At 55.6% G+C, this 115343-nt stretch carries 97 protein-coding genes, 6 tRNA genes and 2 pseudogenes (1 of these 105 cut by a window edge); 74 read left to right on the plus strand and 31 right to left on the minus strand.

The window, feature by feature from the left end:
- The first annotated feature begins 199 nt into the window (after positions 1-199).
- The 9 genes from BN2684_RS07095 (at position 200) to BN2684_RS07135 (ending at position 12621) form a co-directional block, all read left to right on the plus strand.
- The gene (locus BN2684_RS07095; protein WP_058301452.1) at positions 200-1792 is read left to right on the plus strand and encodes a carboxylesterase/lipase family protein; all 1593 of its coding nucleotides are present in this window, start codon (positions 200-202) and stop codon (positions 1790-1792) included.
- A gap of 641 nt (positions 1793-2433) precedes the next feature.
- Positions 2434-3897: a circularly permuted type 2 ATP-grasp protein gene (locus BN2684_RS07100; RefSeq protein ID WP_058301453.1), complete on the plus strand. Its 1464-nt coding sequence runs from the start codon at positions 2434-2436 to the stop codon at positions 3895-3897.
- Between the two features lie 116 nt (positions 3898-4013).
- The gene (locus BN2684_RS07105) at positions 4014-4976 is read left to right on the plus strand and encodes an alpha-E domain-containing protein (protein WP_058301454.1); all 963 of its coding nucleotides are present in this window, start codon (positions 4014-4016) and stop codon (positions 4974-4976) included.
- The gene (locus tag BN2684_RS07110; protein ID WP_058301455.1) at positions 4973-5839 is read left to right on the plus strand and encodes a transglutaminase family protein; all 867 of its coding nucleotides are present in this window, start codon (positions 4973-4975) and stop codon (positions 5837-5839) included. The genes BN2684_RS07105 and BN2684_RS07110 overlap by 4 nt, the downstream gene beginning before the upstream one ends.
- Positions 5840-6317: 478 nt before the next feature.
- The gene (locus tag BN2684_RS07115) at positions 6318-7664 is read left to right on the plus strand and encodes an outer membrane lipoprotein carrier protein LolA (RefSeq protein ID WP_082651832.1); all 1347 of its coding nucleotides are present in this window, start codon (positions 6318-6320) and stop codon (positions 7662-7664) included.
- A gap of 233 nt (positions 7665-7897) precedes the next feature.
- Positions 7898-9085: an alanine racemase gene (alr, locus tag BN2684_RS07120; RefSeq protein WP_058301457.1), complete on the plus strand. Its 1188-nt coding sequence runs from the start codon at positions 7898-7900 to the stop codon at positions 9083-9085.
- 464 nt (positions 9086-9549) lie between these two features.
- Entirely contained in the window at positions 9550-9819 is a 270-nt protein-coding gene (locus BN2684_RS07125) for a CopG family ribbon-helix-helix protein (protein WP_058301608.1), read from the plus strand.
- A gap of 3 nt (positions 9820-9822) precedes the next feature.
- Positions 9823-10173 (plus strand): type II toxin-antitoxin system PemK/MazF family toxin, encoded by a 351-nt coding sequence (locus BN2684_RS07130; RefSeq protein WP_058301458.1) that lies wholly within the window; start codon positions 9823-9825, stop codon positions 10171-10173.
- Positions 10174-10362: 189 nt separating this feature from the next.
- Positions 10363-12621, plus strand: coding sequence for a Tex family protein (locus BN2684_RS07135; RefSeq protein ID WP_082651810.1), 2259 nt, complete (start codon positions 10363-10365; stop codon positions 12619-12621).
- Positions 12622-12949: 328 nt separating this feature from the next.
- Here BN2684_RS07135 and cmpA read toward each other — a convergent pair whose 3' ends face one another.
- Both cmpA and BN2684_RS07140 read right to left on the minus strand, forming a co-directional pair.
- Entirely contained in the window at positions 12950-13102 is a 153-nt protein-coding gene (cmpA, locus tag BN2684_RS24225) for a cortex morphogenetic protein CmpA (RefSeq protein WP_108722170.1), read from the minus strand.
- A 129-nt stretch (positions 13103-13231) separates the two neighbouring features.
- Entirely contained in the window at positions 13232-13585 is a 354-nt protein-coding gene (locus BN2684_RS07140) for a hypothetical protein (protein ID WP_058301610.1), read from the minus strand.
- Positions 13586-13773: 188 nt separating this feature from the next.
- On the opposite strand from BN2684_RS07140, the gene BN2684_RS07145 reads away from it, so the two are divergent.
- The 7 genes from BN2684_RS07145 (at position 13774) to BN2684_RS07175 (ending at position 15317) form a co-directional block, all read left to right on the plus strand.
- Positions 13774-14271, plus strand: a complete 498-nt coding sequence (locus BN2684_RS07145) for a SprT family protein (protein WP_058301459.1) — start codon at positions 13774-13776, stop codon at positions 14269-14271.
- A gap of 25 nt (positions 14272-14296) precedes the next feature.
- Positions 14297-14372: transfer RNA gene (locus tag BN2684_RS07150), tRNA-Asn, on the plus strand.
- A 5-nt stretch (positions 14373-14377) separates the two neighbouring features.
- Positions 14378-14466 (plus strand) — tRNA-Ser (locus BN2684_RS07155).
- A 301-nt stretch (positions 14467-14767) separates the two neighbouring features.
- A tRNA-Glu gene (locus BN2684_RS07160) sits at positions 14768-14842 on the plus strand.
- A 1-nt stretch (position 14843) separates the two neighbouring features.
- Positions 14844-14919 (plus strand) — tRNA-Lys (locus BN2684_RS07165).
- 45 nt (positions 14920-14964) lie between these two features.
- Positions 14965-15050: transfer RNA gene (locus BN2684_RS07170), tRNA-Leu, on the plus strand.
- A gap of 184 nt (positions 15051-15234) precedes the next feature.
- Positions 15235-15317, plus strand: a tRNA-Leu gene (locus BN2684_RS07175).
- Positions 15318-15579: 262 nt separating this feature from the next.
- Here the strand turns inward: BN2684_RS07175 and BN2684_RS25345 are convergent.
- A pseudogene (locus BN2684_RS25345) lies at positions 15580-15829 on the minus strand (phosphodiester glycosidase family protein); the annotation flags it as partial.
- 370 nt (positions 15830-16199) lie between these two features.
- On the opposite strand from BN2684_RS25345, the gene BN2684_RS07185 reads away from it, so the two are divergent.
- A complete protein-coding gene (locus tag BN2684_RS07185; RefSeq protein ID WP_058301461.1) occupies positions 16200-16814 on the plus strand; it encodes a TetR/AcrR family transcriptional regulator in 615 nt (204 codons plus the stop codon).
- A 36-nt stretch (positions 16815-16850) separates the two neighbouring features.
- Complete coding sequence (locus BN2684_RS07190; RefSeq protein WP_058301462.1) at positions 16851-19193, plus strand: MMPL family transporter; 2343 nt, start codon at positions 16851-16853, stop codon at positions 19191-19193.
- Here BN2684_RS07190 and BN2684_RS07195 read toward each other — a convergent pair.
- Positions 19190-20421, minus strand: a pseudogene (locus BN2684_RS07195) (chromate transporter). The gene BN2684_RS07190 and the pseudogene BN2684_RS07195 overlap by 4 nt on opposite strands.
- Positions 20422-20992: 571 nt before the next feature.
- Here BN2684_RS07195 and BN2684_RS07200 point away from each other — a divergent pair.
- Both BN2684_RS07200 and BN2684_RS07205 read left to right on the plus strand, forming a co-directional pair.
- Positions 20993-24271, plus strand: a complete 3279-nt coding sequence (locus tag BN2684_RS07200) for a DEAD/DEAH box helicase (protein ID WP_058301463.1) — start codon at positions 20993-20995, stop codon at positions 24269-24271.
- A gap of 440 nt (positions 24272-24711) precedes the next feature.
- Entirely contained in the window at positions 24712-25323 is a 612-nt protein-coding gene (locus tag BN2684_RS07205; protein ID WP_199825303.1) for a GNAT family N-acetyltransferase, read from the plus strand.
- A 651-nt stretch (positions 25324-25974) separates the two neighbouring features.
- Here the strand turns inward: BN2684_RS07205 and BN2684_RS07210 are convergent.
- Positions 25975-26646, minus strand: a complete 672-nt coding sequence (locus BN2684_RS07210; RefSeq protein WP_058301464.1) for an SOS response-associated peptidase — start codon at positions 26644-26646, stop codon at positions 25975-25977.
- A gap of 134 nt (positions 26647-26780) precedes the next feature.
- Here BN2684_RS07210 and BN2684_RS07215 point away from each other — a divergent pair, with 134 nt between their 5' ends.
- From BN2684_RS07215 to BN2684_RS07225, 3 genes are read left to right on the plus strand one after another with little or no spacing between them, the layout of a single operon-like run.
- Positions 26781-28028 (plus strand): DNA polymerase IV, encoded by a 1248-nt coding sequence (locus BN2684_RS07215; RefSeq protein ID WP_058301465.1) that lies wholly within the window; start codon positions 26781-26783, stop codon positions 28026-28028.
- The gene (locus BN2684_RS07220; protein WP_058301466.1) at positions 28025-28516 is read left to right on the plus strand and encodes a YhjD family protein; all 492 of its coding nucleotides are present in this window, start codon (positions 28025-28027) and stop codon (positions 28514-28516) included. Before BN2684_RS07215 ends, BN2684_RS07220 begins: the two co-directional genes overlap by 4 nt.
- Before the next feature lie 7 nt (positions 28517-28523).
- Positions 28524-28778: a hypothetical protein gene (locus tag BN2684_RS07225; RefSeq protein WP_058301467.1), complete on the plus strand. Its 255-nt coding sequence runs from the start codon at positions 28524-28526 to the stop codon at positions 28776-28778.
- A 239-nt stretch (positions 28779-29017) separates the two neighbouring features.
- Here BN2684_RS07225 and BN2684_RS07230 read toward each other — a convergent pair whose 3' ends face one another.
- A complete protein-coding gene (locus tag BN2684_RS07230; RefSeq protein ID WP_058301468.1) occupies positions 29018-31453 on the minus strand; it encodes a glycoside hydrolase family 99-like domain-containing protein in 2436 nt (811 codons plus the stop codon).
- 375 nt (positions 31454-31828) lie between these two features.
- On the opposite strand from BN2684_RS07230, the gene BN2684_RS07235 reads away from it, so the two are divergent.
- On the plus strand, positions 31829-33157 hold the full coding sequence (locus BN2684_RS07235; protein WP_058301469.1) for an N-acetylmuramoyl-L-alanine amidase family protein: 1329 nt from the start codon (positions 31829-31831) through the stop codon (positions 33155-33157).
- A gap of 234 nt (positions 33158-33391) precedes the next feature.
- Here the strand turns inward: BN2684_RS07235 and pdxK are convergent, their stop codons facing one another.
- From pdxK to BN2684_RS07255, 4 genes are all read right to left on the minus strand, one after another.
- A complete protein-coding gene (pdxK, locus tag BN2684_RS07240; protein WP_058301470.1) occupies positions 33392-34207 on the minus strand; it encodes a pyridoxine/pyridoxal/pyridoxamine kinase in 816 nt (271 codons plus the stop codon).
- Positions 34208-34385: 178 nt separating this feature from the next.
- Entirely contained in the window at positions 34386-34865 is a 480-nt protein-coding gene (locus BN2684_RS07245) for a GAF domain-containing protein (RefSeq protein WP_058301471.1), read from the minus strand.
- A 56-nt stretch (positions 34866-34921) separates the two neighbouring features.
- The gene (locus BN2684_RS07250) at positions 34922-35620 is read right to left on the minus strand and encodes a Crp/Fnr family transcriptional regulator (RefSeq protein ID WP_058301472.1); all 699 of its coding nucleotides are present in this window, start codon (positions 35618-35620) and stop codon (positions 34922-34924) included.
- A gap of 25 nt (positions 35621-35645) precedes the next feature.
- The gene (locus BN2684_RS07255; RefSeq protein ID WP_058301473.1) at positions 35646-36329 is read right to left on the minus strand and encodes a Crp/Fnr family transcriptional regulator; all 684 of its coding nucleotides are present in this window, start codon (positions 36327-36329) and stop codon (positions 35646-35648) included.
- Positions 36330-36450: 121 nt separating this feature from the next.
- On the opposite strand from BN2684_RS07255, the gene BN2684_RS07260 reads away from it, so the two are divergent.
- From BN2684_RS07260 to BN2684_RS24465, 5 genes are all read left to right on the plus strand, one after another.
- Positions 36451-37323 (plus strand): ATP-binding protein, encoded by an 873-nt coding sequence (locus BN2684_RS07260; protein WP_058301474.1) that lies wholly within the window; start codon positions 36451-36453, stop codon positions 37321-37323.
- 48 nt (positions 37324-37371) lie between these two features.
- The gene (gene hcp / locus BN2684_RS07265; protein WP_234340181.1) at positions 37372-39024 is read left to right on the plus strand and encodes a hydroxylamine reductase; all 1653 of its coding nucleotides are present in this window, start codon (positions 37372-37374) and stop codon (positions 39022-39024) included.
- 117 nt (positions 39025-39141) lie between these two features.
- Positions 39142-39375, plus strand: a complete 234-nt coding sequence (locus tag BN2684_RS07270) for a ferredoxin (protein ID WP_058301475.1) — start codon at positions 39142-39144, stop codon at positions 39373-39375.
- Between the two features lie 76 nt (positions 39376-39451).
- Positions 39452-40108, plus strand: a complete 657-nt coding sequence (locus BN2684_RS07275) for a 4Fe-4S double cluster binding domain-containing protein (RefSeq protein ID WP_058301476.1) — start codon at positions 39452-39454, stop codon at positions 40106-40108.
- Positions 40109-40278: 170 nt separating this feature from the next.
- Positions 40279-40449 carry a hypothetical protein gene (locus tag BN2684_RS24465; protein ID WP_159065773.1) on the plus strand — a complete coding sequence of 57 codons (171 nt, stop codon included), beginning with the start codon at positions 40279-40281 and terminating at the stop codon, positions 40447-40449.
- 345 nt (positions 40450-40794) lie between these two features.
- On the opposite strand, the gene add is transcribed toward BN2684_RS24465, so the two are convergent.
- On the minus strand, positions 40795-41856 hold the full coding sequence (gene add / locus BN2684_RS07280; RefSeq protein ID WP_058301477.1) for an adenosine deaminase: 1062 nt from the start codon (positions 41854-41856) through the stop codon (positions 40795-40797).
- Positions 41857-42044: 188 nt separating this feature from the next.
- Here add and BN2684_RS07285 point away from each other — a divergent pair, with 188 nt between their 5' ends.
- From BN2684_RS07285 to tkt, 7 genes are all read left to right on the plus strand, one after another.
- Positions 42045-42326: an alpha/beta-type small acid-soluble spore protein gene (locus tag BN2684_RS07285; RefSeq protein ID WP_058301613.1), complete on the plus strand. Its 282-nt coding sequence runs from the start codon at positions 42045-42047 to the stop codon at positions 42324-42326.
- Positions 42327-42531: 205 nt separating this feature from the next.
- On the plus strand, positions 42532-43083 hold the full coding sequence (gene lepB / locus BN2684_RS07290; RefSeq protein WP_058301478.1) for a signal peptidase I: 552 nt from the start codon (positions 42532-42534) through the stop codon (positions 43081-43083).
- A 173-nt stretch (positions 43084-43256) separates the two neighbouring features.
- Positions 43257-43724 carry a hypothetical protein gene (locus BN2684_RS07295; RefSeq protein WP_058301479.1) on the plus strand — a complete coding sequence of 156 codons (468 nt, stop codon included), beginning with the start codon at positions 43257-43259 and terminating at the stop codon, positions 43722-43724.
- Between the two features lie 211 nt (positions 43725-43935).
- Entirely contained in the window at positions 43936-44235 is a 300-nt protein-coding gene (locus tag BN2684_RS07300; RefSeq protein WP_058301480.1) for a hypothetical protein, read from the plus strand.
- A 20-nt stretch (positions 44236-44255) separates the two neighbouring features.
- Positions 44256-44711 carry a type II toxin-antitoxin system VapC family toxin gene (locus tag BN2684_RS07305; RefSeq protein WP_058301481.1) on the plus strand — a complete coding sequence of 152 codons (456 nt, stop codon included), beginning with the start codon at positions 44256-44258 and terminating at the stop codon, positions 44709-44711.
- Between the two features lie 260 nt (positions 44712-44971).
- Entirely contained in the window at positions 44972-46099 is a 1128-nt protein-coding gene (locus tag BN2684_RS07310; protein WP_058301482.1) for a deoxyribonuclease IV, read from the plus strand.
- Between the two features lie 83 nt (positions 46100-46182).
- A complete protein-coding gene (gene tkt, locus BN2684_RS07315) occupies positions 46183-48204 on the plus strand; it encodes a transketolase (protein ID WP_058301483.1) in 2022 nt (673 codons plus the stop codon).
- 298 nt (positions 48205-48502) lie between these two features.
- Here tkt and BN2684_RS07320 read toward each other — a convergent pair whose 3' ends face one another.
- Positions 48503-49831 (minus strand): NAD(P)-binding domain-containing protein, encoded by a 1329-nt coding sequence (locus tag BN2684_RS07320; protein WP_316245506.1) that lies wholly within the window; start codon positions 49829-49831, stop codon positions 48503-48505.
- 301 nt (positions 49832-50132) lie between these two features.
- Here BN2684_RS07320 and BN2684_RS07325 point away from each other — a divergent pair, with 301 nt between their 5' ends.
- The 4 genes from BN2684_RS07325 to BN2684_RS07340 all read left to right on the plus strand — a co-directional run bounded on the left by BN2684_RS07325 (position 50133) and on the right by BN2684_RS07340 (position 54700).
- Positions 50133-51488 carry a glucose-6-phosphate isomerase gene (locus tag BN2684_RS07325; protein ID WP_058301484.1) on the plus strand — a complete coding sequence of 452 codons (1356 nt, stop codon included), beginning with the start codon at positions 50133-50135 and terminating at the stop codon, positions 51486-51488.
- Positions 51489-51782: 294 nt separating this feature from the next.
- Positions 51783-52706: a helix-turn-helix transcriptional regulator gene (locus tag BN2684_RS07330; RefSeq protein WP_058301485.1), complete on the plus strand. Its 924-nt coding sequence runs from the start codon at positions 51783-51785 to the stop codon at positions 52704-52706.
- A gap of 148 nt (positions 52707-52854) precedes the next feature.
- Positions 52855-53424 carry a GNAT family N-acetyltransferase gene (locus BN2684_RS07335; RefSeq protein WP_058301486.1) on the plus strand — a complete coding sequence of 190 codons (570 nt, stop codon included), beginning with the start codon at positions 52855-52857 and terminating at the stop codon, positions 53422-53424.
- A 97-nt stretch (positions 53425-53521) separates the two neighbouring features.
- The gene (locus BN2684_RS07340; RefSeq protein ID WP_058301487.1) at positions 53522-54700 is read left to right on the plus strand and encodes a winged helix-turn-helix domain-containing protein; all 1179 of its coding nucleotides are present in this window, start codon (positions 53522-53524) and stop codon (positions 54698-54700) included.
- A gap of 88 nt (positions 54701-54788) precedes the next feature.
- On the opposite strand, the gene BN2684_RS07345 is transcribed toward BN2684_RS07340, so the two are convergent.
- The 3 genes from BN2684_RS07345 to BN2684_RS07355 form a co-directional block, all read right to left on the minus strand.
- On the minus strand, positions 54789-55109 hold the full coding sequence (locus BN2684_RS07345) for a hypothetical protein (protein ID WP_058301488.1): 321 nt from the start codon (positions 55107-55109) through the stop codon (positions 54789-54791).
- 152 nt (positions 55110-55261) lie between these two features.
- The gene (locus BN2684_RS07350; protein WP_058301489.1) at positions 55262-57031 is read right to left on the minus strand and encodes an ABC transporter ATP-binding protein; all 1770 of its coding nucleotides are present in this window, start codon (positions 57029-57031) and stop codon (positions 55262-55264) included.
- Entirely contained in the window at positions 57028-58782 is a 1755-nt protein-coding gene (locus tag BN2684_RS07355) for an ABC transporter ATP-binding protein (protein ID WP_058301490.1), read from the minus strand. The genes BN2684_RS07350 and BN2684_RS07355 overlap by 4 nt, the downstream gene beginning before the upstream one ends.
- A gap of 232 nt (positions 58783-59014) precedes the next feature.
- On the opposite strand from BN2684_RS07355, the gene BN2684_RS07360 reads away from it, so the two are divergent.
- From BN2684_RS07360 to BN2684_RS07370, 3 genes are all read left to right on the plus strand, one after another.
- Positions 59015-59647 (plus strand): YigZ family protein, encoded by a 633-nt coding sequence (locus BN2684_RS07360; RefSeq protein ID WP_058301491.1) that lies wholly within the window; start codon positions 59015-59017, stop codon positions 59645-59647.
- 217 nt (positions 59648-59864) lie between these two features.
- Positions 59865-61619: a PAS domain-containing sensor histidine kinase gene (locus BN2684_RS07365; protein WP_058301492.1), complete on the plus strand. Its 1755-nt coding sequence runs from the start codon at positions 59865-59867 to the stop codon at positions 61617-61619.
- A gap of 91 nt (positions 61620-61710) precedes the next feature.
- Positions 61711-61932 (plus strand): DUF1128 domain-containing protein, encoded by a 222-nt coding sequence (locus tag BN2684_RS07370; protein WP_058301493.1) that lies wholly within the window; start codon positions 61711-61713, stop codon positions 61930-61932.
- Here BN2684_RS07370 and BN2684_RS07375 read toward each other — a convergent pair.
- Positions 61905-62336 (minus strand): hypothetical protein, encoded by a 432-nt coding sequence (locus tag BN2684_RS07375; RefSeq protein WP_058301494.1) that lies wholly within the window; start codon positions 62334-62336, stop codon positions 61905-61907. The genes BN2684_RS07370 and BN2684_RS07375 overlap by 28 nt on opposite strands.
- Positions 62337-62548: 212 nt before the next feature.
- On the opposite strand from BN2684_RS07375, the gene BN2684_RS07380 reads away from it, so the two are divergent.
- On the plus strand, positions 62549-62902 hold the full coding sequence (locus BN2684_RS07380) for a helix-turn-helix domain-containing protein (RefSeq protein ID WP_058301495.1): 354 nt from the start codon (positions 62549-62551) through the stop codon (positions 62900-62902).
- 107 nt (positions 62903-63009) lie between these two features.
- Here BN2684_RS07380 and BN2684_RS07385 read toward each other — a convergent pair whose 3' ends face one another.
- Positions 63010-63951: a hypothetical protein gene (locus BN2684_RS07385; RefSeq protein ID WP_058301496.1), complete on the minus strand. Its 942-nt coding sequence runs from the start codon at positions 63949-63951 to the stop codon at positions 63010-63012.
- A complete protein-coding gene (locus BN2684_RS07390) occupies positions 63941-64132 on the minus strand; it encodes a hypothetical protein (protein WP_058301497.1) in 192 nt (63 codons plus the stop codon). Before BN2684_RS07390 ends, BN2684_RS07385 begins: the two co-directional genes overlap by 11 nt.
- 602 nt (positions 64133-64734) lie before the next feature.
- On the opposite strand from BN2684_RS07390, the gene BN2684_RS07395 reads away from it, so the two are divergent.
- The 7 genes from BN2684_RS07395 to BN2684_RS07425 all read left to right on the plus strand — a co-directional run bounded on the left by BN2684_RS07395 (position 64735) and on the right by BN2684_RS07425 (position 78439).
- On the plus strand, positions 64735-66531 hold the full coding sequence (locus BN2684_RS07395; RefSeq protein ID WP_058301498.1) for a vWA domain-containing protein: 1797 nt from the start codon (positions 64735-64737) through the stop codon (positions 66529-66531).
- A 45-nt stretch (positions 66532-66576) separates the two neighbouring features.
- Entirely contained in the window at positions 66577-69966 is a 3390-nt protein-coding gene (locus tag BN2684_RS07400; RefSeq protein WP_058301499.1) for a tubulin-like doman-containing protein, read from the plus strand.
- 99 nt (positions 69967-70065) lie between these two features.
- Positions 70066-72408, plus strand: a complete 2343-nt coding sequence (locus BN2684_RS07405) for a hypothetical protein (protein WP_058301500.1) — start codon at positions 70066-70068, stop codon at positions 72406-72408.
- Positions 72409-73680 carry a vWA domain-containing protein gene (locus BN2684_RS07410; RefSeq protein WP_058301501.1) on the plus strand — a complete coding sequence of 424 codons (1272 nt, stop codon included), beginning with the start codon at positions 72409-72411 and terminating at the stop codon, positions 73678-73680.
- A gap of 5 nt (positions 73681-73685) precedes the next feature.
- Positions 73686-74387 carry a hypothetical protein gene (locus tag BN2684_RS07415; protein WP_058301502.1) on the plus strand — a complete coding sequence of 234 codons (702 nt, stop codon included), beginning with the start codon at positions 73686-73688 and terminating at the stop codon, positions 74385-74387.
- A 54-nt stretch (positions 74388-74441) separates the two neighbouring features.
- Complete coding sequence (locus tag BN2684_RS07420) at positions 74442-75707, plus strand: TRAFAC clade GTPase domain-containing protein (protein WP_058301503.1); 1266 nt, start codon at positions 74442-74444, stop codon at positions 75705-75707.
- Positions 75704-78439 (plus strand): GAP1-N2 domain-containing protein, encoded by a 2736-nt coding sequence (locus tag BN2684_RS07425; protein ID WP_058301504.1) that lies wholly within the window; start codon positions 75704-75706, stop codon positions 78437-78439. Before BN2684_RS07420 ends, BN2684_RS07425 begins: the two co-directional genes overlap by 4 nt.
- A gap of 167 nt (positions 78440-78606) precedes the next feature.
- Here BN2684_RS07425 and BN2684_RS07430 read toward each other — a convergent pair whose 3' ends face one another.
- From BN2684_RS07430 to BN2684_RS07460, 7 genes are all read right to left on the minus strand, one after another.
- Positions 78607-79149 carry a GNAT family N-acetyltransferase gene (locus tag BN2684_RS07430; RefSeq protein WP_058301505.1) on the minus strand — a complete coding sequence of 181 codons (543 nt, stop codon included), beginning with the start codon at positions 79147-79149 and terminating at the stop codon, positions 78607-78609.
- 182 nt (positions 79150-79331) lie between these two features.
- Positions 79332-79613 carry a zinc ribbon domain-containing protein gene (locus BN2684_RS07435; protein WP_082651813.1) on the minus strand — a complete coding sequence of 94 codons (282 nt, stop codon included), beginning with the start codon at positions 79611-79613 and terminating at the stop codon, positions 79332-79334.
- 221 nt (positions 79614-79834) lie between these two features.
- On the minus strand, positions 79835-80764 hold the full coding sequence (locus tag BN2684_RS07440) for a helix-turn-helix transcriptional regulator (RefSeq protein WP_058301507.1): 930 nt from the start codon (positions 80762-80764) through the stop codon (positions 79835-79837).
- A 70-nt stretch (positions 80765-80834) separates the two neighbouring features.
- A complete protein-coding gene (locus BN2684_RS07445) occupies positions 80835-82010 on the minus strand; it encodes a two-component system sensor histidine kinase NtrB (RefSeq protein ID WP_058301508.1) in 1176 nt (391 codons plus the stop codon).
- A 170-nt stretch (positions 82011-82180) separates the two neighbouring features.
- Positions 82181-83194, minus strand: a complete 1014-nt coding sequence (ahbB, locus tag BN2684_RS07450) for a siroheme decarboxylase subunit beta (protein WP_058301509.1) — start codon at positions 83192-83194, stop codon at positions 82181-82183.
- Positions 83191-84261 carry a radical SAM/SPASM domain-containing protein gene (locus tag BN2684_RS07455; protein ID WP_082651816.1) on the minus strand — a complete coding sequence of 357 codons (1071 nt, stop codon included), beginning with the start codon at positions 84259-84261 and terminating at the stop codon, positions 83191-83193. The genes ahbB and BN2684_RS07455 overlap by 4 nt, the downstream gene beginning before the upstream one ends.
- Positions 84255-85460 (minus strand): radical SAM/SPASM domain-containing protein, encoded by a 1206-nt coding sequence (locus tag BN2684_RS07460; protein WP_058301510.1) that lies wholly within the window; start codon positions 85458-85460, stop codon positions 84255-84257. Before BN2684_RS07460 ends, BN2684_RS07455 begins: the two co-directional genes overlap by 7 nt.
- 407 nt (positions 85461-85867) lie before the next feature.
- Here BN2684_RS07460 and glgP point away from each other — a divergent pair, with 407 nt between their 5' ends.
- From glgP to BN2684_RS07520, 12 genes are all read left to right on the plus strand, one after another.
- Entirely contained in the window at positions 85868-87481 is a 1614-nt protein-coding gene (gene glgP / locus BN2684_RS07465) for an alpha-glucan family phosphorylase (protein ID WP_058301511.1), read from the plus strand.
- Between the two features lie 112 nt (positions 87482-87593).
- A complete protein-coding gene (locus BN2684_RS07470; RefSeq protein ID WP_058301512.1) occupies positions 87594-88550 on the plus strand; it encodes an AAA family ATPase in 957 nt (318 codons plus the stop codon).
- Between the two features lie 11 nt (positions 88551-88561).
- Complete coding sequence (locus BN2684_RS07475) at positions 88562-89677, plus strand: DUF58 domain-containing protein (RefSeq protein WP_058301513.1); 1116 nt, start codon at positions 88562-88564, stop codon at positions 89675-89677.
- Positions 89667-91076 carry a DUF4129 domain-containing protein gene (locus BN2684_RS07480; protein ID WP_058301514.1) on the plus strand — a complete coding sequence of 470 codons (1410 nt, stop codon included), beginning with the start codon at positions 89667-89669 and terminating at the stop codon, positions 91074-91076. The genes BN2684_RS07475 and BN2684_RS07480 overlap by 11 nt, the downstream gene beginning before the upstream one ends.
- Positions 91077-91417: 341 nt before the next feature.
- Complete coding sequence (locus tag BN2684_RS07485) at positions 91418-92317, plus strand: branched-chain amino acid ABC transporter permease (protein WP_058301515.1); 900 nt, start codon at positions 91418-91420, stop codon at positions 92315-92317.
- A 3-nt stretch (positions 92318-92320) separates the two neighbouring features.
- Entirely contained in the window at positions 92321-93289 is a 969-nt protein-coding gene (locus tag BN2684_RS07490; protein WP_058301516.1) for a branched-chain amino acid ABC transporter permease, read from the plus strand.
- Positions 93264-94040 (plus strand): ABC transporter ATP-binding protein, encoded by a 777-nt coding sequence (locus BN2684_RS07495; protein WP_058301517.1) that lies wholly within the window; start codon positions 93264-93266, stop codon positions 94038-94040. The genes BN2684_RS07490 and BN2684_RS07495 overlap by 26 nt, the downstream gene beginning before the upstream one ends.
- 6 nt (positions 94041-94046) lie before the next feature.
- Positions 94047-94748 carry an ABC transporter ATP-binding protein gene (locus BN2684_RS07500; protein ID WP_058301518.1) on the plus strand — a complete coding sequence of 234 codons (702 nt, stop codon included), beginning with the start codon at positions 94047-94049 and terminating at the stop codon, positions 94746-94748.
- 31 nt (positions 94749-94779) lie between these two features.
- On the plus strand, positions 94780-95949 hold the full coding sequence (locus BN2684_RS07505; RefSeq protein ID WP_058301519.1) for an ABC transporter substrate-binding protein: 1170 nt from the start codon (positions 94780-94782) through the stop codon (positions 95947-95949).
- Between the two features lie 190 nt (positions 95950-96139).
- Positions 96140-97468 (plus strand): helix-turn-helix domain-containing protein, encoded by a 1329-nt coding sequence (locus tag BN2684_RS07510; RefSeq protein WP_058301520.1) that lies wholly within the window; start codon positions 96140-96142, stop codon positions 97466-97468.
- A gap of 3 nt (positions 97469-97471) precedes the next feature.
- Positions 97472-98125 carry a hypothetical protein gene (locus BN2684_RS07515; RefSeq protein ID WP_058301521.1) on the plus strand — a complete coding sequence of 218 codons (654 nt, stop codon included), beginning with the start codon at positions 97472-97474 and terminating at the stop codon, positions 98123-98125.
- A gap of 170 nt (positions 98126-98295) precedes the next feature.
- Positions 98296-100092, plus strand: a complete 1797-nt coding sequence (locus BN2684_RS07520) for a B12-binding domain-containing radical SAM protein (protein ID WP_058301522.1) — start codon at positions 98296-98298, stop codon at positions 100090-100092.
- Positions 100093-100243: 151 nt separating this feature from the next.
- Here BN2684_RS07520 and BN2684_RS07525 read toward each other — a convergent pair whose 3' ends face one another.
- The gene (locus BN2684_RS07525; protein WP_058301523.1) at positions 100244-100870 is read right to left on the minus strand and encodes a TetR/AcrR family transcriptional regulator; all 627 of its coding nucleotides are present in this window, start codon (positions 100868-100870) and stop codon (positions 100244-100246) included.
- Between the two features lie 189 nt (positions 100871-101059).
- Here BN2684_RS07525 and BN2684_RS07530 point away from each other — a divergent pair, with 189 nt between their 5' ends.
- The 3 genes from BN2684_RS07530 to BN2684_RS07540 all read left to right on the plus strand — a co-directional run bounded on the left by BN2684_RS07530 (position 101060) and on the right by BN2684_RS07540 (position 105444).
- The gene (locus BN2684_RS07530; protein ID WP_082651818.1) at positions 101060-103366 is read left to right on the plus strand and encodes an MMPL family transporter; all 2307 of its coding nucleotides are present in this window, start codon (positions 101060-101062) and stop codon (positions 103364-103366) included.
- 382 nt (positions 103367-103748) lie between these two features.
- A complete protein-coding gene (locus BN2684_RS07535) occupies positions 103749-104249 on the plus strand; it encodes an effector binding domain-containing protein (RefSeq protein WP_058301524.1) in 501 nt (166 codons plus the stop codon).
- Between the two features lie 286 nt (positions 104250-104535).
- Entirely contained in the window at positions 104536-105444 is a 909-nt protein-coding gene (locus BN2684_RS07540; protein WP_234340183.1) for an AraC family transcriptional regulator, read from the plus strand.
- A 74-nt stretch (positions 105445-105518) separates the two neighbouring features.
- Here the strand turns inward: BN2684_RS07540 and BN2684_RS07545 are convergent, their stop codons facing one another.
- The 5 genes from BN2684_RS07545 to BN2684_RS07565 all read right to left on the minus strand — a co-directional run bounded on the left by BN2684_RS07545 (position 105519) and on the right by BN2684_RS07565 (position 109602).
- Positions 105519-106274 (minus strand): aminoglycoside adenylyltransferase domain-containing protein, encoded by a 756-nt coding sequence (locus tag BN2684_RS07545; protein ID WP_058301526.1) that lies wholly within the window; start codon positions 106272-106274, stop codon positions 105519-105521.
- A gap of 140 nt (positions 106275-106414) precedes the next feature.
- Positions 106415-106678, minus strand: a complete 264-nt coding sequence (locus BN2684_RS07550; protein ID WP_058301527.1) for a CD3324 family protein — start codon at positions 106676-106678, stop codon at positions 106415-106417.
- Positions 106679-107064: 386 nt separating this feature from the next.
- Entirely contained in the window at positions 107065-108027 is a 963-nt protein-coding gene (locus tag BN2684_RS07555; RefSeq protein ID WP_058301528.1) for a type I phosphomannose isomerase catalytic subunit, read from the minus strand.
- A 39-nt stretch (positions 108028-108066) separates the two neighbouring features.
- Positions 108067-108642: a tRNA 5-(aminomethyl)-2-thiouridylate-methyltransferase MnmM gene (locus BN2684_RS07560; RefSeq protein WP_058301529.1), complete on the minus strand. Its 576-nt coding sequence runs from the start codon at positions 108640-108642 to the stop codon at positions 108067-108069.
- 6 nt (positions 108643-108648) lie between these two features.
- Entirely contained in the window at positions 108649-109602 is a 954-nt protein-coding gene (locus BN2684_RS07565) for a tRNA modification radical SAM protein MnmL/YtqA (protein WP_058301530.1), read from the minus strand.
- 205 nt (positions 109603-109807) lie between these two features.
- On the opposite strand from BN2684_RS07565, the gene BN2684_RS07570 reads away from it, so the two are divergent.
- The 8 genes from BN2684_RS07570 to BN2684_RS07600 form a co-directional block, all read left to right on the plus strand.
- Entirely contained in the window at positions 109808-110308 is a 501-nt protein-coding gene (locus tag BN2684_RS07570; RefSeq protein WP_058301531.1) for a WGxxGxxG family protein, read from the plus strand.
- Between the two features lie 246 nt (positions 110309-110554).
- Complete coding sequence (locus tag BN2684_RS24710) at positions 110555-110728, plus strand: hypothetical protein (protein ID WP_187385756.1); 174 nt, start codon at positions 110555-110557, stop codon at positions 110726-110728.
- Positions 110729-110900: 172 nt separating this feature from the next.
- Positions 110901-111611, plus strand: a complete 711-nt coding sequence (trmB, locus tag BN2684_RS07575) for a tRNA (guanosine(46)-N7)-methyltransferase TrmB (protein ID WP_058301532.1) — start codon at positions 110901-110903, stop codon at positions 111609-111611.
- Positions 111612-112071: 460 nt separating this feature from the next.
- Entirely contained in the window at positions 112072-113304 is a 1233-nt protein-coding gene (locus tag BN2684_RS07580) for a glycosyltransferase family 2 protein (RefSeq protein ID WP_058301533.1), read from the plus strand.
- A 269-nt stretch (positions 113305-113573) separates the two neighbouring features.
- Positions 113574-114065: a translation initiation factor IF-3 gene (gene infC, locus BN2684_RS07585; RefSeq protein WP_058301534.1), complete on the plus strand. Its 492-nt coding sequence runs from the start codon at positions 113574-113576 to the stop codon at positions 114063-114065.
- Between the two features lie 47 nt (positions 114066-114112).
- Entirely contained in the window at positions 114113-114313 is a 201-nt protein-coding gene (gene rpmI, locus BN2684_RS07590) for a 50S ribosomal protein L35 (RefSeq protein ID WP_058301535.1), read from the plus strand.
- Between the two features lie 35 nt (positions 114314-114348).
- Positions 114349-114708, plus strand: a complete 360-nt coding sequence (rplT, locus tag BN2684_RS07595) for a 50S ribosomal protein L20 (RefSeq protein WP_058301536.1) — start codon at positions 114349-114351, stop codon at positions 114706-114708.
- A 152-nt stretch (positions 114709-114860) separates the two neighbouring features.
- On the plus strand, positions 114861-115343 hold the start of the coding sequence (locus BN2684_RS07600) for an NAD(P)/FAD-dependent oxidoreductase (RefSeq protein WP_058301537.1). The gene runs 552 nt beyond the window's last position; 483 of the gene's 1035 nt are visible here — the first part of the coding sequence; the start codon lies at positions 114861-114863; the stop codon falls past the right edge of the window.

Raw genomic sequence — 115343 nt, forward strand, 5'->3', positions numbered from 1 at the left:
AGCGTGACGGTGGCCAGCCACATGTTCTGAACTTGGATGGAAGCTCTTCTCCGGATACCCGAAGAAGGGCTTTTTGCTTCCCGTTGACCAGTTGTGACGCGGGCAGAGCTATTTTGATCTGGTCTGATAAGTTTGGTATCTTTGAATAAGAGAAGGATATAAGAATTTAGGGTATACATAGGGAACGGGAGGATTCAGGATGGAAAAGACCCAAGTGAAGACTCGATACGGGTATGTTCGGGGAACCGTAAAAGACGGAGTCCGCGTCTGGCGGGGGATTCCGTTCGCAGAGCCGCCGGTAGGCGACTTGCGGTTTCGTGCTCCGCAGGAGCCGAAGAGCTGGGAAGGCGTGAAGGAAGCGGTGGACGCGGGCCCGATCGCGATGCAGCCGGTCGTGAAGGATACGAGCCGCATGAGCTCGCAGGCGAGTGGGGATGTACGCTCGGAGGATTGCCTCTATTTGAACATCTGGGCACCGGGAGAGAGGGCTGAAGCGGCTGAGGACGCTCGATCGGCTGGGAAAACGGATGATCGTGAAGAAGCCGGATGTACAAATCGAGCCGTTGATGCCGAGAAGATTTCGGGACCAGGCGAACGGAAGCCGGTGATGGTATGGTTCCATGGCGGAGCCTTCGTGTCTGGGGCGGGGAGCTTGTCCCTCTATGATGGAACTTCCTTTGTGAACGGCGGAGAAGTGGTGCTGGTTACGGTGAACTACCGACTCGGGCCGTTCGGCTTTCTTCATTTGTCTCCGTTTGGCGCAGGACTAGGCAGCAACCTCGGTCTGTTGGATCAGGTGGCGGCACTCCGCTGGGTGCGTGAGAACATCGCCGGATTTGGCGGAGACCCGGAACGGGTGACAATCTTCGGAGAATCGGCCGGGGCGATGTCGATCGCGGCTCTCCTGGCGATGCCTTCCGCTACAGGACTCTTTCGGCGGGCCATTCTGCAGAGCGGAGCCGCGCAAGTGATGCCGCCTAAGGATGCGACGAAGGTAGCGCAAGCCTTTCTGGCAGAGCTCGGTGCGGCTAGCAGTGGCATGCCCGCCCAGGGCGAGCTGGCGGCTTGGCTGGGGACGTTCACGGCGGATGAGATTTTGGACGCCGGCGAACGGTTGAAGGCAAAGTTGAATAAGGGCGGGCTCTCGCCTATGCTATTCCAGCCGGTGCTGGACGGTGATACCCTTCCGCTTGATCCAGTAGAAGCTGTCAGGCGTGGAAGTGCCGCAGGGGTGGAGCTTCTCATCGGGACGAACCGGGACGAGGGAGCGTATTTTATTCGCCAGGGAGCTCCTGTGCTGAAAAGAGAAGAGACGGTGGCCCTGCTGCAGCAGTTTGGATTCAATCGGCCGCAGGAGTTGTCTGAGGCCTATGAGGTTTCAAATGATGGACAAGCGGAGCTCGTCACAGACCTCATCTTCTGGGGCCCGGCGATCCGGCTTGCCGAAGCTCAACTGCCTCATTCGAAGGTATGGATGTACCGGTTCGACTGGTGTTTGCCGGGACACCCGCATCCGCTGATCAGCAAGTCGGTTCATGCGCTCGAGATCGCCTTTGTTTTCCGCAACCTGTTCTTCCTCGAAGCGATGGGCAGTTCGATTAATGCGGCTGTGCAGGGTCTCGCAGAGCGGATGCAGCGCGCCTGGATTCGGTTTGCCACAAGCGAATCGGAGAAGCTGGCTGACTGGGAAGCTTACGACCTAGAACAACGTGAAACGATGGTATTTAATAGCGAGGATGGGCGGCTAGCGGACCCATATGCTGAGAAACGGCTGCTGCTTGTACGCTGTTAACCTTAATCGTGTGGATACGAAGCGGCATCAATCGGTATGAGAAGTGGTGCGATAACCACGGTTTTTGAGTTGACAGCGTACTTGTATAGGCAACAGGTGAGTATGGTAACAAGCGGCGGACTGATGAATCGATGGTAATCGAGCTGGCAGAGCATCAAGCTGATGCGAGAATAGGCAGATGATCGGCTTGATAAAGCAAGCTAATAAAGACAGGTTCTAGCAAGCAGCAAGAGTATAGGATCTAGCGAGCATCTTGTGAACAGAGTACAACCATCAAGCATTCAACACTAAGTCGAAGCGAAAAGATCGTACATCAAGCGAAACGCAAAATGAAGGCAAGTCTTAAAATGCACAGACGGCACCGATACCCGGAGGGGGAAGGCGCCGTCTTTTCTTTGTATGGGTTCTTTTGCTGTCCAATGAGACTCTTTTCCGTAAATGAAAGTTACAATACGTTGCTTATTTGTCATCTATATTTACACATGAGGTTAGTTTGAGTATGATGATGATAATAATCCTGAAGTTCATTCCTAACACTGGTGATGATTACGGGAAAATAGCAGGGTTTTATCTTGACTTATCGACATTCATGTCAGATAAAGTGATAAAACTTGACAATGATCACGAGAGGGGCGTCGCATATGTCGGAAGTGAAGCCGGACCAGGTCCGGACGGTTTATCCGTGTAAGGGCGATTATGACGAGATGTATGCGGAAGAAGCGACCCCACGGGCCCACTACGAGCAGGTACACCGGCTGTTCAGCCGGTTTCAACCGGAGGATCTGCGGGCCAGGCAAAAGCTTGTGGAAAGGCGCATGGTAGAAGAAGGCATCACCTTCACGCTCAATACGCCAGATGCGGGGCGCGAGCGGGAACGGACGATTCCATTCGATGTGATCCCGCGCATTATTCCTGGCGAGGAATGGAACGTGCTTGAAGCGGGCCTCGGCCAGCGTGTCCGAGCGCTGAACCGATTCGTCCACGATCTTTACCACGAACAGAACATTGTCAAAGACGGCATCATTCCGCGGCGGATGATCATGGCGAACCGCTATTTTCGCCCGGAGATGGCCAATCTTCAGGTGCCCGGACAGACGTATATCTCGGTAGCCGGGATTGACCTCATCCGGCACAAGGATGGTCACTATTATGTATTGGAGGATAATCTGCGCTGTCCCTCCGGCTTCTCGTACCTGTTCAAGAGCCGTTCCTTGATGAATCAACTGTTTCCCGAGCTCGCTTTCTCAAGCCGCATTCGGGACATTGAGCACAGCTTGAACTCTTTTCTCTCCACTCTCCGCAGTCTTAGCCCGTCTCGGGCTTCCGAACCGGTTGTTGCCCTGCTTACTCCGGGAGTGCACAATTCGGCGTATTACGAGCATGTTTTTCTGGCCCAGCAGATGGGGCTGCACCTCGTAGAGGGGCAGGATCTCGTCGCTCGGGGTCATCGTATCTACATTCGGCAGATGAAAGGCTATCAGCAGGTGGATGTGCTGTACCGACGAATCGACGACGATTTTCTTGATCCGCTTTCGTTCCGCCCTGATTCCATTCTGGGGGTGGCCGGCATTATGAATGCTTACCGGGCAGGCAATATCGCGCTTGCGAACGCCCCCGGCACTGGGGTTGCCGACGACAAGGCGATGTATATATTTGTCCCACAGATGATCCGCTATTACCTGAATGAGGAACCGATCCTCCACAACGTCAACACGTACCTGCTGTCCCGGCCGGAGGAGCGCGATTATGTGCTCGATCACCTTCATGAGATGGTCGTGAAAGAAACATCACTGTCCGGGGGCTATGGGATGTTGATCGGTCCAGAGGCGACGGAGGAGGAGATCGAGGCGTTCCGGGTGAAGCTTCTGTGCCGCCCAGACGATTATATCGCTCAGCCCGTCATGCGGCTCTCCCGAAGTCCCGTGCTGGTGGACGGACAGATGTCGCCGCGGCATATCGACCTACGGGCGTTTGTTTTGACAGGAGCCGACGGCAAGCCGCAGGTCATTCCGGGAGGGTTGACCCGTGTCGCGATGAAGGAAGGAACGCTCGTGGTGAATTCTTCCCAGGGCGGCGGAGTTAAGGATACTTGGGTGCTCGGGTAATAATGCCACAATCTATTCCATCCATGCATGCATGAAATCGGGATCTACGGAATAAAGAACAAAAGCCGGGTACGGCATGTGCCGTGTCCTATCCTGAAAGAGAGGAGTGGCGGATTATGATGAGTCGAAATGCGGAAGCTTTGTTCTGGATCGGCCGTTACGTGGAAAGGGCGGAAAACCATGCGCGGTTGATTGATGTCCATTATCATATCCAAACCGAAGGCGAATTTCAGGAGGAAGGACGCAAGTGGGTCAGGCTGCTGTCCTCTCTCGGCGTGCAGGACGCATATGCCGCACGTTATGAGAGTTTGACGGAAGCGGGAGTGCTCGAATTCATCACCCTTGACCGCGATCATGCCCATTCCATATCCTCCTGCGTCCATCAGGCCCGGGGGAACCTGCGGCAGCTCAGGCAGAAGCTTCCGAGCGAGCTATGGGATGCTCTTAACGGGTTCGACCTTTGGCTCGGCGAACAGACGATCGCCGATATCATGGCGGGTCCTCATCAATTTTTTCGGCAAGTGAAGGATTGGTCGGCGATCTTCCTTGGAACGGAGGAATCCGTTATGCTCCGGGAAGAAGAGTGGCGGCTTATCAAATGCGGACGCTTCCTGGAACGGGCGGAAAATACGGTGCGGATTTTGCGGTCATTGGATGGCGTTCTGGAGGGAATTCGTGAGGAGGACAGCCGCTCCGCTTATCCCGTGCTTCAGGGCATTTTAAAATCGGTCAGCGGCTATCAGGCTTTCCGCCGCTATTATGCGGACGAAATGAGGGTGCCGGCGATCTTTGCTTTTCTGATGACCCAAAACGCCTTCCCGCGCTCCGTCCGCTATTCGTTTCACCGCTTGGAGGACCATCTGACCCGACTCGTGCAGGAGGCGCCGATTAAAGGCTGCGGTCAGGAAAAAGCGATCCGTTACGCGGGCAAAATCCGAGCAGAGCTGGACTTTCTTGAAGAGGAGCCCTTGGAGAATGGGCGGTACGGAGAGCTGTTGGATTTTCTCGGGAATGCTTGCTTGAGGCTTGGTAAAATGATGGAGGAAGGCTTTTTTGGAGTAGAGGGGGCGGTTGGATGAAGATTGAGATCAGCCATACGACCCGCTATACCTATCCGGAAGCGGTGACGGACAGCGTCAACGAAATCCGTCTGACTCCGCGCACCAACTATCGGCAGTCCTGTTTCCACCATGAAGTGAAGGTGACGCCCGCCGCCGACTTGATGACCTACGAGGATTATTTCGGCAATCGGGTTCATGCTTTTACCGTCAACCGTCCGCATAAGGAGATGGTCATCCAGACCCGGGCGACCGTCGTCACCGTGGATAAGCCGCAGGGGGTGGGCCTGCCGTCTGTGCCTCATGCGGAGCAGCTTCAGCTTTTGCAGAATGAGGCTTTCCGCGATCGGTATTGCGAGTATCTCCTGCCGACCCGATATACCGAGATTACCGAAGAGCTGTATGCCTTCGCTGCCCAGCATCCGCTGGAGGAAGCGAGCGATCTGCACAGTTGGGCGAATCGTCTGTCTTCCACTATCTACGAGGAATTTACCTATGATCCGGAAGCGACGAGCGTCCACACGACCGTTCGCCGCACCCTTCGGCTGAAGCGCGGGGTGTGTCAGGATTATGCCCATCTGATGATCGCCGTCTGTCGTTCTCTCGGCGTTCCGACGCGGTATGTGAGCGGGTATCATTTTGTAGGAGATCTACAGGGGGGCAATGCGGACTTCGAGCAGGCTTCGCATGCGTGGGTCGAAGTTCACATCCCTGGTACGGGATGGCTTGGCTTCGATCCGACCAACAACACGGAAGTGAACTGGCGGTACGTGAAGCTGGGACACGGGCGAGACTATCAGGATATCGTGCCGGTAAAAGGCGTCTACTGCGGGGTGAAGGGAGAGCTCGACGTAGCGGTGGATGTGCGTCGGATGGAGCAATAGGATGAAAGAAAGCAGTTTGCGGGAATGATTGGATAGCAAAAAAACTGCCTTACACTAGCTGAAGCGGCTTTGTCCGGGGTCATGATACAAGTGCCCGGCTAAAGCCGTTTTTTGCTGTCTTTGAGCGATTCCGGGATCACGGCTAAATGCCCTGGCATAATGCTGTTTTTAGATGTCATATGCTGTTCCGGGATCACGGCTTAATGCTAAGCGTAAGGCTGTTTTTTGCTAGTATGGAACGGTTCCAGGATCGTAGCCCATTGCTCGACACACGGCTGATTTTTTGCTGCAGCGGTATGAGTTCCCCAAATTCCTCTGGTTAGTTGGTCCGAGGGCAGCTACGTCTCAGCTGAATGACCGTTATCCTCCCTAGATAAGGAATATCGTCCAAGCCGCAGCCCGTCTGCATAATGGGTCAAGTTCTCTCATAGACATGGTATCAGTTGATTAAGCCTATGCGAAGAGAGGATGGATGGGAATGCGGCGGATAAGGTGGATGACGGCGCTCGTCGTCTTGTGCCTGGCAGTTGCGCTTGGCGGTTGCGGCGGGAAAAAGGATGCGGGGTCGGTCGTGAACGATCTGAAGCAGAAGCTGGGCAAGCTGGACAGCTACAAGACGAGCGGTCGGATGGTGCTGCAAAACGGGCAGCAGCCGCAGGAGTATCAGTTGGATGTATGGTTTCAAAACCCGCATTTTTACCGGATCGCGCTGACCAATCAGAAGCAGGACATCACCCAGATCGTGCTGCGGAATGATGACGGTGTCTTCGTTCTGACGCCGCATCTGAACAAGAGCTTCCGCTTCCAGAGCGATTGGCCGGACAATCAAGGGCAGTATTACCTCTATCAATCTCTCGTGAGCAGCATCGTGACGGACAAGGACCGCAAGTTCACCACGGAAGGGGATAACCTGATCTTCGACGTTGCCGCCAATTATGCAAATACGACGCTCACGCGGCAGAAGATCTGGTTGAGCAAAAAGGATTACAGTCCGAAACGCGTAGAGGTTCGGGATACGAATGATACGACGCTGGTGACCGTCGACTTCACGGCCTTCTCCTTCGGAGAGAAATTCACCAATAACTCCTTCGACACGACCCTCAACCTGAAGAACGGCGCGGAGAAAGCAGACCCTTCTCAGACGCAGCTCGATGATCCGGCCGCGCTGTTGGATAGCTTGAAGCAGCAGCCGGACACCGTCGAGCAAGCGGCCAACGCTAACGCAGTGAAAAATGGCAAGACGGATGAAGCCAAGAACGGTAAGCAGGCGGAAGGTGCCGATGGAAGCCAAGCTGTGAGCGGCCAGCCGGTATCCGACGGCTCAGATGCCGCAGATGCGAATAAAGCCGGCGATAAGTCGGCGACGGCGGATAAGGATGCGAGCAAAGCCGGCGACAAGTCGGCGACGGCAGACAAGGCTACGGACAAAGCTGCAGACAAGACGGCGGGGACAAATACGGATGGAGCCGGAAACCTTGTCGTCGGTGAGACGGGGATCGAGGTCTACCAGCCACTGCTGCCGGAGGGTGTGGCGTTCGCTGGTGCGGACGATCTGAAGCTGGGCGAGGATCAGGCGGTTCTGCTCCGCTATACCGGGACCTACAACTTTACTCTGCTTGAATCGGAGCCGAAGGCGCAGGAGGTCATGCTGCTGCCTGGAACGAGTATCGATCTTGGCTTTACGATCGGGACGTTTACCGGTGAAGACAAGAGAACGCTGACGTGGACCAACAATGGCCGGCTGTACCGGCTCTCGAGTGCCGATCTTCCTGTCTCGATGATGGTGACCGTGGCGCAAAGCCTGCAGGGAGAAAGCGAAAAATAAGGTTCCGGGAACAGAAGCCTACCCCGCCGAGAATTCCCTGCTTCCATGCGGTAAAACCGGATGATCCGGGGTTTGACACAGCTTCCTGATCCGTATAACATGGTAGAAGTAGCGGCCGTGAACCGGCCGCTATTTCTCCATGTACGGACGATTAGCATCGGGTATCTGTCTTTTTCCTATTCGTTCCGGCAATACCGTATGGTTTTTGCATAATTCAGAAGAAGGTGGACTTTGTGGATTCGTTTTATCGGTCGACTCGGGTTGAAATTTCCTTGGATGCACTGCGCCACAACATCGAAGCATTCCGCAGCTTCCTGCCAGAGAGAATCGAGCTCATGGCGGTGATCAAAGCGGATGCCTATGGACACGGAGCTGTGCAAGTCGCTCAGGAAGCACTGGAGCATGGCGTCAGCTATCTTGCGGTGGCTTTTCTGGATGAAGCCCTTGAACTGAGGCAAGCGGGCATTGATGCGCCGATTCTGGTGCTTGGACATACCCCGGTGAAGGGGATTGAGCTGGCGGCAAGCCAGGGCATCACGCTGACGGCATTCAGCGAGGAAGTACTGGAGGCGCTGGCTCGTCGTCCGGCTGATGCTCCGGAGCTGTCCATTCATGTAAAAATCGACACCGGCATGGGTCGCCTTGGCCTGCAGCGGACCGAAGAAGCTGTCTCCTATATTGAGCGGGCCCTAGCGCTGCCCGGAGTTCGAGTGGAGGGGCTGTTCACTCATTATGCCTGCGCGGATGAGACGGACAAAACGGTGACCCTCAGCCAATACGAACGCTTTAAGGCGGTTGTGGATGCTTTTGCGACCAAAGGCATTTCCTTCCCCTATATTCACGCCGGGAACACGGCGGCTGCCATCGATACTCCCGAGCTTACTTATAACATGGTGCGCCTGGGGATTGGCATGTACGGGTTATACCCTTCCGAGGAAGTAATCAAAGAGAATATCGAGCTTCGCCCGGTGATGAGCATTAAGGCGGAGATCGTGCATTTGAAAAAGGTGGAGGCCGGAGCGGGCATCAGCTACGGGCATCGGTATCACACCCAGAAGGACGGAGAAGTCATTGCCACCCTTCCGATCGGGTATGCCGACGGCTATTCGCGGATGCTGACCGGCAAAGCAGAAGCGCTCGTGCGAGGGACTCGTGTGCCCATCGTCGGCACGATCTGCATGGACCAGTGCATGGCCGAGGTGACCGGCGTGGACGGAGCGGAGGCGGGGGACGAGGTGGTACTGCTCGGCAGCCAAGGAGCGGAGACGCTGTCGGCGGAAGAAATTGCCGCAAAGCTCGGGACCATCAACTACGAAATCACCTGCATGATCTCCCACCGCGTTCCGCGGATCTACATCCGAAACGGCCGCGTCGTTCACATCCTCAATCATCTGCGGCACGAGCAGCACACGCAGGAATAGATGACCTTAACGTCGGCGGCAGGCAGCGAAGAATAAGAGATCGCATAGCAGAGTATGCCGAACTGACGGCGGAGAATGGGAACAGCTCGGCGTAGTGCGAGTAGCTGCAGCGACGAATCAAGTCAGGGAGCGCAGAGTATAGCAAGTCAAACGGTGAAGTATAGCAAGAAGTCGCCTCTTGGACGTCCATTTGGATTCCGGTCAACCTTTTTCGCATGATCTGCGGTGGGGTTGACCGTTATTTTTGCGAATAAATGGAAGATCGTTGGAGTATGACAAGGATATGGCAGGGAAAATGGTATGGATACTTGCACGGAGCTGCAATCCGGTATAACATACTTGATAGATGGAATGCTATCACCATCCTTGTACGGATTTGCCTTTGTATTTCGGGAAATGCTACCATGGATGGGAAGAATACGTTGGTTTGTAAAGTCTTTGGGGGTGCGAAGCCTGTGTCGAACATGACCACGAAGAGAATCATGATCAGCTTGCCCGACAATCTGCTTCAAGAGGTGGACGGAATCGTGGAGATGGAGAATTCCAACCGCAGCGAATTTATCCGTCAAGCGATGAAGCTCTATCTCCTGGAGCGGAAAAAACGGTTTTTGCGCGAATCCATGCAACGGGGCTATATGGAGATGGCCAAAATCAACCTCGGGATCGCGGCGGAGTCGTTTCAAGCCGAGGAAGCCGCAGGCAGCACTGTGGACCGTTTGGTTAGCGGGGTGTAAGCGTTGATAGTCAAACGTGGCGATGTGTTCTTTGCCGAACTGTCCCCGGTCGTCGGGTCGGAGCAAGGCGGACTGCGCCCGGTGTTGGTAATTCAGAACGACATCGGCAACCGGTTTAGCCCGACCGTCATCATCGCGGCCATCACGGCGCAGATTCAAAAGGCCAAGCTGCCTACGCATGTGGAGGTGGAAGCGGCGGCCCACGGCTTCGACCGGGATTCGGTCGTGCTGCTGGAGCAGATCCGCACCATCGACAAGCAGCGGCTGACGGATAAGATCACCCACCTGGACGATGAGATGATGAAGCGGGTGGATGATGCCTTGCAGGTGAGCCTGGGGCTCATCGATTTTTAAGCGGTTTCTGCTATGCGAATGCAGATGCAAGAAAGACGAGGGGAAGCCCTCGTTTTTGATTTCATGAGAAAGATATAGGAGCCCCGCAAAGGATCCGGCCTAGGCTTGGAGGCCGCAGCTCTGCTTTGTGGGGTTCTTTTGTCAGGGATTCATTCCCTGTCATTACATAACCGAGGTGAAACCCGAACGATGGCGGATCGATTGAAGCAGGATAAAGGGGAGCTGACGGCTCAACCGGTCGTGGGGGAAGCTGAATTCCACGCGGCCGAGGAAGACCCGAAGCTGGCGCGCGAGCGCATGCTGAAGCAGCTTGCGGCGGAGCTTGGGCTTCCGGGAACGAAGGTACGGGCGGCCGTGGATTTGCTGGACGATGGGAACACGATTCCCTTTATCGCTCGGTACCGCAAGGAAATGACCGGCGAGCTCGACGAGAACGAGCTGCGCTCCATTGAAGAGCGTCTCGGCTACCTGCGCGGCCTGCAGGAGCGCAAGCACGAGGTGCTGCGCCTCATCGGCGAGCAGGGGAAGCTAACGGAGGAATTGGCAGCTTCCATCCGGCAGGCTGCGAAGCTGCAAGAGGTGGAGGATTTGTACCGCCCTTACCGGCAAAAGCGCAAAACCCGCGCCAGCGTCGCCAAGGAACGGGGGCTCGAACCGCTGGCGGAATGGATTCTGCGCGAACCGCGCCGGGGTTCGCTCGAGGAGGAGGCGGCGAAGTACGTCACGGGAGCGGAAGGTGGCGTTCCGGCGGTGGAGGATGCCATTCAAGGAGCGCTGGATATCATCGCCGAGCAGATAGCCGACGATGCCAAGATCCGTGCCTGGGTTCGACGCTATACGCAGGATAACGGAGTGCTGGTCACTGCCGCCAAAAACAAGGATCAGGAATCGGTTTATGAGATGTACTACGCCTATAGCGAGCCGCTCAAGCGGCTTCCCCCGCACCGGACTCTTGCCATCAATCGCGGGGAGCGGGAGGACGTGCTGAAGGTCAACCTGGACGTAGCCCCGGACAAAATTCACGATTACATCGCCCGCCAGTTCATTCACGGAGAATCCGTTGTGAAAGCCGTTTTGCGATTGGCGGTGGAGGATGCCTATAAGCGTCTGATCGCTCCGGCGATTGAACGGGAGGTTCGCGGGCTTCTGACGGAGCAGGGGGAAGAGCAGGCGATCAAGATTTTCTCCGAGAACCTGCGTAATCTGCTGCTGCAGCCTCCCGTGAGGGGCAAGGTGGTGCTGGGACTGGACCCTGCGTACCGGACCGGCTGCAAGCTGGCCGTGGTGGACGAGACGGGCAAGATGCTGGTCGTAGACGTCATCTATCCCACGCCGCCTCACAATCGGATCGCGGAGGCTCGCGCCCGCATCGCGGGATTAATCCGCGAATACCGGATCGAGCTGATCGTCATCGGCAACGGGACAGCCTCCCGCGAGACGGAGCAGTTCGTCGCGGATCTGCTGAAGGAATCGGGTGCCGGTCTGCCCTATATCATCGTGAGCGAGGCGGGGGCCAGCGTCTATTCGGCCTCCAAGCTGGCGCAGGAGGAGTTTCCCGATCTCGACGTCGCGGAGCGCAGCGCGATCTCCATCGCCCGCCGCATGCAGGACCCGCTGGCCGAGCTGGTGAAGATCGACCCGAAGGCGATCGGCGTCGGCCAATATCAGCATGACGTCACGCAGAAGCGGCTGGAGGAAAGCCTTGGCGGGGTAGTCGAATCGGCGGTTAACCATGTGGGCGTCGACGTCAACACCGCCTCGCCCTCGCTTCTTGGCTACGTGGCGGGCATCAATGCGACGCTCGCGAAGAACATCGTCAAGCACCGCGAGGAAGGCGGCAAGTTCACGAGCCGCAAGCAGCTCCAGAAGGTTCCCCGCCTCGGAGCGAAGGCGTACGAGCAGTGCGCGGGCTTCCTGCGCATCGCGGGCGGCGTTGATCCGCTTGACGGGACGCCAATCCATCCCGAATCCTACCCCGTGGTCGAGCGGCTCCTCGCCGTGCTCGGGCTGGCCCGGACGGATATCGGGACCCCGCGCATGCGGGAAGCTCTCGCGGCGGTAAAGCCGGAGGAGCTGGCGCCGAAGCTTGAGGTCGGCGTGCCCACCCTGCGCGACATCGTGGAGAGCCTGCTCCGACCCGGGCGCGACCCGCGCGAGGAGCTGCCGCCGCCGATCTTCCGCACGGATGTGCTGAAGCTGACCGACCTGCGTCCCGGCATGGAGCTGACCGGAACGGTGCGCAACGTCATTGATTTCGGCGCATTTGTTGACATCGGCATCAAGAATGACGGCCTCGTCCATATTTCTCAGCTCAGCAACCGGTTCGTCAAGCATCCGATGGATGTCGTTTCGGTCGGCGATACGGTGACGGTCTGGGTGCTGTCCGTGGACGAGAAAAAGGGCCGCGTCAGCCTGACCATGCGCAAGCCTGCGGATCAGGCGGAGTGAGGGAGTCAGCTTGTAGGCCGACCGCAGATGGATGCCGCCGATAAGCTTATGGTCTAAGCTGATCTGCAGCCGCACTAGGGCGTGAGACGATGGCCTGATGGAGCCGGCTGGAACAGGTGGCAGACCGTATTCGGGCAGGTAACCCCACCGCCGGATCATAAGCAGCTGTCCGGCCTTGCGCTTCATACCCGGCGGAACACAGGAGATATAAAAAGCGGAGACCCGCCCCTTTTGGCGGTCCTCCGCTTTTTTTCAAATGCTTCTTGTTCGATTCAGCTAAAAATTATCTGTGAGCAGCGAGCCGTTCCGTGTGAAAGTCAATGTCTTTTTACCGGTTCTGGCTGGGGGTATCGGGAGACCGCTGTTCATGTCCCAATCCCTGTATGCGGTAAAAGTACCAGCAGTCGTTCAACAGCTTGATCTTTCTCACGTTCTTGGTCTGGAAAGCCCGCATCAACTGATTGCTTAACCATTGCGGCATCAAGCGTCCGCTCCCTTCCCGTGGTCGGTCTGCTCCATGATATGAAGCACCCGGGCGGATGGTGCGGGGGGGAGGTTGGCAGCAACGGGATTTTCCCGGCCATCTGTCCTCCTTGCCGAATAAGGCGGATTAGGCGCTTTCCTCTTCGTACCACTGCTCAAGCTGGGCCTGTAGGGCACGGATTTCCGTTAGGAGCGACACAAGCGGATAAGCGCGCTCAGGAAGAGCGGCAAATTCGCTTTCGAGCCGATTGATATAAGCGAGGCCGTTTTCCACGGGAAGAGTGCGGTCCACAAGCTCCAGGTTGTCGCATTCGGCCAATGCAAACGGCAGCACCGGCTTCGGTTCAGCGGTAAGCTTGCCGGTTTCCTTGTGCAGACGGCCGAGCAGGGCGGTCAATTGATACAGGTGGCTGGCCGGCATGGATACGAACTGCAGCTGTTCCCCGGTCCTCAGAAGTACGTAACGCAGGGCTGACGCCATGGCAATAATCCCCTCTCTATCCCGAAACGGGCTGGTTCTCTTGACAGTGTAGCGTAGGTTGCGGTAAAAATTCAAGAGAGGAAGGCCAAAGATGCCTTCCACAGGCGTGGCTCCGTTCGGCCATGAGGAATTGTCAATGGATCGGAATCATAGCGTCGGCCGATTGGCCGGGATGGGAGGGCGAAGCTGTGGGTGAAACAAACGGCACCGCCCTTACGGACGAGCTCCTTCAGCAGCGGGTGGAGGAGATTTCGCTAACATTTTTCGGGAAGCCGTTTCGGCATCGGGCAAAGTTTAACAGCCGCCTTCGCTCGACGGGAGGGCGATATTTTACGAAGAGCCACAACATTGAAATCAGCAGCCGACACGCGGAGGAATTCGGTCTGGACGAGATGGACAAGATCATCAAGCACGAGCTGTGCCACTACCATCTGCATCTGAGCAAAAGAGGCTACCAGCACCGTGACGCCGACTTTAAGGCGCTTCTCCGACAGGTGGGGGGAACCCGGTTTTGCCGTTCGCTGCCGACGGCGGGAAGAAAGGAGCCGTACCGCTATCGGCTTCGCTGCCAAGCTTGCGGGATGGAGTATCTACGGAAGCGGCGAGTCGATCCGACGCGTTACCTGTGCGGGCGATGCCGAGGAAAACTCAAGCTGGAAGCGCTTGACTTGTCTAGAATGCCGTGATAATATAGATTTTGACTTTTGATTTTCCTTGGTAGCTCAGTTGGTAGAGCACTCGACTGTTAATCGAGTTGTCACAGGTTCGAGTCCTGTCCAGGGAGCCAGTCCTGGAGAGATACCCAAGTGGCTATAAGGGGACCCTCTGCTAAGGGGTTAGACTGAGCAATCGGTGCGAGGGTTCGAATCCCTCTCTCTCCGTTCTAAGGAAACAAGCCGGGCGATGACGCCCGGCTTGTTTTGTTGGTACGCCCAGCATGGGCGTCATTTCTTGGGTTGGGATCAAGTCGTTGGTATGGCGCCATCTTCGGGGTGAGATCGGTATATCGCCAGTTGTTAACCAGAAGCTGTCAATCGGGAATGCCTTGCTTTCAGCATAAAAGGTTGGGTTTTCTGGCATGATAAAGCGGACAAAAAACTCAAAAAAAGAGCTTGCCAAATGCAGGATGAGCATTATATAATAACCCTTGTCGCTTTGAGCGGCACCTGAAAATCAGGCAGCGGCCCGTTGGTCAAGGGGTTAAGACACCTCCCTTTCACGGAGGTAACAGGGGTTCGAATCCCCTACGGGTCACCAAGAGCCATTAGCTCAGTTGGTAGAGCACCTGACTTTTAATCAGGGTGTCGTAGGTTCGAGTCCTACATGGCTCACCAGTTTTTGTCCGGATTCATTCGTGATGCTTGCAGGATTATTCATATGCGGTCGTGGCGGAATGGCAGACGCACCAGCTTGAGGGGCTGGCGGGAGCAATCTCGTGGAGGTTCGAGTCCTCTCGACCGCACCATATTGTAAACGATGAGATCCCTTGATGTGTAGGGGGTTTTTTTATTGTCTTTCTTGGTAAATAAAAATGAGCGATCCGGGGAACGAAGCTCGCATCACTTTTACGATAGACTTGACTGAGTCCATCAGGGATTAGCTAGAAACTTCTTGCGTTTTACTTGATGATGAAGTATAATCTTTTACATGCGGTCGTGGCGGAATGGCAGACGCACCAGCTTGAGGGGCTGGCGGGAGCAATCTCGTGGAGGTTCGAGTCCTCTCGACCGCACTTACAGGAAAGCCTTGCGAAGCAAGGCTTTTTTCTTTTGGATAGCAAGATGACAAGTGAATTGAGCGAATGTAAGGAAGTGCCCGCTTAAGAAGCGGGGGCCATTTGAGGGTCTTCTACTGAATGCACCGCCTTATCACGGGGGAGACGAAGCAAGGCTGCTATCTGTTCCTCGAATCGATCGAAATGTAATGAAGCAACCTTCTCCCGGCTAACCGAGAGAGGTTGCTTCTTTTTCAATATGCATTTACAGCCGGATTATAGCGGCCGCAGACTCCGGCGCTTTGTTAACGAGCAGGATTCCGTTCGCGGTCTTGCGCTCCCCTCCGTCGGAAGGCTGGTTCAAAATTATTCGCGTCGGCTTTCCGGGAACCTGGCCACGAACGTCGCGGAGCCCCCTCCATCCAGAAGGAGCGCGTCGACGACACCCATGTCTTTCAGCATGCCAGATCCTGAAAGGTTACCCCTTCGCTGAAGCCCGGAGCGCGTCCATCTACTTCGAGCATGATGACCCGAGGCATCGATCCTGATCTTTATTTCGAAGGCGATCGAGACTTCTTCATGAGCAATGGCTCGGATGAGGACGGTTGGGGCGTTATCCTTCAATGCGAGATCGACATTCAGACTGGGAAAATGCTGACGCCAAGCCGTCCGCTGTGGAGCGGGACAGTTACCTTGAAAGCCCGCACATGTATCACATCCATGGATGGTTTCATTTTGGCTTTAATCGACAATCGTTCAGTTGTGTTACAATGCTGAGCGTCGATTCACGATGCCCATTGTGCAATTATGCATAATGGGCAACATTGCACAATGGGCATCGTTGTGTTATTTTGGTATGACCGTAACGATATAAGGTTACCCGAGGAGATGCAGGAAGCGATGAACAAAGACAGCTTGCGTGATATCAAGAAGGAGGCGACCGCGCATGCCCTGGCGAGTGCAGCTTTGGAGCTTGCGCGTGAAAGGGGGATGGATGGCTTTGTCGTCGACGACGTGGTGAAGCGCGCGGGTTACTCGCGCAGAACGTTCGCGAACCATTTCTCATGCAAGGAAGAAGCGGTGGCGGTAGCGGCTGTTTCCTTCCGAGGCTTCAACGATGCGGAACACATACTCGATGATTTGCCTGCTGACGCCGTTCCGATCGACATTTTGCACCAATTGCTGCGAACGCAGTTTACAGCCGAGCTGTTCCGTAATTTACGGGAGCTTGTGCGGTTAGCCAAGCAGTATCCAACGTTAGAGCCGCATATCCTGAATGTTTTTCAAGGTCTGCAAACCGATGCGTTGAAAGTATTGGGCGATTTGTGCAAGGAACGTTACCCGGAGGGATACAGTCACTTGATTGTCGGGGCCGTCTACGGGGCGGTTCTTCCTGTGGTGGACGGGAGCATTAACGTATTGCTGCCCGGTCAAGCCGCGACGGAGTATCCGAGTTCCATTACCTTTGATCAATATATGGGTATGGTTTTCGGATATTTGAGAAACGGATTTTAGTTAAAGAGTTATACACTTGGGGAGGATCATACCGATATGTCCACACTTTTATATAAGCTAGGGAAAAAGGCTTACGATAAACCATGGTATTTTATTGCAGGCTGGATCCTGGTTCTCGGTGTTGTTATCGCGCTGCTGTTTACCAACGGAATATCCACAAGCTCTGAAACCAAGCTGGAAGGAACGGAAGCGCAAAAGGTATTGGATAAGTTAGAGCAGGTATTGCCGGAAGCTGCTGGAGGTCAAGGTAGTGTGGTCTTCACGGTACCTGAAGGGGAAAGACTCGATACTCCGGAGCGTGTAAGCGCGATAACGGAGGCGGTCAGCAAGGTATACGGCCTTGACAATGTCATTAATCCCATCGAGCTTGCCAAAGCTGCTGCCGCGAGCGGGGCAACGGCAGGGGCAGCAACCAATTCCGCTGCTCAAACCGGAGATGCAGCCGCCAGTGCCGGCGCGACCGCAACGACGCAGCTGCCCCCCTACGGTCCGCTTCTTGTAGATGGTAACCCTGTGCCTGGCGTGCTGATCGCTTCCGATGGCAATGTCGCTTTGTTTCAGTTCCAATTCACCGTACAGCAGAGCTCATTGCCTGCAAGTGTAGCCGAAGCAGTCGTGGATACGGTCTCGAAAGTAGAGAACGGCACCGGCATTACCGTACTGCCCAGTGAAAGCCTGCAGCCGGTGGAAATTCCGCTAGGGATGCATGAGGTTTACGGATTAATCATCGCGATGATCGTTTTGATCGCATCGCTCGGTTCTCTGGTAGCTGCCGGTTTGCCGATTGTGATTGCGCTCTTCGGTGTCGGGATCGGCGTCGGCAGCGCTTATGCCATATCCAGTTTTATCACGATGACTTCGTTTACGCCGGTATTGGCTCTTATGATCGGTTTGGCCGTAGGCATCGATTATGCGTTGTTTATTGTGAATCGCCAACGCCGCCTGATCCTCGACCAAGGGCTTACCGCGAGGGAAGCGGCCAGCCGGGCGGTCGGCACCGCCGGTAGCGCGGTATTCTTCGCGGGACTCACGGTCATCATCGCATTGTGCGGGCTGCTGGTAATTGGCTTGTCCTTCTTGAACATTATGGCGCTCGTAGCCTCCGCCACCGTTCTTCTCGACGTGTTGGTCGCCTTGACCCTGCTGCCGGCCCTGCTCGGACTGGTAGGCGAGCGCATCTGCTCCAACAAGCTTCGGGAGAAGAGTCGTACCAAGCCAGCAGACAAACAGCATGGAATGGCAGACCGATGGGTGAAAGGTGTCAGCCACTATCGTTGGATTGTCATTGTCGCGGTTGTCGTCATCCTCGGCGCAGCGGCGCTACCGATTGCCGATATGCAGCTGGGAATGCCTTCAGGCTCCTCCGCGAACCTCGACACATCCAAGCGGCAAAGCTATGATGCGATCTCGAAGGGCTTCGGGGAAGGGTTCAACGGGCCGCTTCTGATCGTCGCCGAACCGAAGGATCCCTCCGGGACGGTATCGCAAGAAGCCTTGTACAAACTCGTTCAGGACATCCGAAGCGTGGAGAACGTGTCGGTCGTGTCGCCTCTTGGCATGAACAAGGACGGAAATATGGCCATCCTCAATGTGATCCCGGCTACAGGTCCTACGGATGAAGCCACCCACAAGCTGGTGGAGAACCTGCGGGAGACGGATTCAGCGATTGCGCGTACCCATAATGTCAACCTTGGGGTAACAGGCTTTACCGCGATCAATATCGATATGTCGGCGAAGCTGGCAGAGGTATTCCCAATCTACATGGTTATCATAGTGATCCTATCGTTGATCATTCTGCTCCTGGTGTTCCGCTCGATCCTTGTTCCGATCAAGGCCACTATAGGCTTCCTTCTTAGTGTGCTGGCTACGTTCGGATTAACCACCGCGGTGTTCCAGTGGGAATGGTTCCATCGTCTCTTTGGTTTTGATACCGGAGGCCCGATCCTGAGCTTCCTCCCGATTATGGTCACGGGTATTCTTTATGGATTGGCAATGGATTATCAGGTGTTCATGGTATCCTCCATGCGGGAGTCCTATGTCCATGGACACCGAGGACAAGAGAGCGTGATTCACGGGTTTACCCTTGCCAGCCGGGTTGTCGTATCAGCGGCCATCATTATGGTCTCTGTGTTCGCCGGGTTTATCTTTGGCGATGATATTATGATCAAGCAAGTGGGTTTCTCCTTGGCGGTAGGGATTCTGCTGGATGCCTTCTTCGTTCGCATGACGCTTGTTCCAGCCGTGATGTCTCTGTTTGGCGATAAGGCGTGGTGGCTGCCCAGATGGCTCGATCGCATTTTGCCGAATCTGGACGTGGAAGGCGATAAGTTGATCGCCGAGCTCAAGGCTAATGAAGGAACAACGAGTCCCCGCCATTAGGGTAAGATCGAGATCAGGGTGCCGCCGACTGCGGAGAAGAGCACGATGATCCAAGGGGGAAGCTTCCACAGCATGAGCAAGCCGAACGCCGCGAGGGCAAGGCAAACGTCATAAGGCGTATGAATCGCCTTCGTCCAAACGGGATCGTATAAGGCAGCGAGCAAAATGCCAACAACGGCGGCGTTAACTCCCTTTAGGGTCGATTGAACATGGGGGCGGCGGCGAATCGTATCCCAAAACGGCAATGCGCCTAGGATCAGCAGAAAGGACGGAAGAAACATCGCGAGTAAGGCGACTCCTGCTCCGATCCATCCGTTCATGGCACGCCCAAATAGGCCGAAAAGGTGAACAAAGGTCCCGGAACGGCTTGAGCCGCGCCATAACCGGCAAGGAATTGGGCATCTGTCAGCCAGCTCGGGGCAACCACTTCGGCTTGAAGCATCGGAAGGACCACATGGCCTCCGCCAAAGACAAGGGAACCTACGCGGTAAAAGCTGTCGAACACAGCGAGCCAATGGGAAGGAAACGCCGTTCGCAGCAGAGGCAATCCGATCAGGAGTGCGAAGAACAGAACCCAGGCGACACCCGCTGCGCGGCGGCTGATCGAGAGGCCGATGGGAGGAGCGTCCGGGATTTCGGATCTTGTCAGAAAAAAACGGCCGAGAACCCCTGCAGCGGCAATGAGCACGAGTTGACCGTAAGCGGAATGCCACGATAAGGTGAGGATAGCCGTTAAGAGGGCGATCGTTCCCCGCGTACGATCCGGAGCGAGGGTGCGAGCCATCCCCCAAACCGCCTGGGCAACGACGGCAACGGCAACAATCATGAGGCCGTGAAGCCAACCGACATCGCCCAGATCGGCGTAGTTTCCCAAGGCGTAAGCGAAGAGCGTCAAGGCCAATGCGGAGGGCAGGGTAAATCCGATCCAGGAGGCGATCCCGCCGAGCAGCCCTCCGCGCATCATGCCGATCGCGATTCCGACCTGGCTGCTGGCGGGCCCCGGAAGGAACTGGCACAGGGCGACCAGATCGGCATAGCTCTTTTCATCCAGCCATTTTCTGCGCTTGACGTATTCCTCGCGAAAATAACCCAAATGAGCGATAGGCCCTCCAAATGACGTCAAACCGAGCTTTGTCGAAGCCCCGAGGATTTCCAAAATCCTGCCTCGGGGATTTTTCTTTTTTTGTGCCCTAGGATTCGTCGGTTTCGGATCGGTAGGCTGTGCCATCGTTATCAACCCCACGAAATAAAGTTTTGTCAAAACAGCCTGATGGAGAAGCCTTAGCTGACTTGTTTATTCATTATATAAAGAAACAATTATTTTAAATGAGTATTGCCGTTAAGCTATTGTAAAAAATGGCTTGGAGGTTGACTCGCATAACCAAATCCGAGGGCTGTTCAGAGACATGCAGCCTCGTGAAGAAAGGGTGATTGGAAAGAAGTCGCTTTCGGTGCGGAAATGGTTAGAAACGCCAACGTAGAGTCGTTCTCTTCTCGCATGGCTTCAATTCCCCCTGGCTAAACGAATGCTTGTTCGCCTATAATGCAAGAATGAGGTTGTGACTGAGGGAATGATTGTGAGTAAGCCGGAAGGGAACGGAGGCTAGCCCAACAGGATGACGCTAACCGCGAGTTTCGGAGACGCCTTGTTGACTTTACGGTCTTTGGGGATCAAGGTTATCACCCTTCGGCGATGCAAGAAGGCCTCGCTACTATTGCATCTGTCGACCGGAATGAATGTCTGCTGATGAATGGAACGAGTTCTATAGATAGAAGAAGTACAGGGAGGGGGGACGCCCGTGAGCTATCCCATTACCGAAAGGATCATCCGATCCTTATGCGGCCAGACGGCCTATCGAAAGGGCGAAGCCTTTCGTCGGGCGGGGAAAGTAGCCTTACTCTTACTCAAGGAAGAACCCGGGAAGTCGATTTACGAAGTGGCCGTGAAGGACAACGGCAGTTGCCGGGTCATCGTTGAAATTCATTCGGGCGGGGAGATCACGGCGGAATGCAGCTGCTCCGTTTCTTTCTCGTTTGATGCTTATTGCAAGCATGTTGCAGCCGCCTTGCATCAGATGATGACCGAACAGCGACTCGATGAGAGAGCGGATGAACCCGCGTTGGCCAAAAGATCAGATGGGAGTTCCTCTGGGAACGCGGAAGAAAAGCTGCTGGCGAGCCGAATGCTTGATTTGTTCCGGTATCAGCCGCGTTCCGTAGGCGGCGCCCGAGCCCTGTTCGAAACGCGAACGCCGCTGGAGACGGAGTTCGTCATTGCTCCTTATATGTACGGCCCCCGCAGGAATTTGCTCGGGATCGAGCTTCGAATCGGACCCGGCAAGCGGTATGTGGTAGCAGACATTCGGGATTTTCTCATCCGCTTCGAACGCGGAGAGGCGCATGACTGTTCTCGGCATTTTACCTACGACCCCGCTCTGCATTGCTTCACTACCGCCGACTATGCAATCCTCACCCGACTCATCGAGGCCCGCCGCAACGAGAAGCTGCAGCGCGAAGCGGCGGGAGCTTTCTATACAGGGGAAGTCGGCGATACCCGGACGCTGCCGATTCCCCCTTATGCCTGGGAGGCGATCGCTCCCCTGCTTGCTGAGGCGTCTCTTGTCAAGCTGCAGCTCGGCGAGCGGACTCATGACGGCTTTCATTATACAGATGAGCCGCTCCCCCTGCAGTTCGAATTCGGACAGGCCGAGGGTCCTGACATCCGTCTCGACATTCGCGGTCTACACGACATCCTCATCTTGGAAGCGTACGGGATGGCGCTATCCGAAGGCCGCTTTATCAGGCTGAAGCCGGACGAAGGCAAGCGGCTCGCCGAGCTGCAGAAGCTGATGAAGAGTGCGGGAGCGGATCAGATCCCGATTCCTCCTCAGCAGATGGGACTTTTCATGGATCGGGCTGTTCCCAGTCTGATGAAGCTGGGCGACGTGCGCATTGCGCGGGAAGTCTCGGACCGGATCACCCAAGCTCCGCTAGACGCTCGCATCTACCTGGATCTGGTCCGCGAACGGCTCCTGGTCGGATTAGAGTTCCAGTACGGCGACATCGTCATCAATCCGCTTGAAGGCGATGGCTCGCGGCGAGGGGAAAGCCGTATCCTTATGCGCGAGTGGGAACGGGAGGCGCGCATTCTGGAGCTGCTGGAGACGGCGGCCTTCGCCAAAACCGAGAGCGGCTTCTTTATGCACGACGAGGAAGGCGAGTATGAATTTCTGTACCATATCGTGCCGGAGCTGGAGCGGGTGGCGAAGATCTATGCGACGTCCGCCGTCAAAGCCAGGCTTTTGACCGACAATCCGCCGCCCCGCATCTCCGTGGATCTCCAGGAGCGCACCGATTGGCTCGAATTTCGCTTCCGGATCGACGGCATTCCCGAATCGGAGATTCGTGCCGTGATTCAGTCGCTGGTCGAGAAACGGAACTATCATCGGTTGAAGAACGGAGCGCTGCTCCCGCTCGAGACGGTAGAATTCCGCGAAATGATCCGCTTCCTGAACGAGGTCAGTCTGCCCAAGGGCGAAATCACCGACTCGCGGTTCCGTCTTCCCGTCGCACAAGGCTTGCATGTATTGGAATCCGCGAGTCGCGGCGACGGGAGCGTCGTTCGTCTAGGCAAGTCGATTCGGCGGCTCCTGGAAAATCTGCGCAATCCCGATCATCTTGATTTTCCCGTGCCCCCATCCCTCGCTGCCGTGCTGCGGGACTACCAGCAATACGGCTATCAGTGGATGAAGACGCTCGCTCATTACCGGTTCGGCGGCATTCTGGCCGACGATATGGGGCTTGGCAAGACGGTGCAGAGCATCGCCTTCCTCGTCTCCGTGCTGCCGGAGATCCGGGACCGCAAGCAGCCGGCCCTGATCGTCTCGCCCGCTTCGCTCCTCTACAACTGGCGCAACGAGCTGCGCAAATTCGCGCCCGACATCAGGGCGGTTATCGCCGACGGCACGAAAGCCGAGCGGAGCGCAATTCTGAGGGAAGTGGGGGATGCCGATGCCATCATCGTCTCTTACCCGCTTCTGCGCCGGGATATTTCGCGTTATGCCGAGCTGGCGTTTCATACGTTGATTTTAGACGAGGCGCAAGCATTCAAGAATTACAGCACCCAGACCGCGCGGGCGGTGAGGGCTCTTTCGGCGGAGTTCCGCTTCGCCTTGACCGGGACGCCGATCGAGAATTCGCTGGAAGAGCTATGGTCGATCTTCGAGGGGGTATTTCCGGGGCTGTTTCCGAATCGAAAGGCATTCGGAGAGCTGCCGCGAGAGACGATCGCCAAGCGATCCCGCCCGTTTCTGCTGCGGCGGCTGAAGAGCGACGTGCTCCAGGAGCTTCCGGAGAAAATCGAGTCGGTTCAGGTGTCGGAGCTGCTGCCGGAGCAAAAGAAGCTGTATACGGCTTATCTCGCCAAGCTCCGGCACGAAACGCTGCAGCATCTGGATCAGGACGACTTGCAAAAGAACCGGATTCGCATCCTCGCCGGTCTTACCCGGCTGCGGCAGATCTGCTGTCACCCCGCCCTGTTCATTGAGGACTATACCGGCAGCTCGGCCAAATTTGAACAGCTCTTGGACACCATCGAGGATGCCCGCAGCGCAGGCAGGCGATTGCTTGTGTTCTCGCAGTTCACGGAGATGCTTGGGCTGATCGGCCGGGAGATGGGCTACCGGGGGGTGCCGTTCTTTTACTTGGACGGCGGCACGCCCGCTTCCGAGCGAGTCGAGCTGTGCACGCGCTTCAATGAGGGAGAGCGGGATCTGTTCCTGATTTCGCTGAAGGCCGGCGGCACCGGGCTGAACTTGACGGGCGCGGACACCATCGTGCTGTACGACCTGTGGTGGAATCCCGCCGTGGAGCAGCAGGCCGAGGACCGCGCGCACCGCATCGGCCAGAAGAAGGTCGTGCAGGTGATCCGACTCGTCGCTCAGGGCACGGTGGAGGAGAAGATGGTCGAGCTGCAGCAGAGGAAGAAAACCTTGATCTCGGAAGTCATTCAACCGGGCGAGGAATCGCTGTCCGCCCTCACCGAGCAGGACATACGCGAGCTGCTCGCCATTGAATAGCTAGTACGCTGTTAACCTTAATCGTGTGGATACGAAGCGGCGTCAATCGGTATGAGAAGTGGTGCGATACCCCCCGTTTTTGAGTTGACAACGTACTTGTAGATGGAAGCGCCTCTGCATAGACGGTATTGGATGATGGACGACTGTATAAGGGAGGCGGCCGAAAGAGGCGGTTCTAATATCACGGCTAGAGCCTGCTCGGTTGGACCTACTTCATAGGCTGGAAAGTCCTCGCACAAGCGAGGGCTTTTTTGTGACGGCTTGCAGAGAGCAGGGATTTTTATCCGAAACAAGAATAGGTTATACATCTATGTATATCCAGCCTATCATGCGGGCATCTGCAACCAAGTGCTACGTGGGAACGGCCACACGGTCGTCAAATAGCTGGGATACGGGGAGTAAGATCGGATCGACAAAAAGAAAGGAAGAGGCATGCGAGAGTGAACTCGGCGGATTGGATGGATGAAAAGGAAGGAAAAGGCCAGCATGCGGGAACCCGGTCGATCGCCACGGATCGGCTCGTACTGCGGCCTTTTTGCATGCAGGACGCGGCGAGCATGCTGCGAAATTGGATCGGGGACCCCGAGGTGCAGGCGGACTACGGAGAACCGGCGTATGACCGGATGACAGAGGTTCAGGCCTTGCTGCGAACGTGGACGGACTCCTATGCCCGCCCCGAATTTTACCGCTGGGCGATTGTGCTTCACAAGGATGACGAGGATGGCAAGGATGGGGAATGCATCGGGCAGATTGCGTTTTGCAGCGTGGACGAGGAGCATCGGTTCGCCGATGTGGAGTATTGCATCGGACGGGCGTACCAGAATCGCGGGTATGCTTCCGAAGCGTTGAAAGCGGTCATTGTCTTCACGTTTGCCCATACGGGGCTCCATCGGCTGCAAGCGTTCCATCGCGGTCGGAACCGAGCGTCCTCGCGCGTCCTGCAGAAGTCCGGCATGAACATGGAGGGAACGCTCCGGCAGAGCTATTATTACAGCGACACGAATGAATACGATGACCGGGTGTACTACGGAATTGTAAAAGATGGCTTGTAAAAGGTGACGGCTGATCGGATCATAAAAAGACGATAGATAGGGAGCGAATCAAGCGGGGAAGATGGAACGGGCTTGATTCGCTCCCTTTGTGTGATGCCCGTTCTACCGGCGGCCATGGCCGCTATTTATTCGATTGACGGGGTTTTGAAATTCTAACGGAGATCGACGACGCTAATGGGGATCAATTGCTGATTTCCACTCCGAAGCAAGTCAAATAGCTGCACCCATTTCCGTTAGCTTTACAAAGGTGCTTTTTTGAGCTAAATAGCAGCAATAGCTTCCGCTAGGATTTATTCCGGATAAATTCTTCGATGCAGCGCCAGGGTAAAAACCCGTACTGTTCCCATCTGCTTCCAGTCCGCATCTGCAGCGCTCCCTTTCATCAGAGGTTAATCCCCGTCTGTGGTGTTCCCCTAGATCGGAGGTTAGTCCCCATCTGCAACGCACCCCTTGATCAGAGGATAATCTCCATCTTTGGTGTTCCCCTTTGTGGCGGCTTCTCATGCTAGGGGTTATTCCAAAGGCAGTTGCATGAATAGGATTTTTGCCTTTTTTAGCGGGGGGTGGCAGTGATGCCAGCCTCCGGTGTGCGCATAGGACCAGGGGCGAGGCTCATGGCCGTTCTTCTCTTGCAGTCGGAGGAGAGCGAGATCAGCTGATCTCGCGCAGAAGCTCGGGACCGTCGCTCCGCACGTTGCCGACAGCGGGAGATACGGGATACGCGCGCATCGCCGAGGCGTCGTAGGGACGGAGCAGCGCCTTCAGCGCAAACATGTCCCGGTTTGTCCGGTCGAGCCAGAGGGCTTCGTCCTCGCGGCGCAGGATCACCGGCATCCGGTTGTGAATCGGCGCCATCAGCTCATTGGCTTCGGTGGTGAGGATGGCTGTGCTGGATACCTTGCTTCCGTCTGGTGCGATCCAGGTATCGTACAGCGCAGCCATGGAGAAGAGGCCGCGGTCCTTCAGGACGATCCGGTACGGCTTGCGGGCAGCGCCGTCCTTTTGCCATTCGTAGAAGCCGTCGGCGGGGATGAGGCAGCGCTTGCGCTCAAACAGCGTCCGGAAGGACGGCTTCTCCGCCGCCGTCTCCGAGCGGGCGTTGATGAGCTTCATGCCTTCCTTGGCGTCGCGAGCCCACGAAGGAATGAGCCCCCAGCGCAGCTCGCCGAGCCGATTGGTCCCCTCGTGCGCGATGATCGCCGGAATCATCTGGCCGGGCGCCACATTGTAGCGGGGCCGGTAATTCGGGTTATCGAGAGGCCCCAGCCGGAACATGCTTTCCAGCTCCTCCAGGGTAACGGTGATCGTGTAGCGTCCGCACATGCCCATTCCTCCTTTTTCTTCAGTATAGCCTGTCCGGCGGTCCGCGCAAGTTCCAAAAAATAACCATTGAATAGGAACGTACATTCGTGTTTATAATAGGATAAGAATATATGTTCCCATTTGAAGGTGGATATATGGGGGAAAAGACGATTTTTCTGATCGACGGGCAGTCGTTCTATGCTTCGATCGAGAAGGCGGCCAGGCCCGAGCTCGAGAACCGTCCGGTGGCGGTGGGCGATCCTGCGCGCGAATCGGGCATCATTCTGGCGGCGTGTCCCATTGCCAAGCAGCAAGGGGTGACGACGGCCGAACGGGTCGGCCAGGCGCGGGCGAAATGCCCGGAGCTCGTGGTGATCCGACCGCGCATGCAAACCTACATTGCGATTTCGCTGCTCATCACGGAGATCTTTGAATCCTTTACCGACCGGGTGGAGCCTTACAGCATCGACGAGCAGTTCCTCGATGTGACCGGGGCGGTGCAGAGCCCGGAGGAGCTGGCCCGGAAGATCCAGGCGCAGGTGTTCTTGTCCACTGGCGTGTGGTGCCGGGTCGGCATTGGACCGAACAAGGTGCTGGCCAAGACGGCGACCGATAACTTCGCCAAGAAAAATCAGAAGGGGATCTTTACCCTGAACGAGTCGAACATCGCGGAGACGCTGTGGCCGCTGCCGGTGCATCGGATGTTCATGGTATCGACGGGGATGACGCGGCATTTTCTCCGGATGGGGCTCACGCAGATCGGCGACATCGCCCGGCTCGACCAGATGGACTTCCGGCGGCGGATGCGCCGCGAGATGGGCCGGCAGAGCGACATCCAGGCGGACTACTACTGGCAGATCGCCTGCGGCATCGATCCGAGTCCGGTCGAGTCTGGCATCCGCAAGGAGCTGAAGTCGATCAGCCACGGCAAAGCGCTGCGGAGCAGCCTCTACGGCGAGCTGGCCGACATCCAGGTCGTGCTGCTGGAGCTGGTGACGGAGGTTTGCCGCCGCGCCCGCCGCCGGGGCTTCATGGGCCGGGTCGTGTCTGTGGGAGCGGTGGAGACCGACGGCGACCGGGCCTGGGGGTTCGGGCGGCAGACGACCCTGCCCGAGCCGACCTCGCTCGCGCATGAGATGGCGAAGGCGGTGCTGCCTCTGTTCGCCAAGCATTGGAGCGGCGCGCCGGTCAGCCGACTGTTCGTATCCCTCGACTCGCTCGTCGAGGATAAGGTGATGCAGCTGACCTTGTTTGAAGACCGGGCGAAGGCGTACCGGAGGGAGCGGGCCATCGACCGCATTCAGGACCGGTACGGCAGCGCCGCCATTTTGCGGGCTTCGTCCCTGCTGGAAGCCGGCGTGGCGCGGGAACGCGCGGAGCAGATCGGAGGGCATTACAAATGAGCAAACTGGACGGAAACGAAAGGTGGAATTCCAAGATGCTGCTTACCGAGCACCAGGAGCAATACGAGCACCGGAAGGACCGGAAGAAGAGCGGGCCGCCGGAAACGGAGGAGCTGGAGATGCTCCGGAATTTTATTCTGCTGCCGCACCTCTTAACCTTGGTGGAGCGGAACCGCCAAGACATCGAACGTTCCACGATGGCACTTAAGAAGCTTTATTTGGCATCCACGCAGCTTTTGCTGGATGAGATCGGCCGAGATCTTCACCAGCTGAAGAGAGAGTTGGCTTTGCGGTCGATCAAGGTGGTCGGAGAGGAGCAGACGGATATGGTCTATTATTATCACTACGTCTGCAGGGGATACGAAGACCGCTTTGGCATCGTCCGCGAGGTGATGAAGGCGCAGCTGAGCGTCATGCTCGGCAAGTATTTGTCTCATCTGCTCGCGTTGATGAAGAAGGGCTGGGAGCGACAAGAGCAGCAGGGGTAGGCGGCAGATGGCAACCGACAGACGGCAAACGGTGGATGACAGACAGCAGATGGCAGAGGCCGGTAGGTGGCTTGCGGCGACAGACGGCGGACGGCGGCTGGGAGCGGTAGGAAGTGACAGGCGATGCGGGAACGGACAGGAGGAACCGATGCGGTCCAATGGAAAACGGCGGCCCGGAGCGAAGAGGCTTTCTTGCGAAGCTCTCTTCCTGCGGGCTGCCGTTTGTGTTGAGCGGCAAGTGGTTACCCTTGCCGGGTTTTAGCGAATGGCGCGTCTGGGCAGGAGTGAATGGGGGAATGCCGGGTACTTCAAGAGGGTCCGATGAGCTTCGATGAGCAGCTTAAGAGTAGCCAGATGAACCCGATGAAACCCGATGAAACCCGATGAAACCCAAGCCAAGCCAAGCCAAGCCAACCCAACCCAACCCAACCCAACCCAACCCAACCCAACCCAACCCAACCCAACCCAACCCAACCCAACCCAACCCAACCCAAGGCGGCCTCAATCCGCCAGACGGTAAATCACGTCGTCCACGTACGCCACATTGCGGCCCTCTCCGGCGGTCAGGAAGCGAAGGCTCGCCTTGGCGGCACCGGCCTTGGGGGTGATGGTGAACGTGTATTTCTTCCACTCTCCGGCGGTGACGATCTCCCGGAGCGAATAGCCGAGGTTGGTCTTGAAGCCGGCGTCCACGTCCATCTCCGCGACGGTGAGGGCTCCGGCTTCCACCTTGATCCAGGCTTCGACCGTATATCGCCGGCCGGGAAGAAGGTCGATCCATTCCTGGCCGATTCCTCGGCCGCTGCCATCGGCTGCGATCCGCTGGGAGCTGCCTCTGCCGTCCCGGCCCAAAACGGTGGAGAGGGTCTCCTTGCCGGTGACGGCGAACCAATACGGGGAGGCTCCTTCTGCGGCTCCGCCTCCGGCAAGCTCGAAATCCGAATTCTGCAAAAGATTGCCGACGCGCAGCTGCAGCGTGCCGGTGGTGGTCTGTCCGCCGGCGCTCTTCAGCGTCCAGCGAAGCTCGTAGGAGCCGGCTGGCGTGCCCTGCGGCACGGTTACGCTGATGCGCTGGCTGGTGGAGCGGAAGCCGCTGCCGGCGGGCAGTGCGTAGTTTCCGCTCGCTCCTGTGGCGGTCCATCCGGCCGGCGCTTCGAGGCGGTAGGTGCCCGATGGCGTACCCGCAAAACGGCTGCTCAGGCTGAGCGTAAGCGGGACGCTCTCACCCGACTGAATGGCTCCGCTGACCGGCTTGAGAACGGCAGTAACGGCGGGAGACTTCACGACGAAGGTGGATTCGGTCCGGCTTGCGGTTTTTCCGCCCGTGGAATAATCGACCCACACGGTCAGAGGGTGCTTGGCGTAATCCGTTCCCACGCCCGCTTTGACGGAATAGGTGAAGATTTTCGTCTCGCCAGGGGCGAGGGAGAAGGGGGTGTCGGCTGAGGATGTGCCAGCTGCCTGAACGGTCCACCCCGCCGCATCCGGCTTCAACCCGATTCCGGAGAGAGTAGCACTTCCGCGGTTGGTCGCGCGGACGGTGAAGGAGAAGATCTGGCCTTCCGTGACGACGGCGGTATCCGGCGCTGCTTCCAAACGAAGCGTTGGGTCCAGCGTGGAGAGGCCTTCCCGGGATACCCGCGCGGCGTAATCCGCGCCGCTCAGCCCGAAGACCTCCTGCATGGCGTTCAGATACCCGAAGCCGTACAGCGTGGATGGCTCGATGGCTCCGCCCTCGCCCCATTCGTTCCAGGCGTAGAAAGTCGCCATATTGCCGGCGGTCGGATGATCGGCGAGGTAGCGCTTGACCTCCTCCAACTGCTTGCGGAATTTGGTTGGGGACGGATCGGTGTAGGAGACGGTCTCGGCGGAGGTCGAATCGCTGTACCCGATGCCCCGCCAAGGACGCGGATCAAAGCCACTCAGGCCGCCCGGAATGAGCAGATGCCCCTCATAGCGGCTGACCGCCGATCTCCAGGCGGCGGGATAGACGGAATAATCGGTGGCAACGCCGGTCTTGGCGAGTCCGATCCCGGCGTAATTGAGCGGCAGAAAGCCGTCGGCGCCAAGAGCTTCATCTGCGTCCAGGGAAGACGAGCCACTGACGAGGATGAGCGGGTTGCCGAGTCCGGCGGACTGAGCCTCATCCCGCAGCACGCGCAGCGCGCGGCTCCAGCCTTCTCGTCCGCCAAGACGGGATTGGAAATCGCCGTAAAAGCCGATGACCGGCCTGCCTTCCGGCGTCCTCTGGTAGGACGGATCGCTCATGAAGCTGATCAGCTCCGGTACGATGCGGCTCTCCCAATCGGAGGCCGGCCAGCTGCCCGAGGCGATCATGTAAAGGTAGAAATCCATCAAATCCTTGTAAGCGGAGCTCTGGAAGCGGCGGATGCTCTGCGCCGGTTTTTCGCCGCCGCCGGCATCCTTCCAGTAGTAATAGAAGGCAAAATGATCGAGCCCGCGGCTCGCAGCTTGAAGAATGTGCGTGTCCATAACCGTCTGCTCCCGGTCATCATACCAGCCGATCAGAGGCTCCCGATCCGGGAAGGGCCCATAGCCCCACGGACCGGGAGAGGTCAGATGGTCCTTGACGCCGCCGAAGACATCGCGGGAATGGCCGTAGAGCTTCTCGGCATTTTTCACAAAGGGAGCTCCCATCTGCTCGTTCCACACGGGAAAATAAAACGCACCGATCTCATACGAGGGTGCGGAGGCGGAACTGCCGGACGGTTGAGTGGCAGCGGACTTGAGAGAGGTGTCCGGCTGAGAGGCCACACCGGATTTAACGGTGGAAACAGACGATGGAGCGGTTGTACCTGACTTACTGGCGGAAGCAGCCTGAACAGTTGGTGCGCCCGGTCCGGGTAGGGTGAAAAGTAGGAATCCGATCAGGCAGGCGAGGATGGCGGCAGGAGCGACAGGAAGAAAGTTGCGCATAGAAGGATCTCCTCGAATAAGCTTGCCCGCAGGAACGGTGAAAACCAAAGCAAACGGGTCCAGCATAATAGGTCTTACAGAGTAATTAACGGCAGGGGAGGAGAAAACCTGAAGGGCTTTTCGACGAATTTTGCAAAAATTCAGGAAATAAGATGCAGGACCTTGGGGTGTAACCGCTTTAAAGGGTGGGAAGCGATGAAGCCAAGCGCGCAGCAGGAAATAAGGGGCTGAAAAGTACCAAGTATACCCAAAATGCGAGGAGAACAAACGGAATATTCAAAAAAAGATTTGTCGATCGGAGAAACTTTTCCCAGAAACGAGAGTCTAACGTTATCGTCAACTTTCGACAAGTTCTAATGATTGGTAGAGGTGAAGATGAAAAAACTGATTTGGTCTTTTCTGTCGCTCGCAGCCTTCCTGTTCTTATTGCCGACTATGACCCATGCCGCGGCGGATTCCCCAATCCGTTTGTATCTGAACGAGGAGAAATTAGAGCCTGCTGTTCCTCCCTACCTGTCCGGCAACACCACGATGGTTCCGGCGCGCGTCATCTCCGAAGCCTTCGGAGCGATCGTCAACTGGGACAACGCCTCCCACAAAATGACGGTTCTTCGCGATGAGCAGAAAATCGAGGTGTTCGAGAATTCGACGTTGGGTTATGTGAACGGAGTGAAGGTGACCCTTCCGGCCGCTCCGGTGGTCAAGGCGGGGACGACCCTGCTGCCCGTCCGTTTCATTGCCGAGCACTTCGATTTCACGGTGCAGTGGGATAGCACCTTGCAGGCGGTGTATCTGAAGACGCCTGACGCTGTAGCCGATATCGCCGGACACACCGAGCTTTGGTCGATCACCACGACAAGCGATAAGGTGACGATTCAGGCAGGAGACAAGATGGATGCGAATGTATTCGCCTTGAGCGATCCCGAACGGATCGTGATTGACATTCCGAATGCAGTGGCGGGAGGAAGCCTGCCGAGGCTGGACGCTGAAACGGCCACCCAAACCGTGGCCTCGACGAATCCGCTCGTGTCGCAAATCCGGTACGCGATCAACGATTCCGAGACCGCTACCATCCGGGTCGTGCTCGACACCAATGGAAAGGTTCCCTATGAAGTGGTGAGCGAGCCTGGTTCAAGCAAGCTGGTGCTCGCGTTAAAGAAGCCGGCGAACGGCAAGTACAAGGTCGTCATCGACGCCGGCCACGGCGGAACCGATCCCGGCGCCATCTCGGTGACCGGCAAACCGGAGAAGACCTTCAACCTCTCGGTTGCCAAGAAAGTGAAAGCACTGCTCGACAAGGAAAAGGAAATCGACGCGTACATGACGCGGTCCACCGATACGTTCGTCACGCTCGACAACCGCGCGGCGTTTGCCAACCAGCTGGGGGCGGATGTATTCGTGTCGATTCACGGCAATAATTTTACTGCGAGTTCGAACGGAACGCAGACGTATTACTACAACAGCTACAGCAAGACGCTGGCTGATACGCTTCATAAGTACCTGGTAGCGGCAACGGGCTTCCGCGACGACAAGGTGCGCAAGGAGGACTTCCGCGTCATCCGCAAGACGGAGATGCCAGGTGTCCTGCTGGAGATCGGGTACTTGTCCAACAAGACGGAGGAAGCGCTCATGTTCACGAATGCCTTCCAGGACAAGGTAGCTGCCGCCATCGTCAAAGGAATCAAAGGGTATCTGGGCGTTTAAGAAGACTTTAGAAGATTTCCGCACATAAATTTGCGCATAAAAAAGAACCTTCGTCTCCACAGGAAACGGCGATCCGAAAGGCAACTGCTAAAAAAGCGGCGGCTTTCGGATCCTCGTTTGAGAAGTGGTTAGGAAGGTTCTTTTGCTGTGAAGGTGAGATTTTCTCCTTCAAGCGAGCGCGTTTAGAAGGGGCTTACCGCTGAACCTGTTTCGCGCGGCAATCAAGCACTACGTTTAGCTCAGAACAGCATTCCGGGCAGCCGAATGGCGGGTCGGTCCGACGAATTGATTCAGCGGGAAGCCGGCTCCGATGGCGGCGGTGATGAAAGCTTTGGCTTGGCGGGTCGCTTCCAGCACATCCTTGCCTTTGGCCAGCTCGGCGGTGACGGCGGCGGAGAAGGTGCAGCCGGCGCCGTGGGTGTAAGGCGTGGAGATGCGCTCCGATTCGAACCATTCGAAGGTGCGGCCATCATACAGCAGATCGACGGCCTTCGGATGCTCGAGCTTGGCCCCGCCCTTGATCAGAACGTGCTTGGCTCCGCGGTCGAAGATGCGGACGGCGGCGTCCTGCATGTCCTCTACGGTGCGGATCGGCGCCCGTTCAGCCAGTTGGGCTGCTTCGAACAGGTTCGGCGTCACGACGTCGGCCAGCGGAACGAGCAGCTCGCGCAAGCCCACGGCGGTCTCCGGATGGAGCACTTCGTCAGTTCCTTTGCAGACGAGCACCGGGTCGATGACGATCCGCTTCAGGTCGCGCTTCTTGATTTCGGCGGCCACCAGCTCGATCAGCTCGATCGAGCCGAGCATGCCGGTCTTCAGCGCGTCGAGTCCGACGCCGTCAAGGACGGTCTTGAGCTGCTCCTTAACGACGGGCAGCGGAATCGGATAGACGCCATGCGACCAGTTGTTGTGCGGGTCCATGGTCACGATGACCGTGAGGACGGTCATGCCGTAGACGTCTTTTTCCTGGAAGGTTTTGAGGTCGGCTTGAATGCCGGCGCCGCCGCTCGTATCGGAACCGGCGATGGTAAGTACTTTGGGGACACTCATGAATGGTCAACTCCTCGGAATTGGATAATCTTTTTATGCTAGAGCGTGTTTGCAAACCCGGTCTTCGGTTGATTCGGCCGAGTCGTTTCGGCTATTGAGCCATGATGGCTCTACTTTAGGCGGTTCTCAACGGCTTTTCAACCGCACGATGGGTTTGCAAACACGTTCTTGTCCGGTTTTACAAGGCCTCAACCAGGATGGAGCAGAACCTCTCCAGCTGCTCCCGGTCGGTCTCGTCAAAGCGGGCGTGCAGCGGGCTGTCGATATCAAGCACGCCGATGAGCACTCCGCCCTTCAAGAGCGGAACGACGATCTCGGAATTCGAAGCCGCGTCGCAGGCGATGTGGCCAGGGAAGGCATGGACATCGTCCACCTTGACGGTGCTCCGGTCCTGGGCGGCCGTGCCGCAGACGCCTTTGCCAACGGGGATGCGCACGCAGGCGGGCAGTCCTTGGAACGGCCCGAGCACGAGCTCTCCGTCCTTCACTAGATAAAACCCCACCCAATTGATCTCCTCTAAAAAATGCCCAAGCAGCGCGGAGGCGTTGGCCAGGTTGGCGATGGCGTCCGGCTCATCCTGGATGAGATGACGCAACTGCTCCTGTACCAGACGATACCCGTCCAAGCGGCTTGAAGCGTACTCCACTTTTTGAAACATGCGACCCCTCCTTTTGCTTCATCTTATCCGATTATTCCGATGCTGGCGAGCGGAATTTAATGCTCATCCTTGCTGACCCTGCGAAATAGCTTGTCCCGGTTTGGGATCGTGAATCCTGTGCGGTCTGCGATGAGCAGCCCTTCCTTGCGCAGCAGGCTGACGAGCCGGTTGACGGTCTCCCGCGTCGTGCCGACGGCGTTCGCTAGCTCTTGATTCGTAAGCGGGATGGCGATGCGCACCGCGGCCTGATCATCGACGCGCCCGTAATCCTCGGCGAGCTTCATCAAAAACAGCACCACGCGTTCGGCGGCGTCGTGTCCGGTGAAGTCGTGCAGCCGCTGCTGCAGCTCGATGATCCGCGAGCTCATGACGCGCATGAGCTTGATCGAGATGCTCGGCACGGTGAGTATCAGCTGCTCGAACGGACGCATCGGGATGGACAGCAGCCGGGAATCGCCGATGGTTTCCGCGGTAGCCGGATAAGGGGCGGCGTCGAAAAAACCGGTATGCGGAAACAGATCGCCGGTCTTGAGGATGGTGATGATCTGCTCGTGCCCGTTCTCATCGGTTTTGAAGGTTTTGACGAGGCCGCGCAGAACGAAATAGACCGCTTCCCGTTCCGTTCCTTCATGAAATACGGTGGTTTTCTTGCCGTAATGGCGAATGGAGGAGATGCGCTCGATGCGTTCGAGCTCCTCCTGATTCAGCTCGCGAAAGAGCGGAACGCGGGATAAGGCGGCAACAAGGTCGGACATAAGGACTCCTTTCATGTGAACGGGGCTAATCCTCTAGCAAAAGCTCCTCCAACCCCTGCCGATCGGTCAGGGTGAAGGAGTTGCCGTCAAAGGCGATCAAGCCCTTTTCGCGCATGAGACCGAGTTCGCGGGAAAGCGAGGGGCGGGCGGCGTTCAGATGCTCGGCCCAGATTCGTTTGGAATATGGCAGCGAGATCGTAAGCGATTGCTTTTCACGCGCCAGCTTGAGCAGATCGTAAGCGATTCTTTGCCGCAGGGTGCCGAGCGACAGCACTTCGATCTTGCGATTCAGCAGGACGAGCCGCTCGGACATGTTTTCCATGTAACGGCTCAGGATGTCTGGGTCTTCCGCAAACAAGCGCATGAGCTGCTCCTTGCCGATGAACATGACCGAGCAGGCGTCTCCCGCAATGACGGTGGCGGGGAAGACGCCTGCTGCGCTGAACAGCACGGCTTCGCCGAAGGTTTGCCCCGGCTTCAGGCTGGCGAGGGTCATGCTCCTGCCGGTGGGATGAATCTTCTGCACCTCCACCTGGCCTTCCAGCACGACTCCGACGCGGTTTGCCGGTTCCCCCTCCGTGACGATCAAGTCGTTTTTACGCCAAGAGCGCGTTTGATAGGCGATTCGCGCCAGCAGGGCTTTGATTTCATCCGTGGTTTTGCCGCGAAAGAAGAGGCAGGACTTCAGAGTCTCGGGATTCGGAATCATGAGCGTCTCCGGTCGGGAAATTTTTCAAGCGGTAACATCGGTTACCGATAGGTTGACGCCAGTCTACTACAATCATAGTAGGCTGTAAAGAGTGAAGGTAAGAGGAACGGAGGCTGCCGATATGAAACGAAAAATCATCACGATCCATGAGGAATTGTGCAACGGCTGCGGAATCTGCGTGGATGCATGCCACGAAGGCGCCATCGAACTGGTAGACGGGGTGGCGAAGCTCGTCAGCGACAGCTACTGCGACGGCTTCGGCGATTGCCTGCCGGAATGCCCGACCGGGGCCATCGAAATGATCGAACGGGAGGCGGCCGATTACGACGAGGTGGCCGTCAACAAACGGATCGCCGAGCGGCAAGCAGCGGCGGGGATCGGACGGGAGCATGGCGGTTCCGCAGCTCGGGGGCATGGAGCGGGAGAATTCCACGGTCACGGAAACAGTGGCCCGGGGTATTCGCACGGCCATGGTCAGGGCGGCGGTCACGGGCATCATCACGGCCACGGCGGCTGTCCGGGGAGCATGGCCCAGCTGTTCCGCCGCGAAGAGACGGCGGCCGGTCCGTCAGCAGCGCCCGCGAAAGCATCCGTGCCCGCCGCCTCTTCCCCGGAAGCGTTCGAGCGCCCGTCGGAGTTGAATCAATGGCCGATCCAGATTCATCTCGTCAATCCGGCGAATCCCTATTTCGACGGAGCCAATCTCTTGATCGCGGCGGATTGCACGGCTTTCGCGTATGGGGATTTCCACAAGGACTTCATCAAGAATCACATCACCCTGATTGGCTGCCCGAAGCTGGACGACAACGCTTATTACGCGGAGAAGCTGACGGACATCCTCCGGCAGCATGACATTCGCAGCATCACGGTTGTGCGCATGGTTGTTCCCTGCTGCGGAGGCATCGTGCAGGCTGTGAAGCAGGCGATGCTCGCGTCCCAGACCATCGTGCCTTATCGCGAAGTCACGATCAGCCTGGAGGGTGAATGGATCTGACTCCAGCAGGCTCTTTAATCAGCTTTCCATAAACAAGGAGGAGAACGGATGAGCGAAATGTTTTGCTTTCAATGCCAGGAAGCGGCAAAAGGAACCGGCTGCACGATCAAGGGAGTGTGCGGCAAGACGAGCGAAACGGCGGCTTTGCAGGACCTGACGGTGTACACGCTGAAGGGGATTGCGATCTTTGCAAACAAAGCCCGCGAGCTCGGCATGGATATGAGCGCGGTAGACAAACGGATCCGCGGGGACCTGTTTGCGACGATCACCAACGCCAACTTCGACGATGCGGTCTTCCTTGGCAAGATCCGGGACGGACTCGCCAGCCGGGATGCGCTCAAGCACGAGCTCGCCGTTCGCGGAGCGGACGTTCCGCAGGCGGATCACGACGCAGCTCAGTGGTTTGCGGAGACGGACGCGGAGCTCGCCGCCAAAGCGCTCACAGTCGGCGTGCTCGCCACTGGTAACGAGGATATCCGCTCCCTGCGCGAGCTGCTCACCTATGGCCTGAAGGGCATGGCGGCCTACGCCGAGCATGCCGCCAACCTCAGCTCCTACGACGATAACGTAAATGCTTTCCTGGTGAAAGGCTTGGCTGCGACCCTTGATGATTCTCTTGGAGCGGGTGAGCTGGTTGGGCTTGTGCTGGAATGTGGCAAGTTTGGCGTCGATGCCATGGCGCTCCTGGATGCGGCGAACACGGCCGCTTACGGTAATCCTGAGATCACCAAGGTCCAGCTCGGTGTCGGCAGCCGTCCGGGGATTCTCATCAGCGGCCACGATCTGAAGGACATGGAAGAACTGCTGAAGCAGACGGAGGGAACGGGCGTTGACGTCTATACCCACAGCGAGATGCTTCCGGCGCATTACTATCCCGCGTTCAAGAAGTACAGCCATTTTGTCGGCAACTACGGCAATGCCTGGTGGAAGCAAAATGAGGAGTTCGAGAGCTTCGGCGGCGCCATCCTCATGACGACCAACTGCATCGTGCCTCCGAAAGACAGCTACGCGGGCCGTATGTTCACGACCGGCAACGCCGGATATCCCGGCATCCGGCACATTCCGGATGGAGCACCTGGAGCGCCTAAAGACTTCTCGGCTGTCATCGCCTGCGCGAAGACCTGTGAAGCGCCGACCGAGATCGAAACCGGGGAGATTGTCGGCGGGTTCGCCCATGCGGCGGTTATGAGTGTTGCGGACCAGGTAGTGGACGCGGTAAAGACCGGAGCGATCAAGCGCTTCTTCGTCATGGCGGGCTGCGACGGTCGCATGAAGAGCCGCGAGTATTACACCGACTTTGCCGCCGCTTTGCCGGAGGATACGGTGATCCTGACCGCAGGCTGCGCCAAATACAAATACAACAAGCTGGACCTCGGCGCCATCGGAGGGATTCCCCGCGTACTGGACGCAGGTCAGTGCAACGATTCCTACTCGCTCGCCGTCATCGCGCTCAAGCTGAAGGAAGTCTTTGGCTTGGACGACATCAACGATCTTCCGATCTCCTACAACATCGCCTGGTACGAGCAAAAGGCTGTGATCGTCCTGTTGGCCCTCCTCTACCTCGGCGTGAAAAACATTCACCTCGGACCGACGCTTCCGGCCTTCCTTTCCCCGAATGTGGCGAAGGTGCTGGTGGATACCTTCGGCATCGGCGGGATCACGAGCGTGGAGCAGGATATGAGAGAATTCATGGCCGTCTAAAGCGGAGTTCGTCCGAAAAAATTCCTGGTTTGTTAAAATTGTCACGGACTTTGCCGCCCTGATCGTATACCTTGATGGAAGAGGGGCATTTACGAACAGGGGAGGAGGAATTCATCCATGGCAAAATACAGCGTAGTCGATAAAGGAGAATGCATCGCTTGCGGTTCCTGCGGGTCTGCAGCTCCCGAAATCTTCGAATATGACGGCGAAGGCCTGGCAGAGGTTGTCTACGAAGGAGACAACAACAAAGGCGTAACCGTAATCCCGGAAGATCTGGAAGACGAACTGCAAGAAGCGGTAGAGTCTTGTCCGACCGAATGCATCAAGGTACAGGATGCACCGTTCAACTGATTGTAACGGCATTTCGGAACCGGAGGCCCACAGGCTTCCGGTTTTTTGCTATATACAAGCAATAGGGGGTGGTCGGATGATCGAAGAACTCATCGATTCTGCGGTTGGCGGTGAGGATACCCTATGGGGAGCAGCGGATCTTTCTTACTCCGAGTTTTATGACCGCTATTCGACGGCTATTGTCGTCGCTCAAGCTTACGACCGCTATGTACCCGAAGATCCCTATGACGAGCAGGGCTATCATGAGGTGATGAGCCGTTTTCGCGATACGATCGACCAGAAAATCGCACGTCTTGCGCAGATGCTGGAGCAGGCGGGGATCGAACACTACGTGCCTCCGGTCGCCCAGAGAGATGAACAGTCGCTTATCGCGCCCTTTTCGTTTAAGCATGGGGCCGTTCTCGCCGGGCTTGGCTGGATCGGCAAAAACAGCCTGCTGATCACCCGGAAATTCGGTCCGCGCGTCCGGCTGGGGGCAGTTCTGATCCGGGATTCGATGGAATGCGGAGAACCGATCGTGAAGAGCGGCTGCAGGAATTGCCGCGCTTGTGTGGATGCATGCCCGTGGGGGATGATCAAGGGAATCAACTGGACCCCCACTACCCGAAGGGATGAGCTTCTGGATTATCAGCGGTGTAACGCCAAGAGGAGAGAATATATCGAGAGCCACGGGCGCAAGCACACCTGCGGGTACTGTCTGCTGGCCTGTCCCTGGGGCAAAAAGCGAAAGTAGCGGTTTGCTGATGCGATTAGGGGAAGGAAGCGAAAGTAGCGGTTTGCTGATGCGATAAGGGAAAAGGCGAAACGAAGATTGTCCGTTGCCGCTTGCCCACAGCTCATTCCGGGCATACTGAAGAGAAACAGCAGACAAGAAGGCGCGGCGAGCGGGAAAGGAAGAGGACGATGGGAGCGCGGAAGCACAGCGGAGGAGCAATCACCTGCGACAACTGCCGGAAGCGAACGGGAAAAGGTCTGATCGGCTGCCACTGGATCTGTCGGGACTGTCAGGCGGGGCTGGCGGAAGAGAACGAGGAATCGGACCGGTTTTGCGCAGCGGATGGCTCGGGACTATGACTTCCATGACGAGTACCTTTTCAACCTTAATCACGTGGAAAACGAGCGGCAGCAAGGGGGATGGGAAAGGGTGCGGAAACCCTGGCTTTTAAGTGGAAGCGTACTAGCGAATAGGGACAAAAGAGAACCGTTCTCTTCGTGAAAGGGCCGACCGGCGTTTCCCTTTACGAGAGAACGGTTCTTTACTTGCGGGGGAAAACCGCGAATCTGTTGCATCAGGTTACGGCATCATGCGTCGATATATCTCGTTCACGGAGCCGCGCGAGGTCTCGAAAGCAGGAACTGTCTAAAGCAAGAGTTTTCTGAACCAAGAGCTATTATTGCAGGGGCGGCGCAGTCTTCCGTTCACGCGAGCTTCTTCCATTCATCCAGCTCCTGGCCGAGCTCAGCCTTCAGCGCCGATTTGTCGTGTTCGCCGAGGAAAGCGGCATCTGCGGCATTCAGGACGAGCTGAGACAGCTCCTGGCGCGTAAAGTGAAAGAGCTCCGCGAGAATGCCGTATTCGCGGGTGAGGCTCGTTCCGGAGACGCCGGGATTATCGGTATTGACGGTGATGGGAATCCCGGAGTCGAAGTAATCGCGGATCGGATAGCCGCTCCAATCGGCGACCGCCTTGGTTTGGATATTGCTGACCGGGCACATCTCGAGAGGGACTCTGCGCCGGCGGATCAGCTCGCGAATCGCGGGGTCCTCCTTCAAGCGGACGCCGTGGCCGATCCGGGATGCGCCAAGCTTCATCACGGAGGTGTAGATGTTGTCGGGCCCGGCGGCCTCTCCAGCGTGGATGGTCACCGGTAAGCCCTTCCGGTGAGCGAGGATGAAGATGTCGCGGAACAGGGAAGCGGGATAGCCGGCTTCATCTCCTGCAAGATCGACCGCCGCGACACCTCGGCCCGAGTAGACAGCTGCCGCTTCGATCGCTTCCCGGTTGAGGGCGGTGGAATGATGGCGCATGCAGATGACGATGGCTTGAGCCCGGCAGCCATATTGCTGCTCGCCGCGCTTCAAGCCGGCGATGACATGGTGAACGGCCTCCTCGCAGGACAATCCTCGTTCCCGGTGAAGCTGCGGAGCGAATCGAACCTCTACGTAGCGGCAGCCTTCCCCGGCGGCTTGCTCCACCGCTTCGCAGGCAGCTCTTTCAAGCGACTCCCGCGTCTGCAGGAAGAGGGTTGTAAAGGCGAATTTGCTCAAATACTCGGTCAAGCTGGTGCAGCTTCCGTCCACCTGCATGTAGGGAAGCAGTTCCTTGGTGCTTCTGGCGGGAAGGGAGATGCCCTGCTCCGCTGCCAGCTCAAACACGGTCTCCGGGAGGAGGCTCCCATCGAGATGCATGTGCAGCTCGACCTTGGGCATTTGCCGGATCCACGACCCCCTTTCAAAGAAAGGCTCGATTGTCCGATTCATCTCTTTCCCTCCTGTTAGATATTTGTTATATAATATAACATCAGATTCGATTTTATTATTCATGTGTTATATAATATTACACATCATCAGAAATGATCAATCGTTATTCCGCACTTTTTTCTGGAATGGATAATGAAGTGAAAGAGGTGAACGCTAAGAACAAAAACAACGGAGAAGGGGAATGGACCATGAGCAGGAGGAGTCGCAGAAAGCCGCTCGTTCCCGGTGCGGAAAGCGGACTTGACGCTTTGAAGGCGCATGTCATGAAGCTGGAGGGCTACCCGGTCGACCGGGAGCGGCCGGACTCTGTCAAGTATGAAGTGGCGCGCAGCCGAGGAATTCCCCTCGTTCAAGGGAACAATGGGAGCTTGTCTACCCAGGCGGCTGGAAAAGTGGGGGGACCCATTGGCGGTGCGATGGTAAGGGAGCTGGTCCGCATGGCGAAAGAGCAGTTGGAACGGCAGAGGTAGCATAGGGGCGACTCGTCGTCCTATTACGCCAAGTACAGCGCGGCGGAGTTTCGCAGTCGGAGCAGAAACGGTTCGTCATTCATCGTTTTATGCGATATAATGGAGGAAGAAAGATGGCGTTTAACCATCTCCTTCCAAATAGAGGGGGCTCGTTAGCAACGGAGTGAGCTGTTCTAAAGTCCGAAGTCCAGGAGTGTGTCGTAGTATGTCCCAATGGCTCAGCCGTGTATCAAGCTGGTTATGGTCTCTAGGAATCGCCTTTGTTCTCAGCCTGCTCATCAGCACATTCATCATCCAGCCAACCAAGGTGCTGGGTCAGTCCATGGAGCCGACCCTCCGGGACCACAGCCGCATCCTGATAGCGAAATGGGGCCATTCGCTCGGGGAAACGCCTAAGTACGGCGATATTGTCATCATTGACAGCCGGATCGACCGCAAGCGGGGCCTGCACGATGATCTGCTCGAATACCCACTGTTTCAATGGATGAGCGGGGCTTCCGGCCGGGATATCTTCTGGGTGAAAAGAGTGGTCGGGAAGGCAGGGGATGTTCTCGAGATTCGCAACAACCAAGTCTACCGCAACGGCGAACCTCTCGATGAGCCCTATCTGAAGGAGAAGATGACGACATCGGGCATTCAGATCATCACAGTACCCGATGGCTGCATCTACGTGATGGGCGACAACCGGAATCATAGCAAGGACAGCCGGTTTCTCGGCGCCGTTCCGATCGGGCATGTCATCGGCAAGAAGCTGTAAGCGTGTTACAAGGTTCCTTCATTCCGAGCGGCCGATTCAAGGTCGATAGGTGCGAATGCAGATGGTTCCTTCCTTAAATGATAGCGCTTTCTTTTTTAGAGTCTTCTAATCAAAAGGAGTGCTGCATAGATATAAATCTGATTGTATATCTTCGGAAGAAAGGAAGGGGTACCATGGCATTTCATGAACCGGCGTGGGCTCTAATGGAATTGTACCTGTCGATTCCTGTCACTTGCCTTCGCAAATCGCAAGCTCTCAGCACGGCGGAGGGCGAGCTTAACGAGCGCAATATCCGCCTCTCTTTCCTGCAGCTGTTTGATAGCAGCGGAGCGGCCTACGGCTTTCAAGTGCGCAAAGTGAAGGATGTCCAATGGCTTCATGTCGTTCCTTCCGATTACAGCCGTATGTTTCGAGCTTTCGGCCGTATGGAGCTGTCCCTCTCGGGTTTGGGTGGAGATGGGTGGCCAGGGGATGCCCCTGTGTTTCAAGAGCTGAATTTTCCGGCCTCGCGCCTCAGCTCAAAATCGGTGCTGTCCATTCCGACGACAGCGAATCCGATCAATACCCGGATCGAACGGCATTTGATCAAATGGATCCCTGCGGAAACGAAGAACGTTCCTCCTTATTCCGCCGAAGCGTGAGAGCCCCCGGGCCTTTTGGGCCGGGTTGCCACCACCTGAGATTCCCGGTATCATGATAACGGGCCCCGCGGCAACGGGTACGTCTGTCCATTCACAAACGGTGGTTCCCGCAATCCCTTTTATTTTACCGATTGATGAGGGTTCATATCCACACGATTAAGGCTGGCAGCGTACTATAGGGACTACTACGATCGGAACAGGATGGAATCCAGTGGAAAACAAGTTCAAGGAGTACATGGGCAAACTGAGAGACTCCGCTTCCCAATTCCTGTCGGACAAGCGCGAGGATGATGTTGAAGGTACGGAAGTTGAGTTGGAATTGCGCGATTATACGCTGCTTCAGAGTGTGGCGGACGAACGTCGGACGACAGTCAAGGTGTTGGTGGATCAGGCCATACGCGCTTTCTTAGCGAATGAAGCGGCATTGAATCAGGAAGAGGACATTCAGGAGGAACGCAAGCGGGCCAATCCGCTGCTAGCCCTGGATGGAATCGCCCGGCGCAACAACTAACCAACTCGGAGGTTCTAAAGATGATGGATAACGGATACGGGAATGCCGTTTTTTTGGATGATACCGCTCTGAAGGCGTTTATGGATCCAAACCATGGGCAACATGTCAGAGCGCGGGCATTCTTTCTTGATTTGGATGATGTGGAGAGAGACTTTGTCTCGACCAGCTACATTGTTTTTGAGACGCATGAATGGCTCCGCAATCATTTTGGGCCGGCACCTGCCGAGACGTTTCTCAGCACGATCGAGCAGGCAATGAGCAAGGGAAAGCTGTCCTTGATCTCCGGCAATGAGCAGTTGGAACAAGAAGCGAAAAATCTGCTTGCGGGATGCCCGCAGCTTTCGTTTACTTTCGGAGAAGCCGTCACTGCTGTTGTGGTGCTGGCTTACCAGATCCGGCGGATTTTCACCTTCAACCGCAATTATCAGGCGCTTGCCGAGCTTCAACCGGGCTTACGGCTGATTCCTTCCCGGTGATTCCGGCGAAGCGAGGCCATGAACCGGAATAGGTTTTAAAAAGACACGAGAAGCGACAGGAGCTGCCCGATCACGGGGGCTCCTGTCGCTTCTTTTGAGGACACTTCCGAAGCATGCGGGGCTTACGAATTCCTTTCCCGTTACATCCCCTAGCGGGAGGAAGCGAAGGTCGTCGAATATTATCTTCATCCGCTGGCAAACTTAGCGCGGGACAAGTACAATGAAAGCAGAACGTCTGCAGAAAGGATGGCCCTCTACCTATGCTAAAGATCGGATCCCATGTCTCCACAGCGGACAAAGGTTTGCTTTGTGCCGCCGAGGAAGCGGTCTCCTACGGTTCGAGCACCTTCATGCTGTATACGGGAGCCCCGCAGAACACGAGACGCAAAGCGATCGAGGATTTTTACGTCCCCGAAGGGAAAAAGGTCATGGAAGAGAACGGACTCACCGACATTGTCGTCCATGCGCCCTATATCATCAACCTCGGCTCTTACAAGGATGGGACATATCAGCTTGCTGTCGATTTTCTCCAGACGGAGATCCGCCGCACCCATTATATGGGGGTGCGCAACATCGTGCTTCACCCCGGCGCCTTTACCGAGAAGGATCCCGAATACGGACTGAAGCGGATTGCCGAGGGGCTAAATGAAGTGTTGAGCGGAATCCGGGAGACGGACGTGAACATCGCCTTGGAGACGATGGCGGGAAAGGGCTCAGAGCTTGGCCGGACCTTCGAGGAATTGGCGATCATCATGGACAACGTGGAATTGAATGATCGGCTCTCCGTCTGCCTGGACACCTGCCACACCCACGACTCCGGTTACGATATCGTCGGAGATCTGGACGGCGTTCTTGAGCAGTTCGATCGCACGGTGGGGATCGGTCGCCTTGCCGTCGTACATATCAATGACAGCAAGAATCCCAGAGGAGCGGCCAAGGACCGCCATGCTCCGATCGGAGCAGGCTACCTCGGCTTCAAGACTATCCAAAGAGTGGTCCAGCACGAGCAGTTGAAGCATCTTCCTTTCATTCTGGAGACGCCTTGGATCGGCAAGACCGACAAGTCCTCCAGTCCCATGTATGAGGCCGAAATGGCCCTCCTGCGCGGGAATGCTGAGGAGCGGCTTGGAGTAGGCTACGTCGAGGATGTCGCGAAGCTGACCCGTTTCTTCGCCGGACGAGAGATCGACCGCCGCAATTTCATCGATTCGACCTGGGAGCTGCTGCGCACCGATCCGAAGGCGAAGAAAGCCGACAAGCGTGAGCCGATGGAACGACTCTATGACATCGTAGTGGAGGAAGGCGTTTTTCCTGAGCTTGGGGAAAAGGATATCAACATGCGGTTGATCGGCTTTTTTGCAGGGACGGATGCCCTTCCGCTTACATGAAAAGAGAATCAAGAATGCAGGATGGTATTCACCTGATAGACAGGGTACAATGATTAAACTAAGATACAGGAGGTAGCTAGTTAATGGCGACTACTACAAACAATCTTCTGGAGAAGCTGGCTGTAACCACGATCCGCACGCTTGCCATCGATGCGATCAACAAAGCCAACTCCGGACATCCCGGCATGCCGATGGGGTCCGCTCCGATGGCGTACGAGCTGTGGACGAAATTCATGCAACACAATCCGGCAAATCCGAAATGGTTCAATCGCGACCGCTTTGTCTTGTCCGCAGGTCACGGCTCCATGCTTCTCTATAGCCTGCTGCACTTGACGGGATACGATCTCCCGCTCAAAGAGCTGCAAAACTTCCGCCAATGGGGAAGCCTGACTCCTGGACATCCCGAGTACGGTCACACCGCCGGCGTGGACGCCACGACGGGTCCGCTTGGTCAAGGCTTTGCCATGGCCGTGGGGATGGCAATCGCGGAAGAGCATCTTGCCGATACGTACAACAAGGACGGCTTCCGGGTCGTCGATCACTATACGTACGCCATCTGCGGCGATGGTGACCTGATGGAAGGCATCAGCGGCGAAGCGGCTTCGCTCGCCGGTCATCTGAAGCTGGGCAAGCTGGTCGTGCTGTATGACTCCAATGATATCTCGCTCGACGGTGAGCTCAACCTGTCGTTCTCGGAGGATGTCGCGAAGCGCTTTGAAGGCTACGGCTGGCATGTGGCCCGGGTATCAGACGGCAACGACCTGGCCGCCATCCATCAAGCCATCGCGGAAGCGCGCGCCGATTATCGGCCTTCCCTGATCGAGGTGAAGACGATCATCGGGTACGGCAGCCCGAACAAATCCGGCAAGGGCGGCGAGCATGGGGCGCATGGAGCACCGCTCGGCGCAGAGGAAGCTCTGTTGACGAAGCAGTTCTACGAATGGCCGGGCCAAGAGGACTTCTATATCCCGGTTGAGGTTCAGGAGCATTTCGCAGCTGTGAAGAACCGCGGCATTCAAGTGGAAGCCGAATGGACGAAGCTGCTTGCGGCTTATCGTGAAGCTCATCCCGAGCTGGCCGCCCAATTGGAGCTGGCGATCGCGGGCGAATTGCCGGAGGGCTGGGATTCCGAGCTGCCGGTATACTCTCCCGCCGACAAAGCGGTCGCTTCCCGCGTCTCCTCGGAAAGCGCGCTGAACGCCATCGCCAAGAACTATCCGATGCTGGTCGGCGGTTCCGCTGACCTCGAAACGTCTACCAAAACGGGCATCCGCGTATCCGGCCGGATGTCGGCGAAGGATTACAGCGGCCGCAACATCTTCTTCGGCGTTCGCGAATTCGCCATGGGTGCGGCGGTCAACGGCATGACGCTGCACGGCGGAGTCAAAGCCTTCTCCGGCACGTTCTTCGTCTTCTCCGATTACATGAAGCCGGCGATCCGCTTAGGCGCGATCATGGGCATTCCGGCGATTTACCTGTTCACGCACGATAGCATCGCCGTCGGCGAAGACGGTCCGACGCATGAACCGATCGAGCAGCTTGCCGGCTTGCGCTCCATTCCGGGCCTCACTGTCTTGCGTCCGGCGGACGGCAACGAAGTGAGCCAGGCTTGGGCCTATGCGGCCTCCAACCAAGGCGGACCGGTCGTGCTCGTCTTCACCCGCCAGGCGCTGCCGAACCTGGAAGGCTCGGCGGAGAAAGCGGCTGAAGGGCTGCGTCGCGGCGCTTACGTGCTCTCCGATGCTCCGAACGGCAAACCGGTCGCGCAGATCATCGCAACCGGCTCCGAAGTGGCGCTTGCGGTTGACGCTCAGAAGAAGCTGGCCGAAGAAGGCATCCAGGTTCGCGTCGTCAGCATGCCGAGCATGGAGCTGTTCGACAAGCAGCCGAAGGAATACCGCGATTCGGTCATTCTTCCGGACGTTCGCGCCCGTGTCGGCGTAGAAATGGCTTCCTCGTTTGGCTGGTACAAATACATCGGCCTCGATGGGGACACCGTGACGATCGATCACTTCGGTGCATCCGCTCCGGCCGGCGTCGTTCTGAAAGAATTCGGCTTCACGGTGGACAACGTGGTCGCCAAGGTGAAGGGCGTTCTCCGCTAGGGAACTTCCTCTCGAACAACAATAAACAGCACTTCAGGTTAGATGGATGAATCTAATCGGGGTGCTGTTTTTTCATGCTGTTTGTGATGGCAGACAAACCTCAATTTGCGGGTACGTTTATTCAAAATGAGGGGGTATGGCAGCGTCTCACTCTCCTCTTCATGTATCTGCCGCTTGCCTATATCTCCATCCGACAAATCCTTTTTCTTTCGAAATAACGGGTTCATCGTAAAAAATGCGGGGAACAACACTCCGTTCGGAGCGCTGTTCCCCGCATCCATTCCGTTGATGATCGGCTCTAGCGGTTTTGTAGAATTCCGTTGATGTACTCGACTAGGCGCACGCGGATGACCGGAGCGAGGCCGGACATCATGCAGCCGTAGCGGAACTTCCCGGAGCCCTCTTCCTTTTCCACGCGGATGATCTTGGCGGTGATGGGAGGAAGGGAGGCTTCCTCCGGGAAATGGACCACGACGAACATATCGTGGGCGAGCGGATAATCGGTTACGATCTGCAAGCCGTCTCCCGATAGATCCTGAAGAGTGACTTCGATGTTCTGCCCGGAGAAAGCTCCTTCGAGCTGCCATTGGTAGACGGACATCTGCAGGCGAATGCCGAGGTTGATCCGCTCGGTCCGCCGACGTTCGGCAGCTGTCGCGATAACGCCGCTGTCCGCTGATTTCGAGGCGTGACCGACCGGCTTGCCGATCCAGTCCTCGTAACACTGTACCACGGAACATAGATCCAAGGGACCATTGCCCTTCGACAGCCCCATCTGATACAGCGAAGCCGCGTTGTTCAGCATGGGGGAGGGAAGCTGGAAGCCGGCGGTTTCGCGCATGGCGAGAAGAAGGTCCTTCAGCATGAGCTGCAATGAGAACTGCACGTCGAAGTTTCCGTCGATGATTTTGCGGCCCTTGAGGTCGGCCTGCTTGCTTGCGGCGCCCCCGGCTTGGACGATCTCCAGGAACTTGCCGAGATCGAGATCGGCTTTCGAGGCGAAGGCCATCCCTTCGGCCAATGCGGCAGAGTTGATGCCGACGATCAGATTATGGGCAAGCTTGGTGTAGGAGCCGGCCCCATTGTCACCCATGTGCAGAAGCTTTGAGCCAAGCACCTCGAACAGATCGCGGTGCTCGTCCATCGTATCGGCGCTGCCGCCGACCATGAACACCAGCTGCCCGCTCTCTGCAGCCGGCTTGCTGCCGGTTACGGGGGCGTCCAGGAAGCGGGCGCCGCGGGCTGCCAGCTCATCCGCCGCGCGCCGGCTCGTTTCTGGAGCGACCGTGCTGCAGTCGATCACGGTGAGGCCGCTGTCGGCGCCGTCCAGAACACCATTTACGCCGAGGAGGACTTCGAGGAGAGCTGAATCATTGCTGACGTTCGTGAAGAGCACATCCGACTCCCTAGCGGCTTCCGCCGGCGTAGCGGCCCGTCGGGCTCCCGCTTCCACCAGGCTGTTCGCTTTGTCCGCCGTTCGGTTATACACGGAGAGGGGATAACCCGCTCTCAGTAGATTCAGCGCCATCGGTTGTCCCATGGTGCCGAGTCCGATAAAACCAACCCGTTTTTGCTTCAATCGTAACACCGTCCTTTTCCCTTCATCATACCATTGTGCCAGCGGGATGGAAACGGCCTCGGGGAGAGGAAGAAAGGGGCGGTTCCATCTGTCGGAGAATCAGGCGAAATGTGAAGGGGAGCACTTGCAATTCCCACCTTTTGAAAGTATTCTTATGTGTAGTCAACATGCGGCAAGGGCACCCGTCTGCCTTTCCCCCACTTGGATTCGCCGCGATCGGGGAGCTTACGGCATAGGCCAGCAACGATTGATCACGTTCATACTCGGCAATGCCCGCCTTCGAACAACCAACAAGCTTTCGCTCACGCGGACGATTCCGATACTTTATCGACATAGGAGGATTTCTCACATGGTCAACAAACTTCATTTCGACTATTCCAAGGCGCTTGGCTTCATCGGCCAGCACGAGATCGACTACCTGGAAGGAGCCGTGCGCGTGGCGCATGAGCAGCTCCACAACGGTACGGGAGCCGGCAGCGATTACCTCGGCTGGATCAACCTTCCCCTTTCTTACGACAAGGAAGAATTCGCCCGCATCAAGAAGGCGGCGGAGAAGATTCAATCCGACTCCGAAGCGCTCGTCGTCATCGGCATCGGCGGCTCGTACCTCGGCGCACGCGCAGCCATCGAGATGCTGACGAACAGCTTCTACAACCTGCAATCGGGCGAAGCTCGCAAGACGCCGCAGATCTTCTTCGTCGGCAACAGCATCAGCTCGACCTACGCCACCCATCTCATTCAACTGTTGGAAGGCAAGGACTTCTCCGTCAACGTCATCTCCAAATCGGGAACGACGACCGAGCCTGCGATCGCATTCCGGATTTTCCGTGAATTGCTTGAGAAGAAGTACGGCAAGGAAGAAGCGCGGAAGCGCATCTACGCAACGACCGACAAAGCGCGCGGCGCTCTCAAGAAGCTGGCGGACGAAGAAGGCTATGAATCCTTCGTCATTCCCGACGATGTCGGCGGCCGCTACTCCGTACTGACACCAGTAGGCCTTCTGCCGATCGCGACGGCTGGCATCAACATCGACGAAATGATGCGCGGCGCGTCCGATTCCATGATGGATTTTGCCAACCCGAACCTGCCCGAGAACCCGAGCTATCAATATGCGGCTGTCCGCAACGCTCTGTACCGCAAGGGCAAGACGACGGAAATTCTCGTTAACTACGAGCCGTCCCTGCACTTCGTCTCCGAATGGTGGAAACAGCTCTTCGGCGAAAGCGAAGGCAAGGATTACAAGGGCATCTACCCGGCATCCGTCGATTTCTCGACCGACCTTCACTCCATGGGTCAGTTCATTCAGGAAGGCAACCGCACCCTGTTTGAGACGGTCATCCAAGTGGAGAAGGTTCCGGAGGAAATCGAGATTGGCGTGGATGCCGACAACCTGGACGGCCTGAACTTCCTGGCTGGCAAGACGATGGACTTCGTCAACAAGAAGGCGTTCCAAGGTACGATGCTCGCCCACACGGACGGAGGAGTGCCCAACCTGATCGTGACGATTCCGGACATGACCCCGTACACCTTCGGCTACATGGTCTACTTCTTCGAGAAGGCTTGCGGCGTGAGCGGCTACCTGCTCGGCGTGAATCCCTTCGACCAACCGGGTGTCGAAGCGTACAAGAAGAACATGTTCGCTCTGCTCGGCAAGCCGGGATATGAGAAAGAAAAGGCGGAGCTGGAAGCCCGCTTGAACGACTAAGCTATAGAAGCTGAACAAAAGAAGGAAACAATGGAGGAAGTGCCGGAGGGAATTTGGAAGTGGAGGAGTGCTAACGTTCGCCTTTGTTTTCGGATTTCATCAGCGACTTATTCATTCAAGGAATCCGAAAACAACAAGTGATCGGAGCTCCAAATCTCCCGCAGGTACGGCCCTACCTCATTCGTAACATTCTTAGGTTCAGCCCATATAAAACACGGACAAAAAGCCTGCCTGCGGAAAAGAGATTCCATTCCGTTAGGCGGGCTTTTCTTATCCCAGATAACAGGTGAAGCGATGAAACTGGATCGGCTGCTTGGAATCACCATCTACATGCTCAATAGAGGGAAAGTGAACGCTCGGCTCTTGGCGGAGAAGTTCGAGGTTTCTCAGAGAACCATTCAACGAGATATGGAAGCTTTGAATCTAGCCGGGATTCCGGTCGTCTCGACTTATGGAACGGACGGCGGCTATGAAATCCTGGATACCTTTCGGATGGATCGCCTGCTTGCGGATGACAGCGATTCCTCTTTCATCCTGACCGCGCTCAAGGGGCTGGCCACAGCCTACGTGAATCCCAGGCTCGAATCCGCCTTGGCCAAGGCGCAAGCGCTCCATAAGGGAAAACCGGGCGCAGCCGACCTCATCCTGGATTTCAGCGTGTTGCGCGAAAATCCTGAGACGCAAGAGCGGCTATCCATCATTCGCGAAGCCATCGCTCGGAAGAGTGTGGTTGCTTTTGACTATGCCGGCCAATCCGGCCTTTGCCGCCGCCGCGAGGTCGAACCCGTGGTGCTGACGTACAAATGGTATGCCTGGTATCTGTTTGCCTATTGCACGGATGTGGAAGATTACCGCTTGTTTAAGCTCGTCCGCATGGACAAGCTGAGCGTCACCCGTAAGCAATGGCAACGCGAGCATGACGAGCCCGAGCGGCTCCTGGCTCGTCACACTTCGGCGGAAAGCGGCCGATATCTGGAGTTGAAGTTGCTGTGCAAGGCGGAGGCGAAGTCGGCCGTGCTCGAATACTTGAACGGTCGGGTCGAGGTGGAGGGCGAGAACGGGGAAGTCATCGTTACCGCCCGGGTTCTGGAGGAGGAACGGGTCTGGTATGGGATGCTGGTGGGCCTTGGCGGGAAGGTGAAGGTGCTGGAGCCGGAACGGATCAAACAGAAGCTAAGAGAGACGGCGCACGATATTTTGGCTGTTAATGGGGAATGACGACAAGTTGTTGTCGGCATTCCTCCGTTAAGATAAGGGCAAACGAAGCGATTCAACCCAAATCGTGAGGGATGTTTCGGCGTCAATGAGTATGGAGAAGATGCTGAACCCTCGGTTATGGATAGAAAGCTTACGAGGAGGAGCCCCTATGCAGAAGAATGCCCTTTATGAGAATTGCCCGGTCTACGATACACAGAGGTTTCGGCTGAGACTGGTTACCGAGGAGGATGCCGAGGATTTGCTCGCCTGCTATTCCGATCTGGAAGCATCCCGGTTCTTCAACAGCGACAACTGCATTTGCGATTTCCGGTTTGACACGCTGTCGGATAGGCAAGGCTGCATTCGGCAGTGGCTGTACGAGTACGGAGAAGGGCATTACGCTCGGTTTGCGATCGTCGACAAGCTAACGGCCAGAGCGGTTGGAACCCTGGAGATCTTCGCTCGCGAGGATCGGCCCGGAAGTGCAGAGCGTGTCGGCATTCTCCGGTTAGATCTTCTGTCTGCTTTCGAGCGGAAAGAGGAGATTGCGGACATTCTGACAACTGCGATGGCTATCTTTTATCCCCTTCTCGGATTTGGACATCTCCTCACGAAGGCCATTCCGGAGGCGGAGGAGAGGAGACAGGCCTTGAATGAGCTAGGATTTGTGCCGATCCCCGATTCCATACCCATGCCTTATCCACATTACTTTATAAGACCAAGTACGCTGCCCGCTTAAAACCGTGGTCTCCGCACAACTTCCTCTACCCATTTACGCGGATTCCTATCCACACGATTAGGGCCGACGGCGTACTAGAAATGAGGATGAATAAGAGATGAGCGCGATTTCTTTTTCAAAGGAACAGGCCGGAAGGTTTCTGCTTCTGAAGCACGGCTTGCTGGGAGAATACCGGTTTATGGGGAAGGAGGGTGTTTGCCGCTTTGTCCGTCAGGCCGGCTGCATCCAATATGACCCGATCGATGTGTGCGGGAAAAATGCGGAGCTAGTTCTGCAGGCGAGGGTGCCCGGCTTCACCAAAGGCATGCTAGAGGAGCTGCTGTATGAGGACCGGAAGCTGATCGACTATTTCGATAAGAACATGGCCATCATCCAAGCGGAAGACTGGAAGTATTTCTCGCGGACTCGGGAGGCCTACGGCAAGAACGGCCGCAGCCGCGACAATGTCGATCGGGTGAAGGAACAAGTGAAGCAGCGGATTCGAGACAAAGGGTATGCCTGCTCCAAGGATATCGATCTGAAGGAGACGGTGGATTGGTATTGGAACTCAACCTCGCTTGCCCGGGCGGCGCTCGAATCGTTTTATTTTCGCGGAGAGCTGATCGTTCATCACAAGAAGGGCACGATGAAGTATTACGGGTTGGCCGAGGATTACCTCGAGTCTTCGCTGCTGACGGCTCCCGATCCGAATGAATCGGAGGACGATTACTTGAAATGGCAGGCTGAGCGGCGAATCGGGTCGGTCGGTCTGTTATGGAACAAGGCATCCGATGCGTGGCTCGGGATTAGCGGATTCGGGAGTGAAGCGCGCAACCGTATCTTTTCGTTGCTGGAGGCCGAGGGGAGAATTACCGAATGCTCGGTTGAGGGAATGGTGGAGCGATTCTATATCCGGAAGGAAGACAAAGCTCTGGCAGATCGAGTTCGATCGGAGACCTCGCTATTCGGGAGGCTGGAATTTCTCGCCCCCTTGGACAACCTCCTGTGGGACCGGAAGCTGATCAAGGCCATCTTCGGTTTTGATTACAAATGGGAGATTTATACACCGCTCGCACAGAGAAAATTCGGGTATTATGTGCTGCCGGTTCTCGACGGAACCCGGTTTCTGGGCAGGATCGAAATGACGGTGGACAAGAAAAAGAAGGAATTGACGGTCCAGCATCTTTGGCTGGAACCCGAGATGGAGCTGACCGATGCCGTTCAGCGACGTCTTCAAGAACGTCTCACGAGGTTCGCAGAATTCCATCAATGCCGCACGATTCATTCGCTTCTCTAAACGTGAGCCAAGCTTCTGTGTACGGTAGAACCGTTCCCGGCGGCTTGGTCTGTGATGGTGCTCAGGGCTTCAGGCTCTCCCGCTTCTCTTACAGCGACTTGATCTTGCGGACGATTTCGACTCGCATCACCTTGAGCTCCCATACCTTGCTCCTGAGCTCCGCTTCCCGTTCTCGGTCCTGCTCGCTTCGCAGCTCTCCGAAGAGCTCCAGCATCTTGACGTTGATCTGGTCGAACATCCTCCACAGGTCCTGCCGCAGGAGATCCGCCGTAACCGAGTTGAAATGCTTTTCACGAGCCAGAAAACGCTGCTTCAGCTCCGCCTGCCATTCCGAATCGCCGAGAGCCAAGGCATAATTATACAGATCGAGATGGTCATTAATCCAAGCCTGCTCATAAGGATCATACATGGATGCGTCGCCTCCGTTTTCTTTCGTTTATACCGAGTATTATACTAGGTATTTATGGAATTACAATGGGTAACCGTAAAACCTGCAAAAAGAAAAACGTCATCCTTGAGGGGATGACGTTTTTGTTTGAAGATAAGGAATCGGGACTGAGTTTACCCGAGTGACGGCGGGGCTTCCTGATTCCACAAACGGCGCATCTCCTCGCTCGTGGAGAGAAGCTCCTGAAGGGTTCCTTCGGCTTCGATACGGCCGTCCTTCATAAGCACGATTCGATCCGCGCGGGAGAGTACGGCAGGCCGATGCGAGACGACGAGGCAGGTCGCCTGCCGCCGTTCGAACAACCGCTCCCAAAGAATCTGCTCCGTCTCCACGTCGAGCGCGCTCGAGAGATCGTCGAAGACGAACAGCTCGGGATCACGGACGAACATGCGTGCCGCCGCTGTCCGCTGCGCCTGACCGCCGGACAGCTTCACTCCGCGCGGACCGATCTTGGTCTCGAGCCCTTCGGCAAGAGCGGCGACATCGCGCTCCATGACGGCTGAACGGATGGCTGTGTCCAGCTCCTCCGGAGTTGCAGCATGGCCGAGCAGGATGTTGTCTTCGAGCGAATCGCTGTATAGACGCGGGGATTGCGGCGTATAAGCCGAGCGCGGCGGGATGAAGAAAGCGCCGGGATCGTTCACCGCATCTCCGTTCCAGCGGATCTCGCCCTTATCCTTGGGCAAGAGGCCGAGGAGGGTACGGATGAGGGTGGTCTTGCCCGAGCCGATGCGGCCCGTGATCACGGTGAAGGAATGGCGAGGCAGCACCAGGCCGATATCGGCGATGCCCCGGTCGCTGTCCGGGTATCGGTACGAAAGCCCCTCGACGCGCAGCTCCTCAAGCTGATCCTCGGGTCTAACCTGCGGCGTGGGAATCGCAGGAAGCTCTTCCCGCAAATAGAGCGGATGCGGCTCGGTCAGCCTCTCCGGCGGCGCATCTTGAAGCAGCTCCGTGAGCCGGTCCTTGGATACCGCGCATTGCTTTAGGTCGGTGATGAATTTGCCGAAGTTTTGGATGAACTGGGTGACGAAGGTCAGGTAATAGACGAACAAAGCAAAATCTCCGACGGTGAAATCGCCGGTGCGCATCTGGCTGGCGGCAAGAATGAGCACGAGGCCGGTTCCCAGATTCACGGTGTTGGAGAAGGTCGAGTCCAGTAGCTGAGTGAGGACTTTGTCCTTCAATACGGACATGCGACGCTTCTCGCCAAGTTCACGGAAGCGCTGGATGACGCGTTCTTCCGCACCCGCCACTTGAATCGCCTGCACGGTGTTGAACATCTCGCTGATCGCGCCGGTTACCTGGCTCGTCGCTTCACGGCTTGCTGCGCGATATTTCTGAAGCAGCGTGGTCGCCAGTTGGGCGATAGTCACGACCACCACCAGCGGCAGGAAGACCCACAGGGTGAGCTGAGCGTTGATCTGAACGAGGATAGCGGCGGCCACGCTCGCAAACGCGACCATGCCGAAGGCGTCCACGGACCAACTGATGGCCTCTTCTACATGGTCCACATCGTCGCGGAAGGTGCTGATCGCTTCTCCCGGAGAAACCGGAATCGCCTTCGCTCCCGGCTCCTTCAGGATGTGGCGCAGCAGGTTATGCCTTAGCAATGCCCCGATGCGGAAGCGGAAATGAACGTCGGTCACGAACCCCATGGCGATGAACAGGCAGCGGGCGACGGAGGCTCCGAACATCAAAGCGATGACGGCGGGGAGTCCGAGCCGGTAGCTCTCGCCCTGCGTCAAAGCATCGAAGAACATCTTGGTGACGATCCCGGGCAATACCGGGGTGAGGTATACCATCGTCCAGGCGAACAAATTGGCGAAATAAATCATCGGCCGATAGCGGAATAGCCGCCATAGAAACGAAAATGTGCTCATTCGGACAACTCCTCCTCTCCGGTGCTTAGGATGTGGCTGAAGCGCGATCCGGGATCGTCGGCGAGTGCTTGACGCGGACCGTGCTCGATCATGTGCCCGTCTTCGAGGATGAGGATGTCATCCACCCGGCGCACGGTGGCAAGCCGGTGAGCGATGATGATGCAGGTACGCTCCCGGACGAGCCGGTCGATAGCCCGGACGATCTTCTGTTCCGTCGCGGGATCAAGCTTCGAGGAGGCTTCATCCAGGATCACGACGCCAGGATCACTCAGGAACACTCGAGCGAAGGCGAGCAGTTGGGCTTCCCCGGCGGAGAGGCCGCCTCCGTTCGAGGACAGCGGGGTATCGAGTCCGCGCGGCATTGAGGCGAGCCACTCTTCCATGCCGAGCTCGCGGAGAATGTCTTCGATGCGGCTGTCCGGTATCGCTTCATTGTAGAAGGTCAGATTGTCCCGCACCGTCCCTTGGAAGAGCTCGATCTGCTGCGTGACCATGCCGACATGGCGGCGAAGATCCTCGACGCGGAATTCCCGCAAGTCCCGCCCGTCCAGCGTAACGACTCCCTCGCGAGGGTCATGGAATCGCAGGAGAAGCCGCGCGAGTGTCGTCTTGCCGCTCCCGGTGCGACCGAGAACGCCAAGGCTTTTGCCGCGTTCCAGCGTGAAGTCGATGTGGTTCAGGGTGACGAGGTCCTCCTCATAGCCGAAGACGACCTGGTCGAAGCGGACCGTGGATGGTCCTGCCTCCGGCGGGCTGCCCGTTCCGTCCTTGATGGTTGATTCGGTCGCGAGCAGCTCTCCGATTCGGGTAATGCTCGCGTCCGCCTTTTGCAAATCCTCCATCTGGGTACGAATCTGCTCGATCGGCCGCGACAACTGTTCCGTATAATAAATGATCATGTAGACCGTTCCGAGAGTAATGGCTCCGTGTCGATACAGAGAGGCGCTGACGGCGAACGCCATCGCGGTGCCGAACGCAAAGAGAATGAGCGAGGTGATCCACATGGAAGCAAAGCCCATGAAGGCCTTGAAGCGCAGCGGAAACCAGCGGCGCATGATGCGATGGAAGCGGTTCATGACGAACCCTGCGGCTCCGTTGGCGCGAGCGTCCTCGGTGCCTTCCAGATGCTCGCCCAGGAAGCCGAAGAATTCGGCGCTGATGGCCCGGACTTTCGTCCAGAGCGGAGCTGTGTAGCGCCGGACATATTGTAAGGCGCTGATCGCGGCTCCGACAAAGACGAGCATGACGAGCCCGATCTGCCAGCCTTCCCGGAAGAGCAGGATCAGGATGCCGATCACAAGCGCGAGGTTCGATAAGAGCATGACGGACAGCTTCGAGAAGAAGTTGGACAAGGCGTTGATGTCCCCGTCCACCCGTTCGATCAGCATACCCGAGGAATGGGCCTTGTGGAAGCTGGGATCGAGCCGCAGGCAGTGCTCGGCAACATCCTCGCGCAGCCGATTGGTCGCCGTCCAGCCGACATTTTCGCTCAAATAGGTGGTGATCAGGATCATGAGCTGGTAGATAAGGGAGATGCCGATGAACAAAGCACCGGCGTAGTATAGCTCCCGAACCTCCGCTTTCGCCTGTGCCGAGTCGATAAAGTGGCGGATGATCTGGGGATTGACGAGCTGCATGGCGATGGAGGCAATCAGCAGACCGTACAGGAGTGCGACACTTTTCCATTGCGGCTTCAAGTAACCGGAGAGGAGCCTGAGATAACGGCTGAGTGGAATTTTGACGGGATTCATAAGTGCACCTTTCGTTCTTCAGAGTCGATAAGCTTGAAACAGGGGATGAATCCGAAAAAAAGGGGAACGGATGATCGGTTTCCGGTTTCTCTTCGATAACTTTAGTGGATTCGGAAGATCGAGTCAACGGACTTTTTCTCTTTAGTGGAGTTTTCCCTCGAGTGCTTCATTTTGCTGCGGCGCGGAATGCCGTGCTACAATGGATCAAAATTGGCGAGAAGGAGCAACAACCATGCTGGACAGCTACAAAACCGTGGAGCGAAGCGGCTCTGCGGAGATTGTCATCCGAAAATCCCGCTTCATCGGACACGCCCGGCCTGTGGCGACGGAGGAGGAGGCGCTCGCGTTTATCGCGGAGATCAAGAAGGAGCACAGCGCGGCGACCCATAACTGCTCCGCCTATGTGATCGGTGAACGGGACGAATACCAGAAGCAATCCGACGACGGGGAACCGAGCGGCACGGCAGGCAAGCCGATCCTCGAAGTGATCAAGCATCAGGGATTGAAAAATGTCGCGGTCGTCGTAACCCGTTACTTCGGCGGCATCTTGCTCGGTGCGGGGGGGCTCATTCGGGCCTATACCGACGGAGCGGTCGCCGGTCTTGCCGCGGCGAAGCCGGTGCTGCAGGTGCTGCATCGCGATGTCTACCTGGAGATCGACTATACCTGGCTCGGCAAGGTGGAGCATGAGCTGAGAGGAAGAGGGACGCTGCTTGGGGAGACGTCTTTTGCCGACAAAGTGACGCTTCACTGCCAGCCTATTACCTCCGAAGCGGACGCGTTTGCCGCTTGGCTGACGGATATCACAAGCGGTCAAGGAATCGTGGCCCTGGGAATCGAGCATTATGTGACGAAGGAGGTATAGGTGGGAAAAATACTCCTAACGATCGACAAGATTTGAAAGCGACGGGGGCAAATCTTGATGGAATCTGTTGGAAAAAATTAGTAGAAGTGGTAGGGGCGATATTGTATCATGGATAAGGTGGCATGTTGTCTCTAAGGAGAGGCGGCTTTGCAGGAATTGGCCGGTCCGGATGCTCAATTGAAGGCTCTGGATTCAATTCGTGAGAAGGGAATGTCAAATGGAACAGGGAAAGAGTCGCTACAGGATGTCCGCAAGCAGGCAGGAGCATCGATTGAACCTACTGGGAGCAAATCCGGACGTAAGCCCGTCCTCTATTCCGTTTGATGGTTCCGGAGATTCCGCGAGCGGCGGCAGAGAGGAGCCATCATCCAAGCGCCAACTGGAGTTGACGGTCAGGAACCGGGAGCTGGCCAGCGCGAATAAGGAGCTGGAAGCCCACAACCGCGAGCTTTTGCGCCGCCTTGCCGATATGAAAGCCGCGAACCGGGAGTTAGCCAGCCGCAATGCGGAGCTCATCATGAATGAGGCGAAACGGGACAAGGATAGCGCCCACATGTGCGAAAAGCTTCAGCAGTGGTCGCAGTGGTACGAGAACTGGAACGAGTGGATGGAGAGCGCTAAGATCGGGACCCTGTTTTTGGACATGGAGCTGCGGATTAAGCAGTTCAACTCCTTGATGAGCAGTGTCATCGAACTGAATGCCGAAGATATCGATCGTCCTTTCGGGCAATTGGCTCATACGCAATTCGAAGAGGGGTTGTATGCGGATATCCTACGGGTAGCCACGAGCCTGAAGCCGCTCGAGAGAGAGTTGAGGAGCAAATGCGGGTGTTGGTATAACCTGATCATCCTGCCCTACAGCTCGCGGGACAAGCAGCCGAGTGGAATTGCCGTCACGCTGGCCGAGATCACCGATCTGAAACAGGCGACTACCGAATTGTTGAAGCTCTCCTATGCTGTTGAACAGAATCACAGCATCATTCTCATCACCGACACGGAAGGCTTCATCGAATATAGCAACTTAAAATTCACCGAGCATATCGGATACACTCCCGAGGAAGTGCTTGGGCAGCCGGTGGCGGGCTTGCATCCGGAGGAGATCAGCGGCACCGCCTTCGGCGACATCTGGAATCAGGTGATGGAAGGGAATCGCTGGGCCGGAGAAATCGAGATGATCCGCAAGGATGGAGAGCGATTCTGGGAAGGGGCTACGATCCTGCCGATCAAGGACCGGGAGGGAAAGATCATTCATGTGCTCAAGATGTCTCAGAATATTACCGACCACAAGACGGCGGAGGAGCTCTTGCGCAAATCCGAGATGCTATCGGCCATCGGACAGCTTGCGGCGGGAATCGCTCATGAGATCCGCAATCCTTTGACAGCGCTGAAAGGGTTTACGAAGCTGCTGGAGAGGGGCGTGACGAACAAAAACAAGGATTACACCCGAATCATGGGCAAAGAGCTGGAACGGATCGAGACGATCATCAACGAATTTCTCGTGCTAGCCAAGCCGCAGGTTTGGAGCTTTGAAAAGAAAAGCATTCCCGATATCCTGAAGGATGTGCTCATGCTGCTCAAGCCGGAGGCCCTACTTGGCAATGTGGAATTGATCACCGACTACGATTCCCGATTGAAGCCGATCTCCTGCGTGGAAAATCAATTGAAGCAGGTCTTTCTCAACATTCTTAAGAACAGCCTGGAAGCGGTACCACAGGGAGGGGTCATCAAGATCGAAGCCGGTCTATGTGAGGATGAGTATCTCTTTGTAAGGATTGTGGACAACGGCTGCGGCATTCCGGAGGAGAAGCTGGCCCGCTTGGGCGAGCCGTTCTATTCGACCAAGGAGAAAGGAACGGGACTCGGGCTCATGGTCAGCTTTAAGATCATTGAGAACCATCGAGGCGCTTATACGGTCAAAAGCGGACCGGGCGGGGGCACGTCGATGGAGATTCGACTGCCCTTCGAACGGTGAGATCGGGTATAATCAAGGCGTTATGGGAACCATGGGTTTTGAGTTGAAGGTGTACAAGCACCAAGAATGAGGACGCAAAGGGGAAATTCCAATGGATTTGACGAAAGCTTCGAAGGAAAACGTAGAATACATGATCGAACAGGTTAAGCAAAAGCTGAGAATGGCATCGGGAGCGGCGATCCGCGCTGAGCATTTCGATGAGAGCCGCTATGAGGAGCTGGTCGAGCTGTACGAGCATGTGGCGGGCAAATCGACCTTCAGCGTCAGTGAAATCGACGCGATCGTTCAGGAGCTTGGCCGGCTGCGCAAATGAATCTTTTCTCGGCTCAGAGCGGCTTCGATCCTCTCCTGCAGCCCGGTAAGCTTGGCGAGTAGATTCAGAATCTGCCCCGGCTTAGGAGAATGGGGAAGAACGTAATCATAATGCTCCGAAACGTACCAAACGGTTCGGAGCAGGAGCTCGTCGGTTAACGGAAGCTGTCCGTTGTCCGATGCCGTCTGCAGCAGGGCCGCCTCGTAACCGGGACCTTTCAGCGGCAGCGCATTCCTTTCTTTCATATAATAGGCTTCAAGCAGCAGCCGGGCTGCCTTGGCGGCGTACGACAGGCTTGTCTTGGACATCTTCTGGTTGGCGAAGCTTACAGCAGTCTCCAAATGCAGACGGGAATCCTGGATTAGCGAGTCCGCGGTGAATGAGGCTTCAGTCGAGTTCTCCATGATCCGATCTTCCTTCTGCCGGCCTCGTGCAGCGAAAAGGCCTATCCGATATCGAGGGTTCCGGCACGGCGGAGGGACTCCTTTCGTGAGCAGATTCTCCTATTATACATGAAAATAGGATTTTAACATATCATTTCGTGACTCTATAATACTCAATTACCTATTTTTACTGCTTGCCTTCTTCTCTACACTTTCTCTATAGTGGGGTGTAGATGATGCAGAAGGACATTTTGAAATTGGTTGGACACCGGGTGAGAGACCTGCGCAAGGAAAGAGGCTGGTCCCAAGAAGCTCTCGGAGAAAAGGGCGGCTTTCACTACTCCTATATCGGTCAGATCGAACGTGGAGAGAAGAATGTCTCGCTGCTCAATCTCGTCAAAATTGCGGACGCGCTCGAAGTCGGCGTTCCCCAGCTCTTCGCTTATCTGGATGACGAGGAGAAGTATATAGGCTCGGAAGCGGACCTGCAGGAAATTGTGAAGACCCTGCGGACCAAGAAGCCGCATCAGGTTCGAATGGCAAGGAACGTCGTAAGAGAATTGGTGAACGAAACGTACGAGGTATAAAGAAGCGACAAACGCCCGGTGCCATGGACATGCACCGGGCGTTTGTCATATGCAGGGGAGAGCGCAAGCGGTATCGTCTATTTGAGGGCGAGCTGCGCTTCATCGGGTTATCTTATCAAAGCCTGAACTTCCGGGTCATGGGCATAACGCGATTCAGCGATCTGGGCGACACGAGCGGTTAAATTCGGGTATTCCCATCTCGCGTTCGACAGCATGCCGCACAAGCGGATAAAGCGGTCGCGCGGCAGAGCGATCGCATAATCGCCAATCAAGTATTCGCAGGCGCTGAGATTGGTTTTGGAGCGGAGAGCGGCGCTTGCGACATTCGTGAGCAGCTCGGTCCCATAGCTCAGCTTTTCGATATCGCTGCGGAAGCGAAGCGCGTAGTCGAGAGACTTTTCGCGGATCAGCGTCCGGTTGACCTTGGAGACCTCCCACATATAATGAACGAACAGCTTGCTGTATTTGCGGGGGACGACGCTTTCCAGCTCCAGGTCCATATCCTTGCGGAGAACAAACCGGCCGAGGCAGATGATCTTGTTGTACCGGATTCGGTCTTCCAGCACGAATACTCCGACTTCGCGCAGCTTTTCATAGCATTCGCGGTATCGGTCGGCTTCGTAATCCGCTTCGGCTGCTTTCTCATCCGCATCCAGGCCGTCGGCGATCTGAGGGCTTTTCTCGACAAGCAGCCGATGCAGCCGGTAAGGAGCAAAGATGCCCGAGTAGCGGCGCAGCAAGAGCCCGTAGCCGACGAGCAGACCGGCGCCGAGAAGGGCAGTGGCCGTGCGTTGAACCGCGTTCGGGGATAAGTAGACGGCGCTTATCGCGGCAGCCGTCAAGAGCAAGGCCTCGACCGCGGTGCGGAACCGGGCTTTGCCCGCTCCGATCCGGGCGAGCGGCTTCAGGGTTCCGCTTCGCTTACAGGAGGAGCAAACCGGACCGCGCAGCGACGTAAAGGACCCGCATTTGTCGCAGTGGCGCAGCCGCTCATAGCGGTATTTCGTGACCAGCGGCTTGCTGAAATGAGCGGCGATCTTATCGTTCATGGGGAGACCTCCCCTCGTTCAGCCATTCGATCAAATCGGTATCCATGACTTCCGGAGGTGGAATTTCGCGCTTGCGGCGGCGAAACCGCAAGGCCTTGACGAGCACATAGACGGCCAAGATTCCAAGGATCAGATAGGGGGGCCACGCCTCCGCAGCCAGCAACCCGTAAGCTTTCATCATTTGTCGAGCCCGGGCTTGTGCCTGGCTCTTCCTCCTAGCTAGAAAGGTATGGAAATTTCGATAGGGGAACGGTATGATTACAGATAAGTTGATCCCTTTACCCGGCCTGACGCGCTTTGGCACGGGCGGGTCCAACGGCTTAGGCGAGAAGGGTCACGTAGTATGCGTTCAACCCTAGTCATGTGGTTTTCTTTTGGCGCGTTAATGAATATGAAAAGGGTGCGGAAACCACGGTGATTGAGTTGTATGCGTACTAGCGGTGGAGCTTTTTGTAAGTTTTCCTGTTTTCCAGTAGAATGGACGCAGGGATACCCACAATAGGACGTTTTTCCCTGCGCCAGATGTGATGAGATGTAACCAGAATGCCTTGACTGACGAACGAATGCGTTCGCATACGGCAGAGAAACCAGCGATCAAGGAAGCTTGCAGGTGATTGACCTTGTAGGCTCATTTTACTATCAGCCAGGGTCCTTGAACAAGGCTCGAACATCGTCATGAATCAGTAAGGGCATCCTGAGCCTCACCCTTGATGCCAATCCGCAAAGGATTATCGTTGACGACATGCGAGTCTGACAGGCCCAAGTACCGGAGGAGTTACCCAAGTGAAGATCAAAAATAGACTCATTGCTTTCCTCGCCGTTATCAGCTTGACGTTCGCTTTCATCCTGAATCCCTTCACCGCTTCCACCGCTCGGGCTGCCGATACGGATGAGAAGCTGGACGTCGTGCTCGCCGTTGATGTCAGCAATTCGATGGCCGAGAGCGATCGGAATAAGGTTGCGAACGAAGCGATGAAGATGTTCATCGACATGACCTCCGTCCAAGGCGACAAGATCGGTGTTCTCGCCTATACGGACCAGATCGTCCGGGAGAAGGCGCTGCTTCAGGTGAACAGCGCTCAGGATAAGCAAGACTTGAAGGATTTCGTCGACCAGCTTTCCCGCGGAGCATACACCGATATAGCGGTTGGGGTCAAGGAATCTGTGAAGATTCTTGAAGCCGGTATGACGCCGGGACATCGTCCGATGATCGTTCTGCTTGCCGACGGCAACAATTCGTTGAACAAGGGCCGCTCTCAGGCAGAATCCGATAAGGAGTTAGCCGATGCCGTAGAGCAGGCTCGCCAAAAGGGCATTCACGTCTATACCATCGGGCTGAACGCGGATGGCAAGCTGAACAAAACGGTGCTGGAGAAGATTGCAACGGACACCGGAGGCAAAGCTTTCGTAACGGATACAGCCGAGACTTTGCCGCAGATTCTGAGTGAGATCTTCGCGAGCGAGCTGCGGCTTAAGGTCGTTCCTCTCACGAATCTGACGGGAAACGGCTCCTATCAGGATGTCACGGTTTCCATACCCAACAACAACGTGCTGGAAGCGAACATTTCCATCGTATCGAACAAAGCGGTGGATGTGAAGCTCTTTGATCCGGCTGGTAAGAGCGTCCCTGTGCCGAGCGACGGGGTGATCTATTCCCGCTCCAGCTCTTACTCGCTGATGAAGCTGACCAAGCCAGCGGAGGGCGATTGGAAGCTTCAAGTGAAGGGAGCCGACCGCGACAAGATCGACATCAGTCTCGTCTTTAACTATGACATTCGCGTTGTCATGGAGCCCTTGACCCAAACGAGCTACAAAGCGGGAGATCGCCTCAAGATTAAGGCGCATCTGGAATCCGGCGGCGATCCGCTCACGGATGCCGGGCTTCTCGGAGCGGCGAAAGCCACCCTCGTAGCGACTGACCTGGATCTCAAGAAGGAGCTCACCAGCCCGCTTGCACTCACAGGAACCGACTTCACCGGTGAGTGGGCTCTTCCAGAGAATCACCGGTATGAAGTGCGGGTCCGGGTAGAGGATTCCGGCTATGTCCGCGACAGCGATAAGGTGACCGTGGATGCGGCCAAGGGAACGGTGAGCGCTTCCCCCACTCCAACCGCATCAGCTCCCCCAGCGGCACAGCCGGAAAAGGAGAAGAAACCATTTCCCTGGACAGCCGTACTTCTTGGTGGGCTCCTCACTCTCCTGGTCATCGCGGGCGCGATCGTCCTATTCACCCGCCACAAGAAAGCCAACCGCGGCTTTTTCGGCCAGATGGTGGTGGAGATCCGGGATGAGAATACCGGGGAGCGGCTCAGCCCGCAATACCGCAAGCTGAACGCCTTCAAGGGCCGGATTCGCCTGCATCAGCTGCTCCAGCTGGCTCCGGAATACGCCGAGACCGACAAAATCTATTTCGAGCCGGGCAAAGGGGATGCGCTCTTGCTCTTCAACCGCTCCGGCTGCCTGATCGAACGCTCCGGGCGTGCGGTGGATGCAAGCAAGGGAATCGAGCTTCGCAAAAATGACCGAATCAAAATCACGCTTCAAAACGTCAATAAATCGATCCAGCTTGAGTACATTTAAGCAGAGGCGCTCCGAACAAGCGCTCTGGCAGGAGGCAGAAAACCAATGAAAGCTTTGGTCCGCGAACATATCCAGCAGCTTGATGTATCGCTTGGCGGAGGCATCGTCTCCGAGAAGATCCGAGTGGACACCATCGACAACCCGATGCTCGTCATCGGGCTCGGCGGCACGGGCATCGACGCCCTGCTCCGCTTGAAGTACCAGATCAACCGGCGTTTCCGGCTTCCGAACGACCCGCTCTCCAAGAAGAAGCGGGAGAAGCCGGACAATATCGAATACATCGGCTTTGAGACGAACGAAGGCGAGCTTCAGAAGAAATACAAGGGCATCGGCCTAGACCCGCTCACCGAGTTCGTCCTTCTCTCGAACGCCGAGATCGGAAGCCTGCTGCAAAACCGCAGTGTGCTGGAGCCGTACATAACGGAATGGCTCTCTCCCGAGATCATTGTTACGGACGGGGTCGGCGGGGCTTCCGGCAACCGCCAGACCGGCCGTCTTCTGCTGTTCACGAAGATCGTGCAGGTGGTCCAGACGATCGAGAAGAAGATCAAGACGCTGACAGAGGGCACAAACAAGAAGCTGATGGTGTTCCTGCTCACGGGTCTTAGCGGCGGTACGGGCAGCGGCGGCTTCCTCGACATCGCCTACATCGTCCGCGGCCTCATGGAGCGGGAGTATGCCGATGCAGGCGTCGACAAGGTGAGCCTGCTCGGTTATCTGTTCATGCCGGACGTGAACCTGTCCAACAAAAGCCTCACGGACCACACCCGCGAGTACATCAAGAAGAACGGTTACGCCGCCTTGAAGGAACTCGACTACTGGATGAACGCTGATGAACGCGGGGAGCGCTTCAAGCAGCGCTACGGGAATATCCTCAGCGTGAATTCCCCCCTGCCGCCCTTCAATCTCGCCCATCTCATCTCGGCGACGAACCTCGACGGCCGCCTCTTAGAGAACGCTTATGACTATTGTATGAACGTGACCGCCGAGAACATCACCAACTTCATGGCGATGGAAGAGAAGCAATCCGGCGAAGAATTCGCCATCCACGACTACATTAGCAACATCCGCAGCAACATCAATCAGATGTCGAAGCCCTATGCGGCTAACTATCAATACAACATCATCGGAGCTTCCTCGGCGGTGCTGCCGATCGAGGAAATGACGACTTACCTCGCCTATCGCTTGTTCCGCAAGATGGAAACGATGTTCCAGGTGTCTCCTTCTCGCGAGGATGTCGAGAAGATGGCGCACAAGCTGGGCATGGACCTGGACGCGGTGCACCGGGAATTCCTCAAGCGGGTACCGGAACCGATTCCTGGCTATCAGAACAGCGAGCGGCTCAGCTACGCGAACTTGATCAAGCTGCAGGCCGTGAGCATGGATACGGAGCTGGAGCAGCAGTTCTTGACCCGTGCCCGCGAAGAATACATCAAGGCTCGCCGCCAACTGCCCGGGGAGCTGATCGAACGCTTCACCGAGGAGATCCGGCGCGTCTTCCTGAATCCCGAGCAGGGGCCGTTCTACGCGAACCGGTTGATCTATACCAATAAAGGAGCGAGCCTTCTTGAGCTCATCCGCTCCTATATCGAGAGCCTGCGGGAATCGCTCTATCGCATTCCCCAGGATATCGAGGCGGCGAAGGCGGCATCCGAGCAGAAGCTCGGGGATGCTCGGGACGCTTTTATCTCCAAGGAGAAGAAAAAGGATCTCTACATCGATGCCAAAATTCAGGAATATGAGCTTTACTCCGACCGCGAGCGGATGGAGCAGATGGTCGATTTTTACGAGGATCTGTACCGGACGCTGAATGATCAGAACTCGCGAATTTATTCCGTCTTTACGGAGCTGCTCAACGCCCTGAATGTCATCTTCGAGAAGAACGGCAACATTCTCGCCAAGGGCGAGGAGAATGTCGACCACAAGGGCAATCGCACTTACTACTGGAACATTGTTGGCGTACCGGATGTAGAGCGGGTCATTAACGGCATCATGGATGAGAAAAACGTCCAAGACCTCATTCGCGATTTCACGGCGGAGCTGCTGAACAAATCGGCGAGCTGGATCAAGGATACGGAGGTCGATGTGGTCGGGTCCATCTCGGAATTCATGACCGATCAATTCGGTGACCTGATCACGAAATCGATGGAGGACTTCCTGCTGATCAAATACGGCAAAGACGAGTCCATTGAAAGCATCATGGAAAAGATCATCGCCAAACGATTGAACGAAGAAGCGGTTCCGGTGTTCCACCTGAGCAACAGCTCGGGCAGCTTTCATTTCCCGTCCTACGGCTTTGTCTCGGTACCGGTCAAGGCTCCGAATATCTACAAGGGCATCAAAAACTTCGAGGCCCATTCCGTCGGCAATTCCCGCTTTACCGTCAAGGAAAGCGAAGTGAAGAACCGCATCTTCTGGCTGAACACGAAAAACGGGGTGCCGCTCTTCTCCTACGCGCCGCTCAAGAGCTACGAGGAAAGCTACGAGAAGACAATCTTGCTTCCAGAAGGAACGGGACGTCATCTGGTCCAGACCGATAAGATCAATTGGGTGAACCTGCCGTCTCCGATTCCGGAAAAGTCGTGGGGCGATACTTATGAGAACGGACGGGTCCAAAAGCACAATGCAGCCATCCGTACCCTATTCGAGGAAGCCGAGCGCCGCAGGATCATCCGTGAGAAATCGATCGAATCCAATACCTCCAACCGGTATGAGTGCATCCTAACGGAGCCGTACGATTCGGCGGCGTTTCTGGCCCGCTTCGACATGCAGCTCACCGGCGGCAAGCCGAACCTGGGCGAAGTGAAGAAGGCAGCGGCTGAATTAAAGAGCTTGGTGGACCAAGGCTTGAAGCAGACGGCAAGCCGGGAGATCTTCGGCAGTGTGAGCCGCGAGGTGGCGATGGAGAACCTCATCCGCTACCCAGGGCTCTATGAAGAGGTGCGCCGGGAAATCGCCAAGTATGAACGAATCGAGACGGAAATCGACCAGTTGAATGCCGTGATCGGCGCTCATCAGGACGAGGAAAAATGGTTGAATCTCTTTGTGGAGGCCCTGTACACAGGTACCATCGTGAAGAAAGGCGCCCAATTCGTCTATGACCACGACGCGGAGGAAGAAGCCTGGGAACCGTTCGTCAACCTGCTTCGGGTCAATAAGTTCGTCGATTACGCCATCTATGAGAAAGTGCGGTCTCTCGATGCGAAGAAGGTTGCCCTCCTGGAACGCAAGGCGGCAAAGCGCAGCGAGAAGCTGACCTCCGCAGCCGATGTGGAGCAGTTGATTACGTCGCTGGAAGTCATGGCGGCCGGTTATCAGGAAGCGAAGGAAACCCTCGATTTCGACCGAGCCGAGCTGGTGAACGGGGAAGAGATGTACCGCTTCTACCGGCAGGTTGCCGGGAAAGTGAACGACATTTGGAAGACGATCAAGTAAGCCGCACCCGCGGCCGACAAGAACGGCCGGGCTGCCAAGGTCCCGGCCTTGCCGGTTTCCGCGGCGGTCCCGGCTTGCTCCCGGAGGATGCATAAGCCGATGCGCGAACGTATACAGGCATTTCTATACGAGTATGACAACGAGACCGACCACGCAGCGGATGAGGCAGACGAGCAGCGCAGCCTCTACCATCCCCTCGTTTTCCTGTGCATTGGAGACCAGGCGGGTGAAGCGCTTCGCGCGGTTCACCGCCGGATGAAGCGCAAGTGCGTGAATAGCTCCGCCATCGTCTATCTGCATCTCTATGAAAACGAGCCGGTGGAGGGCTTGGATGAAGTTCTCTCCCTTTCTATCGGGCAAGGGGAAGCGGATCGCAAGTCGGTGCGGCCTGAACTCCACCGCAGGTTCCGGGAAGACAAGGAGACGCTGGCGGAGCTCAATCGGTTAATCCGTCGAGCCGGAACGCGGCTTGCCGAGAACGGGCTGCAGTTCGGCAGCTTCGGGCGGCTGAGCCTCGCCGTGATCACCCGAGCGGACGATCCTGCCAATGCACTTCTGCCGGAAGCGGTGCTGCTGACCCGCGGCATACTGGGCGAATCCTTCAAGCATATCCAAATGGATCTGTTCACTCTGCTGAAGGAAGGGGAGGCGGGAGATGACTTTGCTTATTCGTCTTCGCTCGGACTCAGCTTTCTCAAGGAGCTGGACAGCTTTCAGCTGCGGAGCTTCCGTCTGAACGAGCCGCTTCTGCTGACTCAGGACGGCTTCTCCTTGTCCCTGGAGCACGGCCCTTCACCGCTGTTTGATCTGGTTTACCTGCTCTCCGACAAGGATGAAGCGGGGCTCCTTGCACCGGATGGCCTCGAGCGGGCTTACCGCGCCATCGCGAGCCTGAGCCTGCTCAAAAACCGGCGGACCGTTCACGAGTTCGACCGGGAGAGCGGGCTCTACAACAACCTGCAATACAAGCAGAGCATCATGAACCCGGCCGTACCGGAGAATGTATATTCCTCCGCAGGCTATGCGGAGGTAAGGAGACCGAATGCAGCGATTGCGGCGACGGTTCTCCAGCAGTTCTTCCGGTCCTTCACGGCCAGGCTGGAAGAAGCCGGGAGGATTCCTCCCGACGAATCCGCCGAGCTGTTCGGACTTGACGCTTCTTCGGTGGCCCGGCTGACGCTCAGCCTGCTTCCGCCCGAATCGGCGCTTGAGGAGCTGAATGCCCTGCTGTCCCGCAGCGCGAAGCTTGCCGACCTGCAGAGGCTGAACCTCCGCGAAGCGCTTGAGGAGCTGTATGGAGGCATCGACGCTGCCTTCTTCAAAACCCATTTTGAAGCGGCGGCTCGCGATGCCCTGGAGGCTCTTCCCCTCGCGGAGGAAACCGCGCGGCGGTTGAGCGAAGGACTCAAGCCGCCTTACAGCTTCTATTCCGTCTACCACTGGACGCGGCCGCGAACGGAGACGGGGCTGTTCGAAGAGATTCACCGCCAGCAGACCGAGACGAGACGGCAGCTCACTGTTGCTCGGGAAGAGCTTCAGGCGGTGCTGGACGATCGGGCCGACAAGCTTCCGGCCGGAGGGATGCTGGCAGGTGCCCGCCTGCGCAAATTCCGCCGAGCGCTCCTCGAAGCGATCTATCCGCTGCGGTATCAAATCCTCGCTCTGGAGACGAGACAGCTTCTTCTGGACAAATGGGAGGAGGTGCTAGCCCTGCTTCACCGGAGCTCTTCCCGGCAGGTGGAACAGCTTGGCGAGCTCTCAGCGGTTCTGGACCAGGCGGTAAAAGAGCACACGGGGAGCTACGGAGATTACCTCAGCCGCAACCTCCCGGAGTATTACGGCTTGCAGACCAAGCGGATCACCGAGAGCCTGGTCGCGCGACGTGGTCCCGATTTTTATTTCGACGGTCGTTTTTTTGGAGATGTCACGCGGCTATTGGAGAAAGGGACCTCCGAGCTCCTAGAGCGCTTGATTGCCGTCTGTCGAAACGAAGTCTTCACGGATGCCGTATTCCGTCAATCGTTTGAGGAAGAGCTGCTGGAACGGGCGAATGTGACCGTCCGGTTCGAGGAGCAGAACCTGATCCTGCCGAAGGAGGAGCTGTTCCGCGATCTCTATGAGCGATTGGAGAGCGGGGCTACGATCCGTATAGCGTTGTTTCACTATACGCAGAAGCACCGCTATGAGGAGAAATACTTCTTTGGCGATTACGAGAGCGAGTTCATCCGATATTCCTTTGGTCTTGACCGGGGCAGCCGGACCTACCAGCTCGGTTGCGTTCACGAGAAGAAGACGAGCGGCATCGACAAGCTGAACATCATGGGCGGCTTCCGGCTCGCCGATGCCCTGTATGTCCGCAATGCAGAGAAATATTACAGCACCTATGTTCAAAACGGCTTCCGCTTTCATCCTGAAGGGCGGGAGACGATAGGGGGATTTTGAATGGTTCGGCGTAAATTCAGCTTGATGTTGTTTCTGTTCAGCTTGATCGGGGGAGCGATCGGCTTCGCGGGAGGAGAGCTCCTGCTTGCCCGATTTGGTTCCGAGTGGCCGAATGTATGGCTCATGGCGCTTTATTTCGGCGTTCTCGGCCTCGCCACGGTGTTTTTCTGCCTGCTCGCCGAAACCGTCTCTCCGGAGATCGCCGGGCAAGGCTGGAGGCTCCGGCATTCCGGTACCGGCTGGAAGCTGCTCGTTCCCGCGGCGTTTATCATCCTGTTCTCCGCCGGAGCGATCTTCCAGTTTCTCTACGGCTTCGGGCTCGGGAAGCAGGAGCCGGCGCAGGATATCGTACTCGTCATCGACAAATCCGAAAGCATGCTGCAAACCGATCCGAAACGCGAGAGCGTAGAGGCGGCGCAGAAGCTCATCCGCCGTATGGACTCCCATAAGCAGGTGGCGGTGATTCTGTTCAATGAACAGCCCGAGCTGCTTCAGCCCTTGTCTCCCTTGAGAGACGCGGCCGACCGGGATGCGGTGGCCGACCGCCTGGATAGCTACCGTGCCGCCGGACAGACCGATATCGCGAAAGCGCTGGATCTCGCAGTCGAACAGCTCGATTCGCGGACGAATCCGCGCAAGAGCATGGTCATCCTCATCTCGGACGGATACAGCGACGTGAATCTGGCGAATGCAACGGGACCTTATAGCGCAAAGGGGATTGCCATTCATACCGTCGGCATGAACAATACCAATACCGATGCGACGAAGCTGCTTAAAGAGCTGGCTGAGCGGACGGGCGGCAGTTATCACGGGATCGGAAGCGCGGGTGAGCTGTCCGGCGTCTTTACAAAGATCTATGATTTGAACCGCGGCTGGCATTTGATGGGCGAACGCTCCGAGAATGGCGGCGACAGTCTCTATTATCGGTTCCTGCGCGTACTGCTGTTTGCGGGAATCGGAGCATTCATGGGCCTTGCGCTAGGCATTGTCTTCGACAACCGTCACCTGGCCAAGAGCTTTACCCTTGGCGGCGCCATCGCCGGCATTCTGGCAGGCACGGTTGTGGAGTTTTGGATGGGGATGGGGATTGCTCCAGGATTCGGTCGGTTTCTGGCTGACCTCATCCTGGCTGCTGTACTGGCCTTATCACCGCTCCTCATTCCGGTGAAGACGTCCGGTTCTCTCGGAAGCGCGGCTTCGATGAATCGACCGGGACGAGGTCCAGCCGATGATTATGGCCGTGCGAGCAGCGGCAGCTTTGACAGAAGGTGATGCAGATGAAGGATTGGGAATGGATCACGGAAGTTCCGCAGGAACGCAGAATAACAGGAGCGGCATGCCGTGTCCAGGACCGGGAGGGCGTGCTCACCTGGAACTGGCCGGCGGGTCTGCCCTTTGTCTATTTGCTTGGATTCGTTCCGGGAGAAGGCTCCGAGGCTTCGACTTGGGAACTGCTATCAACTGGCGGGTCTTCGGACGGAGCGTCGTTCGGGACGTATCCCCCGCGCGAACGGCTAAAGCTGTATACCCGCGAAGAGTATAAGGCAAACGGCGGTTATCGGAAGCACCTCGACCGATACGGCTCCTATGCCTATCGCATCTACCCCGGAGAACGTCGGGATGGAGTGATTCAAGTATACGCCCAGCAGGATGACGGGAATTCCACTATGTTCAGCATGGGGAAGGCCAAGATCCACTGTACCGTCAAATACAAAGCCAACTGGTTTTCCAAAGGAAAGGTCGCTCGCATGACCGTGACGCCGGAGGTGTTTGTCCCGAAGGAAGCGCTCTGCTACGTCAAGAAAACGGGAGCGATGCCGCAGAGTGTTCAGGATGGAACGGCATATCCACTTTTGTCCGATCTGCAGCCCGGTCCGAATGCGCTGCCGGACATCGAAATCGGCAAGGACGATTTCATCAAGCTCTTTTTTACAGACGGTAAAGTGTACGGAGAAGCGTTTGATTTGATTCACAGCTGAACGGCTGAACGGCTGAACTGAGGTTCGCCAAGTACCGCAAAAGGAGGTCTATCCATGCTGAAAGCGCTGAGGGGCTTGTTCCAGAGAACTCCGGTCAAGGTCAAGCCGCCTTTTTACGATATCGTCTGCCCTTATTGCTTCAGCAAGTTTCAACCGGAAGACGTGCTGTTCCGGGCCACCCACGACAAGGAAGGCGATCCCGAATACCGGCTTCAGGAGGATGAAGAGCTGGACCGTTACCGCGCTAAGTTCAATCTCGACTCAGCCGGTGACATCGAGGCGGTCATCTCCCCCGCATCCGTTCCGGAGGAGAACAGGACCTATGTCGATCACGTCCTGGTCGGAATCATCGACAAGCATGGCGAATCGACTCGCAAACGGATTTGCCCCCGCTGTCACAACGAGCTTCCGATCTCAGCCGGGAAGGTGCCGAGCAACATCATTTCGATCATCGGAGCCACGTCGGTAGGCAAATCCGTCTACATGACCTCCCTGATTCATACCCTGCAGCAGGTGACGGCAGCGAACTTCGGAGCGGCTTGCATCCCGATGAACGCCGACATCAGCCGTCGCTTCCGTACGTATTACGAGGAGCCGATCTTCGAGCAGGGCCGGATGCTGGGAGCTACTCAGAAGATTGAGAAGATGGAGCCGTTCATCTTCAACTTTGTGTTCAAGGATGAGAATTTGCCGCCGCTTACTCTCGTATTCTTCGATGTGGCGGGAGAAGGGATGACCGACCGGAATTATCTGGACATCTATGCGGCGCATATCCAGAATTCCTCTGGCATTCTCTTCATGGTCGATCCTCTGCAGATTCGGACCATCCGCGACCGGCTGCTGATCGGTCTAGGGGAAGGAAGCGGAGATCTGGCAAGCCGGCACGCGGAGCCGCGCGATGTCATCATCACCCTCTTCGAAAACTTCATCGGCCACAATGAGAAGTCCAAGACGGATATCCCGACCGCCATCGTCCTCACCAAGAGCGACATGCTGCAGCATCTGAAGGAAGAGCACGGAGCATACATTGATACGAACAGCAACGTGTTCCGCAATGTCGTGCACGCGGAGCATTTGGACCTGACGGAGTTCTCCAACATCGATGGGGAAATCCGGCGATTTCTCGAGAAGGTGGACCGTCCTTTCAAGGATGCGGTCGATGTGTATTTCACCAACACCGCGTATTTCGCCGTCTCGGCACTCGGCAGCAATCCGGTGAACAAGCAGATCGAAGGAGTCGTGTCGCCGGTTCGGGTCGATGAACCCTTCGTCTGGCTGCTGCACAAGCTCGATTACATCGAGGGGAGAGATTCCCGATGACGGAGGCGAAGATTCAGCAGCATTATTACACGCGGGGCCGCGAAGGCTTGTTTCAAGGTGGAGAAGGCTTTGACACAGTGGCCAAATCCTCCGGCCTCGAGGCTTCGTTCATCCGGAAGACTCTTCATCCCTATTGCCTCTACATAGCCCCGCAAGAGCTGATTCGGCGAGGGGAACTCGATCCAGCCCGTTATCCGGAATCACTGACCGTGTTCCCGGCGGAGTCGGGCGAGCTTGTGATCGGTCGTGCCGTCTTCAGTGGATCGGATTTTACCGGTCAGCGGGAGGCTGTCTTCATTCATCAGTTTGTTGTTCCGCGCACCCGCGCCGAGGAATTCCTTCAGCACCCGTCCTCGCTTCTGAGGGTGACCGCTTTTCATAACCGTTATGACGAAAGTGAAGGCAAGGACCTTCCTGAGCTTGACCAACTGCCGCATGGGGCAGCGGCATCGGCCGAAGAGAGGGACGCTGTCCTCGTTCGCTTAGGCGTCGGAGACGCCGTCTTCAAGGCGCTCCTCGCCGCGATCTTCACGGCGATTGCTTCGAAGAAAAAGGTCTATGTTGCGCTCGATGCCGACGTCAGCGAAAGTTCCAAGCTCGCCGCGAGCCTGCTGGAGATTCTCTATGTCGGCCTTCCGATCGAGGTGCGCCGCCGCTTCGGGTTTACCACCTATAACAACGAACCGCAAGGCAAGAAGGGCATCGACCTCATGGTTGTGGAAAAAGGCAGCATTCGGCCGGGAGACCGTTCCATGGGGAAGGACATCGTGTTCGACTTCCCGAACGGCCGGTTCCCCGTTCCCGAGCCAGGAACGAAATCAGCTTTCCTCGAGATGGTATGGGAATGGCGGAATGCGCCGAGCGAGCTTGCGGAGTTTTACGATTTCGCGGCCGAAGCGCTGGATGGTTTTCCCGCTGCCGAGCAGATCTCCCTTGCCGCTTATCAGGAGCTGGCTGCCATTTATCGGACAGGCCGGGGGGACTACGAGCGCTATCCACTGGAAAAAGGGGAGATCGCGTCGGGAATCCTCCGCTACCTCAAGGTCGGCGGCCATGACAAGAAGCCGAGGCTAAATGAGCTGCTCCTGGCATTGCTGCGGCAAGAGCAGAGCAACAGCTCCCTTGTGGGAGGAGAGCGGTCACCCTTGCCCCTTGGCGCGCTGGCTGCGTATATGGACTATTATGAGGCCGCTCCTGTAGAGAATAAGGAGGAGATCGTAAGCGCCGTCATCGAGTTCCTGGACGGGCTGGCGGCACAGACGCTGCCTGCGAGCGAAGGAAACGGGAAGGCTGCGACGTCCGGACTTATGGCGGAAGCGAGTGAGGCTCTGCGCAAGCATTCAGAGCTTCAGCGGCTAGTCTACGAACGCACGGGAAGAGACATTCGATATTCGGCTCTGCAGGAAGCATTTCTGACCGATCGGATGAGCCGCGTGAAGACCGTGAAGGAGCTGCAGGAGGAAATCGTCTTCTGGGCCAGTCATTCCTTCGACTCGCTCGGGCTTCCGTACTTCATCGATCAGTTTCGGGACAAGCTCCGCAGGGCGCTGCTGAAGTCAGGCGATCATGCGGTGGCCGGAGAAAGTCTCTTTCGCTTCTGCTCGCAGCTGTACAAGGCTCATTCCAGCCGCAAGGGCTTTGAAGCGTTCTGCGATGCTCTGGAGATTGAAACGGCGCGAGTCGTTCTCGATTCTCTGTCGCTGTCCACAAGCACGTATGCGGAGGTCATGCAGGCCGGTTATATTCTGGCGGAAGACCGGCTCTTAACCGGAGAGGAGCTCACGGAGGAGCAAGCCTCCAAGCTGAGAGTTCTGCGCGGCGTCTATGAGGCTATGGTGAATCTGGGGCCGGTTGCCGCTTTGGGCACGGGGATGAAGTCCGCCCCGGATGGCGATGATCCGCTCGGAGGGAAGGTGCTTCCAGCCGATAAGGCTAGAAGTCATGAGGCGGCCGCATCGCCCCATAAAGAGGAGCGACGCTTTCCGATCGAGGCGTACACCGAAGGGGAAATGGGTCGAATTCAAGAACTGGTGCGCCGGTTTTTGAAGGGTCGGGTGCATCCTCCTCAGTATGGAACCCTTTTGTTTTCCTTCACCGAATGGAGCTTCCGGACCGGTGGTGAAGATCGGCCGGTCTCCTATTTCGATCTGTTGACCTTTATCCATAACGAAACGGAAGGGACCGGGGAGCTCGATAATTTCCTTATCTGGAGCTCGACTCAACCGGCCTTCCGCGACGGCAGCGGAAAAATGCTGAAGCCCGCTTACCGGAATGCTTTGCGCAAGTATTTTACCGAGGTGGATCGGAAAGCGTTGAAGGACCGGAAACGCTATCGCCAATTGACGGACGAAGCTTTGCCGAGGGAATTCCGGAGAGTGATCTCGACAATCCGCGAGGATGGTGGAAATCCGGTTCTGCGTTTCGTGAAGCGCAATGGACGATCGTTGTCCCTTCTCCTGCTTGTCCTCGTTCTCGGAACAACAGCCGTTTTCCTGTTCGGTCGCTCGGGGCGCGGCGGTGACGGTTCTCCGTCTCCGACGCTGCTCCCGTCCCCCTCTCCCGGAGGTTTTTCCGTTTCGCAGAGCCCTGCAAGTTCGATCAGCCCGGACAGCTCGGCTGCTCCGACAGGCTCGGCGAGTCCTGCAGGTTCAGCGAGTCCTGCGGGCTCTGCCAGCCCTTCGGTTTCGGCAAGTCCGTCCGGCAGCCCTGTTTCTGCTTCTCCTAGTCCTTAAGCTAAGTATTCTGAAGGGGGACCCCTCCCGATTGCGAAGGGGCGTATCGGACAACGACTGGCGGCCCGTTCGTCATTGTCGCTAACTAGCAAAGACCTCCAAGCCTGTTACGAGGCGGAGGTCTTTTTGCTTCCAGCGGTTTCTAAGCCATCAATTCCTCCGGATTCTTATTCCTCGGGATTCAGGATCGACAGCACCGTATGATCCTCCCAGCGCCCGTTGATCATGACGTTTTTGCGGGCGATGCCCTCCTGCTCAAAGCCGGCCTTCTCGAGCACGCGGATGGAGCCGAGGTTGCTCGGCTTGGCCTCTGCCCAGATGCGGTGCAGCTTCAGCTCCCGGAAGCCGAAATCCACCAGCAGCCGAGCGGCTTCCGTCATGTACCCATTGCCCTCATAGTCCTTGTCCAGGCTGTATCCCATCATAGCTCGTTGAAAGAATCTTCGCTGTACTTGGAACAGGCTGATGCCGCCGATGAGCTCATCGTTCACTTTCAGGAAGATGCCGAAGTGATACTGTCGATCCTCACGGAAATCCTCCGCACAATGGCGGATCCAGTCCAACTGGAAGTCCTCGGAATAATAGCTTTCGTCGCGCGCGGGCGTAACGGCTTGGAAGTGGTCCTGGTTCTTTACATTGTGTTCGGTCCAGACGGCTGCGTCTTCCTCTTCCAGAGGGCGCAGGTAGATCCGTTCGCCTATCAGCTTCATGGTTGTTCCTCCCGACGGTCCGCAAGGGACCGCTCCCTTCAAATGTCGTATCCTACCATTGTAAGCCGAGCGGCTGCGAGAGACAATCCCCATAGAAAAACGGCGCGATTCGCTATGCGTCTGCCGCGCATTCGAACCACACCGTTATATTTATTCGATCCGCTCTCTTCGATCTGTGGTGCTTACGATAGAGGCGAAGCCGCCCAGCGCTTCAGCTTAGGGAACAATTCCTTCATGGCCGTTCTCGCTGTATTTGCATCTGGATAAGGATTTCCGTTTGACACATGCGGAACGCAGGATTCGATCATTTCGTCCATGGTTTCTTCAGTGGTAAATCCTCCATCTTTAAAGCAGTAACAACAGTATTCTTCATGGAGCATGCCATCCGTTTGGGTGCCGTGATCTTCCGGTTGAGCAAGGGGCATCGCACAGCTTTGGCAAAAGACAAGGGCGGTCATTATCATCTTCACTCTCCTTCAGGGGATGTCTTTATTTTACCTTTGGGAAGTGGACAATAGGTTGTCCACTTCTTTAATGAAAAAGAAGTGGGCAACAGTGTCCACTTCTTTATAGGAAAAAGGAAGTGGACAACAGTGTCCGATTTCAGTGTGAAGCTGAACTTGGACAACAGTGTCCAATTGCTTTATGAAGAACGGCGCCTCCGGTTCTTCTTGTTTCCAGGAGCTTATTGCTCGGCATAGCGCTCAACAATTTTGGCTGCTTCGGCTTGCAATTCCTCCCGTAGGAAGGAGGGGGAGAGGACGAGGAGATCCGATCCGAAGGAAAGCAAAGCGGAGATCACCCAGCGGTCAAGCGGCCAGGTGCATTTGACCTCAATGTCCCCCGAATCCAGAAATTCAAGGGTCTCCCGATGAAACAGATCGTAGACACGGGATATGGACGGGGAGCGAAAACGCAGATGCAGGACGAGAGGCGGCTCCTGCTTGCGGGTCGCTTGCTCCTCCGCTTGCTCCTGCTCATAGGCGAGCATGGAGCCGGTTCGGCGGACAAAAGGCTCGTTCAGCACGGCGAGGGCAATGACCCGCGAAAGCCGGAATGTCCGGTAGCCACCGCGCAGTCGGCACCAGCCCCATAGATACCAACCACTCCCGCGGTAGTGAAGCGTCATCGGCTCGACCCTGCGCACTTCCGGCAAGCCCCCGGCGTTGATGTACGTGAGTTCAAGCAAATGGCGAGCTTCGATGGCATTGCGAAGGACGGCAAATTGTTCATCCTCGTGACGCGGCCCCCAGCCCGACAGATCGACCCGCAGCCATTCATCCTGGGCCTTCGAGCCGAACAAGGCGCTCAGCTTGGCGAGGACTCCCTCGGCTCCGATATCCTGCGTAAACGATAGGTTGGATAGCAGGGTGAGGAGAAGGGCTCTTTCCTTTTCGTCGAGAAGAACGCGCGACAAGGAATAACCCTCCATAAGCCGGATTCCTCCACCCGTCCCTTGTGACGTATAGATCGGAATGCCAGCGATGGACAGGTCTTCCATGTCGCGCCTGATGGTTCGGGTGGAAACTTCAAATTTTTCGGCCAGCTCTCGGGCCGTCGTTTTGTCGTGGGCGAGCAAATGCATCAGGATGCCAAGCTGTCGATTCAACTTCATCGAGAGAGAGCCTCCTTGGATATAAGACGCGCATGACGATCCGGCATAAACCCAGATGTCGGAATTCCAATCAAGTCGCCTCTATAACTTCCCGAGTGCGCAAGGGCAGCCGGATCATGAAACTCGTGCCTTGGCCTTCGGTGCTGGAAACCTCCAGCTTGCCGCCGTGGTCTTGAATGATTTTCAGGGAGATGGAGAGGCCGAGGCCGGTTCCCGTCTGCTTGGTGGTGAAAAAGGGATCGAAGATCTTTTTGAGATCGGCCGGACGGATGCCCTTACCGGTATCGGTGAGAACCACATGAACCCAGCCTTTGCTGTTGTATAGCCGGATGGTGACCTTGCCTGGCTCCGTCATCGCTTCGAGCGCGTTTTTGATCAGATTGACAAAGACTTGGACCATTTTGTCGGCATCCATGTAGACATGGAGATCGGGGGAGTATTCGCTATATTGCAGCTGGTGACGCAGAATACGAGCTTCGGATTCCGTCAGGGAGATGACCTTTTGCAGACACTCGTGCATGGAACTAACCTGGTAGCAGGTGATCCGAGGCTTGGAAAATTCCAAAAACTCGCCGGTCAACTCGGTCATCCGTTCCACTTCGTCCGACAGCAGCTCGTACCACGGCTTGATGTTGTAATTTTGGCTTTTGGACAGCTGCAGGAAGCCTTTGATGGTCGTAAGCGGGTTGCGGATTTCATGCGCCATCCCGGCAGCCAGCTCTCCGATGACCTTCAGCTTTTCCGATTGATAGAAGCTGCTTTCCCGTTCGATCTGCTCGATCAGCTGATTCTTTTCCCGCTCGGTCTTGACGATGTACTGAATGATAAAGACGACGGCTAGCGAGGTTAGAAAATCCGAGACGACCGCCAGATAATTGTATTTGGTGACGTCCATATAAGACAATCGAGCTCCCGTGTACAGAAGCATGGACATGGCGCCGACAAAGATGGCAATAGACACCTTTTTGATGGGATAGAGCACCTTGCTGAGCAGGATGATATAAAGAGAGTAGCACCAGTTCAACTGGGAGACATAATGGAAACTGAATAAAATCAGAAATTGTAGCACAGAAAAGAGCGTAACCTGCTTCGGGAACCGAATGTCCGAGAACATGCTGACGATAAGCAGCAAGCCTAGACTAATGAGCATCGCCTCATTCAGGTCTTTTCCTAATGTGATGGAAGAATACACCACAAAAACCACATAGAGCGGAAACACAACATAGTAGACTATCCGGGAGATCATCGTAGCAACTCCATGTGTAAGATTTTGTAAGCAACCGTGGCCTCCCACTTGATTCGACATTTTTCATGGTAATTCCTTCTTTTCTGTAAAAGGAATCCGAAGCGGGTTGGGACATTCGGTGCGCTTCTGTAGTACCGGGTATTTCTGTTCCATAAGGGGCTATGCGGTGTTTATAGCGAAAAGGAGGTCTTCTTCCATTCCGCCGTGCTGAACAGCAAGTCGTGGGCGATCATCCGCTCCCCCCATACTTGAAGAAAACCGTGGGTTATGGCGCGGACTTGATCCTCGGTGTGCCCGTGAATCATGGCATAGAGATTGTAGGGCCAATCCGGGTAGGCCTTGCGCCGATAACAGTGGCTGACCTCGGAGCGGGCAGCCAATTGCCTGCCCGCTTCAGCCACGCAGCCGGGCGGAAGCTGGCAGACGAGCATCCCACCGGCGGCGAAGCCCGCGTGCCGATGCCGAAGAATCACGCTGATCCGCTTGAGCGCGCCGTATGCGGACAAAGCTTCGAGGCGGATGAGCGCTATCTTTCGGGTGCAGCCGGCTCGTTCGGCCAAACAGCCGTAGGGGTCCCGGCAGAGAGGGAGATCGTGAGCCAAGCGGAGCAGCGTAAGATCGAGAGAGTCAAGCGGTCGATCAGACGGCTCGGCGGAATCCGGTCCGACAGGAATTTCGGCTCCTGGGGAACTTCCTTCCATATCAAGATAGACCCTGAGCTTGTACACTTCCTCGGAAGGGAAATCGTAAACCTGCTTTGCCCGAGAGATCTGAAGGACGCGGTCCATAAAGCGATTCTTATCCGTATCGGAAGAGACAGACAGAGTGAACCACAGGTTCAATCGGCCAGTTCGGCGGTAGTTGTGCGTTACGCCGGGATGAGTATTGATGAGCTGCACTGTCGCTTCGTAACGGTCCTCCGGGACCTCCAGCGCGTGCAGGCCGCTTGTGAATCCGAGCCGTGACGGGTTTAGAACGGCGCCGATCCGGCGGATGTACCCCTGCTCTTGCAGGCGTTCAAGCCGTAACAAGCATTCGCCCGCCGATACCTCGAGTGCTTGCGCAATTGGCTCAAAAGGGTCCTCCACGAGTGGCAGTCCCCGCTGCATGAGATTGAGCAGCCTGCGGTCAAGCGCGTCCATCAAAACCGCAGGGTCGTTCGGAGAACTTGTAGAACCTGTCATCGCTTGTTCTCCTTTGCGGGCCGAGGGGATGGACAGGCTTGCCTCGGTTCTTCCTCTGTTAATGGAGACGTTCCAGTGCGGATTTTGTAGCACCAAGGCTCCTCCGCCATATAATCTCCATTGTGATAGCGGTAAGCGCGAGCTCGGCAGCCGCCGCATAGGCCGATGTCCGAGCATGAGCCGCACGCCCCGCCATAGCCGGAATAATCGCGCAGCTGGTTGAATACCTCGCTGTCCCGCCAGATTTCGTCGAAAGGTGCCTCGCGAACGCTCCCGGCTTTGACCGGGAGATACGGACAGATATGAACCTCGCCGTCCGGAAGGATGCAGCAGTACGATAGGCCGGCCAGGCAGCCGCGGGTATACCGCATCGGAAGCTCCATGTCACGGGCCATCGGCAGAAACTGCGGAGCGCAGGTCGGCTTGATGTCGAGGCGGCTCTTCTTGCCGCGATCGAGGACGGCCCGCAGGACATCGAAATAGCGGAGCTGCCTCAGCATATCGTCTTCGATCGCGGTCCCCCGGCCCGTTGGCACAAGGAAGAATGGATGGAGCGCACGAACATTTAGCTCCTCGGCTAAATCGGCGACGGCGGAGAAATGAGAGGCATTGTCCTCCGATAATGTCATGTTGATCTGAACATCCAGCTCCGCTTCCTGGCAGCGGCGGATGCCTTCGATCGCTTTCTCCCATGCGTCGTACCGATTGCGGAAGTCGTTATGGAAGGAAGGATCGTGGCTGTCCAGACTGATCGCCGCTCCCGCAAGTCCCGCAGCCTTCAGCCGAACCGCCACGTCCTTCGTGATCAGCGTTCCGTTCGAGCCGAGGGCGGTTCGGAGTCCAAGAGAGGATGCGTATGCGATCAGCTCGAATAAGTCTTCCCGCATGAGCGGCTCCCCGCCGCTCAGAATCACGAGGCGGAATCCGGCCTTTCGGATTTCACTTAGAAGCTGCTTGCCCTCTTCCGTCGTCAGCTCCCGGTCTGTCGGTGCATCCGGCCCGGAGCTGCGGTAGCAGTGCTTGCAATAGAGATTGCATACCTTGGTTACGTTCCAGGAGATCAGCATGGACGAGGTACTCCCGCGAACAGCCGGTTATCCGGCCTGATCTCCTCATCGGTGAGGTAGCACGAAGGGTCCTCGCTCCAGAAATCGCCTTCAGCCGTTGCGCGAGCGCGGAAATTACCATTGCACAGGTTGAGCCACCCGCATTCGCCGCACCGACCCTTGAGCAGCGAGCCGCGATTTCGGAGGGAAGCGAGGAGAGGTTCATCAGGATCGGTCCAAATGGCGCTGAATGGGCGTTCGCGTATCGTGCCGAGAGAGCGGTCCCTTGTGAATTGATCCGGGTAGACATGGCCATGCCAATCGACGCAGCCGAAGGCAACGCCCGAGCGGTTGCCTCCGTTGTTTTGCAAGAGAGCGAGAACCGTATCGGCCGTCTCCGGATGATTCTCCTTGATATAGTGATAGAAGAGAATGCTGTCGGCATGATTATCCACGGTGAGGATCTCCGTTCCCACGCCGCGCCTCTGGAAGTCCAGCACAGCCTTGATCAGGCGCAGCACAGCGTCTCTCGCTTCCTGCCGGGTGATATCCTCCTCGCGTAAATGCTGCCCGCGTCCGGTGTAGACCAGGTGATAGAAGCAAGCCCGGGGAATCCGTTCCTCCTCGATGAGGCGAAGGATGGAATCGAGATCCTCATAGGTGTGGCGGCTGAGGGTAAAGCGCAAGCCGACCTTCTGACCAGCGGACAAGCAGTGACGGATTCCGGCAAGAGCTCCGCGGTAGGCGCCAGGTGCTCCCCGGAAACGGTCATTTCCTACCTCGCTTCCGTCCAGGCTGATCCCGACATATCCGGTGCCCGCTCTTTGCAAGCGATGTGCCGTTTCTTCTGTGATCAACGTTCCGTTGCTGGAGACGACGGGCCGGATTCCACGGGCGGCTGCATATTCGATCAAGGTAAAGAGATCCTCCCGCAGGAGGGGCTCTCCGCCGGAAAAAAGCAGGACGGGAACGTGAAAAGCAGCCAGATCGTCGATGAAGGCCAACGCTTCCTCATGGGAGAGTTCATCGGCATCCCCGCTTGCCGTCGCATTGGAATAGCAGTGGAGACAGTTCAGATTGCAGGCCCGGGTAACATTCCAGACGACAACAGGCCCGCGCCCGGAGGACACCCCGTGCTTCGTTTGAGCGGCATGCGGAGAATAACGCAAAGAATCGCCGTCGGCGGAGATTCCCGTTAACAGGCGGGTCAAATTCAACATGAGCCAACCTCCATTTTTCTATAGAACGGATACGTTCAGTATCTCCTTCCTATGGAAAATTACAGCAAATGAAAATGTGATAAAAAATTGAACGAAGAGGGCAGGAGGGTACCGATCAAAAATCGCGTTGTTTCATGGGAAATCGGGTTAATTGCAGCATGGATGATGCAAATAAGTGTATCATTTGCACAAATATTTGCGCAAAACATGGCGAATTAGCCGGAAAAATTGCTTTGATTTGCCTGAAAAGTATAGACCGTTTTTTCAAATAGTGCTATTATGATACCGTAATCGCTTTCATATAATCTTCATGTGCAATCAATAATGCAAACGATTGTCTTGTGGGTAATGCCTATATGCAATGGCAATCGCGGGCAACCACCATTTCGGATCAGGAGGCGTATCGAATGAACGTAAAAGCATGGCCGACCGTCGCATACTTCAGCATGGAATATGGACTTCATTCCGATTTTAAACTGTATGCGGGCGGACTCGGTATTCTCGCAGGCGATTATATCAAGGGGGCCAAGGACATCGGCGCTCCGATTGTCGCGATCGGCATCAAGTGGAAGCAGGGCTATACCGATCAGCGGATCGATGCAGAAGGCAAGCCCTATGACACCTACCATAACTATGTATATGATTTCCTCGAAGATACCGGAGTAAAGGTCACGGTTAAGGTACGCGGCATTCCGGTTGTGTGCAAGGTGTGGAAGACAGAGCAATTCGGCAATAGCCCGCTTTATCTACTGGATACGGACATTCCTGAGAATGGGGATGCTTGGATCACCGGTCAGCTGTACGGCTGGTTCGGAGAAGAACGGATCGCGCAGGAGATCGTACTGGGCATCGGCGGCGTTAAAGCGATGCGCGCTCTGAACATCCCCATCGACGTCTACCATTTCAACGAAGGGCACGCCGCCCTCGCTGCCACCGAGCTGATCCGCGAGAAGATGTTCGACGGCTACACCTTTGAAGAAGCCTGGAAGGCGACGCGGGAAGAAGTGGTCTTCACCACGCATACGCCGATCAAGGAAGGCAATGAAGAGCATCCGCTCGACAAGCTCGAATACATGGGAGCCTTCAACGGGCTAACCCGCGATCAGATGGTCCGCATCGGTGGCGAGCCTTTCAATATGACGGTTGCCGGGCTGCGGTTGTCCCGCATCTCGAACGCTGTAGCTCAGCTTCACGCGGATACGGCGAACAAGATGTGGAAGGAAGTCTCCGGACGATCCGCCATCATCGGCATCACCAACGCCATTCATACGCCTACCTGGGTGGATGAGCGCATGACGCGCGCCTTTGAAGCAGACGGAGATCTTTGGGCAGCCCATACTGAAGTTAAGGGAGAGCTCGTTGACTTTATCGAAAAGCGATCGGGCATCCGTTTGAATCCGGAAAACCTGTTAATCGGCTTCTCCCGCCGGGCGGCTCCCTACAAGCGCAGCGACCTCATCTTCTCCCAGCCGGAGTTGATTGAACCTTACTTGAAGGACGGTAAAATCCAGATCGTCTTCTCCGGCAAGGCACACCCGCTCGACGACACCGGAAAACGGATTGTCAGCAACCTTGTCGCCATGATGAAAAAATATCCGAAGAGCGTGGTCTTCCTGGAAAACTACGACATGACCATCGGAGCGATGCTGACGCGCGGCTCGGACGTTTGGCTGAACAATCCGCGTCGTCCGCTCGAAGCGAGCGGAACCTCCGGCATGAAAGCAGCGATGAACGGGGTGCTGAACTGCTCGATCCTCGACGGCTGGTGGCCGGAGGCGTGTCTGGACGGAGAGAATGGCTGGCAGATCGGAGACGGCTTCGAGACGAAGGACTTTGAACTGCTCGACAAGCATGACAGCGACGCGCTCTATGAAACGCTGCTGAAGCGGGTTGTCCCTACCTACTATGAAAACCGCTCCAAGTGGGTCGAGATGATGAAGAGAAGCATCGCCACGACGCGCGAGCCTTTCGCTACCAAGCGGATGCTGGAGGAATACTTCACCCGGATGTATATCAAGTAATTCCCAAAACAAAACCGCCCTTTGGTACAATGGTGATAGATCATCACCGTTCACGCGAAGGTGCGGTTTTTTATTTCGTGAGAAAATCAAACGGAAACGGAGAGGTTATCCCTTGGAACTTCATGAAATTCGCGGCTTGACGGATCGCATCCGCGATAATGTGGCACAAGTCATTGTCGGCAAGGAAGAGGCCGTCGAGCTTATTCTTATCGCGCTGATCACCGGCGGCCACGTCCTCTTGGAGGATGTGCCCGGTACGGGCAAGACGCTGCTCGCCAAAACGATTGCCCGCTCGCTCGATTGCAGCTTCAAACGCGTGCAGTTCACGCCAGACCTGCTGCCCTCGGATATTAGCGGGATCAACTTCTTCAATCAAAAGAGTGGGGAATTCGAATTTCGCGCCGGTCCGCTGTTCGCCCATATTCTGCTGGCCGATGAAATCAACCGGGCAACTCCGCGCACCCAGTCCAGCCTGCTGGAGGCGATGGAGGAGCGTCAGGTCAGCGTGGATGGAGATACCCGGGCGCTGCCCGACCCGTTCTTGGTCATCGCTACCCAGAATCCGGTGGAAAACCAAGGAACCTTTCCTTTGCCGGAAGCACAGCTAGACCGGTTTCTGCTGAAGCTTGCCATGGGCTACCCGAGCACGGAAGAGGGAGTCGAGCTGCTGATCCGGTTCAAAGAACAGAACCCGCTCGCGTCCGTCCGGCCTGTTGCCGATCGGAGTCAGCTTGTCGCGGCGGGACAGGCCTATTCCCGCGTGCGGGTCAGCGAGGATCTTCTTCGCTACCTCGTGGAGATCGCGGAGAAGACACGCATTCATCCGGAGCTCTCGCTCGGAGTAAGCCCACGCGGAACCCAAGCGCTGCTGCGCTCCGCCCAAGCTCTTGCAGTCATCCGCGGACGGGATTATGTACTGCCGGATGACATCAAAAAACTCGTGAAGCCGGTATTCGCCCATCGGCTTGTGTTCCGCAATCGCATGAACGGACAAGCGGGCGGAGCGGACCGGATTCTTGACCGGATTGTTGCGGATACCGTGGTTCCGGCCGAAACCGGGATTCACTAGAGGCTGCTGCGATGGGGATCAGCTGGTTACTCTTGGCGGCAGGAGCCGTCATCTTCCTGCAAGCGCTTTTATTCCGTAAAAGGGCGCTTAAGCATCTTGCCTATTCCCGGGAATTCAGCCAGTCTCGCTGCTATGCGGGCGAGCAGGTGGAGCTGGTGGAGAACCTCACCAACCGGAAGCTGCTGCCGCTTCCCTGGCTCCGCATGGAGTCGATGATCCCGGCGGGACTTCGGTTCGACAAACAGGTGAACCTGGACATGTCGAGCGGGCAGCTCTACCAGAATCACAAGAGCCTTTTCAGCCTCATGCCGTATACCCGGATTGTCCGCTCTCACAAGATTACCTGTGAAGCGAGAGGATACTACCGGCTGAACAGCGCGACGATGACGGCCGGCGATCTCCTCGGCATGCGCGCGGCGGTTCAACCGGTGGCAGCGCCGACCTCTCTGATCGTTTATCCCCGCTTCATCGCATTGGATGAGGTGGAGATCCGCTCCAACAGCTTCCAGGGGGATGTTACGGTTCGCCGTTGGGTGGTGGACGATCCCTTCCTCGTCAGCGGGGTGCGCGAATACCGCTATGGGGATTCCTTGAACCGCGTGAACTGGAAGGCGACCGCGAGAAGCGGCCGGCTGCAGGTGCATGAGCGGGATTTCACCGCCGATCCGCGGATCGTCATCCTCGTCAATATGGAGGTCAGCGAACACATGTGGGCGGCCGTTACCGACCCGGCGATGATCGAGCGGGCGCTGTCGATTGCGGCCACCCTTACGAACGATGCGATCAGCCGCGGTATTCCGGTCGGCTTCGGAACGAATGGCTGGCTAATCGATGGAGACAAGCAGGCCGTCCATATCGGACCGGACGGTGGAGCGAAGCATCTCACGCTCCTGCTGGAAACGATGGCGAAGCTGGTGGTGGAGCGCTGCGAGCCGATGGATGTCCTGCTGGAGCAGGAGGTCCTTCGCGGTACCGCGCACACGGATTATGTGCTTCTGAGTGCCTATGTGTCGCCGGCCATGCGGGAGTGGATGCGTCAGCTGGAGGCGCAGGGGAACTCGGTGAGCCGCATTCACTTGGAACCAACGCCGCTTACGGAGAAAAGAGGGGAAGAGGATGGGCAGTAAACCGTCTGCGAACGAATGGGGGACCGAAGAACAGGACCAGGGGCAGAACTTGAAGCGGAAACAAGCACCGGCTGCGCTGAAACAGCTTGGAACCGAGATTCTCCTGTTTTTGCCGGTGGTCTTCTTTCTCACCTATGCTTTTCAGGAACGCTTCCTCGCTCTGAACGGGCTGATTCCGGTTCAGGTTGTAACACTTTATGCCGTCTGTGCTTTCGCAGGTTGGATAATTGCTGGACGCCCTGGCTTCTGGAGATCGCTTGTGCAGATTGCCTCCATGCTCGGAATTTCCGCCATCATGGGATGGCTCCTTCTATCCGAGCCATACGCCGCTGGCTTCCTTGCTTTCTACGGCTTTCTCTTTTCATTTCGTGGAAGAAGGCTGTTTTATACGAATGTCCATGAGTATTTCCAACCGCTCGTGGCTGTGGTTGGACTCTTCGGCTACTTTTTGCTGCCGCTGTTCGTTCGGTTTTTGCCGCTGCTGACGGCGGATCGAGCTTTTTTGAACGCTGCGGGAATCGTTTCGCTCGGCATCGTCTTTCTGCAGATCAGCCGCGCCAATCTGCTCTATGCGAATCAGCAACGGGAAGGCGGAGCATGGTCCTCGATGCTCTGGAAGAACCGGATGTGGGCGTTCCTTCTGTTCGGGATTGCCATTGTAGCAGGCTTTATTACCCCGATCAGCCGCGTCATCCGGGAAGGGGCGCGCAACGTTTGGGAACAGCTCGTGCACCTCTATCTGTGGCTTTTGCCTGATGCACCGGCCGAGCTTGCACCCGCGCCCCCTGCTGAGCCTCAGCAGCTTCCGATGCTTCCGGAATCGAATCCACCGCATCCTTTTTGGGCTGTGTTCGAGAAGATCGTCACTTATCTAGCTTTGGCAGCTCTAGCGCTTGCGCTCGTCTATCTCCTCTACCTCGGAGGGAAGAAGTTCCCTGCGGCCCTTGCCAAACTGAAGGCATGGATCGCCCGTTTGTTCGGAGGAGGTTCACCGGAAGAGTCGACCGGATATGTGGATGAGAAGGAGTCGCTTTTGGAGCTCTCCGAGACTCCCCGGCTGCTGCTCACTCGGGTTAAGGATTGGTTCAGCCGGAAGCTGCAGAGGAAAGAAAGCTGGAGCGAGCTCACCGACAATAAGGAGAAGATGAGGTTTCTCTATCGCCTCATGCTCAGGCAAGCCGAAGAGGGCGGATACACCGCCAAGCCGGATATGACTCCGATGGAAGTGGGTCGGGAGCTATCTGGGAAAACGGCAGGGAACGTTCAAGCTGTGAAGCTGACAGAACGGTATAGCGCCGTCCGCTATGGAGAGGTATCGCCTTCCATCGATGAGGTGAACGAAATAGCGCAAGTCATTTTCGAGAAACGATCACGAAACACAGGGAAACCTAACATGTAGATCACATGAATGGGGTAGCTATTTTTCAGATGAAATCCGCACTTACCAAAGGTTAGTGAATGATGAGCCCTCGCAGGAATTCTGCGGGGGCTTTTTCTTTTTCCTTGATAGATAAGGATTTTTTCGATTGAATGCGTTTTCTGAAAATGACCAATGATTGGAATTTTTTATTAGTATATACCGTTTTTTTTATGAGCCCAGTTCACGTTTTGTTCATGCTTCTATCTAGAAGTGATTACCTCTTCGTGTTACTATAAATAACATTAAAATCAACCTTTCTGGTACGCTAAAGCATCGTGGCGGTAACACCAAACACAGACAAAGAATCGAGAGGGTGCCTGATGGATTATCACATTCAGCAGTTAATCAACGGAATTTCGGTTGGCAGCATCTATGCTCTGATCGCTCTTGGGTACACCATGGTGTACGGCATCATCAAGCTCATCAACTTTGCGCATGGCGACGTCTTCATGGTAGGGGGCTTCGTCGGTCTGTATACGACGCAAATCCTCGAGAAATTCCTCCCTCCCGTTCCGATGTTTCTCACGGCTCTCATTGTTGCGATGCTCTTCAGTTCCATACTCGGTGTGTTGATCGAACGTCTCGCTTACCGTCCTCTTCGCGGGGCATCCCGGATTGCAGTCCTCATCACGGCCGTCGGCATGTCCTTCCTCCTCGAATACGTCATGATGGCTATTGTCGGCCCTCAGGCCAAAGGGTACCCCGGCATCATCGGCAAAAAAACTTTTCATCTATATGGAGACATTCAGATCGATTCCAATCAGGTGATGATCCTGCTCGCCACCATCATCCTGATGCTCGTCCTGGTCTACGTCGTTCACAAGACGAAGACCGGCAAAGCGATGCGGGCCGTTTCTTACGACATGGAAGCCGCACGGCTGATGGGCATCAACGTCGACCGGACGATCTCCGCCACCTTCGCCATCGGCTCGGCACTCGCAGCGGCAGCCGGCGTAATCTTCGGCATGACCTACAGCTCCATCGACCCGCTCATGGGCATCATGCCCGGCTTGAAAGCCTTCGTTGCCGCCGTTCTCGGCGGAATCGGCAGCATTCCCGGCGCACTCGTCGGCGGTTTGCTGCTCGGAACGATTGAGACGGAGGTATCCGCCAACGGCTTCTCCATGTGGCGCGACGGCGTCGCCTTCCTCGTGCTGATCCTGATCCTGATCTTCCGGCCATCCGGACTCTTCGGCAAAAACATCAGGGAGAAGGTGTAACCCATGGCGATCCTGCGCAAGCTCAATTCCTTCTGGTTGTTTCTCGCCGGCTCTCTCGTTCTCTTCGCCGTTATTCAGGTTCTTCTCAGCACCGAGACCATGGGAGACGTGTTTCAGTCCACGGTTGTTCTGATTGGCATCAACATCATCCTCACGGTCTCGCTTAATCTGATCAACGGCATCACCGGTCAATTTTCTCTCGGCCATGCGGGGTTCATGTCCGTCGGCGCCTATGCTTCCGCGATCATGACGCTCGATTTTTCGGTGCCGTTTCCTCTTGCTCTCATCATCGGCGGCTGTGCCGCGGCACTTTGTGGAGCGGTGATTGGAATTCCTACCCTCCGGCTCAAGGGAGACTATCTGGCGATCGCCACCCTTGGCTTCGGGGAGATCATCCGAATCACTTTCCTTAATACGGAATACGTAGGAGGAGCTGCGGGACTGAGCGGCATTCCCAATAAGACGACCTGGATCTGGTTGTTCCTGTTCACGGCGGTCAGCGTCATCATGATCCAGAACTTCATTCGCTCCAAGCATGGCAGAGCCTGCATCGCCATCCGGGAGAATGAGATCGCCGCGGAAGCGATGGGCATCAACACCACCACCTACAAGGTGATCGCGTTCATGATCGGCGCCTTCTTCGCCGGGATTGCCGGCGGCTTGTCAGCCCATTTCTTCTATGTCATCAGCCCTTCCAGCTTCGGCTTCATGAAATCGTTCGAGATTCTCGTCATGGTGGTGCTCGGCGGCCTCGGTAGCACGAGCGGCGCCATTCTCGGGGCAATCGTTCTCACCGTGCTGTTCACTCTACTGCAGCCATATCCCGAGCTTCGCATGATCATTTATTCCGCGTCGCTTGTTCTGATGATGATTTTTCGCCCCGGCGGTCTTTTGGGTACGAAAGAATTTTCGCTTTCGTTTTTGAAGAAGAAGGAGGGGGAACCGCATGATATCGCCAGCCGTTCTGCTTAATGTCAAGGAAGCGAGCCGTCAGTTCGGAGGCATCCGGGCCCTGACCGATGTTTCCATTGAGCTCCGCTCCGGGGAACTGATCGGCCTGATCGGACCGAACGGGGCCGGCAAGACCACCTTGTTCAACCTGCTAACCGGTGTGTATGAACCCTCACAAGGCGAAATCACCCTGAACGGACAGTCCATTGGAGGCAAAAAGCCTTATGAGATCTGCCACAAGGGAGCGGCCCGCACCTTCCAGAACATCCGCCTGTTCGGAGAGATGACAGTCGCCGAAAACATCAAGATTGCTTATACCCAGCATGCTAAATACTCCATATGGTCTTCGCTCTTCCGCCTTCCCGCTTTCTCCAAGGGAGAGAAGGAAATCGAAGAGAAGGCCGACGAGCTGTTAAAAATCTTTGGCCTCTCGGAGCATAAGCATGAGAAATCGAAGAACCTCAGCTACGGGGCCCAGCGCCGATTGGAGATCGCCCGCGCCTTGGCCGCCCGGCCGAAGCTGCTCTTGCTCGACGAACCAGCAGCCGGCATGAACCCGCAGGAGACCCGCGAGCTCATGAACCTGATCCGCTGGATTCGTGAGGAATTCGATCTGACCATCCTCCTGATCGAGCATGACATGTCCCTCGTCATGGGGGTCTGCGACCGCATTTACGTCTTGGACCAAGGCAAGCTCATCGCCGAAGGAACTCCCGAACGCATCCGCAACAACAAGGCCGTCATCGACGCTTATCTCGGACAGGAGGCCTAAATCAGCATGCTCAGAGTCGACAACATGGATGTGTATTATGGGGCGATCCACGCCCTGAAAGGCATCACTCTTGAAGTGAACGAGGGGGAGGTCGTCTCCCTGATCGGCGCCAACGGTGCCGGCAAATCGACGCTGCTCAAGACGATATCCGGTTTGCTAAAGCCCAAAACCGGGGATATTCGCTTCCTCGACAAGCCGATCGCCGGCTGCTCCGCGCAGTCGATCGTGAGCCTCGGGCTCGTCCATTGCCCGGAAGGCCGTCGGATCTTCGCCAACATGACCGTGGAGGAAAATCTCGATCTCGGAGCTTATCTCCGCAAGGACAAAGAGGTGCAGAAAGATATCGAAGGCGTATATGAGCGCTTTCCGCGGCTCGGGGAACGCCGCAAGCAGCAGGCCGGGACCCTGTCCGGCGGTGAACAGCAGATGCTGGCCATCGGACGCGCCTTGATGAGCCGCCCGAAGCTGCTGCTCTTGGACGAACCGTCCATGGGGCTTGCCCCCATGCTCGTTCAAGAGATTTTCCGAGTGGTCGAGGAGATCAACAAGAGCGGGACGACGGTCCTCTTGGTCGAGCAGAACGCCAATCAGGCGCTGAAGATCGCCCATCGGGCGTATGTGGTGGAGACAGGCAAGATCGTTCTGTCCGGTACGGGCGCGGAGCTGTCCGCTGCGGAAGAGGTTAAGTTGGCTTATTTGGGCCATTAACAATAATTAGGGGGATAAGGGAGGATACCGTATGAAGGTTGGGAAAGCTTCGATTTTGGCGGCTGCGCTCGTTCTGGCAATCGGAACGACAGGCTGCGGTAACAAAAAGGCCAGCGACAGCGGGGACATTCTGATTGGGGCCAACTTTGAAATGACCGGGGGTGTCGCTTCCTTCGGTAACTCCTCTTTGAACGGCGTGAAGCTGGCCGTCAAGCAGATCAACGACGACGGCGGCGTACTCGGCCGCAAGCTGAAGGTTCTGGAAGCGGACAACGCCTCCAAAGCGGATGAAGCCACTCGCGCTGCTCAGAAGCTGATTGCGGACGGAGCCATCGCTCTCGTCGGTCCGGTAACGACCGGTAACACGATGGGCGCCGTACCGGTTGCCCAGGAGAAGAAAATCCCGATGATTACGCCGACCGCTACCGCCGTCAAGGTAACGGTAGATGAGCGCACGAGCAAGGTGTACGATTACATCTTCCGCGCCTGCTTCATCGACCCCTTCCAAGGTCAGGTCATGGGAGATTTCGCCTTGAACGAGCTGAAGGTGAAGAACGTTGCGATCTATGTCAACTCGTCCAGCGATTACTCCAAAGGTCTGCAAAAATTCTTTAAGGAAACCTTCGAAAAGGGAGGCGGCAAAATCGTTGCGGAAGAATCCTTCCAGGAGAAGGATACCGATTTCAAAGCCGTGCTGACCCTGCTGAAATCGAAAAACCCGGAAGCCATCTACATCCCCGGCTATTATGAAGAAGTCGGCAAGATCGTCAAGCAAGCTCGCGAGCTTGGCATCACGGTTCCGCTTCTCGGCGGCGACGGCTGGGATTCCCCCAAAATCGTCGAGATCGCCGGCAAAGACGCGCTGAACAACACCTTCTTCTCCAACCACTATGCGCCGGATGATACCTCCAAGGAAATTCAAGATTTCGTCTCCGCCTACAAGAAAGAGTACAGCGACCAGACGCCGGATGCTCTCGCTGCTCTCGGCTACGATTCCGTCAAGCTGCTGGCAGACGCCATCACCCGCGCCGGCTCCACCGACTCCGGCAAGCTGAAGGATGCTCTCGCCGCAACGAAGGATTTGAAGCTGGCAACGGGTACTGTAACGCTGAACGATACTCATGACCCGGTCAAATCCGCCGTCGTTCTGGAATTTGTCGACGGAGTCCAAAAGTTCAAAGCCAAGATCGACCCGAAATAAGCGGCTCGCGTCTCAACGAGAAGCTATCCGATTATCTCAAGAAGCCCGGCTCGCATCCATGCGCAGCCGGGTTTCCCTTTTTGTGAAAGGAAATCTCGCTCGAAGGGACCATTCATCTACGTAAGCGCTCTCGAAAAGATGCTTGTTGAGAAAATGGTGATTTATTACAATAGAAGGAGGTGAGAAAACGATGGATAAAAAGCAATACTTAAAAAAAGCGATCACGATCATCGAAAACAACCTTTCAGACAAAGTGGCTGTGGGACAAATTGCTCTCGATTGCTGTGTTTCCCCTCGACAATTTTATCGTGATTTCTACAGCCTGACCGGTCATTCTGTCCATGAATACATTCGCAGACGGCGGTTGTCAAAGGCCTTAAGCTTACTCAAGAATTCCGAAATGGATGCAGCAGCGGTTGCTTACACATGTGGGTATAGCTCGCAGGCTGCTTTGTGTCAAACCGTTAAAACCTATTTAGGCACGACTCCAAAAGCGTACAAGAATCGCTCCGATCATTATTTTTTTCCTATATTCAATACGGAACGTTTTATGCAAATCGAGGTTAAATCCGAGGCACTTCCCCAAATGATTTCGATCCAATATGGTCATCGTCAGTTAAGGGGGATCGAGAACCGTGCCGTTGCCTATTTTTTATCCCTCATTCCAGAGTATAAAGGAAGGCTATTCGGTAGGAATGAAAAGCAAGTCGGGAGGCAATTTTGTTACGAGCTGCAGGTGGAGTATTCGGAAGCGCTCCTTGAGCAGATCCGAAAGTCGGAATTTATCTTTTCTTCCCTAAAACCTCCTGGCACCTCGATGTACGCGAAAACAATCGTAAAAAATGACGAAGCCGAGATTAACGACGCTTGGGAGTATCTATACAGCCAATGGATGAAGAACAGCATGTTTGAGCAGGGCGATTCGGTCTATTTTGAAGAGTACGTGATCAAAAAAAGCAAAGTCCAGAAGCTCGTCCTGCACCTACCGATCAAGCTTCGCGCTCACTATCATCGAATCGGGATGACGACCTGTGAGGATCGATTGGTTCTCGCTTCTACTCAGCAAGGTGCTCATGCGGAGAAAGCGGCGGCGAAGGTTTTGGGGGATTTCCTATCCAAGCAATATCCTTATTTGCTGCAGACCCAAAAAGAATACTATGTCTCAAAAGAAGGGGACCGCTGCACATGCGGAGTGATGATCAACGAGAGCCGCTATATTCCGAATGATGGGAGCATCTCTTTATTACCGATTCCTGGCGGCACCTATGCGGTTTTGGAAGGTGATTGTTACGGTACAAGCAGTGACGATGAGCATTTTTTACGGCGATGGGTAGAGGAGAACGGATTTGAGAAGGATGGACAAGCCTTCACCCTCTACGATGTCTCGGTGGGTACGGAAAGAAATCAAATCATCGTGCGATCCTATCTGAAAATGGCAGAAAACAATAATACATCGTCCCCAAAGATCGATAAGCTGTCTAGGAATGGGTTAGATTCCTATAAAATGCGAGGTGGATAATCAATGAATGCAGCCCAAAAAGCAAATAACAACCCAGAAGGGTACGGTCCTGGAGAAAAGCCAGAGCTTATCCAAGTGTTTGAGCAGAAAGCGGCAACCCCCTACCAAACCTACAAAACGATCGAGTATCGAATGGATGATGTGGAATATCCGGACAGCTTCAAGATGGCAGGCGTTCCCTATAGCCTGTATCCGGATTTCGCGAATATTGGAAGGTTCCATGACGAATATAAGGCTCTTATGATGGATCGATATGCTCCCTATACGGAAGTGGGCATATCTCGAAGTTTTGGCGAGAGCTACGATTACTTGTTCGGCTGTCAGGTTGAATCTCTGGACGAGCTTCCCGAAGGGCTGATCGGAATCGACACCGGATTGAAACGGTTTGCGTCGATTACGTTCCGAGCCCCGTCTCAGGAGGAGCTGGTGGGAGGCTCCGATGGGCCTGGTGATGCGATGGTTATCGCCACGGAATTTCTAAAAGAGGTTTGGCTGCCTGAGCACTTGGATGAGGTGGCTCCTATCGTGGATTGGGACAGCTCCTGCTTTGAGATCAAGATTGGTGAAGAGACTTATCACATGAACCTGATTGAGGTTTATAAAGTGGAGCTCGACGTTGATGCGGAAATGTGCTATTACATCCCATTGAAACCGTAAGGGATTATTTATTCGGCTGCAACGAGAGCCACTGAACGCTAAAGGAAACGGAACGGCCTTTTGCCGTTCTTTTTCTTTTTTGGAGTCTAGCTATGTTTGGTTTTGTGAACGGCGCGCCTTTTGCTACAATAGAAGAGCTCTCTATTTGTCTCTTAAGAAAGGACGCTTCTATGAACGTCGTACTCGCAACTCTAAACGCCAAATACATTCATACCAACCTCGCGCTCAGGCTTCTCAAGGCTTATTGCGGCGAAGAGTTTCCCGTGGAGATCGCGGAATATACGATTAAAGATCCGACGATGAACATCGTCACCGATCTGTTCGGCAGAAGGCCGGACGTTCTCGGTTTCTCCTGCTACATCTGGAATATCGAAGAGACGCTTCGAATCGTTGAGCTGGTCAAAAAGGTGTTTCCCGACGTGCTCATCGTACTCGGTGGACCGGAAGTTTCCTACGATGCTGACATTTGGCTGAAAAAGTCGCCGGCGGTCGATTTTATCGTCATGGGAGAAGGGGAGGAGCCGTTTCGCGGCTTGCTCAGGCAAATTCGAGATGAGCGGAAGTGGAGCAAGGTCGACGGAATCGCCTTCCGAGATGGCGGCCATATCCGCATGAATCCGGCTGCGGTAAAGCTTGATTTGGACGATATCCCTTCTCCGTACCGCTTTCCCGACGATGCTCTTGAGCTCGGAAGCCGCATCGTTTACTTCGAGACGAGCCGCGGCTGCCCGTTCAACTGCCAGTTTTGTCTGTCGAGTATTGAAACGGGTGTGCGTTATTTCGATATCGAACGGACGAAAGCCGATATTCTCTACCTGGTGCAGAATGGAGCTAAGACGATCAAATTCGTCGACCGCACCTTCAACATCAAACGCGACTACGCGCTGGAAATGTTCGATTTTCTCATCAAGAACCACGGGGGTTGCGTGTTCCAGTTTGAGATCACCGCTGATATCATGCGCCCGGAAGTGCTGCAGTTCCTTGCGGAGAATGCGCCGCCCGGGATCTTCCGATTTGAGATCGGGGTGCAGTCGACCAATGAGACGACGAATGAGCTTGTGAAGCGCAAGCAGAACTTTGCGAAGCTGTGCCGTACGGTGAACGCCGTGAAGGAATCCGGTAAGATCGATCAACATCTGGATTTGATCGCGGGGCTGCCCGGCGAGGATTACACTTCCTTCAAAAAAACCTTCAACGATGTATTCGCTCTGCGTCCCGAAGAGCTGCAGCTCGGTTTCCTGAAAATGCTGCGCGGAACGGGCCTGCGCCGGGAAGCCGACAAATACGGATACGTCTATATGGATCATCCGCCCTATGAGATTCTTGGCAATGAGGTGCTGCCCTTTGCGGATATCGTGCGGATCAAACGGACGGAGGATATGCTCGAGAAGTATTGGAACGATCATCGACTCGATTATTCGGTCACCTTCCTGATTGAGCAGGTGTTTGCGACTCCGTTCGATTTTTTCCAGGAGTTCGGGGATTATGCGGCGGCGGAGGGTTGGCGCACGACAGGGCATCAACTGGAGGATTTGTTCGGAAGGCTGTACCAGTTTCTCGCTGCGCGCGGCACAGAACCTCTCGAGGTGGCGGAGGGGCTCATGAAGCTGGATTATTACCTCGGCCACAAGTACAAGCCGCGCAAGATCTGGTGGGAATCCCGGTCTGGTAGGGAACGTCACACCAGTTCGATTCAGCTCGCGGTGGAGCATCCGGAACGATTCACGGGGCCGTTTGGTTCCTCGAAGGAAATCGAGGGGCAGGAGGGAGCAGCGACCGGACTCGGGCTATTATCGAAGGATCTGTCAAAGCATGCGATGGTGGAGGTTTTGCCGTTCGATCTGGAGCTGTACCGGCGGGATAAGAGAGTGGATTCATCGCGCAGTACCGTGCTTTTGGTGGTCTACCCGCCAGGCCGGGAACGAGCGGAATGCTATACATTTATGCTGGATAAGACCGACTGCTGAATGCGTCGAGACTTCACCGAATTTAATAGCATAGAACGAGAGCGCTCTTGGTATACGAACCAAAAGCGCTTTTGCTTTTCCTAGCGCTTCTCGTTCATACGGCTTGCCGCTGGGGCGTGGAATGGTCTCTCCGCGTTCCTGTCGGGGCTTTCTATTCCATCAAATCACGCGCATGGGTGCCACTGCAGAAGAAGGCGACAATGGCATCGGCGGCTTCTTCGCGAGAGGAGAAGGGGCTCGTCTCCAGCTCGCGCCCTCCGATCATGAGCAGCGCAGAGAAGGCATGGGAGAGAAAGAGCGGGTTTGCTTCTCCAATCTCTCCCTTGGACATCGCATCCCGGAATGTTTCGGCCATCAGTTCGTGGATGCCGCCTTCCGCTTGTCGCATAGCCGCCATCTGTTCATCAGTCACATGGGGGCGGACCTCCCGAAGCATGCTTTCAAAGTCGCTATGACGAACCTGTAAGTAAGCTCGCACGACCTCTCGCAGCCGCTCCGGTAAACTGCCCGGACGGTCGAGAATCAGCTTCGTCTGGTGGCGGACGTTTCCCATGAGCATGACGATGCTGGCTGTAAACAACTCCGCCTTGTTATGGAAGTAGTAATAGACGGAGGCTTTGGTCACTCCACAGGCGTCTGCAATGGCATCAAGAGAAACCTTCTCATATCCGTGCTCCATAAACAACCGAGAGGACAACGCAAGAATTTGCTCCTTTACGTTCTGGGAGGTATCCGATGTTTTAGGGCGTCCGGGTTGACGTTTCGAGGGTTTGTTCATAGGCTTGTACTCCATTTTTAACATATTTGTAAATGAGAATAATTATTATTTATCTTGATAATTAACCTACTGGTATATATAATAAAAATCGAAATCGACCTTTAACACCCTTTCCAGCACTGGGAGGGTTTTGTCCAAGTTACGGCTTTATTATAGCGTGCGCGGAGCAGAAAGAACACCTGACGGGAGATGATCCAAGTGGAATGGGAAAACGAAGAAGCTGGCAGACAAACGAATAAGTCCTTTTTGGACCATTTGAGCAGAGGGGTGGCAGGTCCCAAGTCGCGCTGGGTGATCGTTCTTCTCTGGATCGTGCTCATTAGCGTGCTGACCCTCATCTGGCCATCCGTGTCCAAGGAAGAAAATGACGGAGCGAAGAACCTGGCGGCAACAGAGCCTTCCGTCATCGCGGAGGAGATAGCCGCCAAAGAATTTCCTGGAGAAGACGGCATTCCGGCTCTCGTGGTGTGGAATCGCGAGAAAGGACTCACCGAGGATGACCTGGCCGCCATCCGTCAGGTGACGGAAGCCTTGACCGAGAAGCCTGCGCCGGGTATGCAATCCGTCCTTCCTTATCACCTGTTGCCGCTTCCCGCCATGCAGGGCAGCCTGTCTCAGGACCGCAGCACGCTGGTCATGCCTGTACTTTTCCGAAACGGGTTGGACAGCGACCAACTCAAGGAAGGGCTGGAGCAGCTGACGGCCAGTGTCAAAACCACAATTGCCGACGATCCGTTCACCGCTGCCAGCCGAGATCCGGAGCTTCTTAACGCACGGATTACCGGGCCAGCCGGAATCGCCGTCGATGCTACCGGCTTGTTCAAGGATGCGGATGTCTCGCTGCTTATCGCCACCGTGATCCTCGTCCTGGTTCTGCTGTTATTCATCTACCGCTCGCCGGTGCTCGCGCTCATTCCGATCGTTGCGGTCGGCTTCGCCTACGGTCTGATCAGCCCCATTCTCGGCAAGCTGGCACAGGAAGGCATCATTGTGGTGGACTCGCAAGCGATCTCGATCATGACCGTGCTCCTCTTTGGTGCCGGTACGGATTACTGTCTGTTCCTCGTCGCGCGCTACCGAACCTATTTGACGCTTGAGGCTGACAAACGGAAGGCTCTCGCTCGGGCCATCAAGGGCTCCGCCGGGGCCATAGCGATGAGCGGATTGACCGTTGTGTTATCCTTACTTGCCCTTTTGCTGACGCACTACGGGGCTTACCACCGGTTTGCGATTCCATTCAGCCTGTCGATTCTGGTCATGGGCTTGGCGAGCCTAACCCTCGTTCCCGCCCTTCTCGCCATCATGGGCAGAGGATCCTTTTTCCCTGTCATTCCGCGAACCGAGGCGATGAGGAAGGATCTTGCACGCCGCAAGGGGAAGCTGTATCGGGAACGTAAAACCGGCAAGCTCGGTGGAGCTATCGGTTCTCTCGTAACCGGGAAGCCTGTGGCCGTGACGGTTCTGTCGCTCGTTCTGCTTGTCGGTCTTGCGGCCTTCACGCCTGGAATCAAGGTGACCTATGACATCCTTTCCTCCTTTCCAGGCGACATGCCGTCGCGCGAAGGTTTTGCCACTCTCGGGGAGAAATTCAACCCCGGTTCGCTGGCTCCCGTCCAAGTGATGGTGGATTCGGAGGGGAAGGCGACCGAGGTGGGCGATGTCCTCGCCAAGCTTCCTTATGTCGCTAGCGTTTCCGATCCGAAGGAGAGTGCGAGCAATCCGACAATCGTCGCCTACGAGCTGGAGCTAGCGATTAACCCTTATTCCTATGAAGCGATGGGGCATATTCCTGATATTCGTCAGGCGGTCGTCGAAGCTTTGACCAAGGCTGGGGTTCCCACCGCGGATGAACATGTATGGATCGCCGGACAGACCGCCCAGCAGCACGATACGGAAGAAGTTACGCGAAGAGATTCGCTCACGGTCATGCCGGTTGTCATCGGCCTTATCGCACTTCTGCTGCTCGTATACCTGCGCTCCATTATCGCCATGCTCTACTTGGTTGGGACGGTGCTGCTTTCCTTCTTCTCGGCACTCGGCCTCGGTTGGCTCATCCTCCACTACGGCTTTGGTGTGGATGCGATTCAGGGCGCCATTCCTTTGTATACCTTCGTTTTCCTCGTCGCGCTAGGTGAGGATTACAACATCTTTATGGTGTCCAGCATCTGGCAAAAGGCGCGAAAGGGAGTCCCTTTACGGACTGCGGTCAGTGAAGGCGTCAAAGAGACGGGATCGGTGATCACATCCGCGGGGATCATTCTGGCAGGCACATTCGCCGTCCTGACCAACCTGCCCATCCAGGTTCTGCTTCAATTCGGACTCATCACGGCGCTCGGTGTGCTTCTGGATACCTTCCTCGTCCGGCCTTTCCTGGTTCCGGCTATCACAGTGCTGTTGGGCCGCTATGCTTTCTGGCCGAGCAAAGCATGGAAGCTGCCGAACACCATCTCTCGTGCGCCGCGCAAGGAATATGGACAAACGACAAGTTACGAATGAATGAATCATATAGGAAAAGAACTGACGGCTTGCACAGCGTCAGTTTTTTTTCGTTTAAGCTGAAAGCGTTAACGCGAAGAGTCGAATTTTGATACAATCATTCAGCTAACAGGCAAGATAGTCGCAAAAAAAGGAAAAATGACATTTTTAGAGAAATAAAATAATTATTAATCAAATAGGAAGGGGATGTTCTCTTATTCGATAAAATTACCTTATTTTAACATTACGACCTTAGATTTTGGGAGATCAATATCGTGATATCAGGTTAATGTTGATTACATAATTCGGTCAATAAAGGAATCGAGTTTGCATTGCTTAAAAGCTCAGGTAATCCGTTAATGCCAACATAGAAAATTTAACTAATGTGCTGGAGGTTAAAATAATGGGTAAACCGACAATCGAAGTATTTCAAATGAAGCACGATGAGTTTCTTTTTTTGGGTATGGAAAGTTCGCTTCAAAACCCGGATTTTCAAAAAATATGGGAAAACTTTTTTAATGCTGGCGGATTTGATAAAATCGAACCCTATCAAAAAGAGCCATGCCCTATGAACATATGGCATAATAACAATCCCGAATACGATGTTTATTTTATCGGTAAAATCGTTGAAGGAATAGACGAAGCACCTGAAGGGTATACATTAATGAAATTTCCCGCGCGTGAATTTCTTGTCGTTACTCATGAATGGTTATCCGAACATGAAAGAATTGTCGGGGAAGATGGGAATGGACAATGCAACAGATATGCGGATAACGTACAAATACCGGACGGCTATATAAGATATGACGAATCCGGTAGTCAAATTAAGTTAATCGAAAGAGAATATTCCGATACCGAAAACGGACATAGATATGAGGTTTGGGTACCAATAAAAAAATTATAGAAGCAATCTTACAAAGAACCATAAAATTGCAAAAATGTCCATCCCATATGTGTCTTTTACCATCAATGTGGTCGAATACACTTATCTTCTAAATTTAAGCTGAACATCCTAATGTCAATCATTAACTTAATGGGTAACGATAGTTTAATCACTGGCAACAAGGCCGTCGATTACTTCGATGGCCTTGTTGCCATGTTGATGACGTAAACTTCGACTATTGAGAATAAACATCACAACTTAGATCATAAATTCGTTCTTGCTTTTCCGTATGATGGATACAAGGGAGATGAACAGATTGTATGAATGGAACGAAGCGATCCAAAAAATGATTGACTGGATTGAGGACCATGTCACGGAAAACCCATCGCTATTAGATATGTCAAAGCAGATAGGGTATTCCCCTTATTATTGCTCGACGCAGTTTCACAAGATTGCCGGCATGACATTAAAAAGCTATATGGCAGGGCGACGGCTCTGCCTCGCAACGCTGGACATCCGAGACTCCAACGAGCGCATACTCGATATCGCAATCCGATATGGATTTTCTTCGCAGGAGGCGTTCACCCGGGCTTTTGTTACCGCATATGGATGTACACCGTATGTATTCCGTAAAAATCCCCGGCCATTGCCTCTGTCCATCAAACAAACTGTACTCTTCCCCGAACACTATAAAGGAAAGGGAGAATCGACAATGAGCCGAACGATTTTAACAGACGCTAGTATCCGTATAGAGTACATTCCTGCACACAAATACATTGGAGTATACGACAACACTTCAACGAATTATGGGGAACTATGGGCAGGCCATGATTGCGATTTAATTACGGGATTGGTTGAAAGCATGGGTCATATCAGTCATCCTGTAGTAACTGCTCATACTGCGGGATGGACTTGGAAGGACGGCAAGAAAACTTATTTCTACGGTCTTGGTGTGCCATTCGAGTACGAGGGTGAAATTCCCAAGGGTTTTGACATGCGCGAGTTTGCCGCAAGCTATTACCTTGTGTTCTCCCATCCGCCTTTTCATTATTTGAAGGATAACGGAGAAGTCATGAGCCGAGTCGAGAGCCTGGCATGGACGTTTGACCCTTCCACAATGGGATACAAATGGAATGAAGATGTGTGTCAGGACTATCAAAGACATTATCCTGAAGGCTTGGGCTATCAAGTCTTGAGGCCAGTGGCGAAGCTGTAAGCTTAAGCTACAAACACGGAATCACTCAAAGAAACGACTAATTCAAGACGAGTTAGTCGTTTCTTCGTCGATCATTACACCTTTGAAAGCTCCTTTTTTATTTCCATTAGCATATACTCGGCAAATGCTGAAAGTTGAGATGGATTACCATAATTATCCGTGCTCACTCCGGTATACTCATTCAAGTAAAATTGAACCAGATCTCGATACGGATTAGGTACGTTCTCTACCCCCCATATCCCCCCTTCTTTCTTTGATGAGATTTTGCCTTCCCTAATGAAATAAAGCACTCTGCATAAGTTCAATGTCAGGTACAGAGGGTTCTCCATAATTGCATCGGATGCACCTTCGATGTCGTGAAGGATGGAAGCAAGATAGTGTTGACTGTCTATCGGTGGGTAAAGGTCTGCAAGTGGTCTTCCATATAAGGTCCTGCCTCTGTGATAGGCTACCGTTATTTGAGAAGCTAGATCCTGATCCTCATAGCCCCCTATCAAATAATGTTCATTTGCGCGATACTGCTCACGGTGATAATCGGAGAAATGAAACTCACAAGGTGTCGGGTATACAGACTCAAGTAGAGCAGCCTCCAAGATTACGCTGCATTCAATCCCATTCTCGATTTCATCACGCAGCGATAGAATCTTGTGTGATAGCTGTTTCGCGGATAAGGTCGGTAATGGTTCTTTTACGACAATTAATAGATCAATATCGCTCCTTGAAGGATTAAAACATCCCATTGCCAAAGAACCATGAAGATAGAGTCCAACTAAATTCTCTCTTAACTCCTCTACAAATATAGCTTTTATTTTGTCTAAAGTGATCTGCATTTGAGTAAGCCTCCTTGTATTCTAATGATCAGTTCAATTGTAGGAAAAGAATTGAACCGAAGATAGGCAAAGAATATACTTACCTATGTTTGCACAACAAAAAGGCTCACGTTCGTGTTCCTTGCACGCGAGCCTTTTTGCTATTTCTTTGTACGATAAACGATTTTCTTTATACTGTCATGGGACAGGCAAAATGAACTTGAAAGTTGATCCAGAGCCATACCCTGTTGGAATAATTGCCGGATCTCTGTGTTTCGTTTCAGAAGAAATTTTCTCTGACCCGATTTTTGTCCCCACTTTTTCCTGCTTGGAGAAGGGATATAAAGAATCTGACCTTGAACATATTTTTGGATTTCAAGAAGTAAATCATCGGGTAAAACATCACTTGCGGAAACATATTTCATAAGCTTCGCTCCTCCTTCATCACCTTTCGATGGCAGGGTGCAAAGCCTATATAACAAACGATATCAAGATTTATTCAGCGGTTAAGGAAAGCAGGCTCCATACAAACAACCGCTGTTGTTCATCATACAGACTTTGCATGGAGCAAATTTCACGAAGGGATGGTTTTCTATTCAACTTCATGACGGCTTCTCCTCTCTCTTACCATTTTCTTAAACATTATCATGTACTTGTATTTTTCTTCAAGATCTTTGGTAAATCTTCTTGAGGGGATTCTCCACCGTTAGATCGGCAGGAAGGTCAGCGGTAAGAAGGATTAAATCGAAAAAGGCTCGGCAGAAGGGACCGTGAGGTCGCTCTGTCGAGCCTTTGTTTCACGCGGGGCCGTTTACGGCAAATAGCTGCGGAGCACGGTCATATTTCCGTCGAGGCTGTATGCGCCAAGCGAGGCGGGCAGCAGATAGCATTCGCCTGGAGCCAGAACAGCTTCCCCGTCTTCCCAGACAAGCTTGCCAGCGCCATCGCAAATGACGAGGATCGTGAAGGTGTCCGGAGTGGTCGCAAGCTCCCAAGCTTGGGTAACGACACCCTTCTCAGTGATGAAATAGGGGGAATGGGCGAGCTCCAGCCATTCGTTCGGAGTCGCGCCGTTCGTCTTTTGGCGGGTTGCTCCAGAGCCTTCATAGGCGATGACGTTGAGCGAGTCCTCGATATGCAGCTCCCGGGGCTTGCCGTCGAGACCGGGGCGGTTGTAGTCGTACAGACGATAGGTAGTATCGGAATTTTGTTGAATTTCGGCGACGAGCACGCCGGCGCAGAGAGCATGAACGGTTCCGGCCGGGATATAGAAGGAATCTCCCGCCTCAACCGGCACTTCCTGCAGGCTGTCCATGATGCGCCCTTCCTGGATGGCTTCCGCCAGCTCGGCGCGGCCGACTCCGTCCTTCAGGCCGTAGATGATCTTCGCTCCCGGCTTCGCGCTAAGGACGTACCACATTTCGGTTTTGCCGAGCTCTCCGGCGGGAAGCTTCTCATAATGATCGTTCGGATGCACCTGCACGGACAAGTCGTCCTGGCAGTCGAGCAGCTTGATCAGGAGCGGGAACCGAGCATCCTTGGAATAGCCCTTGCTGCCGAAGAATTCAGCGCCGTATTGTTCGCGCACTTCATTGAGACCGAGACCGTCTAGCTCTCCGCCGACGACTTGAGTCGTGCCATTGGCGTGATCTCCGATCGTCCAGGCTTCGCCGATGCGGCCTTCCGGCAGTTCGAAGCCGAATTGTTCCAGGGCGCGGCCGCCCCAGACCCGTTCCTTCATCTCGGGTTTAAACTTCAGTGGGTATGCTTTCATGTGTACATTCCGCCTTTCCGACTATGGGATGAAATAGGGTTACTTGCGTTTGGAGACCCCGATCAGATAGGGCGCGGTTGCCTCCCGATTGACAAACCGGTAAGTGAGCGCCTCATACTCCGCGCCTGGAAGCTGTTCTGCCCAGTCTTGAACGGCATGGGCCTCTTGGCCTCCGCCGGCATGTCCGGGATAGAGCACCGCTGTCAGCACCCCGCCTCTGCGAAGCAAGCGGCAGGCCGCTTCCAGCGCGGGAAGCGTCGTTTCCGGAAGCGTGATGACGCCGCTGTCCGCACCGGGGAGATAGCCAAGGTTGAACATGACGGCGGCGATTTTCCCGAGGTGGGCCGGTTCGACGGCTTCTTTCATTACATGATGCGATTTGGCGATCAGTCTGACCTCCGACAGCCCCGGTTGGCCTTGCAGCCGCTCGCGCGTTCGGTTGAGTGCTTCCTCTTGAATGTCGAAACTGTAGACGGTTCCGCGCGGTCCGCTTTTTTGTGCCAGGAACAAGGTGTCTACCCCGGTGCCTGCGGTTGCGTCCACCGCGATCTCACCCGGCTGCAGTCGTTCCCCGACTAGCTTCTGGGCATAGGCCAGAACCGATACGAATCCCATTCTTCATCAGCCTTTCCCAGCATACGCTTTTCCTTGCCATGTGTTTCGCTTCTCGAGCTCGTCGTCAATCGCGTTCAGGACTTCCCACTTCTTCAAGCTCCACATCGGCCCGATCAAGAGATCGCGGGGAGCGTCGCCGGTCAGTCGATGAACGATCATTTCCGGCGGGAGCATCTCCAGGGTGTCGGCGATGAGGCCGACATACTCGTCCTTCTCCAGGAAACGCAGGAGTCCGGCTTCATATTGCTTGACCATGGGGGTCTTGCGCATGAGATGCAGCAGATGGATTTTGATGCCCTGCACATCCATGTCCGCAACCGCTCTGCCGGTCGCAAGCATCATTTCGCGGTCCTCGCCCGGCAGCCCATAGATGATGTGCGCGCAGGTGCGAATGCCGTGACGGCGCAGCTTCTCGACCCCTTCGATAAAACAAGCGGTGTCATGAGCGCGGTTGATGAGCGTGGATGTCGATTCGTGAATCGTTTGCAGGCCCATTTCGATCCAGAGATAGGTGCGTTCATTAAGCTCCGCCAGGTACTCGACGACATCATCCGGCAGACAGTCCGGACGAGTTGCGATGGAAAGCCCTACGACGCCCGGCTGCTCAAGAATCGCTTCAAAATACTCCCGAAGCACATCGACGGGCGCATACGTGTTGGTATAGGCCTGGAAATATCCGATATAACTCGCTTCGGGCCACTTCTTGTGCTGGAGATCGCGGACGGAATTGAACTGGGTGACCAAGTCGTCCCTGCGCCGCCCGGCGAAATCTCCCGATCCCCGTGAACTGCAAAAGGTGCAGCCTCCGATGGAGATGCGGCCGTCCCGGTTAGGACAAGTGAATCCCGCATCCAGCATGACCTTGAACACCTTGGTTCCGAAGGTTTCGCGCATTTCATGATTCCAGGTGTGGAACCGTTTGCCGCTCCATAGCAGCGGTTGTTGCGTGTCCGTGGGCATGGGTTCCTCCTGTAGGCTCGTTGGGTATGGAATGAAGCCGTTCGCTTTCCCCATTTTAGCGGAAAACCGCATAAATTGCGAACCCGGAATGCAGAGCGGGACGTTGGGAATCCGGGTGGACTGGTTCGGTTGGTCGGATAAACAGGCCCCCTCCGGTGAACAATAAACGCGTACCAAAAATCACTCTGAAGAAAGGGGTTTTCCATTGAAAAAGCTCGGTTTGGCTCTAATGCTTCTTATGCTTGTTGCGGTGATGGGAGCCGGCGCAGCCTTCGCGGAGGGGACGGCAGCTCATCCGGTGAAGAACGTGACGAACGCCTCAACCGGTATTCTGAGAAACGACGCAGCCTATACGGGGAACGGCGCTGGCATGACCGGTCTTGGTCTTGGGACGGTTGCTGCAACTCCGTACTACGGAACCGGTGTTTACCACAACTATGGGTATAGCCCGAGCCCGAGTCTGACTCCGACTCCTGCCGGCGGGTATGGGGTGACGGGAACGTACAACACCTATAACCGACAAAATTACACCACGTACGGGACGAATCCCTACGGCACCGGTATCCGCACCAATACGTACCGGGCAAGAGCAGCGACGAATGGCAGCAACTGGGGATGGCTTGGCCTGCTCGGCCTCTTCGGTCTTGCGGGGATGCGCAGCCGCAATGAGCGCACGGTGGATGACCGCTCGCACAACAAGATTTAAGGGGACAATCCGCTTCTTTTCTCCGTAAATTCCGGAGGGGAGAAGTGGATTTTTTTCAGGAAAACCGGGCATTTTTACTTGAGTTATCTCACATGATATGTTATATTACAAATGTAGGGAAATGATATCCCGATAACCGGTGCGCGTTCAGCGGACCCGTTGAAAACGTACCTCCTGTTGCCGACTTCATGTTCTTTCACGCCGCCCGTCTTTCGGATTCCACTTATAGTGAAGGAGTGAACCAGCATGGCTGTTCAAGTCGCAATTCCCCAAGGGGAAAAGAAGGTAACCGTGGAGTTGACGGTGAAGGAAGCGATGGCCCTCGGTGGCTACCGGTTCAATGACGATCCGCATCTCCGCACCGATGCCCGCAAACGGGTTTTGGATTCTCTCGACAAGACTCTTCTCGAAACCCACTAACCGATGCAACTCATCCCATGATGGCCCCTGCGCTCGCTGCGGGGGCTTTTGTTATTCTTCGATGGAACAAAGACCAATTGGGCTTTAGCGGGCGCTGGTTTTTCGCTTTGCATTTTCCGGGTCGATGGCTTATCCTTTGGTAGATAATAAGGCAAGGTGGAGGAACGAACGGATGCGACTTAGAGGAAGAAAAGGGATTCGCGAAGAGCTGGAACGGCAGAACGATCTGATCGTACTGGATCCCCGGCAGCTGAAGGGAAAGTGGAAGGAGCACTTCGGGAATGATCGTCCGATCCATGTCGAGCTCGGCATGGGCAAAGGAATTTTTATCAGCGAGATGAGCCGGCGCAACCCGGAGATCAATTTCATCGGCATCGACCGGTATGACGAGCTGCTGCGCCGGGCAGCGGATAAGGCTCGCTCGTTACATGAAGAGCCGCGACAGTGGAATCTGGCGCTCGCGCTTCTGGATATCTCGCATATTTCGGAGGTGTTCGCGGAAGGCGAGGTCGAGCGGGTTTATCTCAACTTCAGCGATCCTTGGCCGAAGAAGCGCCATGCAAGAAGAAGACTGACGGCACCGGGATTCCTGGAGCAGTATTCCGGGTTCCTCAACGAACGCGGTGAAATCCATCTGAAGACGGATTCCCGGTCGCTGTTCGAATACTCCCTGAACTCCTTCGCGGACACGAACCTCCGTATGCGGAATATCTCGCTCGATCTGCACGGAGAAGGAGTGCGCGAGGATTTGGTGATGACGGAATATGAGAAGAAATTTGTCGAACAGGGACTTCCGATCCATCGCTGTGAAGTTCTAATTGGAAAAGAAGCGCTCCGCCATCATGAGGAACAGCGGGCAACCGAGCGGGAAGAAGCGCTATAAACCGACGAAATCCGGACGAGTGGAAGCTCTTAGTCCGGATTTCCCATTTTTCCGCCGGAATGGAACTTTTCGGGGTTTGAAACGTTCTCTAATTTGACAGACTAAATGCTGATGATTCACTCTGAGCCGGATGGGGTAAATCGTGAAGGATGCGGCTCGGTACTGCAGCGAAGGGAGGATGAAAAGCCTAATTTTGTTCATTGCGCCAAAACGCCAGAAACGATCCGTTTTGCAGGCTTGTGGGGCGAAATGCGGCCCTGTGGATGCATAAGCGTCCCGTTTCCTCCGTGTGCCTTCGCTTATTCAGGGAAACGGGGTTTTGACAAAGCACGGTATTCAAGCGAAAATCAGAGTCGGGCAGCGTTTTACAAACGCTTTAAAGAGATAAAGCAAAACAGACAGAATGAAAAAGAGAGAAAATCAAATACACAAAGATGTATTTGAAAAAGGGGGAAACACAATGCTGGACACGGTACTTGTAGTTTTACAAGTGGTGTTCGTGCTGATCGGGGGGTATCAAACGATTGTAGCGTTCTTCGGCCTCGCCAAGAAGGACAAGCGTGCTGAGTTCGCGCCGCAAAAATCGTTTGCCATCCTGGTCGCCGCCCACAACGAAGAAAAGGTCGTCGGTGCGCTTCTCGAGAATCTGCGCCATCTCAACTATCCGAAAGAGCTTTACGACGTATTCGTCATCGCCGACAATTGCACCGACAAAACGGCGGCTATCGCACGCAGCTACGGTGTCCATGCGTTTGAACGTCATGACCCTTCCCGCCGCGGCAAAGGCTATGCGATCGAATGGATGCTTCGCGAGCTGTGGAAGCTTTCCCGGGAGTACGATGCCGTTGTCATGTTTGACGCGGACAATCTGGCCAGCCCGGACTATCTCCTGCACATGAACAATGATCTTTGCTCGGGCTCCCGCGTCATCCAGGCTTACCTGGATACCAAGAACCCGCACGATTCCTGGATCACTTCGGCTTATGCCGTTTCTTACTGGTTTTGCAACCGACTCTGGCAGATGTCTCGCCGAAACCTCGGTCTCGCCAACTACCTGGGTGGGACGGGCATGTGCTTTGAATCGAAACTCCTGCGGGAAATTGGCTGGGGAGCAACAAGCCTGGTAGAGGACTTGGAATTCACCATGCGCTGCGTAAAACGCGGCGTCTATCCGACCTTCAACTACGACGCCAAGGTGTTCGACGAAAAGCCGCTTACCTTCAAGGCGTCCTGGAAACAGCGCCTGCGCTGGATGCAGGGCCACTTCGAAGTCGCCCGGCGGTATTTTCTACCTTTGTTCTGGCAAGGGATCAAGGAGCGGAATTGGACCAAGATCGACATGTCCCTCTACGCCTTGAACGTCTATAACGTCTTTATCACCGGACTGGTCACCGTGATCCTGTACATGGATATGCTGCTGCCCGGTCAGCCCCACCTGACGTCGATTTATGCGCATGCGCCGTGGCTTCTCTTGACGATATCTCTGCTCAGCGTGGTGCAGTTCCCGATCGCCCTCTTCCTGGAGAAGGCGCCGAAGAAGATCATCAAATCGCTCATCAGCTTCCCGATCTACTTGCTGTCCTGGTATCCTCTGACGTTCTATGCGTTCTTCACGCAGACCAACAAGCAGTGGAGCCATACCCAGCATACGCGCGTCATCCGCATCGACGAGATGCAGAAGCAGGCGAGCTAGAGGGGAATCCTTGGGGATTTGCACGGAGCGGTGCAGTTTGATTAAACATGGTTGACAACATACGGAACAGCATGCTAAGATATTTGAGTGTGTTTAACGAAGAAGAAGCGCCCGCTTCTCACCTGCCCGGCAACGGCCGGCTGGTTCATCCACAATGCTGTTGCGAGCTACGGAGATGTGGGCCTTTTCTGCCTGCATCTCCTTCTTTGTTGTGGAAGGAAATGCGACCAACCATTATGTGGAGGTGGAAAGCTATCAGTAAGGACCATATGATTAACGAAGAAATTCGTGCCAAGGAAGTGCGGCTCATCGGAGGCGAAGGAGAACAGCTCGGCATTGTGCCGTTTCGCGAAGCTCTTCAAATGGCTGTCGATGCCAACCTTGATCTGGTCAACGTAGCCCCCCAGGCCAAGCCCCCGGTATGCCGGATTATGGACTATGGGAAGTTCCGCTACGAGCAGCAGAAGAAGGAAAAGGAAGCCCGCAAAAACCAGAAGGTTGTGGAGCTGAAGGAAGTTCGCTTCAGCGCGACGATCGACGAGCACGATTTTCAAACGAAGCTGCGCAATGTTTTGAAGTTTCTGAATGAACAGGATAAGGTCAAATGTTCGGTGCGCTTTCGCGGCCGTGAGATCACTCACGCTTCGATCGGACAAAAGGTGCTTGAGAGGGTGGCGGAAGAAGCTAAGGATATTTGCGTCGTAGAACGCAGGCCGAAGCTGGAAGGCCGCAGCATGATCATGATCCTGTCCCCGAAATAAGGCCGGCCCGACCTTTTCACATAATCAGTCCTAGGAGGATAAAGTCAATGCCGAAAATGAAAACGAACCGCGCCGCAGCCAAGCGCTTTACCAAAACCGGTAGCGGCAAGCTGAAGAGAAACAAAGCTTTCAAACGCCACATCCTCGAAAGCAAATCGCCTTCCCGTAAGCGCCATCTGCGCAAGGGAACCCTTGTCTCCTCCGGAGATGTTAAACGCATCAAGAGCATTCTCGTATACGTTAAATAATATCGATTCTTCGAAAACTCAGGAGGTAGAATTCCATGGCAAGAGTAAAGGGCGGTTTCGTAACCCGCCGTCGTCATAAAAAAGTACTGAAGCTGGCTAAGGGCTATTTCGGCTCCAAGCACCGCCTGTTTAAAACCGCGAACCAACAAGTAATGAAGTCCGGTATGTATGCATACCGTGACCGTCGCCGCAAAAAACGCGATTTCCGTCGTCTGTGGGTAACCCGCATCAACGCCGGCGCTCGTCAAAACGGCCTGAGCTACAGCAAATTCATGTACGGTCTCAAGCTGGCTGGCGTGAACGTGAACCGCAAGATTCTGGCCGAGCTGGCTGTCACCGACAGCAAAGCCTTCGCCGACCTGGCCAACACCGCCAAAGCCAAAATCAACGCGTAAGCTGAATGGCGCGTTTCGAAATCCGGACGAGTCTCCTCAAAGGGGGACCGTTCGGATTTTTTGCGTTTTATCGGGTTTGTCCATTGCCAAAGAGTGGGCGCTCATTTAAAATACAGTATTGATAATGATAATCAATATCAATGGAGGGTGCCATGAGCGACCAATTGGACTTATACGACGTCACGATCATCGGTGGAGGGCCTGCGGGCATGTACGCTGCTTTTTACAGCGGGATGAGGGATATGAAGACCAAGTTGATCGAAGCCAAGGAAGAGTTGGGTGGCAGGATGCTCATCTATCCCGAGAAAATGATCTGGGACGTAGGCGGCGTAACACCCACGCTCTGCAGAGATTTAATAAACCGTCTCCGGGAGCAAGCCATGACCTTTGAACCGACCCTCGTTCTCGGGCAGCAGATCGTGGCCCAGGAGCGCCTTGAGGACGGAACCTATCTGCTGACTTCGGCTTCGGGAGAACGTCACCTGACGCGGACTGTCATTCTGACGGTTGGATACGGAATCCTGAAAATGGCCAAACTGGAGATCGAGGGAGCGGATCGCTATGAGGTGACGAATCTGCATTACACCGTACAGGAATTGGAGCCGTTTCGAGGGAAACGCGTACTGATATCCGGC

The organism is Gorillibacterium timonense (assembly GCF_001457415.1).
GTDB classification, from domain to species: Bacteria; Bacillota; Bacilli; order Paenibacillales; family NBRC-103111; genus Gorillibacterium; species Gorillibacterium timonense.

Coding starts and splice junctions, on each gene's coding strand:
- BN2684_RS07190 (WP_058301462.1), top strand. CDS start 16,851: ATGTCCACACTTTTATATAAGCTAGGGAAAAAGGCTTACGATAAACCA.
- tkt (WP_058301483.1), top strand. CDS start 46,183: ATGGCGACTACTACAAACAATCTTCTGGAGAAGCTGGCTGTAACCACG.
- BN2684_RS07285 (WP_058301613.1), top strand. CDS start 42,045: ATGAGCAGGAGGAGTCGCAGAAAGCCGCTCGTTCCCGGTGCGGAAAGC.
- BN2684_RS07360 (WP_058301491.1), top strand. CDS start 59,015: ATGCTGGACAGCTACAAAACCGTGGAGCGAAGCGGCTCTGCGGAGATT.
- ahbB (WP_058301509.1), bottom strand. CDS start 83,194: ATGACAGGTTCTACAAGTTCTCCGAACGACCCTGCGGTTTTGATGGAC.
- BN2684_RS07105 (WP_058301454.1), top strand. CDS start 4,014: ATGATGAGTCGAAATGCGGAAGCTTTGTTCTGGATCGGCCGTTACGTG.
- BN2684_RS07380 (WP_058301495.1), top strand. CDS start 62,549: ATGATGCAGAAGGACATTTTGAAATTGGTTGGACACCGGGTGAGAGAC.
- BN2684_RS07245 (WP_058301471.1), bottom strand. CDS start 34,865: ATGTTTCAAAAAGTGGAGTACGCTTCAAGCCGCTTGGACGGGTATCGT.
- BN2684_RS07460 (WP_058301510.1), bottom strand. CDS start 85,460: ATGTTGAATTTGACCCGCCTGTTAACGGGAATCTCCGCCGACGGCGAT.
- BN2684_RS07500 (WP_058301518.1), top strand. CDS start 94,047: ATGCTCAGAGTCGACAACATGGATGTGTATTATGGGGCGATCCACGCC.
- BN2684_RS07410 (WP_058301501.1), top strand. CDS start 72,409: ATGGTTCGGCGTAAATTCAGCTTGATGTTGTTTCTGTTCAGCTTGATC.
- BN2684_RS07495 (WP_058301517.1), top strand. CDS start 93,264: ATGATATCGCCAGCCGTTCTGCTTAATGTCAAGGAAGCGAGCCGTCAG.
- BN2684_RS07540 (WP_234340183.1), top strand. CDS start 104,536: ATGAACAGATTGTATGAATGGAACGAAGCGATCCAAAAAATGATTGAC.
- BN2684_RS07550 (WP_058301527.1), bottom strand. CDS start 106,678: ATGAAATATGTTTCCGCAAGTGATGTTTTACCCGATGATTTACTTCTT.
- BN2684_RS07420 (WP_058301503.1), top strand. CDS start 74,442: ATGCTGAAAGCGCTGAGGGGCTTGTTCCAGAGAACTCCGGTCAAGGTC.
- BN2684_RS07560 (WP_058301529.1), bottom strand. CDS start 108,642: ATGGGATTCGTATCGGTTCTGGCCTATGCCCAGAAGCTAGTCGGGGAA.
- BN2684_RS07445 (WP_058301508.1), bottom strand. CDS start 82,010: ATGATCTCCCGGATAGTCTACTATGTTGTGTTTCCGCTCTATGTGGTT.
- BN2684_RS07490 (WP_058301516.1), top strand. CDS start 92,321: ATGGCGATCCTGCGCAAGCTCAATTCCTTCTGGTTGTTTCTCGCCGGC.
- hcp (WP_234340181.1), top strand. CDS start 37,372: ATGAGCGAAATGTTTTGCTTTCAATGCCAGGAAGCGGCAAAAGGAACC.
- BN2684_RS07565 (WP_058301530.1), bottom strand. CDS start 109,602: ATGCCCACGGACACGCAACAACCGCTGCTATGGAGCGGCAAACGGTTC.
- BN2684_RS07505 (WP_058301519.1), top strand. CDS start 94,780: ATGAAGGTTGGGAAAGCTTCGATTTTGGCGGCTGCGCTCGTTCTGGCA.
- BN2684_RS24465 (WP_159065773.1), top strand. CDS start 40,279: ATGGGAGCGCGGAAGCACAGCGGAGGAGCAATCACCTGCGACAACTGC.
- BN2684_RS07305 (WP_058301481.1), top strand. CDS start 44,256: ATGATGGATAACGGATACGGGAATGCCGTTTTTTTGGATGATACCGCT.
- infC (WP_058301534.1), top strand. CDS start 113,574: ATGATTAACGAAGAAATTCGTGCCAAGGAAGTGCGGCTCATCGGAGGC.
- BN2684_RS07210 (WP_058301464.1), bottom strand. CDS start 26,646: ATGTGCGGACGCTACACGATCACCGTTACCCTGGAGGAGCTGGAAAGC.
- BN2684_RS07555 (WP_058301528.1), bottom strand. CDS start 108,027: ATGAAAGCATACCCACTGAAGTTTAAACCCGAGATGAAGGAACGGGTC.
- BN2684_RS07355 (WP_058301490.1), bottom strand. CDS start 58,782: ATGAATCCCGTCAAAATTCCACTCAGCCGTTATCTCAGGCTCCTCTCC.
- BN2684_RS07400 (WP_058301499.1), top strand. CDS start 66,577: ATGAAAGCTTTGGTCCGCGAACATATCCAGCAGCTTGATGTATCGCTT.
- BN2684_RS07215 (WP_058301465.1), top strand. CDS start 26,781: ATGGGGGAAAAGACGATTTTTCTGATCGACGGGCAGTCGTTCTATGCT.
- BN2684_RS07135 (WP_082651810.1), top strand. CDS start 10,363: ATGGCGGATCGATTGAAGCAGGATAAAGGGGAGCTGACGGCTCAACCG.
- BN2684_RS07275 (WP_058301476.1), top strand. CDS start 39,452: ATGATCGAAGAACTCATCGATTCTGCGGTTGGCGGTGAGGATACCCTA.
- BN2684_RS07330 (WP_058301485.1), top strand. CDS start 51,783: ATGAAACTGGATCGGCTGCTTGGAATCACCATCTACATGCTCAATAGA.
- BN2684_RS07295 (WP_058301479.1), top strand. CDS start 43,257: ATGGCATTTCATGAACCGGCGTGGGCTCTAATGGAATTGTACCTGTCG.
- BN2684_RS07235 (WP_058301469.1), top strand. CDS start 31,829: ATGAAAAAACTGATTTGGTCTTTTCTGTCGCTCGCAGCCTTCCTGTTC.
- BN2684_RS24710 (WP_187385756.1), top strand. CDS start 110,555: ATGGCTGTTCAAGTCGCAATTCCCCAAGGGGAAAAGAAGGTAACCGTG.
- rpmI (WP_058301535.1), top strand. CDS start 114,113: ATGCCGAAAATGAAAACGAACCGCGCCGCAGCCAAGCGCTTTACCAAA.
- BN2684_RS07185 (WP_058301461.1), top strand. CDS start 16,200: ATGAACAAAGACAGCTTGCGTGATATCAAGAAGGAGGCGACCGCGCAT.
- BN2684_RS07480 (WP_058301514.1), top strand. CDS start 89,667: ATGGGCAGTAAACCGTCTGCGAACGAATGGGGGACCGAAGAACAGGAC.
- BN2684_RS07095 (WP_058301452.1), top strand. CDS start 200: ATGGAAAAGACCCAAGTGAAGACTCGATACGGGTATGTTCGGGGAACC.
- BN2684_RS07515 (WP_058301521.1), top strand. CDS start 97,472: ATGAATGCAGCCCAAAAAGCAAATAACAACCCAGAAGGGTACGGTCCT.
- BN2684_RS07140 (WP_058301610.1), bottom strand. CDS start 13,585: ATGGCGTCAGCCCTGCGTTACGTACTTCTGAGGACCGGGGAACAGCTG.
- BN2684_RS07100 (WP_058301453.1), top strand. CDS start 2,434: ATGTCGGAAGTGAAGCCGGACCAGGTCCGGACGGTTTATCCGTGTAAG.
- BN2684_RS07435 (WP_082651813.1), bottom strand. CDS start 79,613: ATGATAATGACCGCCCTTGTCTTTTGCCAAAGCTGTGCGATGCCCCTT.
- BN2684_RS07335 (WP_058301486.1), top strand. CDS start 52,855: ATGCAGAAGAATGCCCTTTATGAGAATTGCCCGGTCTACGATACACAG.
- BN2684_RS07115 (WP_082651832.1), top strand. CDS start 6,318: ATGCGGCGGATAAGGTGGATGACGGCGCTCGTCGTCTTGTGCCTGGCA.
- BN2684_RS07250 (WP_058301472.1), bottom strand. CDS start 35,620: ATGTCCGACCTTGTTGCCGCCTTATCCCGCGTTCCGCTCTTTCGCGAG.
- BN2684_RS07370 (WP_058301493.1), top strand. CDS start 61,711: ATGGATTTGACGAAAGCTTCGAAGGAAAACGTAGAATACATGATCGAA.
- BN2684_RS07475 (WP_058301513.1), top strand. CDS start 88,562: ATGGGGATCAGCTGGTTACTCTTGGCGGCAGGAGCCGTCATCTTCCTG.
- BN2684_RS07535 (WP_058301524.1), top strand. CDS start 103,749: ATGGGTAAACCGACAATCGAAGTATTTCAAATGAAGCACGATGAGTTT.
- BN2684_RS07375 (WP_058301494.1), bottom strand. CDS start 62,336: ATGGAGAACTCGACTGAAGCCTCATTCACCGCGGACTCGCTAATCCAG.
- BN2684_RS07230 (WP_058301468.1), bottom strand. CDS start 31,453: ATGCGCAACTTTCTTCCTGTCGCTCCTGCCGCCATCCTCGCCTGCCTG.
- BN2684_RS07520 (WP_058301522.1), top strand. CDS start 98,296: ATGAACGTCGTACTCGCAACTCTAAACGCCAAATACATTCATACCAAC.
- BN2684_RS07415 (WP_058301502.1), top strand. CDS start 73,686: ATGAAGGATTGGGAATGGATCACGGAAGTTCCGCAGGAACGCAGAATA.
- glgP (WP_058301511.1), top strand. CDS start 85,868: ATGAACGTAAAAGCATGGCCGACCGTCGCATACTTCAGCATGGAATAT.
- BN2684_RS07345 (WP_058301488.1), bottom strand. CDS start 55,109: ATGTATGATCCTTATGAGCAGGCTTGGATTAATGACCATCTCGATCTG.
- BN2684_RS07110 (WP_058301455.1), top strand. CDS start 4,973: ATGAAGATTGAGATCAGCCATACGACCCGCTATACCTATCCGGAAGCG.
- BN2684_RS07440 (WP_058301507.1), bottom strand. CDS start 80,764: ATGAAGTTGAATCGACAGCTTGGCATCCTGATGCATTTGCTCGCCCAC.
- pdxK (WP_058301470.1), bottom strand. CDS start 34,207: ATGAGTGTCCCCAAAGTACTTACCATCGCCGGTTCCGATACGAGCGGC.
- BN2684_RS07220 (WP_058301466.1), top strand. CDS start 28,025: ATGAGCAAACTGGACGGAAACGAAAGGTGGAATTCCAAGATGCTGCTT.
- BN2684_RS07545 (WP_058301526.1), bottom strand. CDS start 106,274: ATGCAGATCACTTTAGACAAAATAAAAGCTATATTTGTAGAGGAGTTA.
- BN2684_RS07530 (WP_082651818.1), top strand. CDS start 101,060: ATGATCCAAGTGGAATGGGAAAACGAAGAAGCTGGCAGACAAACGAAT.
- add (WP_058301477.1), bottom strand. CDS start 41,856: ATGAATCGGACAATCGAGCCTTTCTTTGAAAGGGGGTCGTGGATCCGG.
- BN2684_RS07385 (WP_058301496.1), bottom strand. CDS start 63,951: ATGAACGATAAGATCGCCGCTCATTTCAGCAAGCCGCTGGTCACGAAA.
- BN2684_RS07125 (WP_058301608.1), top strand. CDS start 9,550: ATGACCACGAAGAGAATCATGATCAGCTTGCCCGACAATCTGCTTCAA.
- BN2684_RS07430 (WP_058301505.1), bottom strand. CDS start 79,149: ATGAAGCTGATAGGCGAACGGATCTACCTGCGCCCTCTGGAAGAGGAA.
- rplT (WP_058301536.1), top strand. CDS start 114,349: ATGGCAAGAGTAAAGGGCGGTTTCGTAACCCGCCGTCGTCATAAAAAA.
- cmpA (WP_108722170.1), bottom strand. CDS start 13,102: ATGCCGCAATGGTTAAGCAATCAGTTGATGCGGGCTTTCCAGACCAAG.
- BN2684_RS07425 (WP_058301504.1), top strand. CDS start 75,704: ATGACGGAGGCGAAGATTCAGCAGCATTATTACACGCGGGGCCGCGAA.
- BN2684_RS07510 (WP_058301520.1), top strand. CDS start 96,140: ATGGATAAAAAGCAATACTTAAAAAAAGCGATCACGATCATCGAAAAC.
- BN2684_RS07455 (WP_082651816.1), bottom strand. CDS start 84,261: ATGCTGATCTCCTGGAACGTAACCAAGGTATGCAATCTCTATTGCAAG.
- BN2684_RS07270 (WP_058301475.1), top strand. CDS start 39,142: ATGGCAAAATACAGCGTAGTCGATAAAGGAGAATGCATCGCTTGCGGT.
- BN2684_RS07525 (WP_058301523.1), bottom strand. CDS start 100,870: ATGAACAAACCCTCGAAACGTCAACCCGGACGCCCTAAAACATCGGAT.
- BN2684_RS07580 (WP_058301533.1), top strand. CDS start 112,072: ATGCTGGACACGGTACTTGTAGTTTTACAAGTGGTGTTCGTGCTGATC.
- BN2684_RS07260 (WP_058301474.1), top strand. CDS start 36,451: ATGAAACGAAAAATCATCACGATCCATGAGGAATTGTGCAACGGCTGC.
- trmB (WP_058301532.1), top strand. CDS start 110,901: ATGCGACTTAGAGGAAGAAAAGGGATTCGCGAAGAGCTGGAACGGCAG.
- BN2684_RS07255 (WP_058301473.1), bottom strand. CDS start 36,329: ATGATTCCGAATCCCGAGACTCTGAAGTCCTGCCTCTTCTTTCGCGGC.
- BN2684_RS07405 (WP_058301500.1), top strand. CDS start 70,066: ATGCGCGAACGTATACAGGCATTTCTATACGAGTATGACAACGAGACC.
- BN2684_RS07310 (WP_058301482.1), top strand. CDS start 44,972: ATGCTAAAGATCGGATCCCATGTCTCCACAGCGGACAAAGGTTTGCTT.
- lepB (WP_058301478.1), top strand. CDS start 42,532: ATGTCCCAATGGCTCAGCCGTGTATCAAGCTGGTTATGGTCTCTAGGA.
- BN2684_RS07225 (WP_058301467.1), top strand. CDS start 28,524: ATGGCAACCGACAGACGGCAAACGGTGGATGACAGACAGCAGATGGCA.
- BN2684_RS07325 (WP_058301484.1), top strand. CDS start 50,133: ATGGTCAACAAACTTCATTTCGACTATTCCAAGGCGCTTGGCTTCATC.
- BN2684_RS07485 (WP_058301515.1), top strand. CDS start 91,418: ATGGATTATCACATTCAGCAGTTAATCAACGGAATTTCGGTTGGCAGC.
- BN2684_RS07390 (WP_058301497.1), bottom strand. CDS start 64,132: ATGATGAAAGCTTACGGGTTGCTGGCTGCGGAGGCGTGGCCCCCCTAT.
- BN2684_RS07340 (WP_058301487.1), top strand. CDS start 53,522: ATGAGCGCGATTTCTTTTTCAAAGGAACAGGCCGGAAGGTTTCTGCTT.
- BN2684_RS07365 (WP_058301492.1), top strand. CDS start 59,865: ATGGAACAGGGAAAGAGTCGCTACAGGATGTCCGCAAGCAGGCAGGAG.
- BN2684_RS07350 (WP_058301489.1), bottom strand. CDS start 57,031: ATGAGCACATTTTCGTTTCTATGGCGGCTATTCCGCTATCGGCCGATG.